The sequence below is a fragment of the Arthrobacter sp. Helios genome, assembly GCF_023167125.1.
Classification (GTDB): domain Bacteria; phylum Actinomycetota; class Actinomycetes; order Actinomycetales; family Micrococcaceae; genus Arthrobacter_B; species Arthrobacter_B luteolus.
Window position 1 is genome coordinate 2,795,374 of record NZ_CP095402.1, and the last position, 112,501, is coordinate 2,907,874.

105 protein-coding genes (1 of these 105 cut by a window edge) are annotated in these 112,501 nt (G+C 66.7%); 63 read left to right on the plus strand and 42 right to left on the minus strand.

Annotated features, from left to right (window positions below):
• Positions 1-256: 256 nt before the first annotated feature.
• Positions 257-1,096, plus strand: a complete 840-nt coding sequence (locus ArtHe_RS12660) for a VOC family protein (RefSeq protein WP_248317263.1) — start codon at positions 257-259, stop codon at positions 1,094-1,096.
• A 31-nt stretch (positions 1,097-1,127) separates the two neighbouring features.
• On the opposite strand, the gene ArtHe_RS12665 is transcribed toward ArtHe_RS12660, so the two are convergent.
• From ArtHe_RS12665 to ArtHe_RS12690, 6 genes are all read right to left on the minus strand, one after another.
• The gene (locus ArtHe_RS12665; RefSeq protein WP_248317264.1) at positions 1,128-2,816 is read right to left on the minus strand and encodes a long-chain-fatty-acid--CoA ligase; all 1,689 of its coding nucleotides are present in this window, start codon (positions 2,814-2,816) and stop codon (positions 1,128-1,130) included.
• 51 nt (positions 2,817-2,867) lie between these two features.
• Positions 2,868-3,701, minus strand: a complete 834-nt coding sequence (locus ArtHe_RS12670) for a CPBP family intramembrane glutamic endopeptidase (protein WP_248317265.1) — start codon at positions 3,699-3,701, stop codon at positions 2,868-2,870.
• A gap of 191 nt (positions 3,702-3,892) precedes the next feature.
• Complete coding sequence (locus ArtHe_RS12675) at positions 3,893-4,855, minus strand: alpha-L-glutamate ligase (protein WP_248317266.1); 963 nt, start codon at positions 4,853-4,855, stop codon at positions 3,893-3,895.
• A 53-nt stretch (positions 4,856-4,908) separates the two neighbouring features.
• A complete protein-coding gene (locus ArtHe_RS12680; RefSeq protein ID WP_248317267.1) occupies positions 4,909-6,516 on the minus strand; it encodes an AbgT family transporter in 1,608 nt (535 codons plus the stop codon).
• 35 nt (positions 6,517-6,551) lie between these two features.
• A complete protein-coding gene (locus tag ArtHe_RS12685) occupies positions 6,552-7,877 on the minus strand; it encodes a M20 family metallopeptidase (protein WP_248317268.1) in 1,326 nt (441 codons plus the stop codon).
• 101 nt (positions 7,878-7,978) lie between these two features.
• Positions 7,979-8,731, minus strand: a complete 753-nt coding sequence (locus ArtHe_RS12690; RefSeq protein WP_248317269.1) for an SDR family NAD(P)-dependent oxidoreductase — start codon at positions 8,729-8,731, stop codon at positions 7,979-7,981.
• A 146-nt stretch (positions 8,732-8,877) separates the two neighbouring features.
• Here ArtHe_RS12690 and ArtHe_RS12695 point away from each other — a divergent pair, with 146 nt between their 5' ends.
• The 5 genes from ArtHe_RS12695 (at position 8,878) to ArtHe_RS12715 (ending at position 15,255) form a co-directional block, all read left to right on the plus strand.
• Positions 8,878-9,555 (plus strand): phosphoribosyltransferase family protein, encoded by a 678-nt coding sequence (locus tag ArtHe_RS12695; protein WP_248317270.1) that lies wholly within the window; start codon positions 8,878-8,880, stop codon positions 9,553-9,555.
• Positions 9,556-9,701: 146 nt separating this feature from the next.
• Positions 9,702-10,298 carry a DUF308 domain-containing protein gene (locus tag ArtHe_RS12700; RefSeq protein ID WP_248317271.1) on the plus strand — a complete coding sequence of 199 codons (597 nt, stop codon included), beginning with the start codon at positions 9,702-9,704 and terminating at the stop codon, positions 10,296-10,298.
• 947 nt (positions 10,299-11,245) lie between these two features.
• Positions 11,246-12,532 (plus strand): ammonium transporter, encoded by a 1,287-nt coding sequence (locus tag ArtHe_RS12705; protein ID WP_248317272.1) that lies wholly within the window; start codon positions 11,246-11,248, stop codon positions 12,530-12,532.
• 217 nt (positions 12,533-12,749) lie between these two features.
• Entirely contained in the window at positions 12,750-13,508 is a 759-nt protein-coding gene (locus tag ArtHe_RS12710; protein ID WP_248317273.1) for a 5-oxoprolinase subunit PxpA, read from the plus strand.
• Entirely contained in the window at positions 13,492-15,255 is a 1,764-nt protein-coding gene (locus ArtHe_RS12715) for a 5-oxoprolinase/urea amidolyase family protein (protein ID WP_248317274.1), read from the plus strand. Before ArtHe_RS12710 ends, ArtHe_RS12715 begins: the two co-directional genes overlap by 17 nt.
• Here ArtHe_RS12715 and ArtHe_RS12720 read toward each other — a convergent pair.
• Entirely contained in the window at positions 15,252-17,045 is a 1,794-nt protein-coding gene (locus ArtHe_RS12720; RefSeq protein ID WP_248317278.1) for a thiamine pyrophosphate-requiring protein, read from the minus strand. The genes ArtHe_RS12715 and ArtHe_RS12720 overlap by 4 nt on opposite strands.
• 196 nt (positions 17,046-17,241) lie before the next feature.
• Between ArtHe_RS12720 and ArtHe_RS12725 the strand changes: the two genes are divergently transcribed.
• The 5 genes from ArtHe_RS12725 (at position 17,242) to ArtHe_RS12745 (ending at position 23,820) form a co-directional block, all read left to right on the plus strand.
• Entirely contained in the window at positions 17,242-18,222 is a 981-nt protein-coding gene (locus ArtHe_RS12725) for an AraC family transcriptional regulator (RefSeq protein ID WP_248317280.1), read from the plus strand.
• A gap of 172 nt (positions 18,223-18,394) precedes the next feature.
• Positions 18,395-19,519 carry a sugar ABC transporter substrate-binding protein gene (locus ArtHe_RS12730; protein ID WP_248317281.1) on the plus strand — a complete coding sequence of 375 codons (1,125 nt, stop codon included), beginning with the start codon at positions 18,395-18,397 and terminating at the stop codon, positions 19,517-19,519.
• 94 nt (positions 19,520-19,613) lie between these two features.
• Positions 19,614-21,191, plus strand: coding sequence for a sugar ABC transporter ATP-binding protein (locus ArtHe_RS12735; protein ID WP_248317283.1), 1,578 nt, complete (start codon positions 19,614-19,616; stop codon positions 21,189-21,191).
• Between the two features lie 48 nt (positions 21,192-21,239).
• Positions 21,240-22,295, plus strand: a complete 1,056-nt coding sequence (locus ArtHe_RS12740; RefSeq protein ID WP_066302790.1) for an ABC transporter permease — start codon at positions 21,240-21,242, stop codon at positions 22,293-22,295.
• A 67-nt stretch (positions 22,296-22,362) separates the two neighbouring features.
• Positions 22,363-23,820 carry a benzaldehyde dehydrogenase gene (locus ArtHe_RS12745; RefSeq protein ID WP_248317284.1) on the plus strand — a complete coding sequence of 486 codons (1,458 nt, stop codon included), beginning with the start codon at positions 22,363-22,365 and terminating at the stop codon, positions 23,818-23,820.
• 82 nt (positions 23,821-23,902) lie between these two features.
• On the opposite strand, the gene ArtHe_RS12750 is transcribed toward ArtHe_RS12745, so the two are convergent.
• The 4 genes from ArtHe_RS12750 to ArtHe_RS12765 all read right to left on the minus strand — a co-directional run bounded on the left by ArtHe_RS12750 (position 23,903) and on the right by ArtHe_RS12765 (position 26,468).
• Positions 23,903-24,361, minus strand: a complete 459-nt coding sequence (locus ArtHe_RS12750; protein WP_248317285.1) for a carboxymuconolactone decarboxylase family protein — start codon at positions 24,359-24,361, stop codon at positions 23,903-23,905.
• Positions 24,358-24,678: a GNAT family N-acetyltransferase gene (locus ArtHe_RS12755; protein WP_248317286.1), complete on the minus strand. Its 321-nt coding sequence runs from the start codon at positions 24,676-24,678 to the stop codon at positions 24,358-24,360. The genes ArtHe_RS12750 and ArtHe_RS12755 overlap by 4 nt, the downstream gene beginning before the upstream one ends.
• Positions 24,679-24,697: 19 nt before the next feature.
• On the minus strand, positions 24,698-25,687 hold the full coding sequence (locus tag ArtHe_RS12760; protein ID WP_248317287.1) for a pirin family protein: 990 nt from the start codon (positions 25,685-25,687) through the stop codon (positions 24,698-24,700).
• A 121-nt stretch (positions 25,688-25,808) separates the two neighbouring features.
• On the minus strand, positions 25,809-26,468 hold the full coding sequence (locus ArtHe_RS12765; protein ID WP_248317289.1) for a biliverdin-producing heme oxygenase: 660 nt from the start codon (positions 26,466-26,468) through the stop codon (positions 25,809-25,811).
• Positions 26,469-26,756: 288 nt separating this feature from the next.
• On the opposite strand from ArtHe_RS12765, the gene ArtHe_RS12770 reads away from it, so the two are divergent.
• The 4 genes from ArtHe_RS12770 to ArtHe_RS12785 all read left to right on the plus strand — a co-directional run bounded on the left by ArtHe_RS12770 (position 26,757) and on the right by ArtHe_RS12785 (position 30,486).
• Positions 26,757-27,293 carry a dihydrofolate reductase family protein gene (locus tag ArtHe_RS12770; protein ID WP_066302779.1) on the plus strand — a complete coding sequence of 179 codons (537 nt, stop codon included), beginning with the start codon at positions 26,757-26,759 and terminating at the stop codon, positions 27,291-27,293.
• A 143-nt stretch (positions 27,294-27,436) separates the two neighbouring features.
• Positions 27,437-28,258: an alpha/beta hydrolase gene (locus ArtHe_RS12775; RefSeq protein WP_066302777.1), complete on the plus strand. Its 822-nt coding sequence runs from the start codon at positions 27,437-27,439 to the stop codon at positions 28,256-28,258.
• 17 nt (positions 28,259-28,275) lie between these two features.
• Complete coding sequence (locus ArtHe_RS12780; RefSeq protein WP_066302775.1) at positions 28,276-29,850, plus strand: ATP-binding protein; 1,575 nt, start codon at positions 28,276-28,278, stop codon at positions 29,848-29,850.
• Positions 29,851-30,075: 225 nt separating this feature from the next.
• The gene (locus tag ArtHe_RS12785) at positions 30,076-30,486 is read left to right on the plus strand and encodes a GtrA family protein (RefSeq protein WP_282568729.1); all 411 of its coding nucleotides are present in this window, start codon (positions 30,076-30,078) and stop codon (positions 30,484-30,486) included.
• A gap of 28 nt (positions 30,487-30,514) precedes the next feature.
• Here ArtHe_RS12785 and ArtHe_RS12790 read toward each other — a convergent pair whose 3' ends face one another.
• From ArtHe_RS12790 to ArtHe_RS12805, 4 genes are all read right to left on the minus strand, one after another.
• Positions 30,515-31,351: a glucose 1-dehydrogenase gene (locus ArtHe_RS12790; protein ID WP_248317292.1), complete on the minus strand. Its 837-nt coding sequence runs from the start codon at positions 31,349-31,351 to the stop codon at positions 30,515-30,517.
• A 102-nt stretch (positions 31,352-31,453) separates the two neighbouring features.
• On the minus strand, positions 31,454-32,176 hold the full coding sequence (locus ArtHe_RS12795; protein ID WP_248317296.1) for an ATP-binding cassette domain-containing protein: 723 nt from the start codon (positions 32,174-32,176) through the stop codon (positions 31,454-31,456).
• 146 nt (positions 32,177-32,322) lie between these two features.
• Entirely contained in the window at positions 32,323-33,621 is a 1,299-nt protein-coding gene (locus ArtHe_RS12800; protein ID WP_248317297.1) for an MFS transporter, read from the minus strand.
• A 69-nt stretch (positions 33,622-33,690) separates the two neighbouring features.
• Positions 33,691-34,059, minus strand: coding sequence for an L-rhamnose mutarotase (locus tag ArtHe_RS12805; protein WP_248317303.1), 369 nt, complete (start codon positions 34,057-34,059; stop codon positions 33,691-33,693).
• Between the two features lie 301 nt (positions 34,060-34,360).
• Here ArtHe_RS12805 and rhaI point away from each other — a divergent pair, with 301 nt between their 5' ends.
• The 5 genes from rhaI to ArtHe_RS12830 all read left to right on the plus strand — a co-directional run bounded on the left by rhaI (position 34,361) and on the right by ArtHe_RS12830 (position 40,950).
• The gene (rhaI, locus tag ArtHe_RS12810; protein ID WP_248317305.1) at positions 34,361-35,527 is read left to right on the plus strand and encodes an L-rhamnose isomerase; all 1,167 of its coding nucleotides are present in this window, start codon (positions 34,361-34,363) and stop codon (positions 35,525-35,527) included.
• 60 nt (positions 35,528-35,587) lie between these two features.
• Positions 35,588-37,654 (plus strand): bifunctional aldolase/short-chain dehydrogenase, encoded by a 2,067-nt coding sequence (locus ArtHe_RS12815; RefSeq protein ID WP_248317307.1) that lies wholly within the window; start codon positions 35,588-35,590, stop codon positions 37,652-37,654.
• Between the two features lie 30 nt (positions 37,655-37,684).
• Positions 37,685-39,157, plus strand: coding sequence for a rhamnulokinase family protein (locus ArtHe_RS12820; RefSeq protein ID WP_248317308.1), 1,473 nt, complete (start codon positions 37,685-37,687; stop codon positions 39,155-39,157).
• A 122-nt stretch (positions 39,158-39,279) separates the two neighbouring features.
• Positions 39,280-40,293: a LacI family DNA-binding transcriptional regulator gene (locus tag ArtHe_RS12825; RefSeq protein ID WP_248317309.1), complete on the plus strand. Its 1,014-nt coding sequence runs from the start codon at positions 39,280-39,282 to the stop codon at positions 40,291-40,293.
• 18 nt (positions 40,294-40,311) lie between these two features.
• Positions 40,312-40,950 carry a nucleoside/nucleotide kinase family protein gene (locus ArtHe_RS12830; RefSeq protein ID WP_248317310.1) on the plus strand — a complete coding sequence of 213 codons (639 nt, stop codon included), beginning with the start codon at positions 40,312-40,314 and terminating at the stop codon, positions 40,948-40,950.
• A 27-nt stretch (positions 40,951-40,977) separates the two neighbouring features.
• Here the strand turns inward: ArtHe_RS12830 and ArtHe_RS12835 are convergent, their stop codons facing one another.
• Positions 40,978-42,387, minus strand: coding sequence for a PLP-dependent aminotransferase family protein (locus tag ArtHe_RS12835; protein WP_248317311.1), 1,410 nt, complete (start codon positions 42,385-42,387; stop codon positions 40,978-40,980).
• A gap of 62 nt (positions 42,388-42,449) precedes the next feature.
• Between ArtHe_RS12835 and ArtHe_RS12840 the strand changes: the two genes are divergently transcribed.
• Positions 42,450-43,079: a hypothetical protein gene (locus ArtHe_RS12840; protein WP_248317312.1), complete on the plus strand. Its 630-nt coding sequence runs from the start codon at positions 42,450-42,452 to the stop codon at positions 43,077-43,079.
• Between the two features lie 57 nt (positions 43,080-43,136).
• Here the strand turns inward: ArtHe_RS12840 and ArtHe_RS12845 are convergent, their stop codons facing one another.
• Entirely contained in the window at positions 43,137-43,901 is a 765-nt protein-coding gene (locus ArtHe_RS12845) for a hypothetical protein (protein ID WP_248317313.1), read from the minus strand.
• Positions 43,898-44,686 (minus strand): GntR family transcriptional regulator, encoded by a 789-nt coding sequence (locus tag ArtHe_RS12850; RefSeq protein WP_066302755.1) that lies wholly within the window; start codon positions 44,684-44,686, stop codon positions 43,898-43,900. The genes ArtHe_RS12845 and ArtHe_RS12850 overlap by 4 nt, the downstream gene beginning before the upstream one ends.
• A gap of 167 nt (positions 44,687-44,853) precedes the next feature.
• Here ArtHe_RS12850 and ArtHe_RS12855 point away from each other — a divergent pair, with 167 nt between their 5' ends.
• The 4 genes from ArtHe_RS12855 (at position 44,854) to ArtHe_RS12870 (ending at position 49,118) form a co-directional block, all read left to right on the plus strand.
• The gene (locus tag ArtHe_RS12855; protein ID WP_248317314.1) at positions 44,854-45,918 is read left to right on the plus strand and encodes an ABC transporter ATP-binding protein; all 1,065 of its coding nucleotides are present in this window, start codon (positions 44,854-44,856) and stop codon (positions 45,916-45,918) included.
• A 115-nt stretch (positions 45,919-46,033) separates the two neighbouring features.
• Positions 46,034-47,233, plus strand: coding sequence for an extracellular solute-binding protein (locus ArtHe_RS12860; RefSeq protein WP_248317315.1), 1,200 nt, complete (start codon positions 46,034-46,036; stop codon positions 47,231-47,233).
• A gap of 145 nt (positions 47,234-47,378) precedes the next feature.
• Positions 47,379-48,305, plus strand: a complete 927-nt coding sequence (locus ArtHe_RS12865; protein ID WP_248317316.1) for an ABC transporter permease — start codon at positions 47,379-47,381, stop codon at positions 48,303-48,305.
• A gap of 9 nt (positions 48,306-48,314) precedes the next feature.
• On the plus strand, positions 48,315-49,118 hold the full coding sequence (locus ArtHe_RS12870) for an ABC transporter permease (protein WP_066302753.1): 804 nt from the start codon (positions 48,315-48,317) through the stop codon (positions 49,116-49,118).
• 3 nt (positions 49,119-49,121) lie between these two features.
• On the opposite strand, the gene ArtHe_RS12875 is transcribed toward ArtHe_RS12870, so the two are convergent.
• Positions 49,122-49,583 carry a TetR family transcriptional regulator gene (locus ArtHe_RS12875; protein WP_248317317.1) on the minus strand — a complete coding sequence of 154 codons (462 nt, stop codon included), beginning with the start codon at positions 49,581-49,583 and terminating at the stop codon, positions 49,122-49,124.
• A gap of 124 nt (positions 49,584-49,707) precedes the next feature.
• On the opposite strand from ArtHe_RS12875, the gene ArtHe_RS12880 reads away from it, so the two are divergent.
• Entirely contained in the window at positions 49,708-50,286 is a 579-nt protein-coding gene (locus ArtHe_RS12880; protein ID WP_248317318.1) for a GNAT family N-acetyltransferase, read from the plus strand.
• A gap of 201 nt (positions 50,287-50,487) precedes the next feature.
• Here the strand turns inward: ArtHe_RS12880 and ArtHe_RS12885 are convergent, their stop codons facing one another.
• The gene (locus ArtHe_RS12885; RefSeq protein ID WP_248317319.1) at positions 50,488-51,819 is read right to left on the minus strand and encodes an MFS transporter; all 1,332 of its coding nucleotides are present in this window, start codon (positions 51,817-51,819) and stop codon (positions 50,488-50,490) included.
• A gap of 151 nt (positions 51,820-51,970) precedes the next feature.
• Positions 51,971-53,155 (minus strand): helix-turn-helix domain-containing protein, encoded by a 1,185-nt coding sequence (locus ArtHe_RS12890; RefSeq protein ID WP_248317320.1) that lies wholly within the window; start codon positions 53,153-53,155, stop codon positions 51,971-51,973.
• Between the two features lie 156 nt (positions 53,156-53,311).
• On the opposite strand from ArtHe_RS12890, the gene ArtHe_RS12895 reads away from it, so the two are divergent.
• The 10 genes from ArtHe_RS12895 (at position 53,312) to ArtHe_RS12940 (ending at position 65,531) form a co-directional block, all read left to right on the plus strand.
• Positions 53,312-54,973 (plus strand): amidohydrolase, encoded by a 1,662-nt coding sequence (locus ArtHe_RS12895; RefSeq protein ID WP_248317321.1) that lies wholly within the window; start codon positions 53,312-53,314, stop codon positions 54,971-54,973.
• On the plus strand, positions 54,970-56,220 hold the full coding sequence (locus ArtHe_RS12900) for a M20 family metallo-hydrolase (RefSeq protein WP_248317322.1): 1,251 nt from the start codon (positions 54,970-54,972) through the stop codon (positions 56,218-56,220). Before ArtHe_RS12895 ends, ArtHe_RS12900 begins: the two co-directional genes overlap by 4 nt.
• 68 nt (positions 56,221-56,288) lie before the next feature.
• The gene (locus ArtHe_RS12905; protein ID WP_248317323.1) at positions 56,289-58,007 is read left to right on the plus strand and encodes an alpha-glucosidase; all 1,719 of its coding nucleotides are present in this window, start codon (positions 56,289-56,291) and stop codon (positions 58,005-58,007) included.
• 250 nt (positions 58,008-58,257) lie between these two features.
• A complete protein-coding gene (locus ArtHe_RS12910; protein WP_248317324.1) occupies positions 58,258-59,259 on the plus strand; it encodes a phosphate/phosphite/phosphonate ABC transporter substrate-binding protein in 1,002 nt (333 codons plus the stop codon).
• A gap of 17 nt (positions 59,260-59,276) precedes the next feature.
• Entirely contained in the window at positions 59,277-60,107 is an 831-nt protein-coding gene (gene phnC / locus ArtHe_RS12915) for a phosphonate ABC transporter ATP-binding protein (protein WP_248317325.1), read from the plus strand.
• On the plus strand, positions 60,104-61,804 hold the full coding sequence (gene phnE / locus ArtHe_RS12920) for a phosphonate ABC transporter, permease protein PhnE (protein ID WP_248317326.1): 1,701 nt from the start codon (positions 60,104-60,106) through the stop codon (positions 61,802-61,804). The genes phnC and phnE overlap by 4 nt, the downstream gene beginning before the upstream one ends.
• A gap of 97 nt (positions 61,805-61,901) precedes the next feature.
• A complete protein-coding gene (locus tag ArtHe_RS12925; RefSeq protein WP_248317327.1) occupies positions 61,902-63,077 on the plus strand; it encodes a cytochrome P450 in 1,176 nt (391 codons plus the stop codon).
• Between the two features lie 35 nt (positions 63,078-63,112).
• Positions 63,113-64,075: a PaaX family transcriptional regulator C-terminal domain-containing protein gene (locus tag ArtHe_RS12930; RefSeq protein WP_248317328.1), complete on the plus strand. Its 963-nt coding sequence runs from the start codon at positions 63,113-63,115 to the stop codon at positions 64,073-64,075.
• 88 nt (positions 64,076-64,163) lie between these two features.
• Positions 64,164-64,997, plus strand: a complete 834-nt coding sequence (locus ArtHe_RS12935; protein ID WP_248317329.1) for an aldo/keto reductase — start codon at positions 64,164-64,166, stop codon at positions 64,995-64,997.
• A gap of 63 nt (positions 64,998-65,060) precedes the next feature.
• Complete coding sequence (locus tag ArtHe_RS12940) at positions 65,061-65,531, plus strand: hypothetical protein (RefSeq protein ID WP_248317330.1); 471 nt, start codon at positions 65,061-65,063, stop codon at positions 65,529-65,531.
• 61 nt (positions 65,532-65,592) lie between these two features.
• Here ArtHe_RS12940 and ArtHe_RS12945 read toward each other — a convergent pair whose 3' ends face one another.
• A complete protein-coding gene (locus tag ArtHe_RS12945; protein WP_248317331.1) occupies positions 65,593-66,831 on the minus strand; it encodes a cobalamin-independent methionine synthase II family protein in 1,239 nt (412 codons plus the stop codon).
• Between the two features lie 391 nt (positions 66,832-67,222).
• On the opposite strand from ArtHe_RS12945, the gene ArtHe_RS12950 reads away from it, so the two are divergent.
• The 3 genes from ArtHe_RS12950 to ArtHe_RS12960 all read left to right on the plus strand — a co-directional run bounded on the left by ArtHe_RS12950 (position 67,223) and on the right by ArtHe_RS12960 (position 68,748).
• Positions 67,223-67,387 (plus strand): hypothetical protein, encoded by a 165-nt coding sequence (locus ArtHe_RS12950; protein WP_157075272.1) that lies wholly within the window; start codon positions 67,223-67,225, stop codon positions 67,385-67,387.
• A 121-nt stretch (positions 67,388-67,508) separates the two neighbouring features.
• A complete protein-coding gene (locus ArtHe_RS12955; RefSeq protein WP_248317332.1) occupies positions 67,509-68,276 on the plus strand; it encodes a DUF427 domain-containing protein in 768 nt (255 codons plus the stop codon).
• Between the two features lie 142 nt (positions 68,277-68,418).
• The gene (locus ArtHe_RS12960) at positions 68,419-68,748 is read left to right on the plus strand and encodes a hypothetical protein (RefSeq protein ID WP_151723871.1); all 330 of its coding nucleotides are present in this window, start codon (positions 68,419-68,421) and stop codon (positions 68,746-68,748) included.
• 98 nt (positions 68,749-68,846) lie between these two features.
• On the opposite strand, the gene ArtHe_RS12965 is transcribed toward ArtHe_RS12960, so the two are convergent.
• The 4 genes from ArtHe_RS12965 to ArtHe_RS12980 all read right to left on the minus strand — a co-directional run bounded on the left by ArtHe_RS12965 (position 68,847) and on the right by ArtHe_RS12980 (position 75,884).
• Entirely contained in the window at positions 68,847-71,903 is a 3,057-nt protein-coding gene (locus tag ArtHe_RS12965; RefSeq protein ID WP_248317333.1) for a thioester domain-containing protein, read from the minus strand.
• Positions 71,900-73,702 (minus strand): thioester domain-containing protein, encoded by a 1,803-nt coding sequence (locus ArtHe_RS12970; RefSeq protein ID WP_248317334.1) that lies wholly within the window; start codon positions 73,700-73,702, stop codon positions 71,900-71,902. The genes ArtHe_RS12965 and ArtHe_RS12970 overlap by 4 nt, the downstream gene beginning before the upstream one ends.
• Before the next feature lie 159 nt (positions 73,703-73,861).
• Complete coding sequence (locus ArtHe_RS12975; RefSeq protein WP_248317335.1) at positions 73,862-74,506, minus strand: response regulator transcription factor; 645 nt, start codon at positions 74,504-74,506, stop codon at positions 73,862-73,864.
• Entirely contained in the window at positions 74,499-75,884 is a 1,386-nt protein-coding gene (locus tag ArtHe_RS12980) for a sensor histidine kinase (protein ID WP_248317336.1), read from the minus strand. Before ArtHe_RS12980 ends, ArtHe_RS12975 begins: the two co-directional genes overlap by 8 nt.
• Positions 75,885-76,075: 191 nt before the next feature.
• Between ArtHe_RS12980 and ArtHe_RS12985 the strand changes: the two genes are divergently transcribed.
• On the plus strand, positions 76,076-77,155 hold the full coding sequence (locus tag ArtHe_RS12985; RefSeq protein WP_248317337.1) for an ABC transporter permease: 1,080 nt from the start codon (positions 76,076-76,078) through the stop codon (positions 77,153-77,155).
• Positions 77,156-77,208: 53 nt separating this feature from the next.
• Positions 77,209-77,910 carry an ABC transporter ATP-binding protein gene (locus ArtHe_RS12990; protein ID WP_248317338.1) on the plus strand — a complete coding sequence of 234 codons (702 nt, stop codon included), beginning with the start codon at positions 77,209-77,211 and terminating at the stop codon, positions 77,908-77,910.
• Here the strand turns inward: ArtHe_RS12990 and ArtHe_RS12995 are convergent.
• On the minus strand, positions 77,907-78,452 hold the full coding sequence (locus ArtHe_RS12995; protein WP_248317339.1) for a GNAT family N-acetyltransferase: 546 nt from the start codon (positions 78,450-78,452) through the stop codon (positions 77,907-77,909). The genes ArtHe_RS12990 and ArtHe_RS12995 overlap by 4 nt on opposite strands.
• A 158-nt stretch (positions 78,453-78,610) precedes the next feature.
• Here ArtHe_RS12995 and ArtHe_RS13000 point away from each other — a divergent pair, with 158 nt between their 5' ends.
• The gene (locus ArtHe_RS13000; RefSeq protein WP_066302714.1) at positions 78,611-78,841 is read left to right on the plus strand and encodes a hypothetical protein; all 231 of its coding nucleotides are present in this window, start codon (positions 78,611-78,613) and stop codon (positions 78,839-78,841) included.
• Here ArtHe_RS13000 and ArtHe_RS13005 read toward each other — a convergent pair whose 3' ends face one another.
• Together ArtHe_RS13005 and ArtHe_RS13010 are read right to left on the minus strand one after the other, a co-directional pair.
• Positions 78,842-79,240, minus strand: coding sequence for a MarR family transcriptional regulator (locus tag ArtHe_RS13005; protein WP_248319796.1), 399 nt, complete (start codon positions 79,238-79,240; stop codon positions 78,842-78,844). It lies immediately after the preceding gene.
• A gap of 29 nt (positions 79,241-79,269) precedes the next feature.
• Complete coding sequence (locus ArtHe_RS13010; RefSeq protein WP_248317340.1) at positions 79,270-80,292, minus strand: alpha/beta fold hydrolase; 1,023 nt, start codon at positions 80,290-80,292, stop codon at positions 79,270-79,272.
• 347 nt (positions 80,293-80,639) lie between these two features.
• Between ArtHe_RS13010 and fepB the strand changes: the two genes are divergently transcribed.
• From fepB to ArtHe_RS13040, 6 genes are read left to right on the plus strand one after another with little or no spacing between them, the layout of a single operon-like run.
• Positions 80,640-81,647: a Fe2+-enterobactin ABC transporter substrate-binding protein gene (gene fepB, locus ArtHe_RS13015; protein ID WP_248317341.1), complete on the plus strand. Its 1,008-nt coding sequence runs from the start codon at positions 80,640-80,642 to the stop codon at positions 81,645-81,647.
• A gap of 44 nt (positions 81,648-81,691) precedes the next feature.
• On the plus strand, positions 81,692-82,711 hold the full coding sequence (locus tag ArtHe_RS13020) for an iron ABC transporter permease (protein WP_248317342.1): 1,020 nt from the start codon (positions 81,692-81,694) through the stop codon (positions 82,709-82,711).
• Positions 82,708-83,757, plus strand: a complete 1,050-nt coding sequence (locus tag ArtHe_RS13025; protein ID WP_248317343.1) for an iron chelate uptake ABC transporter family permease subunit — start codon at positions 82,708-82,710, stop codon at positions 83,755-83,757. The genes ArtHe_RS13020 and ArtHe_RS13025 overlap by 4 nt, the downstream gene beginning before the upstream one ends.
• A gap of 39 nt (positions 83,758-83,796) precedes the next feature.
• Positions 83,797-84,729 (plus strand): ABC transporter ATP-binding protein, encoded by a 933-nt coding sequence (locus ArtHe_RS13030; protein WP_248319797.1) that lies wholly within the window; start codon positions 83,797-83,799, stop codon positions 84,727-84,729.
• The gene (locus ArtHe_RS13035) at positions 84,726-85,598 is read left to right on the plus strand and encodes a siderophore-interacting protein (protein ID WP_248317344.1); all 873 of its coding nucleotides are present in this window, start codon (positions 84,726-84,728) and stop codon (positions 85,596-85,598) included. The genes ArtHe_RS13030 and ArtHe_RS13035 overlap by 4 nt, the downstream gene beginning before the upstream one ends.
• A complete protein-coding gene (locus ArtHe_RS13040) occupies positions 85,588-86,979 on the plus strand; it encodes an alpha/beta hydrolase-fold protein (protein ID WP_248317345.1) in 1,392 nt (463 codons plus the stop codon). Before ArtHe_RS13035 ends, ArtHe_RS13040 begins: the two co-directional genes overlap by 11 nt.
• A gap of 34 nt (positions 86,980-87,013) precedes the next feature.
• Here ArtHe_RS13040 and ArtHe_RS13045 read toward each other — a convergent pair whose 3' ends face one another.
• Entirely contained in the window at positions 87,014-87,268 is a 255-nt protein-coding gene (locus ArtHe_RS13045) for a hypothetical protein (RefSeq protein ID WP_248317346.1), read from the minus strand.
• A gap of 176 nt (positions 87,269-87,444) precedes the next feature.
• Between ArtHe_RS13045 and ArtHe_RS13050 the strand changes: the two genes are divergently transcribed.
• From ArtHe_RS13050 to ArtHe_RS13060, 3 genes are all read left to right on the plus strand, one after another.
• Positions 87,445-87,942: a MarR family transcriptional regulator gene (locus ArtHe_RS13050; protein WP_248317347.1), complete on the plus strand. Its 498-nt coding sequence runs from the start codon at positions 87,445-87,447 to the stop codon at positions 87,940-87,942.
• Positions 87,943-88,033: 91 nt separating this feature from the next.
• The gene (locus tag ArtHe_RS13055; RefSeq protein ID WP_248317348.1) at positions 88,034-88,282 is read left to right on the plus strand and encodes a hypothetical protein; all 249 of its coding nucleotides are present in this window, start codon (positions 88,034-88,036) and stop codon (positions 88,280-88,282) included.
• Between the two features lie 122 nt (positions 88,283-88,404).
• Entirely contained in the window at positions 88,405-89,628 is a 1,224-nt protein-coding gene (locus ArtHe_RS13060; protein ID WP_248317349.1) for an MFS transporter, read from the plus strand.
• Here ArtHe_RS13060 and ArtHe_RS13065 read toward each other — a convergent pair.
• Positions 89,625-90,332, minus strand: coding sequence for an NUDIX hydrolase (locus ArtHe_RS13065; protein WP_248317350.1), 708 nt, complete (start codon positions 90,330-90,332; stop codon positions 89,625-89,627). The two genes, ArtHe_RS13060 and ArtHe_RS13065, sit on opposite strands and share 4 nt — an antisense overlap.
• Positions 90,333-90,566: 234 nt before the next feature.
• On the opposite strand from ArtHe_RS13065, the gene ArtHe_RS13070 reads away from it, so the two are divergent.
• From ArtHe_RS13070 to ArtHe_RS13080, 3 genes are all read left to right on the plus strand, one after another.
• Positions 90,567-91,181: a GyrI-like domain-containing protein gene (locus ArtHe_RS13070; protein ID WP_248317351.1), complete on the plus strand. Its 615-nt coding sequence runs from the start codon at positions 90,567-90,569 to the stop codon at positions 91,179-91,181.
• A 441-nt stretch (positions 91,182-91,622) separates the two neighbouring features.
• Positions 91,623-91,961, plus strand: a complete 339-nt coding sequence (locus ArtHe_RS13075; protein WP_248317352.1) for a PadR family transcriptional regulator — start codon at positions 91,623-91,625, stop codon at positions 91,959-91,961.
• Positions 91,958-92,938, plus strand: coding sequence for a permease prefix domain 1-containing protein (locus ArtHe_RS13080; protein ID WP_248317353.1), 981 nt, complete (start codon positions 91,958-91,960; stop codon positions 92,936-92,938). Before ArtHe_RS13075 ends, ArtHe_RS13080 begins: the two co-directional genes overlap by 4 nt.
• Before the next feature lie 81 nt (positions 92,939-93,019).
• On the opposite strand, the gene ArtHe_RS13085 is transcribed toward ArtHe_RS13080, so the two are convergent.
• From ArtHe_RS13085 to ArtHe_RS13105, 5 genes are all read right to left on the minus strand, one after another.
• Positions 93,020-93,625, minus strand: coding sequence for an antibiotic biosynthesis monooxygenase (locus ArtHe_RS13085; RefSeq protein ID WP_248317354.1), 606 nt, complete (start codon positions 93,623-93,625; stop codon positions 93,020-93,022).
• 76 nt (positions 93,626-93,701) lie between these two features.
• Complete coding sequence (locus tag ArtHe_RS13090; RefSeq protein ID WP_248317355.1) at positions 93,702-94,664, minus strand: helix-turn-helix domain-containing protein; 963 nt, start codon at positions 94,662-94,664, stop codon at positions 93,702-93,704.
• A 49-nt stretch (positions 94,665-94,713) separates the two neighbouring features.
• The gene (locus ArtHe_RS13095) at positions 94,714-96,333 is read right to left on the minus strand and encodes a 4-hydroxyphenylacetate 3-hydroxylase N-terminal domain-containing protein (RefSeq protein WP_248317356.1); all 1,620 of its coding nucleotides are present in this window, start codon (positions 96,331-96,333) and stop codon (positions 94,714-94,716) included.
• A 54-nt stretch (positions 96,334-96,387) separates the two neighbouring features.
• Positions 96,388-96,918 (minus strand): flavin reductase family protein, encoded by a 531-nt coding sequence (locus ArtHe_RS13100; RefSeq protein ID WP_248317357.1) that lies wholly within the window; start codon positions 96,916-96,918, stop codon positions 96,388-96,390.
• Positions 96,919-97,028: 110 nt separating this feature from the next.
• A complete protein-coding gene (locus ArtHe_RS13105) occupies positions 97,029-97,925 on the minus strand; it encodes a LysR substrate-binding domain-containing protein (RefSeq protein WP_248317358.1) in 897 nt (298 codons plus the stop codon).
• Between the two features lie 118 nt (positions 97,926-98,043).
• Between ArtHe_RS13105 and ArtHe_RS13110 the strand changes: the two genes are divergently transcribed.
• The 4 genes from ArtHe_RS13110 to ArtHe_RS13125 are packed head-to-tail and all read left to right on the plus strand — an operon-like array spanning position 98,044 to position 102,398.
• Positions 98,044-99,357 (plus strand): cytochrome P450, encoded by a 1,314-nt coding sequence (locus ArtHe_RS13110; RefSeq protein ID WP_248317359.1) that lies wholly within the window; start codon positions 98,044-98,046, stop codon positions 99,355-99,357.
• Between the two features lie 36 nt (positions 99,358-99,393).
• A complete protein-coding gene (locus ArtHe_RS13115; protein ID WP_248317360.1) occupies positions 99,394-99,717 on the plus strand; it encodes a 2Fe-2S iron-sulfur cluster-binding protein in 324 nt (107 codons plus the stop codon).
• Between the two features lie 3 nt (positions 99,718-99,720).
• The gene (locus ArtHe_RS13120) at positions 99,721-100,959 is read left to right on the plus strand and encodes an FAD-dependent oxidoreductase (RefSeq protein ID WP_248317361.1); all 1,239 of its coding nucleotides are present in this window, start codon (positions 99,721-99,723) and stop codon (positions 100,957-100,959) included.
• A gap of 53 nt (positions 100,960-101,012) precedes the next feature.
• Positions 101,013-102,398, plus strand: a complete 1,386-nt coding sequence (locus tag ArtHe_RS13125; RefSeq protein WP_248317362.1) for an MFS transporter — start codon at positions 101,013-101,015, stop codon at positions 102,396-102,398.
• Between the two features lie 94 nt (positions 102,399-102,492).
• On the opposite strand, the gene ArtHe_RS13130 is transcribed toward ArtHe_RS13125, so the two are convergent.
• Entirely contained in the window at positions 102,493-103,206 is a 714-nt protein-coding gene (locus ArtHe_RS13130; protein WP_248317363.1) for a LysE family translocator, read from the minus strand.
• 80 nt (positions 103,207-103,286) lie between these two features.
• Between ArtHe_RS13130 and ArtHe_RS13135 the strand changes: the two genes are divergently transcribed.
• Positions 103,287-103,736, plus strand: a complete 450-nt coding sequence (locus tag ArtHe_RS13135; RefSeq protein WP_083521882.1) for an Lrp/AsnC family transcriptional regulator — start codon at positions 103,287-103,289, stop codon at positions 103,734-103,736.
• Between the two features lie 33 nt (positions 103,737-103,769).
• Entirely contained in the window at positions 103,770-104,444 is a 675-nt protein-coding gene (locus tag ArtHe_RS13140; protein ID WP_248317364.1) for an alpha/beta family hydrolase, read from the plus strand.
• A gap of 563 nt (positions 104,445-105,007) precedes the next feature.
• On the opposite strand, the gene ArtHe_RS13145 is transcribed toward ArtHe_RS13140, so the two are convergent.
• Complete coding sequence (locus ArtHe_RS13145; protein WP_248317365.1) at positions 105,008-105,991, minus strand: LysR substrate-binding domain-containing protein; 984 nt, start codon at positions 105,989-105,991, stop codon at positions 105,008-105,010.
• A 72-nt stretch (positions 105,992-106,063) separates the two neighbouring features.
• Between ArtHe_RS13145 and ArtHe_RS13150 the strand changes: the two genes are divergently transcribed.
• Complete coding sequence (locus ArtHe_RS13150) at positions 106,064-107,134, plus strand: putative sulfate exporter family transporter (RefSeq protein ID WP_248317366.1); 1,071 nt, start codon at positions 106,064-106,066, stop codon at positions 107,132-107,134.
• Positions 107,135-107,379: 245 nt separating this feature from the next.
• Positions 107,380-108,075, plus strand: a complete 696-nt coding sequence (locus ArtHe_RS13155; RefSeq protein ID WP_248317367.1) for an HAD family phosphatase — start codon at positions 107,380-107,382, stop codon at positions 108,073-108,075.
• A 17-nt stretch (positions 108,076-108,092) separates the two neighbouring features.
• Here the strand turns inward: ArtHe_RS13155 and ArtHe_RS13160 are convergent, their stop codons facing one another.
• From ArtHe_RS13160 to ArtHe_RS13175, 4 genes are read right to left on the minus strand one after another with little or no spacing between them, the layout of a single operon-like run.
• Positions 108,093-109,361 (minus strand): FAD-dependent oxidoreductase, encoded by a 1,269-nt coding sequence (locus ArtHe_RS13160; protein WP_248317368.1) that lies wholly within the window; start codon positions 109,359-109,361, stop codon positions 108,093-108,095.
• A 3-nt stretch (positions 109,362-109,364) separates the two neighbouring features.
• Positions 109,365-109,679: a 2Fe-2S iron-sulfur cluster-binding protein gene (locus ArtHe_RS13165; protein ID WP_248317369.1), complete on the minus strand. Its 315-nt coding sequence runs from the start codon at positions 109,677-109,679 to the stop codon at positions 109,365-109,367.
• 32 nt (positions 109,680-109,711) lie between these two features.
• Positions 109,712-110,926: a cytochrome P450 gene (locus tag ArtHe_RS13170; protein ID WP_248317370.1), complete on the minus strand. Its 1,215-nt coding sequence runs from the start codon at positions 110,924-110,926 to the stop codon at positions 109,712-109,714.
• 10 nt (positions 110,927-110,936) lie between these two features.
• On the minus strand, positions 110,937-111,887 hold the full coding sequence (locus ArtHe_RS13175; protein ID WP_248317371.1) for an ABC transporter substrate-binding protein: 951 nt from the start codon (positions 111,885-111,887) through the stop codon (positions 110,937-110,939).
• A 140-nt stretch (positions 111,888-112,027) separates the two neighbouring features.
• Between ArtHe_RS13175 and ArtHe_RS13180 the strand changes: the two genes are divergently transcribed.
• Positions 112,028-112,501: the 5' portion of an IclR family transcriptional regulator gene (locus ArtHe_RS13180; RefSeq protein WP_248317372.1), read on the plus strand. Its footprint extends 393 nt past the window's final position; the window shows 474 of its 867 coding nt (coding positions 1-474); the start codon lies at positions 112,028-112,030; its stop codon lies off the right edge, out of view.

Genomic DNA, 112,501 nt, shown 5'->3' on the forward strand with positions numbered 1-112,501 from the left:
CCGCGTCCGCCCGCAGCGGCAGGATGACCGGTGCACGGTGCCGTTCCGTGGCTCCAGAAGGCCTTTTGCGGGCCGGGCCTGTATTACCAAGCCTACTTATTATTCCACTGTCTCCACCCAGGTCCGTCAATAGGAACCGCGGCCTGCGTTGAGACAGATGCCGCGCCGCGCACGGGGATACCCTGCCGGTCCCCCGCCCATTAGGCTGTGGCATTGGACCGGCAGGGACGGAACAGGCAGTGGATGGGAGCGGACGATGACGGACAGGACGTACCCGGCCGGTGTGCCGAGCTGGATCGACACCGAGCAGCCCGACGTCGACGCAGCGGCCGACTTTTACGGCGGATTGTTTGGCTGGACCTTCGAGGACGCCATGCCCCCGGACGCCCCCGGCCGCTATTTGATCGCCAGGTTGGACGGGGCTGACGTCGGCGGGCTGGCCGACGGAGGGCTGGCCGGCAGCGGACAGCCCGCAGCATGGAACACCTATGTTGCCGTGGACGACGCCGATGCGGCCGCCCGGGCGCTGACTGCTGCCGGTGCCAGTGTGCGGTCCGCACCGGCCGATGCGGGGGAAGGCGGCCGCGCGGCGGTGCTGGCCGACCCGGAAGGCGCCGGGTTCCGCATCTGGCAGGCCCGCCGGCGGCTGGGGTCCCAGGTGGCTAATCTTCCGGGGACGTGGAACTTCAGCGATCTCCACACCTCAGACATCGGCGCGGCCAAGGCGTTCTACAGCGGGGTGTTCGGCTGGCAGGTTGACGATCTCGGGTTCGGGTGGCTGGTCCGCCGGCCCGGCTACGGTGACCACCTTGAGGCGACGGTTGATCCCCGTATCAGGGAGCGGCAGGCATCGGTCTCCACCCCGTCCGGTTTCGAGGATGCGATCGCGTGGTTCGCTCCCACGGCGCCCGGCGAGCAGCCGCACTGGCACGTCTCTTTTGCTGTGGCCGACCGCGACCAGTCGGTGGCTGATGCCGAACGGCTCGGAGCCAGTGTCCTGGGCCAAAGCGATGATGTTTGGTCACGCACGGCACTGATCCGCGACCCGCAGGGCGCGGACTTCACCATCAGCCAGTTCACCCCGCCGTCGGGGTGAGCCGGCGCCCGTCGAGAGGTGGTGCCGGCTGCTAGATCGAGTCCTTCAGTGCCTCGCGCACCTGGCGGCGCAGCACCTTGCCCAGCATGGACTTCGGCAGTTCCTCGATCGCCACAATACGGCGCGGAACCTTGTACGGGGTCAGGCGTTCACGGCAGTAGGCGCGCAGCGCCGCTTCGTCCAGTTCCGTGTCCGGCTGAAGTACGACGGCGGCAACCACCTGCTCGCTGCCGCCCTCGCCGGGCAGCCCGATCACGGCGACGTCGGCGACGTCCTGGCTGCTGCGGAGGACTTCCTCGACTTCGCTGGGTGAGACGTTGAACCCGCCGGTGATGATCAGTTCCTTGCGCCGGTCCACCACCTTCACGAATCCGTCTTCGTCCACAGTGACGATGTCACCGGTGCGCAGCCAGCCGTCCTGGGTCAGGATTTCCCCGGTTTCCTCCGGGTTGTTCCAATAGCCGGCGAACACCTGCGGTCCGCTGATCAGCAGCTCGCCGGGTTCACCCTGCGGCACCCCGCGGGAAACATCCTCCGGGTCCACAACCCGCATCCGGGTGCTGGGAAACGGTATGCCGATGGTGCCGTTACGGCGGGTCTCGGCGAAGGGGTTGCCCAGGGCCACGGGCGAGGATTCGGTGAGGCCGTATCCCTCCACCAGCAGGCCGCCGGATACTTCCTCCCACAATTCCACGGTCCGGGACGGCAGGGTCATGGCTCCGGAAATGGCGTACCGGATGGTGGAGATGTCGATTCCGCGTTTCTTGGATTCGATCGCCACCTTCTCATAGATCGGAGGAACGGCGCAGAACACGGTCGGCCTGGACTTTTTGGCAGCGGCCAGCACCAGGTCGACGTCGAACTTGGGGAAAAGCACCAGGCGGGAACCGGTGAGCATGGCGAAGGTCAGGTACAGCGTCAGGCCGAAGGCGTGGAACATCGGCAGCACGCCGTAGATGACTTCCTTGCCTTCCTGGGCTCCGTGCATCCAGGCCTGCCCCTGCAGGGCATTGGAACGCAGGTTGTAGTGCGTGAGCATCACGCCCTTGGGCATCCCCGTGGTCCCGGAGGTGTACTGCAGTGCCGCGAGATCCGTCACCGCCGGCTTCGGGTGCAGCGGATCGATCGGCGGGCTGGCGAGCAGCTTTTCCCACGGAATGGTGTTTTCCGTCTTGGTGGTCAGGCCGGCGCGGGTACGCCGGAGGGAAGGAACCGGCAGCCGCAGCCCGATCTGTTTCAGCCGGGGCATCGCCTTGGTGATGTCCACCGCGATGATGTTGGGAACGGCGACGTCGTCCGGGAAATCCTGCACCTTGGCCACGGCCTTGTCCCAGACAATCGCAACCTGCGCCCCGTGGTTCTCGAACTGGTGGCGCAGTTCCCGCTCGGTGTAGAGCGGGTTATGCCCGACGACGACTCCGCCCAGCCGCAGTACGGCATAGAACGCGATGAGGTACTGCGGGCAGTTGGGCAGGATGACCGCCACGCGGTGGCCCTGCCGGACACCGAGCCGGCGCAGCCCCTCGGCGGCCCGGTTGATCTGATCTCCCAGCTGGGCGTACGTGGTCTCCGCACCGAAGAATTCCAGCGCAACGTTGGGTCCGAACCGCTTTGCCGCGTCTTCCACCATGGCGGTGAGGGATTCGGTGGGCAGCTCAATTTCTGCCGGAACTCCGGGCTGGTAGTGCTTGACCCACAGCGGTTCCTGGGCGGCAGTCATAAAAATACGGCTCCTTAGATCGGTACCTTTGACTATATTCGGCCGACGCAGCTAGGAGAGCACCTTCCCGCCATTGAGGCCGCCTGAGAAAGCCGGTGCTTCAACCCGTCCGCGGATGAAAAAGAGGAAGATAATCCCGAGAATAATGACTGGGATGTTGCCCATGGAGGCGACCCCCGCCATCGCGGTGTCAGCTGGGTGGGCGGTTTGCAGGAAGAGGCTCGCGTCTGTGCTGGCGTGCAGCAGGATGGGCCAGACCAGGTTCCCGGTGACCCGCAGCGTCAGGTACATGCAGATCCCGAACGCAAACGTATAGACAAGCTGGAAGGCCGTCGCGAAAAGCGACTGACCCGTCAGCAGGTTTCCAGCGTGCATCGCGGCGAACAATGCGGCAGAGCCAACCGCGACGATGATCTCCCGGTGGCCCGCCCTGCGGAGCAGGTTCACCACCAGGCCTCGGGTCAGCACCTCTTCGGCGAAGCCGATAAACAGGCCGGTCAACAGCCAAGCGGCTGCAACATCGAAACCGGCCGTACCGTAGTCGACCGTTGCCAGGCGCAGGATATTGAAGACCAGAACGACGGCGACGGCGGCCCACATCCAGCCCCTCCCACGGATCGGCTGACGCCGGAACAACTCCCGCAGCCATCCCACGGATAGAGCGAACGCCACCAGGATCAGGCCGCCCAGGAGGATCGGCAAGCCAATTATCACCAGAATATAGAGGGCGCTGTCCGGGCCGCCCACTGAGTCGGCGAACGGCAGGAAGAGCAGCGAGCCGGCCTGGTAGAGGACGAAGTAGGCGGCTGTCAGCAGTAAGGCCCGCCACCAGCCGCCGTGTTCCCAAAAGCGCTGCCAGGGTGAAGGTGTTTGCTGACTGACCATGTCCGGTCCTCCCCATTCGGCCGAGCGGGTCGCGGCCCCGGCTCTAATCTATTGCACCCGGGTGGCACCTGTTCCGCATGTTTTCCCGCGCGGCGTCATGAGATTTTCCTGCCGGCGGGCCAATCCGCTCCGCTGCTCCGCGGCTGCCAGGGCCCAGGACGGCTGCAGGGCGTCTGCCCCCCCCTGGCGTTCTAGTGCTGCCGTCTGGCCAGACTGCCCAGATAGGCGGCGAGGGCCCGCGGGGCCGATGCTGGAGCCACGGCCTCGACGGCGGCGTTGTAGTTGGTATTCGTGTTGACGTCATAGGTGAGCAGCCGGCCGTCCTCTGACTCGATGAACTCGATGCCGCAGACCTCCAGTTTCATCCGGCGGGCGAAGTCCCGGTACGCACCGATGATGGGATGCTCAAAACCCTCCCGCAGGCTGAACAGCTGGGTGTCCGCTTCCGGGGCGATCGTGGCCCCCGGCGGCAGGACGGGTTTACCGGTGGCGGGATCGATGGCGCACGCGTCCGCCGGGCACAGCTGGAATCCGCCCCGGGCGGTGTCGGCGCGGATGGCATAGATAAACTCCCCGCCCACAAGTTCCACCCGGGTTATCGATGGTTCGGCGGCCAGGATGTACTCCTGGACCAGGGTGATGCCGTCCTGCGGTTCCTCGAATTCCTCCGAAGCCACGTAGTCCGCCAGCTCACCGTGGGATTCGAATTTCCGGACTCCCAGCCCCTTGCCGCCCTGGTTGTGCTTCAGGATAAACGGCACCGGGAACTCCTTGGCGGCGGCCAGGATCTGGGTGCGTCCGACGGCGGCCACGGTCCGCGGCGTCTGGATTCCGGCGGCACGCAGGGCGGTCAGCTGGTCCACCTTGCTCATTTCCAGTTCCAGCACCCGCCGCCCGTTGACCGTCCGCCGGCCGTGCGCTTCCAGCCAGGCCAGGACAGCGCGGGCATAGTCCTTGGACAGGGCGTTTCCGCGGGTATGCGAGGAAGCGCTGATCCGGGACCAGAAGATACCTTCCGGCGGAGCCTCGTCCAGGTCCAGCACCCCGTCAGTCAGCAGCCATTCGTGCACCTCAATCCCCTCTGCTTCGAAGGCGCGGGCAAAAGGCGGGAACCATTCAGGGTTTTCATGCAGGGCGTAGACGGGCAGTGCCATGGCGGACCTTTCGAGCAAACCGGGGCGGGCAGGAGTTAGAGGGAGTTGGCAGCCTACTGGATGAAGATCCCGTTGCCCGGACCGAGGGGCAGGTTAAAGACGTAAAAGACGGTCAGGACGGCCACCCAGGCCAGCCAGAACACCACGGTGAACGGGAGCATGCGGGAGATCACCGTGCCCAGCCCGGCGGAAGGTTCGTAGCGGCGCAGCATGGTCAGCAGCACAATCATGTACGGGTTCAGCGGAGTGAGCACCTGGGTCGCTGAGTCCCCGACCCGGAAGGCTGCCTGCACAAAGGCCGGTTCGTAGCCGAGCAGGGCGAACATCGGCACGAACACCGCGGCCATCAGCGTCCACATGGCCGAACCGGAAATGATGAAGAGGTTCAGCAGCGAGGCCAGCGCGATAAAGGCCAGGATGGCCGGGTAACCCGTCAGCCCAATCGATTCCAGGCCGGAGGCTCCGGCCACCGCAATCCAGTTTCCGATCCCGGACCAATTGAACAGGGCGATGAACTGGCCCAGCACGAAGGCCAGGACCAGGAAGCCGCTCATCTCCTTGATGGACAGGCCCATCACCCGCGGAATGTCGCTGGCCGAAGGCATGGTCCCCGTGATCCGCCCGTAGACGAGGCCCGGGATCACAAACAGCACAAAAACGATAAACACGATTGAGGAGAGCAGCGGTGACGCGGGCAGGAAACCGCCGTCCGCATTGCGCCACGGCGAATCCGGCAGCAGCGAGCCCACGGCAATCACCAGCGCAACGACCGCGCCGATGACCAGGGCCCAGCGCAGGCCCCGGCGTTCCAGCGGGCTCAGGTGGGGATCCAGCACCGCTTGTCCGCCCGCGCCTGCCCCGGCAGCCTGGCTGGACGTGCTGTCGCCGTCGTCCGTTTCTTCGGATTCCATGCGCGCGATGCCCTGCTTCACCAGGCGCGGTTCCAGGACCTTGTCGATGAGGAAACCTGCCACCAGAATCAGCACCGCGGAGGAGACCACATTGAAGAAGTAGTTTGACAGCGGATTCACCGGCGCCCCGGGATTTGGCAGGGTCCCGGTGACCGCCGTCGTAATCCCGGCAAAGAGGGCGTCCAGGGAGGTGACGAGCATGGAGGTGGAGAATCCGGCGCCGGCAGCCGCGAACCCGCCCAGCAGACCGGCCACCGGATGCCGCCCGGCAGCCTTGAACACCAGCGCGGCGAGCGGGGGAATCACCACGAACGCTGCGTCTGCCATGATGGACCCCGCCACACCCACCAGCCCGACGGCGTAGGGCAGGGCCCAGCGGGGAGCAGCGCCGAAGGCTCGGCGGATCAGCGCGGCAAGCAGCCCGGATTTCTCCGCTACTCCGACCGCCAGCAGGATGGGCAGCACTGTGGCCAGCGGGGGAAAGCCCAGGTAATTGGCCCCCAGCGTGGTGGTCAGCCAGGTCATGCCCTCGGCCGTGAAGAGGCCCTTAATGGCTGTGGCCTCGTCGCTCCCCGGCACCGTAACCGTGACATTCGCCCACGCCATCAGGGTGGAGGCGACGGCCACCGCGGCGAAGAGGAGCAGGAACAGGATAAAAGGATCCGGCAGGCGGTTTCCGACCCGTTCGACGCCGGCGAGCAGCCTGTCGGTCAGAGAGGCGCGGGAAGTCGTGACAGGGGCAGCGTTCATCGATGCATCCTTCGAAGTGGGGGAAGGTCAGTCGGTCAGGCGAAGTAGCCGGGGACGTCCACCGGGCCGCCGGCGGCTGCAAATTCCTCAGCGGCAGCGGCCTGGAGGTCCGGATCGCAGAGGTAGTCCAGCGCCGTCAGTGCCAGGCCGGCTGCACCGTCCACGGCGGCAGTGCCCGCCGCCGGCGAGCCGGCGGCCTCGGCGAACTCGCGGGTGTGCAGGGCAATGTCCGGGCTGGAGATGCCAATCAGCGGGTGGATGCCGGGCACCCGGTAGCTGACGTTCCCGAAGTCGGTGGAGGCGGCAAGGGTTTCGGACACCACGCCGCCGGGGAGTGGTTGGCGTCCGCGCCGCCGTTCGGCAGCAAGCCAGCGGCCGGTGAGCGCCCGGTTGGTGCGCACCGGGAGCGACGGCGGATGCTCGTCCCAGTCCAGCTCCACCCCGGTACCGGTCATCAGCGCGGCACCGCGGGCCACATCCGCCAGCCGGTGGCTGAGTTCACGGAGCGTTTCGGGGTATTTGGACCGGGCGTAGAACTTCATCTCGGCGCGTTCCGGAATGATGCTCGGGCGGGCCCCGCCGTCGGTAATCACCGCGTGCACCCGGTCGGAGGGCGGCAGCTGCTGGCGCAGCAGCCCGACCCCCTGGTAGGCGAGGGTGGCGGCGTCGAGCGCGTTGCGGCCCATAAACGGCTGCGCCGAGGCATGGGCAGCGACGCCGGTGAATCTCACGGTGAGCAGCCGGCGGCCCAGCCATACCTGATCCACCACGTCCTGGCCATAGGGGTGCAGCATCACCGCCGCGTCCACTCCGTCCAGCGCCCCGTTGCGGGCCATGACTTCCTTGCCGGAGTAACCTTCCTCCGCGGGGGTTCCCAGCAGCACGGCAGTCCCTGGGAAGGCCTCCGGATTATCCTGCAGCGTGCGGGCCAGGGCGAGGAATGCGCCGACGCCGGCTGCAGCGATCACGTTGTGTCCGCAGGCGTGGCCGATCCCCGGCAGGGCATCGTACTCGGCCATGACCGCGATGACCGGGGAACCGCTGCCCGCCTCGGCGCGCACCGCCGTCTCCAGGCCGTGGACCCCCACCCGGGCGGTGACGCCGTGGCGTTCCAGCAGGTCCGCGATGCGCTGGGCACTCCGGTGCTCCTGATAGGCGGTCTCGGGGTCCCGGTGAAGTTCCGAGGCGAGGCCGCGCAGCTCCGGCGCCAAGGCATCCACCTGGGCTTCCACCGCCTCGGCGAGCGCTTCAGGAGCCCCGGCAAACGGCGACTCCTCATGCTGCGCTGTATCCCGGCGGCTCCGGGTTTCAGCCTCTAGATGGTCCAGGTACGTAGTGCTGGGCTGGGTGGTCTGGGTCATGCAGGCCACCCTATGGCCCCTGCGGGGCGCATTGTTAGGAGACCTAAAGAATGGTCCGCCGGGGGTTTCGGATTGCGTTGCCCTGCTCTACCCTTAGCGGCTCAACGGCCGCGGGCAGCAACCCGGGCGACCAGCGTCTGCGGCCCCAGGCGGCCGATCGCAGCCAGGACCTTATACCGCTTCGACGGAACAGAGACACCTTTTCCCGCAAAGGCATCCGCGAGTCCTTCGCTGACCACGCGCTCCGCGTCGAGCCACATCCAGCCCGGAAACGGGGTCTTGTCCATCTGCATCCGTTCATGGAATTCGGTGTGCACAAAGCCCGGGCAGAGCGCCGTCACCGCGATGCCTCGGGAGGAATAGTGCAGGTTCGCCCACCGGCTGAAGCTGATCACCCAGGCCTTGGCTGCGCTGTAGGTGCCGCGGGGAATGAAACCGGCGACCGAGGCGACGTTGATGATCCGGCCCCCGCCCCGGGCCAGCATGGAGTTCACAGCCGCGTGGCTCAGCAGCATCGGCGCGCTCACCAGCACATTCAGCAGGTCCAGTTCAGCCGCAGCAGGGTTGACGTGGAAATCACCCTTCAGCCCGTACCCGGCGTTGTTCACCAGGATGCCGACGTCGGGCTCTGCCACCCGGGCAGCCACGGCATCCACTCCTTCGGGTGTGGCGAGGTCTGCCGGCAGCACCGTCGCCTTCACCTGGTAGCGGGCCGCCAGTTCAGCAGCTTTGGCCTCAAGCCGTTCCCGGTTCCTGGCAGTGAGGACCACGTTGTGACCGCGTTCTGCCAGTTGCCGGGCGAATTCTGCGCCCAGCCCCGAGGTTGCGCCGGTAATTACTGCGGTATCAGTCATGGAGACAGCCTGCTACGGCGCAAACCGGTTTGCAACGCACCGCCTCCTTGCCGCCGGCCGTTGCTCCGCCGGCGGGCTCCGGCCTACCGTGGGAAGACCCCGTCCGCCGTGCGCGCCCGGGAGTGCCGTCACCCGCAGGAGCGCCCATGGGCCAGACCTCCGGCCATCCGTATCCCTATGCCGACCGCGCTGATGCCGGCCGGGTCCTGGCCGGTGCGCTCGCTGGCTACCGCGGGCGGAACGGGCTGCTGGTCCTGGGCCTGCCCCGCGGCGGCGTCCCGGTGGCGGCCGAAGTTGCCGCCGCCCTGGAGGCCGCCCTGGACGTGGTCCTGGTCCGCAAGATCGGCCATCCCCGCCAGCCCGAGCTCGCCGCAGGCGCGGTCGCCGAAGCCGCCGGTGAGCGCACCGCGGTCTGGAATGACGACGTCGTGCGGTACTGGCTGGCGGCCTCGCCGGCTGCGGGACAGGCTGAACTGGACGCAGTCCTTGCTGCCGAGAGCGCGGAGCTGCAGCGCCGGGCCGGACGCTACCGCCCGGGCCGGCCGATCCAGGGGATCCAGGGGAACCCGGTCATTGTGGTGGACGACGGTCTGGCCACCGGAGCCACCATGCGCGCCGCACTGGCCGTGGTCCGGAGCCTGGAGCCGCAGTGGCTGGTGGCGGCCGCCCCCATGAGCTGCGCCCCGGTGGGCGGTATCGCGGCCCTGGCGGACGACGTCGTGATCCCCTGGGCGGACAGCACACTGTCCTCGGTGGGTCAGGCCTACCGGAGCTTCGGGCAGACCGGCGACGAGGAGGTCCGCGCCCTGCTGCGGGTGGAATGACTGCCGCGGCCCGCGGCGGAACCGCCGGAAGCAGCGAATCACCGTCCGCCTGCGGCCCGGCAGCGGCGGGTGCTGGGCTTCCGGTGCCGCCAGGAGGATAATCCGAAGGGCTTGGGGGAGATTTCCGACTGCTCGGGAGGCGCGACATGTCCACTACTCACGGCACCTTTTACGGCTGGGGAGGCCTCAGCCTCGATACCAGTGAACTGTCATCCCGGACGATTTCAGCCGTCCGGACCGGATTCGGCATCTCCGGGGCGGTGGCGCTGATCCTGGGCGTGCTGATGCTGTTCTGGCCAGAAGCCACGCTGTCCGTCATCGCCTTCTTCTTTGGCCTGTACTTCCTGATTTCCGGCGCGGTCCGGGTTGTCAGCGGGATAGCGTCCCCCACGTCCGCGGGCCTGCGGGTGCTGAACATCGTTGTTGGTCTGCTGCTCTTCATCCTGGGCATCGCAGCCATCCGAAACCCCGTCCCCTCACTTGCTGTGCTGGGCATGGTGGTGGGAATCGCCTGGATAATCGAAGGCATCATGGCGCTCACCGAGACCGAAACGGGCGGCTCACGCTGGTACGCGATCACCTTCGGCGTGCTGAGCATCATCGCGGGGATTGTTGTGCTCTTCCTGCCGGTTGAGTCGCTCGCCGCACTGGTGATCTTTGGCGGCATTTTCCTGGTGGTCCTGGGGATCGTGCAGATTGTCCGGGCCATCACGTTCGGCCGCGGAACCGTGCGCACCGCGTAGTTCCTGTTCTCCGTGCGCCGCCAGGAGTTCGCGGCAGCGCTGTGCCACCGGCGGGCGGATCTGGCGAATCCGGCTGACGCGCGCTGCAGGGCCTGCTGACACAGGTTCCCACTGTTCGTTACTGGAGTGTCTGGCGGGGTCACACCAGCCACACCCTTAACCACTTCTGGGAGTCTGCGCGGCTGCAATGTCACTGCAGCCCTCGCCAATACCCCACGGGAGCTGCTCGGCGGCACGCGTTCCCACCGTATGTAATCTCCCGTGGCTGGTGTGATCACACCAGCCACACCCGTTTACAAAGAGTGGGAACCAGTGTCGGCGGGCGGAGCGGGCGGCTTCGAGTCCGGCAAGCCAGGCCGCCGCACTCCGCGGAATACTCCGGGGAAGCGCGAACATGTGGTCAACCCGGTTTCGCTTACAGCATCCGTCCAGCAGGTTCCCAGCAGCTGTTAACACAGCGATAACATGCAGGCGCTGCCGGCTGTAACACACCGCGGCCTAATCTGTGAGAGCGGTACAGCTCCGGTGGAGAAACCCCTCCGGTGCCGCCGCACCCGATCCTCCTGCACGGGACTTCCCTGCAGGCACAGCGCTGCTGCAGACGCACTGTTCCGGCCTCCGGATTCACACCTGGACGCTCTTCGGCCGTTCCGCGATTTTCCCCAGTTGTTTTCCGAAGGGTTCCGACTTTCCGACGGCTTTCCGACTTTCCGACGGGTTTCCGGCTCCAGGCTGGCCCGGCGCCAGACTGATCCGGCTCACGGGTTCCCGGCTACAAGCTGGCCCGGCGCCAGGGTTTTCCGTTTCCAGGCTGGTCCCGCACGCGCCCCAGGTTCACGGCCGGCCCTTCCTGCCCCGTTTCTTCTTACTCCGCCCGCATACTCCGCCCACACACTCCCCAGCACCCGACCGGCGCTCCGCCGGCCCGACCGGATTGGAGTTCGCTCATGGACTCAGGAAATACTGCCTGGCTGCTCGCCAGTTCAGCCCTGGTCTGCCTCATGATCCCCGGCATCGCCTTCTTTTACGGCGGCATGGTCGGATCACGGCGGATCCTCAACATGATGATGATGTGCTTCGGCAGCGCCAGCCTCGTGGCCGTGCTCTGGGTACTGTTCGGGTACTCCGCCGCGTTCGGCAACTCCCTCGGTTCCCTGGGGCTGCTCGGAAACCCGCTCGAGTTCTTCGGCTTGGAACAGCTGCTCACGGATGACCCGTCGGCCACGCTTCCGGTTGCCCTTTTTGCTGCCTTCCAACTGATGTTCGCCTGCGTCACCACGGCCCTGGTGGCCGGAGCGGCTGCCGGACGGATGAAGTTCGGCGCCTGGATGGTCTTCGCCGGTCTCTGGGCCGCACTGGTCTATTTCCCGGTGGCGCACTGGGTCTTCGCCTTCGACAACGAAGACGGCACGGTCACCGGCGGCTGGATCGCAAACACCCTTGGCGCGATCGACTTCGCCGGCGGAACCGCCGTCCACATGAACGCCGGCGTCGCTGCCCTGGCCCTGGCTCTGGTCCTTGGCCGCAGCCGGGGCTGGCCGCAGGTCCTCAGCCGCCCGCATAACCGCCCGCTGGTGATCCTGGGCGCCAGCCTGCTGTGGGTGGGCTGGTACGGGTTCAACGCCGGTTCGGCCCTGAGCGCCGGGCACACCGCGTCCGTCGTTTTCCTGAACACGGCCGTCGCTGCAGCAGCCGGCCTGCTGGGCTGGGCGCTGATGGAGCGGCTGCGGCTGGGGCGCTCCTCCACGCTCGGGGCGGCTTCCGGCCTGATCGCGGGACTGGTGGCAATCACCCCGGCCTGCGGCGCGGTCAGCCCGCTGGGAGCTGTGGCGATCGGCGCGATTGCCGGGCTGGTCTGTTCCCTGGCGATTGAGTGGAAGTTCCGCCTCGGGTATGACGATTCGCTCGACGTCGTGGGTGTCCATCTGGTCGGCGGTGTGATCGGCACGCTGCTCATCGGGTTCTTCGCCACGGACGCCGCGCCTAGCGGCGTCAGCGGAGTGTTCTACGGCGGCGGATGGAGCCAGCTCGGCATTCAGACCGTGGCCACCATCGCGGTGCTCGCGTATTCCTTCATCCTCACCTGGGCCATTGCCAAAGTTCTTGACCTGGTGATGGGACTGCGGGTCCCCGAGGAACATGAAGTGCAGGGAATCGACCTTGCCGCGCATTCGGAATCGGCATACTTCAACGACGACGAACCCGCGGAACTCGGTGCCCCGATGCGGCAGTAGCTGCTGTCCGCATCGGACGTCGGCGGTGCCCCTCCCGGGAACGGGCGGGGCACCGCATTTCCTGGTCTTTCCCCTTGTCCCTCGAGCTGGCTGATTTGTCCCGTCAGCTGGCTGATGCCTTGGTTCGCAAAAATGTTGTACAAACCACTCGAACACGGAAGTGTGGATCCCACACCACAGTGGGACACGATGGGACGAGACGGGACAAGATAAGGCAATGGCTACGATCGATCTGAACGCCGACGTCGGCGAGTCGTTCGGCCGCTGGTCGCTCGGTGATGACACCGCGATGATCTCCGCGGTGACCAGCGTGAATGTGGCCTGCGGATTTCATGCGGGCGACGCCGGCACCATGTACGCCGCGTGCCTCGCCGCAGCAGCCGCAGGCACCGCCGTCGGCGCCCATCCGGGATACCGGGACCTCTCCGGTTTTGGCCGCCGCGCCCTGGACATGGAACCGGAGGTGCTTACCTGCGAAGTCATTTACCAGATCGGTGCCCTGCAGTCCCTGGCCCTGGCCGCCGGCACCCGGGTCAGCTACGTCAAGCCGCACGGGGCGCTGTACAACACGATCGCCCACGATCCGCAGCAGGCCCGTGCAGTTGTCGACGCCGTTTGGGCAGTGAGCCCGGACCTGCCCCTGGTTGTGCTGCCGGGATCGGTGGTGGAGAAGCTCGCGCGCGCGGCAGGGCTGCGGACCATCGCCGAAGCCTTTGCGGACCGCGCCTACAACCCGGACGGCAGCCTGCTTTCCCGGGCCCGGCCAGGCGCGGTGCTGGAGGACCTCGGCGAAATCACCGACCACGTGCTGCGCCTGGCCCTGGACGGCAAGATCCAGGCCGTGGACGGCACGGTGATCGACGTCGCCGCGGAGAGCATCTGCGTTCATGGGGACACCCCGGGCGCCGTGGTGATGGGCCGGGCAGTCCGGGCAGCCCTGGAAGCAAACGGCGTCACCGTTGCCAGCTTCATCTAGCGCCGGCTCCCCGGTCCAGGCGGCCGCTTCCGGTGCAGCCGCCGCTCCCCGGCGGAGGGCATCCTCCCCCGCCCCCGTCCTGCCCCCGCATATCCGGCGGGCAGGAAGCCGGGCACTCCTGGTCGAAACCGCCGGCACCGCGGCCGCCTCCGCGCTGCACGCACAGCTGCTAGCGGCGCCCCTGCCCGGCCAGGTCGAGGTGGTTCCCGCGGCCCGCACTGTTCTGCTCCGTCTGGCGACACCGGCGCACGCGCGGCAGGCAGCGGATCTGCTCGCCGCCCCCGACCCTGCAGCGCCCGGCACCGGCAGTTCCTCCACCAGTCCAATGGGCCCGTTGGTGGAACTGGACACGGTGTACGACGGCGAGGACCTCGCCGAGGTTGCCCGGCTGACCGGGCTGGGTTCCGCCGGGGCCGTGGCCGCGGTGCACAGCGGCACGGAGTGGACGGCTGCGTTCTGCGGCTTCGCGCCCGGGTTCGCGTACCTGACCGGCGGCGACCCAAGGCTGGAGGTACCCCGGCGGGCCGAGCCGCGGACCCGGGTTCCGGCGGGGGCCGTCGCGCTCGCCGGCCCGTTCTCAGCGGTGTACCCGGGGCCTTCACCGGGAGGCTGGCAGCTGATTGGTTGGACTCCGGCGCCGCTTTGGGACCTTGACCGGGAAACGCCCGCGCTCATCGTCCCCGGGACCCGTGTCCGCTTCCGTCCGATCCGCGGGCGCCTCGAGCTCCGGCAGGGGGCCGGGGGCCGCGGGGAGGGCGGACACACAGCGGCCAGCACGGAACCGGCACTGCCAGGCCCCGCCCTTCCACTGCCGCCCGCAGCTGCGCCCGCCGCCGTCGTCCGGGACCCAGGCATCGTCGTCCTGCACCCCGGCCCCCAGGCGACAGTGCAGGACCGCGGGCGTGCCGGTTACAGCAGCCTCGGCGTCGGGGCTTCCGGCGCGGCCGACCGTTCCGCCCTGGCGCGTGCCAACCGCCTGGTGGGCAGCCGCCCGGACGCCGCCGCGCTTGAGGTCCTCTTTGGCGGGCTGGTGCTGCGGGCGGAACGGGACCTGGTGCTGGCCGTTACGGGTGCGGATGCGCCGCTGTCCGTGCTCACCGCCGACGGAGCGGAACGGCCCGCCCTGCCGGATGTTCCGTTCCTGCTGCGCACCGGTGAGGTTCTCACCTTGGGTCTGCCAGAGGCAGGGCTGCGCAGTTATGTGGCCTTCCGCGGCGGGCTCGAGGTGCCCGCAGTGCTGGGCAGCCGCGCAACGGATACGCTGGCGAAACTCGGGCCGGAGCCGCTGGCGCCCGGCACCCGGCTCTCGGTGGGCGCCAATCCAAGCACCGCCGTCGGGCTCCATGAAGTACCGCCGCCGCTCCCGGGGCCGGCCGCGGAGCTGAGATACCTCCCCGGGCCGCGGCAGGACTGGTTCAGTGCAGCCGGTGTGGAGGCGTTCGCGGCGCGGGCGTGGACGGTTGGGAACGAATCGAACCGGGTTGGTATCCGCTTCAGCGGTGAACCGGTACCCGGCCGGCGTCCAGGTGAGTTGGAGAGCGAAGCGGTGCTGCCCGGTTCCATCCAGGTGCCGGCGTCCGGGCTGCCGATCCTATTCCTCGCCGATGCTCCCGTCACGGGCGGGTATCCGGTGATCGGCGTGGTGGTGGAAGCCGATCTGGACCTTGCGGCCCAACTGCGGCCGGGAACTACGGTGCGTTTTGTTCAGGTCCCGGAACTGGCGGAACCGGATCCCGGGGAGGGCTAGAGACCGCGGTTCAGCCCTTCCTCCTGGCGGAGATAGGTTTCCAGCAGGTCCCGGGCGTGCTGGGTGTCCGGTCCTTCCTTGACCAGCGCTTCCAGCATGGTCCTCCCTTTCTCTTCCCCGGCTGGGAAGGGCGGAAGCAGCGGAATGTCCGGATCGGCGAGGACCTCGATGAGCACCGGCCGGTCAGCGTCCAGGGCTGCATTCCAGGCAGCGCCGATCTTGGCCGGATCGTCGACCAGGATTCCCTGCAGACCCAGCAGTTCGGCGTAGCGCGCGAAGGAGAAGTCCGGCAGCGCCTGGCTCTGGTCGAAGCGCGGGTCGCCCTCCATCTCCCGCTGTTCCCAGGTCACCTCGGCCAGCTCATTGTTGTGCAGCACCAGCACCACGAACCGGGGGTCCACCCAGCGCGGCCACAGCCGGCTGACTGTGATCAGTTCCGAGAGCCCGGCCATCTGCATCGCGCCGTCGCCGGTCAGCGCCACCACCGGCCGCTTTGGATCGGCAAGTTTCGCAGCCAGCCCATAGGGAATCGAGCAGCCCATGCTGGCCAGGGTGCTGGAGAGGTGGGCCGGCACCCCCTCCGGGAGGCGCAGCTGGCGGGCGTACCAGTAGACGATGCTGCCGACGTCGACCGCTACCTGGGCGTTGGACGGCAGCCGGTCGCTGAGTTCACGCACCGCAAGCTCCGGGTTCACCCGCCGGGCGGGGGTTCCCGCGCGTTCAGCGGCCAGGCGGTGCCAGCGCTGCACGGCGTCTTCCACACTGGTCCGCCAGCCGGAATCCGGTTTGGGCTCCAGGAGCGGGAGGAGCGCCTCGAGGCTGGCGGCGGCATCGCCGGTGACGGCGACCTCCACCGGGTACCGGTTTCCGATGGCCGCGGCATCGATATCGATCTGCACGGCCCGGGCAGCACCGGGCGGTGGATAGAACTCCGTCCACGGGTCATTCGAACCGATGATCACCAGGGTGTCGCACTCCCCCAGCACGAAGCCGCTGGCGCTGGTGCCGAGATGGCCCATCACGCCGGCGGCGAGCGGGTGCGACTCATCCACATGGGGCTTGCCCAGCAAGGAGGTGGTGATACCCGCTCCGATTTTCTCCGCCAGCTCCCGGACCTGGCCGCGGGCTCCCTGAGCACCCTGACCAACCAGGAGCGCCACCTTGCCGCCGTCGTTGATCAGTGCCGCCGCCGCTTCCAGGTCGGCACGTGCGGGGACCAGCTGCGGCGGGCTCCACACCGGGGAGCTGACCACGATGCCGTGCTCCTGCTCCAGTTCAGGTGCCGGGGCCTGCTGGATATCGTGCGGAATGATCACGACGGCGGGCGCCCGGTCAGTGAGCGCGGCCTTGAACGCACGGTCCAGCACCAGCGGCAGCTGCTCTGCACTGTTAACCTGCTGCCGGAAGGAGGAGGCGACGTCCCGGGTGAGGTTCAACAGATCGATTTCCTGCATGTAGGCCGAGCCCAGCACAGTGCGGGACTGCTGGCCGATGATGGCGACCACGGGGACGCTGTCCAATTTCGCGTCGTACAGGCCGTTGAGCAGGTGCACGGCACCGGGTCCCTGGGTGGAGAGCATCACCCCGACTTCTCCGGTGAATTTGGCATGGCCCACGGCCATAAACGCGGCGTTTTCCTCATGCCGGGCCTGCACAAAGCGCGGAGTGCCGGAGCGGCGGAGGGCGCCGAGGACGGTATTGATGCCGTCGCCGCTGTAACCAAATATCCGCTGGACCCCCCAGGCCTGGAGCCGTTCGACAATCAGGTCAGCAACGAGCCGTTCGGCCATGGGAGCCTCCTCTAATCAGCATGCTTATGGTTCCCCCACTATTGCACGCTGCCGAAGCGGGCGGAATTCCCCCGCACGGTCACAAAAGCACGTCACATGCAGTGGCGTAGACCACAGTCGCGTAGCCTGTGGATACTGCCCGGTCCCGTGACAATGATGCCCGCCTGGAGGTGCCGCCGTGCCGATGCCCAGCCCCATGACGGATTCCGGATTTCCCGGCGCCGCCCGCCCGGACACCGGCCGGACCAGCCGCTTTTCCACCGCTCAGGCACCGCTGGATGCACGGCTGGACCTCTGGGAGGAATACAACGAACTGGCACTGTTCGGGCTGCGCTGCAGCACCCTTTCGGAGCGCAGCCTGCTGGCCACCCAGACCAACCTGGAACTGCCCCGTATCCGGCTGACGCACATCAGCGGTAATGACCACGTGATCGAACGCGCACCGGAGAATATCCGCCGAAACCCTGTCGACGCCGTGATGCTCTGCCTGCTGTTGGAGGGAAAGGCATTTTTCTACCACGACGCCGGCTGCGAGACCCTGGCGGCGGGGGAAGCCGTGGTCTACGACGCGAACCGTCCCTTTATGTACGGATTTTCCACGGACATGCGGCAGGTGATCGTCGAGGTGCCGAGGGATGTGCTGCGCGAACGTTCCGTCCGGGAGGAGTATTTCCGGCCCCGGGTCCTCCGCATCAGTGGATCGCCGGCTGCCACCCATGCAAAGACCACGGCGAACGCCGCGTTGGCGGCTTTCCGGGATCCAGTCGCAGATACCGATGAGCTGGAGCAGAGCGTGCTGGAAATGTTCTCGATCATTACCGGCGAACCGGGAGCTTCCCCTTCCCTCGCCTACCTCGCCGCTGCGCGTGACCACATCCGCGCACATCTGGGCCGTCCGGATCTGTCTCTCGCCCGGGTTGCCCGCGCAGTTGGTATCAGTGAACGGCACCTGACCCGGGTCTTCGCGGAGGCCGGTACCAGCCCGGCCAAGTACGTGCTGGAAAACCGGCTGGCCCGCGCCCAGGAACTGCTGGGCGACCCTGCCCACGCTGCCACGCCGATCGCGGAGGTAGCCGCCTCGGTGGGCTTCGTTTCCGCCGCACACTTCTCGCGGTCCTTCCGGCAGCATTTCGGCTGCACTCCCCGGGATGCCCGCGGAGCCCTGACTGGCCTTTAGGCCAGGGGTGCGCCGACTGGAGTCTCGGGTCCCGCTAACACAGCCCGGCGAAACGTTGCCGGATCCGGACATCGCCTTGCCTGATCAGGACAGCCGCTACAGCAGGAGCAGACACCCCGGAGACAGTGGGAGCTACATCACATCCAGTGTCATTCCGAAAGGCTCCGGACCCATGAAAACCACTCCCCGCTACCTGCTTGGGCTGCTCGCTGTCCCGGCGCTGGCACTCTCACTCGCCGCCTGCGGAGGTTCCGGCGAGACTGATGCCGCGCCGGCCGCCGCCGAAACGGGTTCCACGTCCGTTGATACCGCGGCCCTCGAGGCTATGCTCACCGACTTCCAGAAACCCCTCAAAGAAGAGGTCCCCACGGAGTCACCGGCCATCGCCGAAGGTAAGAGCGTCGTCGTCATCCCCTGCACCTACGCTTCTGAAGCCTGTGCCCGCGGCGCCGACGCAGCCATGGAAGCCGCCGCGTCCCTCGGCTGGGAAACCCGCATGATCGATCCGGGCGGAAACCCGGAAAAGGCCCGCCAGGCCATCGACCAGGCCATCCAGCTCGATGCCGACGGCATCATCTTCACCGCGGCCGTCGCCGACCAGATCGATGCTTCGCTGCAGCAGGCCCGCGACGCCGGCATCTTCCTGGTCAACAGCATGTCCCCCGCCGATGACCGCTTCGATGTGGAGGTCGTGCCGGACGAGGATGTCTCCGGCAAGATGATGGCCGCCGCCATCGCGCAGGACAGCGGCGGAACGGCGAAGATCCTGGTCACCACGGACCCGGCCTTCCCCTCCATTACGGCCCGCACCGAGGCGTTCACCAAGTGGCTGCCCGAACTCTGCTCCGAGTGCGAGATCGTCGAAACCCTTGAAACGCAGATGTCCCAGCTGCAGTCCGGACTGCCGCCGCAGATCCAGGCAACACTGACCGCTAACCCGGACATCAACTACATCTGGACGCATACCGGTGCCGCCGTGGTTTCCAGCCAGGCCACCGTGGCGCGCAGCGCCAACGGCGACACGATCAAGATGGTGTCCTACGACGGCAACTCCGCCAACCTGGACCTGATCAAGGACGGCAAGAGCCAGTTCGCCGACGTCATCAAGCCGATGGAGCACACCGGCTACCTGTCAGTCCACGAAATGAACAAGCTCTTTGCCAACGGTGCCAGTGGGCACCAGGTGATCGAGATGCCGAAGCGCATGGTGCTGGAAGAGACCCTGCCCGAGCTGCCGTGGACGGGCGACTCCGATTGGAAGTCAGCCTTCACGGCTCTGTGGGAGAACGCGGGCTAGACCCACGGAACCCACGCGGCCGGCCCGGTCTCCGGGCCGGCCGCACCCCTGGTTTTACCGGCATTCCCGCATTCCCACCTTCAGGAGCATCCCCATGGAGCACACCGCCGCCCTGAGCATCCGCGGCATCAGTAAGACCTTCACCGGACAACGGGCCCTGGACGAGGTCAGCCTCGATATCCAGGCCGGCGCCGTGACGGCTCTGCTGGGCATGAACGGTTCCGGAAAGTCGACACTGATCAAGATCCTCGCCGGGGTCTACGCACCGGATCCGGGCGGCACACTGTCCGTCGGGGGCCAGGAGCTTGCCCTGCCGCTCACTCCCGCGGCCGCGCACACAGCCGGCCTGCGGTTCCTGCACCAGGACCTGGGCCTTGTGGACGCGCTGACGATCGCGGATAACTTCGCCCTCTCCGACGGGTTCTTCGCCCGCAGCAGCTTCTCCCCGGTCCGGCTCCGCAAAGAGCACGCCAACGTCGCAGCCACCTTGGAACTGCTGGGAATCAATGAACATCCCGGCAGCCTGGTCGGGGACCTCTCCCCCTCCACCCGCACCATGGTGGGCATTGCCCGTGCCTTTCAGCACCGTTCCGGCAGCGGAGGCGGCGCAGGCAGCCCCAGCGACAGCACCCCGGCCGACGTTGACGCCCTCCGCCGCAATATCCTCATCCTGGACGAGCCCACCGCTTCGCTGCCCGCCCATGAAGCTGACCGGGTACTGGCCCTGATCGACATGCTGCGCAGCCACGGCGGGACCGCGGTCTACGTCAGCCACCGGATCGAAGAGGTGCGGCGCATCGCGGACAACGTGGCTGTGCTGCGCGACGGCCGGCTCGTCGCGGACGAACCGCTGGGAGAGCGCGACGCCGCCGCAGTGGTCTCGCTGGTCATTGGCCGGGAGCTGGAAGCACCAGCCATCCGTCCCGCCGAGGAGCGGGAAGGGGCGGTGCTGCTGGAGGTCCGCGGCCTCTGCGGCCCCCGCCTGGACGGCATCGACCTGGCAGTCCGCGCCGGCGAGATCGTCGGCATCACCGGACTGCTCGGCTGCGGCCGCAGCGAGCTGGTCCGGCTCATCGCCGGCGCCCAGCTGCCAGCCGCCGGAGACATGGTCCTGGCCGGCAAGCCGTACACCCCGGGATCGGCCGCGGACGCCATTACCGCCGGAGTAGCCTGCGTTCCGCAGAACCGCCGGCGCGACGGCGTCGTCCTGGATCTGGGGGTCGGCGAGAACCTGACCCTCGGGCGCCTGGGCCGTTACACCCGGGGGCCGGTGCTGAACCGGGCGGCGGAGAAGGCAGCCGCCGAGGATCTTTCCCGCCGCTACCTGGTCAAGGCCGCGTCACTGGCCGCTCCGGTCCGCAGCCTCTCCGGCGGCAACCAGCAGAAGGTGGTGGTGGCCCGTGCTGCGAGCGGCTCCCCGCTGATGCTGCTGCTGGACGAGCCGTCCCAGGGTGTGGACGCGCTGGCCAGGCAGGAAATCAGCCGGCTGCTCAAGGAACTCGCCGACGACGGAGTGGCCATCCTGGTTGCCAGCACCGACTACGACGACTTTGTTGGGCTGGCCGACCGGGTCCTGGTCCTGGACCGCGGCCGGATCGCCACGGAACTCTCCGGCCCGGAGATCACCGAAGACGGCATCGCCCTGGCCTGCCAGACCGGCGCCCCCGCCTAGCCCCAGCCCGCGCCCCACCACTCCACATCCCACCTAGGAGCCCCTACAGTGAACCTCCGCTTCAACCCCGGCGCCCTGATGAAGAACTACGGAATCGTGGTCTTCCTGGTCCTGATGATCACCGTCTTCTCGCTGCTTATGCCAGACACTTTCGCGACCTCAGGCAACTTCCGTCAAATCCTTGCCGACCAGGCGGTGCCTGGCATCCTGGCCCTGGCAGTGCTCCTGCCACTGGCCGCCGGCGAATTCGACCTGTCCGTCGGCGCGAACCTCGGCATCTGCACCATCACCGGAATCGTCCTGGCCGGAGCCGGCCTGCCGCTGCCGCTGGTCCTGCTGGCCACACTCGCCCTCGGGATGCTGATCGGCGCGGTCAACGCGTTTATGACCATCGTCGTCGGGGTCAACGCCTTCATCGCAACCCTGGGCATGGCCACCATCCTGGCCGGTTTCAACCTGCTGCTCACCAACTCCACCCTGATCACCCACTCCTCCGACGGGTTCTCCGCCCTGACCGGCATCCGCCTGCCCGGCGGCCTGCAGGTTGTGGTGTTCTACTTCCTCGCCGCGGCGCTGGCCCTCTGGTTCATTCTGGAACGCACTCCGTTTGGGCGGTACCTGCGGGCTACCGGCATGGGCCGCGACGCCGCCGAGCTCTCAGGCGTCCGGACCAAGCGCTATCTGGCAGCCGCCTTCATTGGAGCCGGACTGCTCGGCGGACTGGCCGGCACGCTGCAGGCCTCACGCGCGGGCAATGCGACGCCGGACCTGGGTCCGGAATTCCTGCTGCCGGCCTACGCCGCCGCGTTCCTGGGCGCCACGGCCATCCGGGCCGGCTACTTCAACGTCTGGGGCACCGTGACAGGTGTATACCTGCTTGCGGTCGGTGCCAACGGACTGGTAATTCTGGGCGCCAAGACCTGGGTTACCAATGTCTTCAATGGCGTGGCCCTCCTGATTGCGGTCTCCGCTGCGACCCTGGTCCAACGCCGCAAAAAGCGGGTGACGCGTCCGGCAGCCACGACGACGACGGCGGACCCGGCGGGAACTCCGCCTGGTCCCGGCGCCGCAGGCCGCGGCCAGGACGCTTCCACCCCTGCCTGACCCGCCACCCGCCACCCGCCACCGACTCAAACTTTATTTTCCACCGCATCTGCATTTAGGAGCAGCCATGACCCTCCTCGCCACTTCCGCCTGGCACGGCAAGATCCACACCGATTCCTGGACGGCCGGGTCCGCCGGTGTCCTGGACGTCGTTGAGCCCGCTACCGGGCGCGTCCTGGGTTCCGTCGGCGCGGCGGACCGTTCTGATGCCCTCGCGGCAGCCACCCGGGCCGCTGCCGCCCAGCGCACCTGGGCCCAGGCCAGGCCGGAGGAGCGTGCCGCCGTCCTGCGCCGGGCCGGGTCACTGTTCGAGGACCACGCCAAGGAGATCCAGGGCTGGATTATCCGGGAAACCGGAGCGGTCGAGGGGAAGGCGGAGCTGGAAACCCATATCGCCGCCAACGAGTGCTTTGATGCCTCCGCCCTGCCGGCGCACCCGGCCGGAGACGTGCTGACCAGCAATGAGGACCGCTGGTCCTTCGCCCGGCGCCGGCCCGTTGGCGTTGTGTCCGTGATTTCCCCGTTTAACTTCCCGCTGATCCTCTCCATCCGGTCCGTGGCCCCGGCGCTTGCCCTCGGCAACGCCGTACTGCTGAAGCCCGACCCCCGCACCAGCATCTCCGGCGGCGTGGCCATCATGCGTATCTTCGAACTGGCTGGCCTCCCCGCCGGTCTGCTGCAGCTGCTCCCCGGCGGGGCCGACGTCGGGCAGGCACTGGTGGAGGCTCCGGAGGTCCGCGTCATCTCCTTCACCGGTTCGACGGCGGCTGGCCGCAAAGTCGGTGAAACGGCAGGCCGCCTGCTCAAGCGCGCCCACCTGGAGCTCGGCGGCAACAACGCCCTGGTGGTGCTGCCCGGGGCGGACCTGGACCTGGCCGCATCAGCCGGTGCCTTCGGCTCCTTCATGCACCAGGGCCAGATCTGCATGTCCACCGGACGCCATCTGGTTCATGAGTCCCTGCTTGAGGACTACGTAGCCAAGCTTTCCGCCAAGGCGAGGGCCCTGCCGGTCGGGGACCCGTGCACCAGCCGGGTGGCCATGGGGCCGATCATCGACGAACGCCAGCGCGACAACATCGACCGGCTGGTGCGGGCAGCCAAGGACGCCGGCGCGCAGATCACCGCCGGCGGAACCTACGAAGGCCTTTTCTACCGCCCCACGGTCATCACCGGGCTCACCCCGGACAACCCCGCCTGGACCGAGGAGATCTTCGGGCCGGTGGCGCCTGTGCTGGGCTTCTCCAGCATCGACGAGGCGGTGGAGCTGGTGAATGCCTCCGAGTACGGGCTTTCCGTCGGTGTGCTGGGAGAGGTGGGGATGGCGATGGATGTGGCCGACCGGGTGGCCTCGGGCAAAGTGCACATCAACGAGCAGACGGTTTCGGACGAGGCCAATTCCCCGTTCGGCGGGATGGGCGCCTCCGGCACCGGATCGCGGTTCGGCGGGGCATCCGCGAACATCGACGCCTTCACGGAGACGCAGTGGCTGACCATGCGCTCCGAAATCGCACCGTACCCCTTCTAGGACCTAGTCCCTGAGCGGGAGACTGCTGCCCGGTTCCGGCCCCAACGGCTGCAACCGGGCAGCAGCTGGCTGAGGACGGTTCTCAGCGCGGTTTAACCGGATGCCCGCTGATGATGGAGACCCGGTTGAAGGCGTTCATCGTCACGACGGCCCAGCTGAGGACGGAAAAATGCTCCGCGCTGAGCAGCGCCTGGTATTCCGCAAAGATGTCCTCGCGGTGCTCGCCGTCGGGCAGCAGCGTCAGGGCTTCCGCCAGCCCCAGGGCCGCCCGCTCGGTGTCGGTGAAAAGCCTGGTGTCCCGCCAGGCGGGCAGCACCGATAGGCGCTGCGGCGTCTCACCTTCCTCCAGGGCCTGCCGGGTGTGCAGGTCCAGGCAGTAGGCGCAGCCGTTAAGCTGCGAGACCCGCAGGTTGACCAGTTCCATCACTTTACGGTCCAGCCCGGCGTCCAGCGCCGCGGCCCGTACCGCCGCCGCGGTGGCGGCCAATGCCTGGTAGACCGGCCGGTTCTGCTTGTCGATAAAAACCCGGTCGCTGCTCATGCCTGCTCCACCTGTTCCTCCACCGAAGGCTCAGTTTCCGGCCAGTCCACAAAACCCTCGTATTCCGGGTGCCGTTTCAGCCAGCCCGCGATATAGGGGCAGTGCGGCACCAGCCGCAGGCCCGCGTCGCGGACGTGCTCGACGGCGTAGCGGGCCAGCCGTCCGGCAACCCCCTGGCCGGCATAGGCATCGGCTACCTCCGTGTGCACGAGGATGCGGCGGCCGGGCCGGTTGCGGTAGGCGGCGAATCCGGCGACCGTCCCGCCGTCGTCGAGCACTTCGTAGCGCAGCTGCGCCGGATTGTCCTGGATCTGCATTCCTTCTGGGCCTTTCGGATTAGCGGCGCGGCCGGAGCCGGGCGTTGGGCAGGGCCGGTGCCGGGAGCGGGGGCAGCGGATCATGGGGGACGGCGGCGAACCGGCTGCCGGGCTCGGCGCCCGGGTGGGTTTCCGCGCCGATGTGCTGCTGCCACTCGCGGCGGTACTGGACGATTTCCTCATGGCTGCGGCCAATGAAGTTCCACCACATCACGATGGTCTCTCCCAGGGGTTCGCCCCCGATGAGCACCACCCGGGCCGGCGCGCCCGCCGGCGCGCTGATCCGCAGGGTCCCGGCCCCGGGAGCCAGATAGGCCAGCTCCGACGGGGCGACGGCGGCCCCTTGGAATTCCAGTGCCCCCGAGTCGGCGAGCAGACCGTATTCAAACCGCGGATCGGCGTCGAGCTCCACCGTGGCACCGGCTTCCAGCAGCAGTTCGGCGCCGAGGATCGGAGAATGGGTCTCCACCGGGGATTCCGAGCCGGCCAGGCTGCCGAGGAAAACGCGCAGTTCCCAGCCCGGACCCCGGACGGCATCCGGAACATAGTGGTCGAAGCGCGGCTCCGTGCCGCGCGCTGCCTCAGGCAGCGCAAGCCAGAGCTGGACGCCGTGAAGGATGCTGACCTCCGCCGGCGAAACCTCGGAATGTGCAATGCCGCGGCCGGCGGTCATGAGGTTCAGTTCCCCGGGCCGCACCATGGCATGGGCCCCGGTGCTGTCGCGGTGTTCAATTTCACCGGTGAAAAGCCAACTGACGGTCTGCAGCCCGGTATGCGGATGCGGCGGGACCACCATACCGCCGGTCCGGGCGACGATGTCTGGCCCGTAGTGGTCCACGAAGCACCAGGCACCGATCAGGCTGCGGCTGCGCTGCGGCAGGGTGCGGCGGACGGGCATGGCACGGGGGCCGCCCAGCGGGACGTCGCGGGGAACGTGGATTTCGACGGCGGAATCGGCGGGTGCGGAGGCGCACTCAACTTCCACCGGAGCCGTTTCGACGTTGCTCATATCTCTACCAACCCTTTCCCTGCTTCAGCTGTTCCTCCACATTACATGCTTATGCATCTAATTGGTGAGGTGCAGCCACATGCACGGGCCCCGGGCTCTGGAACCGCCCGCCGCGGGCGGATTACACGGCGGCGGGAAGCCTGCTCTCCCGGAAGTCGGCCAGGTCCAGGAAAACACTCCGGTTCATTTCAAACGATTCGGCAGCATGAGCCAGGATCCGGTCCTTCTGCGGACGCGAGAAATCAGTGGTGTCCAGCCGTAAACGGTACTGATCCTTGTAGACTTTCGGCTTTTCAATGAGCGGGAAGGCGTAGAAGTTGAGTCCGGCATCCGGGGTGCCGTAGTGCCGCTGCACAAGCCGCTGGATGATCTGACCACCTGAGAGGTCCCCCAGGTACCGGACGTAGTGGTGGGCCAGCAGGAATTCCGCGGCATCCTCTGACTGCCCGCTGAGCCTGTCGGCGTATGCCTTGGCCGCGGGCACGATGTGAATGCGGCCATCAGCGAGCTGCTCTTCCCAATCCGGCCCAAAGTGGAAGTCCATATCCCGTTCCAGGGCCGGAACCCGCTCCAGGCGGGCGTCAACAAAGGGTCCCAGCTGGGGGTGGCCGGCAAACCGGGCCAGCGCGGATTCCAGTGCCCGGTAGATGACCAGACTCTGGGCCAGCAGGTTGCCAACCTCACCCTGATCCATGTTTCCGGCCATCAGCTCCTTCACGAAGCTGGCCTCTTCTGCCTGGGTGTGGGCGAGGGCCGTATGGCTCTTAAGTTCTTCGGACAACAGGACCATGGTTCTCCCCGGGACGGCTGGGCCGGCGCCGAGCGCCGGTCCCAAAGTTAGGTTAGTGATACCTAACTTTGCGGTCCGCTGGCGGGAAGCGTCAAGCAGACCTCGGAATGCGTCGCTTCGTTGCACGGCTGGGGCCGCGTGCGGCCAGCGGCGGCGGCCACACGCGGCCAGCCGAGCGAGTCGCGCCGCAGCGTCCCGGGATCGCCGAATTGGGCCCTCCGGCTGCAAGGAAAGGCCGTCATCTAACCCCGGAACACCGCCGGCGGTTACTCTCGATGCATGGCAAAAGTCATCTATTACGTCGCTTCATCACTGGATGGCTTCATCGCCACTGAGGACAACAACCTGGATTGGCTCCTGACTTTCGGCTTCGAGCCCTTCCAAGAGCACTACGACAGGTTTGTGTCCGGAGTCGGGGCCATCATCATGGGTGCGGAAACCTATGCGTGGCTCCGGTCCGAACAGCCGGACACCTGGGATTACGGCGCCCTGCCCTGCCTGGTGCTGACGCACCGGGACCTTGAACCGCCGCCCGGCAGCGGCGTCCGCTTCGTCCGCGGGGAGGTGCAGGGCATCCTGGACCAGGCTGCCGCACTGGCCCAGGACCGGAACATCTGGGTGGTAGGCGGCGGCAACACCGCCGCCCAGTTTGCTGAGGCCGGCCTGCTGGATGAATTGTGGATCACCTACATGCCGGTGGCTCTGGGCTCCGGACGCCGGCTGCTGCCAGTCACTGCCCCCACCGCCACCATGAGCCTGATCGGCACCACACAGTTCAACGGCGGCGCCGCCGAGCTGCGTTTTGCTGCCCGCTGAACACGGGGAGTGAAGCCCTGGACGGATGGCGGATCCGGTTGTTGCGTGCCGCGCGGATTCGGGTCCCGGATCGACCCCGGAGGTGGCGGTAGAGTTCACACCAGCACCATCTACCACGCACCCGAACAAAGGCCCGCCGTCCCATGACGACAGACGTTCTGTCCCGCAACAATGTCCGGATCCTAGGCAATGAAGCGGGGCCTGTGGTGATCTTCGGCCACGGTTTCGGCTGCGACCAGGAGATGTGGCGCCGGGTCATTCCTTACTTCACCGGCCAGTACCGGGTCGTCACCTTCGACCATGTGGGCTCCGGCGGCTCCGACCTCACCGCCTATGATTCCGCCAAATACTCGTCGCTGGACGGGTACGTCAGCGACCTGCTGGACATCTGCGCCGAGCTGGACCTCCGGGATGCCACCTTCGTGGGCCACAGCGTCAGCGCCATGATGGCCGTGGCCGCCGCGGCTGCCGCTCCGCAGTATTTCTCGGATCTGGTGCTCCTGGCGTCATCCCCCAGCTATATGGACCGCCCGGAAGACGGCTACACCGGTGGCTTTTCCGAAGCCGACATCGACGAACTCCTCGCATCCCTCGACACGAATTACATCGTATGGGCTGCCGCCATGGCCCCCATGATCATGGGCAACCCGGAAAAGCCCGAACTCCACAATGAGCTCGAAGGCAGCTTCTGCCGGCTGGATCCGGCAATCGCCCGGGACTTTGCCCGAGTCTCGTTCCTGTCCGACGTCCGTCCCCTTCTCTCGAAGGTGGAAGTTCCCACCCTGATCCTGCAGTGTTCTTCCGATCTGCTGGCCCCGCCGCATATCGGCGTCTACACCCAGGAGCGCATTCCTGCCAGCACCTTGATGACCCTCAAAGCCACGGGCCATCTCCCGCACGTCAGCGCACCGGAGGAAACAGCGGACGCCATCCTCACCTACCTCGCACGGATACCAGCGGCGTGAAGGAACCATCCCGGGGAGTGGAGCTGACCCAGGCCGCACTCGAACTGGATTACCGGGACCTGTTCCACGGGTCGCCGTCGGGATATATCGTCACACTCGAAGACGGCACCATCGCCGAAGCGAACGAGACTTTCGCGGCGTGGATCGGCCGGCCGCGGGAGGAACTGATCGGCGCAAGCCTGCTGTCCCTGCTCCCGGTGGGCGACCGCATTGTCTACTCAACCCATGCGCTCCCCCAGCTCGGCGTCGGCCGGTCCTTTGCTGAACTTGCAGTCGATTTCCTCGGCCCGGATGGGACCCGCCTCCCGGCCCTGCTTTCCGCCACCCGGCAGCAGGCCGAGGGGAGCCGGCCGGCACTGGACCGGGTGGTGGTGTTCAACGCCCACGAACGCCGGCTCTACGAGCGGGAGCTTGTGGGTGCCCTGCGCGCTGCCGAACGAGCCGAAGCAGCAAGAGCCAGCGCAGAAGCGGACGTCCTTGAGAAGCAGGCGGCACTGCAGGAGAAAGACAGGATCCTGCAGGAAAGCCTGGCGGAAAGCAGGCGCAAGGAATCGCTGCTCCAAACCGTTCTGGACACGGTGGAGGTCGGTGTTTCCGTGGTTGATGAGGAAGGCAACGTCGTTCTCACCAACTCGCGTCAGCGGTTCATCCAACGCCGTGCCCTGCCGGCAGGGAGCACGCAGGCCAACGAATGTGAACTCTTGATCTTCGGTCCGGATCGTGTGACGTCCCTGCCTCCGGAGCTGCGTCCGGTGCGCCGCACCGTGCAGGGCCAGTCCTTTTCCGATCAGCTCGTCTGGTTTGGAAGCGGCGACCAGCAGCGGGCCTTCAGCGTCACCGCCCGGTCCGTGCAGCGGCAGGGCGGTTTCCAGGGCTCCGTGATCGCCTTCAGCGATGTCACCGGGCTGGTAAACGCTGTCGCCGCCAAAGAGGACTTCGTCGCCAATGTGTCGCACGAACTCCGCACCCCGCTGACCTCGATCATGGGCTATCTGGATCTGGCGCTGGAGGACGAAGAGGACGTTCCGGCCCACGTGGCCACCTCATTGAAGGTGGCGCTGCGCAACTCCGAGAAGCTGCTCGAACTGGTCTCGGACCTGCTCTCCGCCGCGGCCGGCCCCAGCAGCATCAAACAGCAATCCTCGGATCTTGCCGATCTGCTCCGCAGCTCCATGACCTCAGCGGCTCCCCGCGCAGAAATCAGCAGGGTCAAACTGATCTCCGATTTCCCCGCGCAGCTGCCGGCCTTCCTTGACCCCCAGCGCATTGGGCAGGTGATCGACAACCTGCTGTCCAACGCAGTGAAATACTCACCCGACGGCGGGCGGGTCACGGTCAGCGCGTGGTCAACCGGAGACAGCCTGCACTTCCAGGTCGCCGATACCGGCATTGGTATGACAGCCGCCGAGCAGACCGAGGTTTTCACCAAGTTCTTCCGCTCCGGTACCAGCCGCAAGGCAGCGATTCCCGGCGTCGGTTTGGGGCTTGTTATCAGCAAGAACATCGTCGAGGCCCATCAGGGAACGATTACGGTCACAAGCGAGGTAGGCCGCGGAACCGTGTTCACGGTTCGTTTGCCGGCAGCGGGCTGATCCCGGCTGTCGCGGCCGCCACGAGGAAGGCACCTGATTTTGTCCGCTCCAGGCGTATGTGAAAGCATCCAAGATGAACCCCGTTTTGTGGTTCCACGGTGTGCAGCATGGGCTGCGGCCGGTCACGGCGCAGCCCATTGCGGCTAGTCCTGGGAAAAGAACTGGTAGCAGAATGAACGGCATTTCGACTTCCCGGAAAGTCCTCCGGAGACTGGGGTCGTTTCCCTGGTAGGCACGGTCGCTTTCCTCGTAGACATCGGGCTGTTCAACCTCCTGGCCGCCGCTGTCCTGGATAACAGCCCGATCACCGCGAAGGTTGTCTCGGTAGCCGTGGCCACGACGATTTCCTGGCTGGGCAGCCGCTACCTGACCTTCCGGCGCACCCGCGGCCGCAGCGTCAGGGCCGAGACCATCCTGTTCGCCCTCACGAACCTCGTCGGCCTGGCGATCGCCGCCGGCTGCCTGTATGTCTCCCACTACCTCCTCGGCTTCGACAGCCAATTCGCGGACAATGTTTCCGGCAACGTCATCGGAGTGCTGCTGGGCAACGTCTTCCGGTACTTTGCCTACCGCTACATCGTGTTCACCGAGCCCAAGGGAACTCCCTCCGGCCAGCGCCAGCGCCAGGACGCCTAGCTCCTTCCGCGGAGAGGGAGCGGGCCCGTCACATTGCCGGCGGTTCCGGGTCCGCGGGCGGGAGCAAAGGAGCTGACGGTGCTTCCGGAGCGGATGGTGCCCGGCCGGGCTCGGAACTCAGCTCCGCCACTTCGTAACGGGCCAGCCCTGCGGTTTCCCCGCCGTCGGCCACAAATTCGGCGCCCGTGGAAAAGCTGGATTCGTCGCTGGCCAGGAACAGGACCAGGTTCGCTATCTCCTCGGGTTCACCCATCCGGTGCAGCGCCACGTGCTCCTGCCCGCCGTCCAGACCTGCGGTCATAGGGGTCCGGACGGCGCCCGGGTGCACCGAATTGACCCGGATGCCGGCCGGGCCAAGGTCAATCGCAACGGACTTCGTCAGTCCACGGACGCCGTACTTCGCTGCCGTATAGCCGGGAAGGTTCTGGTAGCCCTGCAGACCGGCGGTGGAGGAAATATTGATGATGGAGGCACCAGGCGACCGCTTCATCGGTTCGACAGCTGCCTTGATACCCAGGAAAACCCCGGTGAGATTGACGGCAATGATGGTGTTCCACTGCTCCAGCGTGTAATCCTCGATGCTGCCGAAATCCGCGATCCCGGCGTTGTTCACCAGAACATCCACGCCGCCGAACCGTTCCTCTGCCTGGCGGACGGCGTCGGCCCAGCCCTGGGGACTTGTGACATCCAGGTGCACGTAGGCAGCATTGGCACCGATGGCCTCAGCCAGGGCGCGGCCGTCGCCGTCGAGCAGGTCCCCGATGACCACCTGCGCCCCTTCCGCTGCGAGGCGCCGCGCCACGGCGGCACCGATCCCGCGCGCCCCGCCGCTGACAATGGCAGTTTTTCCGCTGACCCGTCCCATCGGACCTCCTTATAAGCCGGCCGCAGGGTGCGGAGTGCTCCTGATCAACAGCCGTCCCTGCACATCCAACTACCCAGCGGTGAGGAAGTCACGGTTTCCCACCTAGAGGTGCCGCAGATACCTCTCCGGTGAGCCCAGGAACGACCGCCAGCTGCTCACCAGGTCGAGGTCCTCCCACGCCCGGCGCCGCAGCCCCCAGGGTCCCAGCTCCAGGATCTCCGCACCGGGCAGCGCGGCGAGCAGGGGCGAGTGGGTGGACAGGATGACCTGCGATCTGCCGTCGGCCAGCAGGCCCTTCAACACTGAGACCAGGCTGAGGCACCCGGAGAAGGACAGCGCTGACTCAGGTTCGTCCAGCACCCACAGCCCGCGGCCCCGAAACCGGTCTGCCGCCAGCGCCAGGAACGACTCTCCGTGAGACATCTCGTGGAAGCGGATGTCCGGCGGGCCCCACCTCGGATTCTCTTCCAGATAGGTGAAGAAGCCGTGCATCGTCTCGGCCCGCAGGAAATACCCTCGGCGGGTGGCCCCCGCGTTCCTGACCACCCGCAGGTGGTCGGCCAGAACGGACTCTGAGGACCGGGTTGTGTGCCGCGCCCCGGTGGATCCGCCCTCGGCGGACAATCCGTAGGCCAGAGCCGCCGCTTCCACGAGTGTCGACTTCCCGGAACCGTTTTCACCCACGAGGATGGTCGCCGGCCCGAGGTCGAGCCCCCGGTCCAGAACCTGCGCAACCGCCGGCAGAACAGCTGGCCAGAGACCGCGCTCCAGCTTATGGGCGGGGTCCTCCTCCAGGCGGCGGATCGGATATCTGTGCAGTGCCATGCGCCCCATTGTTGCAGTCTGCCCAGCAGCGGCAGCCCCAAAGGAAAGGCCTCCGGCCCGGCCGCGGGTGTGAACCCGGGCCGGCCCGGAGGCCCTCGCCGATCTGATTTGAGCTGAGAAGTGCTGAGCCTCCGTGAGTGCTGTGGTTAGACGGCGTCCTGCTTGACCGCTTCGGGAGCCTTGCCGTAACGCTCGGTTTCGATGTCCTCCAGGCTCTTGCCGCTGGTGTTCGGGGCCCAGAGGACACCGATGAGCATGGCGGCGACGAGAGCGCCGATCATGATCATGCCAACGAATGGAACACCGCGTTCGGCCAGCAAAGTGGGGAACCAGTAGCTGAGCAGACCCACGACTATGCGGGCCACGAAGAACAACACGCCCTGGGCGCTGGCCCGGAGACGGGTCGGGAACATCTCGGCGGCCCACAGGGCATAGAAGGCCTGGGCTCCGATGCCGGCTGAGATGCCCCAGAGTGCGGCAAACACGATCAGCACCGGCATGGTGACGTGCGCGAAGACCAGCAGCAGCCAGGCAACAATACCCAGCACCGCCCCAATGCCGTAAAGCAGCCGGCGGTCCACCCGGTCCCCGTACTTCATAAAGCCGAAGTAGGTGGCCGCCACGGTCAGGGTCCACAGAAGCACCTGCAGCAGGTTCTGCTGGATGGCGGATTCGACGCCGGCGGACTCGTACACGCGCGGCATAAAGATGCCCATTTGGCCGGCCACCAGGTTCCAGAGCGCGTAGACACCGGTCAGGAACAGCAGAGCCTTGAGGTTGGTGGCGCTGGTCAGCAGTTCACGGTAGTTGCGGCGCTTGATGCCGCTGGCCTCAGCCGTTTGGCGCTCTGCATCGGACTTCTTCCAGGTGGCCGATTCCGACAGGCCGCGGCGGATCCACCAGGTGACAAAGGCGACGACGAACAGGTGCGCGAAGATGATCCGGCTGCCGGTCAGGCCCAGCGGGACCAGGATCGTGGCGAACAGGAACACCAGCGCCGGGCCCAGAGACCAGGCGAGCTGGGCAGTGCCAACATGCTTGGCCCGGTGTTCGGCGGGGGCTTCCTCCGCGATGTAGGTCCAGGCGACCGGCACGCCGGCGCCGACGGCGATACCGGTCAGGATCACACCGACGATGAGCATCCAGGGTGCCACAGCGAAGATGACCAGCAGGGTGCCGAGCATGTACAGGATCAGGTCATAGGTGTAGATGAACTTGCGTCCGTACCGGTCGCCCAGCGGGCCGCCGATGAGGGCGCCGATGGCTGCACCGAATGCGTTGGCGCTCAGCGCAGCGACCAGCCCGACGACGAGGTTGGTGAACCCGAAGTACTCCTGCCAGAGGGTCAGGCTGGTGGCCAGGGCAATGATCGAGCCGGCCTCGATGTAGTTGGACATGGACACGGCGATGGTGGCTTTCCATCCGCCGAGCTTGGTGGTGCTCATGGCGAGCCTTTCTGCAACGGTGAAGAAGGTGCTGTGAAGCGGGCACGGCTGTGCCCCGGAGAAACGGGTTCAGGAGAGGTGGAAGTACTGCGTCAGCGTCCGAGGTGAGGTGCCTTCGACGAAGTACTGCGCCATCTCCGTCTGCCATCGGGTATTGACCGGATGTGCATCCATCAGCTGCTGGGTGGCCGTGGCGTTCTCCGCCTCGAAATAGCCCACAACCAGGCCGTCTTCCGGGCGGAGGAACAGCGAGTAGTTCCGCCAGCCCGTTTCCCGCAGGGCGTCCAGCATTTCCGGCCAGACCCGCTGGTGGACCTCGACGTACTCGGCCAGCCGCTCCGGACGGATGTGCAGCAGAAAGCATCCGCGGGTGCGGGTGGTCTCATCAGGAAGCCGGACCAGCTCCTGCAGCTCAGCCGTGGATGGGGAAGAGCCCATGCATCACTCCTTCGTAATGTGGCGGGTCCGGGAGGACCTTCGCACCTGTGGCGGCAGCAGATCGCCACCCCTGAGGATGGACCCGCCAGGTAAACCTGTGAGGGCGGTCTCACATGCTGCCGGACTCATAGTACCCAAAATTTGAGACGTTTCAACACGGCTTTGCTGCCTGGTTGTGCGCTGGCAACTGCGAATAGGTTTGACCTTCTCCATCCTGGCGGCTTAGTTTAGTGAAACGATTCAATGCGGTGCCGGTGCTTTTCCATACGGCCCGCCGGCTATCCACAGAGAAGTGACGCACATGCCTGTATTCGACGACATCGCCCCTCAGCTGGCCGCCCAGGCCATCGAACTTCCGTCTTGGGCCTTCGGTAACTCCGGAACCCGCTTCAAGGTCTTCTCCACACCGGGAACGCCGCGCACGGTTCAGGAAAAGATTGCCGACGCCGCCCAGGTCCACCGCTTCACCGGACTGGCTCCCGCCGTCGCGCTCCACATCCCCTGGGACAAGGTGGAGGACTACGCCGCCCTCTCCCGCTACGCTGCAGATCTGGGTGTATCCCTGGGCACCATCAACTCCAACACGTTCCAGGACGAGGAATACAAGTTCGGTTCCTTGACCCATGCAGATCCCGGAGTGCGCCGGAAGGCAGTCGACCATCACCTGGAGTGCCTGGAGATCATGAATTCCACCGGGTCCCGGGACCTGAAGATCTGGCTCGCGGACGGCACCAACTACGCGGGGCAGCAGGACATGCGCGGCCGCCAGGACCGGCTCGCCGGGTCGCTGGCGGAGATCTACGCCCAGCTGGGCGAAGACCAGCGGCTGGTGCTTGAGTACAAGTTCTTTGAGCCGGCTTTCTATCACACGGATGTGCCCGACTGGGGCACGGCGTACACCCAGGTCGCCGCGCTCGGCGACAAGGCCAAGGTCTGCCTCGATACCGGACACCACGCGCCGGGGACCAACATCGAGTTCATCGTGATGCAGCTGCTGCGCCTGGGGAAGCTCGGCTCCTTTGATTTCAACTCGCGCAACTACGCCGACGACGACCTGATCGTCGGCGCCGCAGACCCCTTCCAGCTTTTCCGCATCATGGTCGAGGTGGTCCGCGGCGGTGGGCTGGATCCCGAAACCGGTGTGGCCTTCATGCTCGACCAGTGCCACAACATCGAAGAGAAGATTCCCGGCCAGATCCGCTCGGTCCTGAACGTTCAGGAAATGACGGCCCGCGCCCTGCTGATCGACGGCGAAGCGCTGGCATCCGCCCAGGCCGGCGGCGACGTGCTCGGCGCCCATCAGATCCTGATGGACGCGTTCTACACCGATGTCCGCCCGCAGCTGGCGGCCTGGCGCGAGTCCCGCGGGCTGCCGGGTGATCCGATGGCTGCCTTCGCGGCATCCGGATACCTGCAGCGCATCGCCGAAGAGCGGGTCGGCGGCACCCAGGCTTCCTGGGGTTCCTGAGCCTTCCCCGCGCCCGCCCCTGACCGACAGATTCCGTCCACTCCACGAGGAGACCTTCGCATGAACGCCCACGCCAGCAACCCGACGACCGGTCCGCAGACCACCGTCGCCGACCTCATCGCCCGCTCCAACCAGCTCGGTTCCGACCCGAAGAACACTAACTATGCCGGCGGCAACACCTCGGCTAAGGGCACCGCGGCGGACCCGGTGACCGGTGAAGACGTGGAGCTGTTGTGGGTCAAGGGCTCCGGCGGGGACCTCGGCACCCTCACCGAGAAGGGTCTCGCCGTGCTGCGCATGGACCGGGTGCGGGCGCTGAAGGGCGTCTACCGCGGTGTGGAGCACGAGGACGAGATGGTCGCAGCCTTTGACTACTGCCTGCACGGCAAGGGCGGCGCTGCGCCGTCGATCGACACCGCCATGCACGGTCTGGTTGACGCCGCCCACGTCGACCACCTGCACCCGGATTCCGGCATCGCCGTCGCGACGGCGGCAGACGGCCAGGAACTCACCGCGAAGATCTTCGGCGACAAGGTGGTGTGGGTGCCCTGGCGCCGTCCAGGCTTCCAGCTGGGCCTGGACATCGCCGCGATCAAGGAGTCCAACCCCGCTGCCATCGGTACCATCCTGGGCGGGCACGGCATCACTGCCTGGGGCGGGACCAGCGACGAAGCCGAGGCGAACTCCCGGTGGATCATCGAGACAGCCGAGAATTACATCGCCGAGCATTCCAAGGCGGAACCTTTCGGCCCGGTGCTGCCCGGATATGAGGCCCTGCCGGAGGCCGAGCGGCAGGCCAAAGCCGCCGCCCTCGCCCCGGCAATCCGCGGGCTGGCCTCGCATGACCGCCCCCAGGTCGGCCATTTCATGGACGATCCGCGGGTCCTGGAGTTCCTCGCCGCCGCCGAGCACCCCCGGCTGGCCGCCCTGGGCACCTCCTGCCCGGATCATTTCCTGCGCACCAAGATCAAACCGCTGGTCCTGGATTTGCCGGCTGACGCACCGGTCCAGGACTGCATCGCCCGGCTGAAGGAGCTGCACGAGGCCTACCGCGCCGATTACCAGGCCTATTACGAGAGGCACGCCGACGACGCGTCCCCGGCCATGCGGGGTGCGGATCCAGCAATTGTGCTGGTGCCCGGCGTGGGCATGTTCTCCTGGGGCAGGGACAAGCAGACCGCACGGGTAGCCGGTGAGTTCTACCTCAACGCCATCAACGTGATGCGCGGCGCCGAAGGCATCTCCGCCTACGCTCCGATTGATGAGTCGGAAAAGTTCCGGATCGAATACTGGGCGCTGGAAGAAGCCAAGCTGGCCCGCATGCCCAAGCCGCGCAGCCATGCCACCCGCATCGCGCTGGTGACGGGCGCGGCGTCGGGCATCGGCAAGGCCATCGCCACCCGGCTGGCCGCGCAGGGCGCCTGCGTGGTCATCGCGGACCTGAACCTGGAGGCCGCCGAGCAGGTAGCCGCAGAGCTGGGCGGACCCGACGTGGCTATTGGTGTCCGCGCCGATGTGACCGACGCCGGGCAGGTCGCCGCCGCGGTCGACGCCACGGTACTGGCCTTCGGCGGTATTGACCTCGTGGTGAACAACGCCGGTCTGTCCATCTCCAAGCCGCTGCTGGAAACCACGGAGAAGGACTGGGACCTGCAGCACGATGTGATGGCCAAGGGCTCCTTCCTGGTTTCCCAGGCTGCGGCGAAGGCCATGATCGCCCAGGAGATGGGCGGGGACATCCTCTACATCTCCTCGAAGAACTCCGTCTTCGCCGGCCCGAACAACATCGCCTACTCCGCCGTCAAGGCCGATCAGGCCCACCAGGTGCGCCTGCTTGCCGCTGAGCTGGGCGAGCACGGCATCAAGGTCAACGGCATCAACCCCGACGGCGTGGTCCGCGGCTCCGGTATCTTCGCCGGCGGCTGGGGAGCCAAGCGCGCCGCCGTGTACGGCGTGCCCGAGGAGGAGCTGGGCCAGTTCTACGCCCAGCGCACCCTGCTCAAGCGCGAGGTGCTGCCGGAGAACGTTGCCAGCGCAGCCGCAGTGCTGACCAGCTCCGACCTCTCCCACACCACCGGCCTGCACATCCCGGTCGACGCCGGCGTCGCTGCGGCGTTCCTGCGCTAGACGGCCCGGGGACAGCGAAAGGACACAAACGTGGCGACAGCGACAGCGGCAGCGGTGGCGGCCGTCGATCTTGGGGCGACCAGCGGCCGCGTCATCCTCGGCGGTATATCCGACGGCCGGATCCGGATGCGGCATGTGGCCCGCTTCCCCAACCAGCCGGTCCGGCTGCACGAGGGAGACGGGCCCGGCCTGCACTGGAACATCACCGAGCTCTACCGGTCCCTGTCCGCCGGGCTCGCCCAGGCGTTTCGGGAGGAACCCGGCGTCTGCTCCATCGGCGTCGACTCCTGGGCGGTGGACTACGGGCTGCTGCGCGGCGGAAAGCTGCTTGGCCTGCCCTACCATTACCGGGACGAACGCACAGCGGCCGGGGTGCAGGCAGTGCACGCGGCCGTACCCCCGGAGGAGCTCTACTCCCGCAGCGGGCTGCAGCATCTCCCGTTCAACACCGTGTTCCAGCTAGCCGTGGACAGGCAGCGCGGTGATCTGGCAATGGCGGAGCGGGCGCTGCTGGTCCCTGACCTGATCGCCTACTGGCTCACCGGCCGGCAGGTGACCGAGGAGACCAACGCAGCGACCACAGGACTGCTGGACGCCCGCACCCGGCAGTGGGACACCGAGCTGATGGCCCGGCTCGGCCTGGCTAACGGCCTCTTCGCCCCGCTGGTGGCTCCCGGCGCCCGGATCGGCGGCCTGCTGCCCGCGGTGGCGGCCGAGCTGGGTGCCCCGGCCGGAGTGCCGGTTACTGCCGTTGGCTCGCACGACACTGCCTCCGCCGTCGTCGCGGTGCCTTTCGCCGATGAGGACGCCGCGTTCATTTCCTCCGGCACCTGGTCCCTGGTCGGCGTGGAGCTGCCCACCCCGGTGCTCACCGCCGAAAGCCACGCCGCCAACTTCACCAACGAGGGCGGTGTGGATGGCCGGATCCGCTACCTGAAGAACGTTTCCGGGCTGTGGCTGCTCTCTGAATCCATCCGCACCTGGGACGGGCCGGGCGCCACCGATGCCCAGCACACCAGCAACCTGGCCGAGCTGATCAGCCAGGCGGCGGCCGTCACCGCCCCGGTGCCGGTGTTCGATGTGCAGGACGAGCGCTTCACGACGCCCGGTGACATGCCGGCCCGGATCACCGCATGGTGTGAGGAGCGCGGACTGCGTGCACCCCGCGGCCGGGCCGAAATGGTCCGCTCCATTCTGGAGTCGCTGGCGGCCGCCTACGCGGACGTCATCGAGCAGATCGAGCGGCTCACCGGGCGCAGCATCCGCACCGTGCACGTGGTGGGCGGCGGATCGCAGAACACGCTGCTTTGCCAGCTCACCGCCAACCGGACCGGACGCACGGTCTTCACCGGGCCGGTGGAGGCCACTGCGATCGGCAACGTGCTGGTCCAGGCCCGGGCCGCCGGCTTGGTCTCCGGCGGGCTGGAGGAGCTGCGCCGCCTGGTTGCCCGCACCTTCGAACCGGTCCGCTACGAGCCGCGGGCCGCCGCACGCCTGTCATAACCTGCGGCGCGCCGGTCTTCCAAAGGACATGCTGCTTACAATGAGACCCTGTCCCGCGGGCCCCGCCCGCAGATGACGGCGCCAGGAGAAGCGGACCTCGTCCGGACGGAAGTGAAGAGAGCATGGCCAGATTCCCGGTGAGCATCAAGGACGTGGCACGGGAGGCCCAGGTATCGATTGGCACCGTCTCCAACGTGATCAACCGGCCCGAGGTGGTCTCAGCGGACCGCCGAAGCCGGGTGCTGAAGGCCATCGACGAACTGGGATACGTCCGCAACGACGTGGCACGGCAGCTGAAGGCCGGACGCTCCAGGACCCTCGGGCTGGTGGTGCAGGACACCGGCAACCCTTTCTACAACGAAATCGCCCGGGGCGCCGAAGCCGCTGCGGATGACCTCGGCCAGGCAGTGATCGTCGGCAATTCGGGGCTCTCCCGGAGCCGGGAAGAGGTCTACCTGGACCTGTTCGAGGAACAGCGGGTGCGCGGGGTGCTCATCACGCCCCAGTCCGATGACCGGCGGCGGATCGACCGGCTGCGCTCACGCGGCACCCCGGTGGTGCTGGTGGATGAGCAGGCTCCCGCCTCCCAGTACTGTTCCCTGGCCGTGGACGACGTCGAAGGCGGCCGGATGGCCGTCGCGCACCTGCTGGCCGGCGGAGCCCGGAAAATCACCTTCGTGGGCGGTCCGGCGTCCCTGCACCAGGTGGTCGACCGGCAGGCAGGTGCCCGGGCCGCCGTCGACGCCGTGCCCGGTGCGTCGCTGGACGTCGCCGGCACCACGGCCCTGACGGTGCTGGAGGGCCGGCGCGTGGGCGAGGAACTGCTCCGCCGGCCGGCCGCCGAACGCCCCGGAGGCGTGTTCGCGGCCAATGACCTGCTGGCGATCGGGCTGCTGCAGGCATTCGTCTTCGACCACCGGATCCGGGTTCCCCAGGACATCTCCCTGATCGGCTACGACGACATCGATTTTGCGCCCTCCGCCATTGTTCCGCTGTCCTCCATCCGCCAGCCGGCGCGGCTCATCGGGCGTACTGCGGTGGAGCTGCTGGAGGATGAGCTGGCCGAGGACCATCACCACCGTCACGTCACCTTCCAGCCGGAGCTGGTGGTGCGGGACTCGACGGACGTTTCCTAGGCTGCGAAGGGGCGAAGCATGCAGATCCTCGACCGCACCCTGGACCAGCTCATCGCCGAGGCCCGGACGCTCGCTGCCGGTCCCCGCCGCATCCTCGGCATCACCGGGCCGCCCGGCGCAGGAAAATCCACGCTCGCCGCTGCCCTGGCCGCGGCGCTGGGACCGGACCTCGCCGTCGTTGTGTCCATGGATGGCTTCCACCTGGCAAACCGGGTGCTGGAGAACCTGGGCCGGAGGGACCGCAAGGGGGCCATCGACACGTTCGACGACGACGGGTTCGCTGCCCTGCTCCGTCGGCTGAAGCGGCAGGACTCCGCCGGACGGATCATCTACGCGCCTGACTTCGACCGCGCCCTCGAGGAGCCGATCGGCTCCGCGGTGCCGGTGAAGCCCTCCGTTGCGCTGATCATCACGGAGGGAAACTATCTGCTGCAGGACAGCGGTGCCTGGCCGGAGGTGCGGGAGCAGCTCGACGCCGTCTGGTACCTCTCGCTGGCAGAACCAACCCGGGTTGCCCGGCTGGCCGCACGGCACGCAGCCTTTGGGAAATCCCCAGCGGAAGCCCGGCGCTGGGCAGAGGGAAGCGACCAGTTGAACGCGGACCTGATCGCCGCGCGCGCCCACACGGCGGACGCCGTGGTGAACCTGGTTCCGTAGCCGGCAGCCCGGCCGCGGTTCCGGCCGTCAGACCACTGCGGGCTGGTACGACGGCGGCGCCGGGCTTTCGCCCAGCCCTGACCAGGCGTCCGCCAGCACTTCCACGGCCCGGGTGGTTTCGGGCGCTCCGTAGCTGATCGGCAGCCGGAGGAACCGTTCAAACACACCGTCGCTGCCAAAAACCGGGCCGGCAGCCAGCAGGAGTCCGCGGGAGCGGGCCGCCAGGGTCAGCTGCGAACTGACCGGGCGGCCGATGTTCACCCAGGTGCTCAGCCCGCCGGAAATCCGGGGCACATCCCATTCCGGCAGCGCGGCCGCCAACAGGGATTCGAGCCGGTCCCGGCCGGCCCGCAGCAGCTCGCGCCGCCCAGCCAGGATCTCCGTATACCGGGCCAGGACCTGGACCGCCACCAGCTGCTCCAGCACCGGTGTGCCCAGATCGTTGGCAAACCGGGCCTGCACCAGCCGGGTGATGAGGTCCGGTTCGGCCCTGATCCAACCGATCCGCAGCCCGCCCCATACGGTTTTACCCAGGGACCCCACCAGCACGGCCGGGCCGTGGACCGCCAGCGGCGGCACTGGTCCCGGGGAATCAATGTCCAGCTCGGCCATCGTTTCATCCGCCACGACCACCGTTCCGGCCTGCGCGGCGAGCTCCAGCAGCATGTGACGCACCGCCGGCTGCATCACCGCGCCGGTGGGATTGTGGAAGTCCGGCATCACATAGGCCATGGCCGGCCGTGACCGCCGGAAAGCCTGTTCCAGACCTTCGGTGTCCCAGCCATCGCGCGGTGTGACGGCCACCGGAACGATCCGTCCGCCAGCTGCGCGGATGGCTTCCGCGCCGTGCGGATAGGTCGGGGATTCCAGCAGCGCGGTGTCACCGCGTTCGAGCAGCACCCGCGACAGCAGCGCCACCGCATGCTGCGCGCCGATGGTCACCATGACCTGCCCGGGGTCAGTGGGCAGGCCGCGGAAGGCATAGCGTTCTGCGATGGCTTCGCGGAGGGCGGGCAGGCCCACGGGATCGTAGCCGGGCTCCGTGAGCAGCCCGGGGAGCTGGCCCAGGGCCGCCGCCGCGGCGTCGGCCAGCTGGGGTGCGGCCGGCAGGGCGGCTTTGCTGAGGTCCAGGGTATCGGGGCCGGCCAACGGAGTGGAGGCCGCGGGCACCCCCGGAATCCGCACCACACTGCCGGATCCCCGCAGGCTTTCCAGGTAACCGGTATCCCGCAGCCTGGCGTAGGCGGCGCTGACCGTTGTGCGGGAAAGCTGAAGGCGGCCGGAGAGCTCGCGTTCGGCCGGAAGCCTGGCACCGACTGGCAGCCGGCCGTCCAGGACGAGCAGCCGGATACGCTCCGCCAGATCCGAATACGCCGGACCACTGGCGCGCCAGGCGCCGAGCATACCCGCCAACCGATTTGCTCCCAGGATCAACATCAGGCCAGCCTATGCCAATTGGCATCTTGATATAAGACCAATTCAACGATTGGCTTGAGGCTATGACGTGGATTTTTGCCCGCCGGGTGGCGCAGTTGCTGATTGGCCTTTTTCTGTACGGTTTTGCCATCGGCATGATGGTCCGTGCGGGAATCGGCGTCTCCCCGTGGGATGTCCTGGGTCAGGGCACCAGCCTCCAGTCCGGAATCCCCTTCGGCTGGGTGACCAATCTGATTGGACTGGCCGTCCTGCTGCTGTGGATTCCGATCCGGCAAAAGCCCGGGGTGGGAACGGTGCTGAACGTCCTGCTCATCGGGCCCAGCGCGGAAGTGGGCCTCGCGGTGGTGCCGGCCCCGTCAGAGTTTTGGGCCCAGGCCCTCCTGTTCGCCGGCGGCCTCGTTCTGCTGGCCGTGGCGACCGGGCTCTACATCGGCGCCCGGATGGGCCCAGGTCCGCGGGACGGGCTGATGACCGGACTGCATGCACGGTTCGGCTGGCCGCTGTGGGCGGTGCGCAGCGGGATCGAGATCGCTGTCCTGGCCACCGGGTGGGCACTCGGCGGACCGGTGGGCCTGGGCACCGTGGCCTTTGCCCTGCTGATTGGCCCGCTGGTCAGCCGGACACTTCCGTTCTTTCACATTCCGGAGGTGCCCGCCAGGGCGCCGGAGCCCCGCCCGGTCGCCGGCGGCTAAGGCCGGCCCCGCTAGCCGGCCCTCCAACCGGCCCCGCCGGCCGGGTTGGCCCCCGGGCTAGCCCAGGGGGTGCGGGATCGCCACCGCCAGGGGCAGCCGGCCGCAGGCGTGCACCGCGGCCCGGTGCCCGGCATATTCAGCTCCCCGCAGTTCCATCTGCAGGGGATCCTGCGCCTGCCGCCAGTCCCCGACCAGCAGGCGGCCGGCTGCCAGCTGCGGGTCTGCTGAGACCACCACCCGCCCCACCCGGTTCACCAGTGACGCCTCTCCGTGCAGCTGCCGCAGGCCCGGAAGCAGGACCTCTTCGAGGGATTCCACGAAAACGTCCGCGCCGACGACGCCAACCACCGTCCCTGCCACGCTGACCGGAGAGGTCAGGGTCACGGTGTATTCATCGGTGCAGATGAAGTCCACATAGGGTCCGGTGATGTGGCTGGCACCGGTTTCCACGGGAACGGTGAACCACTCGCGGCGCGAATAGGCCTCCCCCATCGATTCGATCGAGGTCAGCATCTGCACCTCCTTGCTGCGCCCCTGCCACCAGGCCATGTGCCAGGCTGCGTCCCCGACGGCGCCATGCGCGGCAACGAATCCCCCGCCGGCCAGCGGGTGTCGGGTACTGCCCAGGAGAACGGCGGCCAGGGGTTCGACGACGGCGTCCACGTCCCGCCGCGACGGTGGCGCCGCGGGGTCGGCAAACAGGGCCTCGATCCGTGGCTTCCAGGTTTCAAGGAGTTCCAGGACCTCCTCGAAGAAGCTGCCGAGGGCAGCGGCGGGAGCGGCTGCCAGGGATATGGGGGATTCACTGCGGGAAATGCTCATGCTTTCCTCCAGGCGGGTGCGGGGGGTGATTTCTCTGCCGTAGTGAGGTCGGCGGAGGTGGAAAGGCGGGTGTGTTCATCAATGAGCCAGGCCACGGAGGCCTGGACGTATTCGCGGACCAGTGCACGGGACGCGGAAGCATCCGCCTCCGCCACGGCGGCACAGATCCGGCGGCACAGACTCACCATGGCGGCATCATAGGCTGCGTCGGCATGGGCCAGCCCGAGCAGTGAACCGTAGTCCGTGTGCAGCCGGACATATTCCCTGGTCAGCCGCGCGGACTGGCTCAGCGCAGCGAGCTCCAGCAGGAAGTCTCCCACGGCTCGGTTGCCGCGGCCGGGCGCTTCGAGCAGGTGCGCGAGGGCCTCAACATCTTCCGTGTCCGCTGCGTCGGCCGCCAGCTCCGCGGCGGTGGCGGCAATTGCGGCGTAGTGAATCGCCAGGTCCCGCAGCTCCACCCGGCTCATGGCGGCGAGCCGGCGGCGGACCAGCTCCATCCGGTCGCCGGAGGGCAGCGTAACAAAGGTGCCGCCGTCGCGTCCCCGGCGGGTTTCCACCAGGCCGCGCGTCCGGAGTCCGGCCAGTGCTTCACGCGCCGTTACGGTGGCCACGCCCATCGATGCGGCCATCTCCATCTCGGTGGGGAGCCTGTCTCCGTCCAGCAGCGCACCCGCCGAAATCCCCTGAATGATGCGCTCTTCGACGCGGCTGGCCTTCCCGGCGTCGCCGAGCGGCGCGAAGACGGCGGTGAGGAGGCGTTTCTGCGGAGCGGTGTTCTGGGGCATGTTCACGATCTTTCCAGCTTGGCGGAGTGCCGGGCGCCAAAAGCCCCGGCCGCGCATCCGTAACAAGAAATTTACCTGAAGTGACGGAAATTACATATAACATCTGGTTTCATAGCTTTACTACTTGTTGCGCTTCCGCGCTTCCTGCTGAAGTGAAAGGACTTTCCGTGCCAGCCAGCACAGCACCCATCTCCCCCACCGTCGAGGACCAGGTGTCCTCAGGCACCGCGATCAGCCTGTCCCGGGTGACCAAGAGCTTCGGCGATTTCTCCGCGGTCAAGGACCTGGACCTGGACATCCGCTCGGGTGAGTTCTTCTCCCTGCTGGGGCCCTCCGGCTCCGGCAAGACCACCGTGCTGCGCATGGTGGCCGGCTTTGAACCGGTGACCAGCGGCCATATCTACCTCCACGGCTCCGATGTCACCGGCAAGGCTCCGTTCGAGCGGAACGTGAACACCGTGTTCCAGGACTACGCGCTGTTTCCACACCTGACCGTTGCCCAGAACGTCGGCTATGGACTGAAGCTGCGCAAGACTCCGCGGGCGGAACGTGTGCGCCGCGTGGCCGAGGCACTGGAGATGGTCCGCCTGCCGCAGGTCGCGGACCGGTTGCCTTCCCAACTGTCCGGCGGCCAGCGCCAGCGCATCGCCCTGGCCCGGGCCTTGATACTGCGCCCGCAGGTCCTGCTGCTGGATGAGCCGCTCGGGGCACTGGACAAGCAGCTGCGTGAGCAGATGCAGATCGAGCTCAAGCAGATCCAGCGCGAAGTTGGCATCACCTTCGTCTTCGTAACCCACGACCAGGAAGAGGCACTAACCCTCTCAGACCGCGTCGCCGTGTTTAACGACGGCGGCATCGAGCAGGTCGGCAGCCCGGAAGACCTGTACGAGCGTCCGGCCACCCGGTTCGTGGCGACCTTCCTGGGCAGCACCAACCTGGTCGAGGGCACCCTCGCCAAGCGGCTCACAGGCAGCGATGCACTGGTGAGCATCCGCCCGGAACGGATCCACATCGCCGCTCCGGGAAGCCTGGCTCCGGACGGCTTCTCCACCGTCTCCGCCCGGATCGAGGAGATCGTCTACACCGGCCCCACCACCCGGTACGTGGCCACCACGGAAACCGGGGACCGGCTGATCGTCCAGGAGCAGAACGATTCCCGGGCCACCGCCTGCGGCCGCGGCGACGCCGTCGAACTCCAGTGGCCTTCCCGCTTTAACTTCGCCGTCAGTTAGTACAACCGTCAGTTAGTCATACCGCCCACTGGCTTCACCGCCACCTCAGACCCAGCCAGCCACCACCGGCTTCCAGCACCACGTTTCACCCGCACCCACTATGAAAGGTTCTCCCATGAAGATCACCAAGGCACTGCCGTTGGCAGCCCTCGCCTCACTCACGCTGGTTTTGGCCGGCTGCGGCGGCGGCGCCGCCTCCGATTCGTCCTCGACCGGCATCCAGGTTCCGGACCTGCCCATGGCCAGCGAGGTCGGCGAAGGCGAAGGACAGGTCAACATCATCGCCTGGGCCGGTTTCGTGGAGGACGGTTCCACCAATCCCGACGCCGACTGGGTCAGCGCCTTCGAAGCAGAGACAAAATGCCAGGTGAACCGCAAGGTCGGTGCCACCTCCGATGAGATGGTCCAGCTCATGCGCAGCGGCGAATACGACCTGGTCTCCGCCTCCGGCGACGCATCGCTCCGCCTGATTGCCGGCGGCGATGTGGCCCCGATCAACACGGAACTCATTCCGAACTTCGGCAACATCGTCGAAGGACTCAAGGGCCAGGTCTATGACACGCTGAACGGCCAGAGCTACGGTGTACCGATCGGCCGCGGCGCCAACGTGCTGATGTACAACACCGAGCACGTTGCGCAGGCCCCGGATTCCTGGGCCCCGCTGTGGGAAGAGGACAGTGAGTACGCCGGAAAGACCATGGCCTACGATTCCCCGATCTACATTGCCGACGCCGCCGTGTACCTGATGGCCACGCAGCCGGACCTGGGCATCACTAACCCGTACGCGCTGGACGCCGACCAGCTCGCGGCCGCCGTCGACCTGCTCAAGACCCAGAACGGCATGGTGGGCGAGTACTGGAACGACGCACTCAAGGCCGTCAGCTCCATCTCCTCCGGCACCGCCCACATGGGTACCGGCTGGCAGGTCATCGTGAACCTGGCGCAGGGCGACGGCGCCACCGTCGAGTCCGTGCTGCCGAAGGAAGGCGCCACCGGCTGGTCCGACACCTGGATGATCGCTGCTGAGGCCAAGAACCCGAACTGCGCCTACAAGTGGATGGACTACGCCTCCTCGGCCGAGGTGAACGCCCAGATTTCGCAGAACTTCGGCATGGCTCCCGCCAACGCCCTCGCCTGTGAAGGATCCGAAGCCAACGCGGCTCACTGCGAGACCTTCTTCGCCACGGACGAGGAGTACTACAAGCAGGTTTGGATGTGGACCACCCCGGTGGAGCAGTGTGTTGACGGCCGTACGGACGTCACCTGCACCAACTACCAGGACTGGACCAAGGCCTGGACCGAGATCAAGGGCTAGCACCACCGAAGCCCTGCGTACCGGTGGGCGGCGGCCCGAACAGCCGCCGCCCGCCGGCCAGACCCCTCACAGCCGCGCACGCGGCCCTACGTCCCACAGATCCGGCCACAGAGGAGAATCGGCGGAGCATCCGCCGGAAAGCGCCATGGCAGTAACCGAACGAACCCCACCCCCATCCGCTCCCGACGCGCCCCCGGCGCCGCCCCGGAACAGCCTGGGCGACCGTGTTTCCCGCCTGCTTTACGCCCGGCCCAGGGCCCGGCTGGCCGGGCTGCTCCTACTGCCGCTGACCTGGCTGGGTGTGCTCTACATCGGGTCACTGATCCTGCTGTTCATCACCGCTTTCTGGACGACGGACAGCTTCACGTCAAAGGTCATTCCGGCGTTCACGCTGGAGAACTTCGCTGAAATCCTCACCGTCCCCGCCTACCAGCAGACCGCCCTGCGGACCATCGGGATAGCCCTGGCCGTGACCGTGCTCTGCGCCGCGCTCGCGCTGCCGCTGGGCCTCTACATGGCGAAGGTCGCTTCCCCGCGGATGCGCGCGGTTTTCGCCATCGGCATCACCCTGCCGCTGTGGGCCGGGTACCTGGTCAAGGTCTTCTCCTGGCGGATCACGTTCTCCTCCGGCGGACCGCTGGACTGGCTGCTGGCCCCGCTGGGCATGTCCGGCCCGGGCTACGGCACCGCCGCGCTGATCATCACCCTGGCCTATCTCTGGTTCCCGTACATGGCCGTGCCGGTCTACAACGCGTTCCGGCAGATCCCGGACAGTCTCTTCGACGCCTCCGCTGACCTCGGGGCCAAGGCCTGGTCCACGGTCTGGACCGTGGCAGTGCCGCTGCTGAAACCGGCCTTTGTGGCGGGGTCCATCTTCACGTTCTCGCTGAGCCTGGGCGACTACATCGCCGCCCAGTTCGTCGGCGGCAAGACCCAGGTGATCGGCACCGTAATCGCCTCCAACATCAACCTCAACCCGCCGCTCGCCGCAGCCTTCGGCACCGTGCCGATCATCGTCGTCGTGCTTTACCTGTTCCTGGCCCGCAAGTCCGGCGCCCTGAAGCAACTGTAGGAGACTGCCATGAGGCTTTCCGCTTCCGCCAAGATCACCCTCCGCGTTTTCGCCGGACTGGTGATGGCCGCGATCTACCTGCCGCTGCTGCTGGTCATCGCCAACTCGTTCAACGCAACCACCTCCGGGGCGTTTCCGATTAAGGAGTTCACCACCCGCTGGTGGGTCGCCGCCTGGCATAACGACGGCGTCCGCGAGGCACTGTGGACCTCGCTGAAGGTCGCGTCCGTCGCCACGGTGATCGCCCTGCTGCTGGGCACCATGGTCGCGTTCGCCCTGTCCCGGTACGACTTCTTCGGCAAAAACACGATCAACCTGCTGGTGGTGCTGCCCATCGCACTGCCCGGCATCGTCACCGGCGTCGCCCTGAACAACACGTTCAAGACCGTGCTGGAACCGCTCGGCATCGGGCTGGGGCTGTTCTCGGTGATCGTGGGCCATGCGACATTCTGCATCGTGATGGTGTTCAACAACGTGCAGGCCCGGTTGGGCCGGATGAACCGCGGCCTGGAGGAAGCGGCCATGGACATGGGTGCCAACGTCGTCAAGACCTTTTTCGGCGTCACGTTCCCGGGCTTCCGCTCGGCGTTCGTGGCCGGCGGGCTGCTCGCCTTCGCGCTCAGCTTCGACGAAGTGGTGGTCACCACCTTCACCGCTCCCCCGGGCACCGAAACCCTGCCGATCTGGATCTTCAACAACATGGCCCGGCCCAACCAGGCCCCGGTGGTCAACGTAATTGCCGCGGTGCTGATCCTGCTCTCAATGATCCCGGTTTATCTGTCCCAGCGCCTCAACGGCGACGACAAGAAGTAGCCGCTAGCGGGTGGCGGCGCACTCCGGCAGGAGCCCCGTCATCCGCTCGTCGCTGAGCCGGGACAGTGCGGTGAGCAGGTTGGTGATCCGGTCCCGTTCGGCCCGGGTGAAGCGGCTGGAGTCCAGGATGTCGCTGACCCACAGTCCGTCCATGGCCAGCCGGATAACGACGCCGATGATGCCGGCCGGGTCCCGCGGGCCCAGGTTCGCCTCGTCCAGCCGGCGGTTGAGGTACAGCAGGGATTCCGCCAGGTTGGGACGCCCGACGGCGGTGGCCAGCAGGGCTGCCTGATCCATCGAGCTGTTGGCCCGGACATCAGAAAAAGCCTTGATGTAGGCCCGCTCCTGGGCGCCAACCGGATCCGGGTCCGCATCGGCCAGGTCCCCCAGCCGGTGGACCAGCCCCACGATCATTTCCTCGACGTCCTGCTCAATCTCGGTAATGGACGCTCCAGCGGCAAACATGGGTTCTCTTTTCTTTGGCTGCTGCATCGGCACCGGGCAGTCCGTCTGCCACGGTGAACCGGCTAGTCTAGCCCGTTCCACGGGGTTTCTCAGCTTCGCTGCTGTTCCGGAGTAGGGTGTGCGCATGTCTATCCAGGTCCGCCCCGCCACCGACTTCGACGACACGGCTGCCGTCCTGGGTCCCAGGTCTCCGGACGCCAACGTCTGCTGGTGCCTGAGTTACCGCCTGACGGCGTCCAAGGAAAACCAGGCGCTGGTGCGGACGGCGCGGGGCGAACGGGTCCGGGAGCTGGTCCGGGAAGATCCGCCGCCGGGAGTCCTGGCGTACGACGGCGGCGAGCCGGTGGGCTGGGCTGCCATCCATCCGCGGTCGGATACCTCCTTTGCCAAGAGCCGGAAGATACCGCACGTCGACGACGCCGCGGTGTGGTCCCTGTGGTGCATCCGAGTCCGTCCCGGACACCGGGGCCAGGGTATTTCCCATGCCCTTGTGGCCGGAGCCGTGGACTTTGCCCGGGCCGCCGGGGCGCCAGCCGTGGAAGCCTACCCGGTGGATAACCGCGGCGCGAAAGTCGATCTCACTATGGCCTACGTGGGCACCCGCAGCCTCTTCGAAGCGGCCGGGTTCACCAAGGCTGCGCAGACAACGTCCGTGCTGAACGGGTTCCCCCGCGTCCTGATGCGGCTGGATCTAACTATCTGACCTGCGGTACCTGATCCGCAGCCGGAACAGCACATACAATCAGGCCGGCAGCCCCCGGGACGAGGGTCTGGGCGCTGACCCAGCCCTAGCCGGACCGGCGGTCAACGCGTTGGGGCAGAGGAAAGGCCGGCAGGAACTGCATGGGGGGACAGTTCCTGCCGGCCGGATTTTGAGCGCTTCCCGGCGCCGGTTCAGCTGGTTTTAGTCAGCGGCAACGATCCGCTTGTCCTGCACCCGGAGGCGTTCGCCCAGGAAACCGCCCACCGCGGTGATCAGTGCAATGAGCACGAGGATCAGCGCCGCGCCCCAGGACTGGTTGCCGGAGAAGCCAAGCATGGCGGTTGCCAGCAGCGGCATAAACCCGCTGGTAGCGCCGGCAATGTTGTAGCCCAGGGCCACACCGGAGTACCGCAGTTTCGGCGGGAACAGTTCAGTCAGCAGCGCTCCGTTGACCGCGTACGCCACTGCGATCAGGATAATGCCCAGCGTGATCGCCAGCGTGATCATCAGGGGGGACTTGGTGTCCACCATCGCGAAGATCGGGAACGAGGCCGCGGCGGTGAGGATGCCGCCCCACATGGTGACCTTGCCCGGACCGATCTTCTCGGCCAGCCGGCCCATTGCAACGGTTACGAAGATCTGGGCAACGGCCGCAATCAGCGTGGCGTTGACCATCACCTGGCGGTCAACGCCCAGGGTGTTGGAACCGTAGCTGACGATGAAGGTGGTGATCATGTAGAAGCCGCCCACACCGAGCAGTGCAGCCATCACAGCCACGACCAGGCGGCCGCCGGCGTTGCGGAACACATCCAGGGCCGGAACCTTGGCCGTTTCTTCCTGCGCCAGCAGATCCTTGAAGATCGGGGATTCCTCAACCCTCACGCGGATCCAAAGGGCAACCAGCAGCAGCGGGAAGGCCATCAGGAAGGGAATGCGCCAGCCCCAGGCATCAAAGGTCTCGGAGGGGAACAGGAGCACCAGCGAGAACGCTCCGGCTGAAAGCAGGGTGCCAACGGGGGAACCAACCTGGACCAGTGCAGCGAAGCGTCCGCGCTTCTCCACCGGCGCGTGTTCGATCGCCATGGTCACGGCGCCGCCCCATTCGCCGCCGACGGCGAGGCCCTGCACCAGGCGCAGGACGGCCAGGAGAATCGGAGCGGCAAGACCGATGGTGCCGAAGTCCGGCAGGAAGCCGATGAGGCCGGTGGCGATGCCGATCATAACGATGGTTGCCAGCAGTGCGGGCCGGCGGCCATAGCGGTCACCGATGTAGCCGAAGAGGACCGCGCCGATGGGCCGGGCAGCGAAACCAACACCGAAGGTGGCGAAGGAGGCCAGCAGCGCAGCCGTGGGGTCCATGGTGGTGAAGAAGAGCCGGTTGAAAACCAGCGCCGCAGCAGTGCCAAAGAGGTAGTAGTCGTACCATTCCAGGGCGGTGCCGACGAAGGACGCCCGGGCAATGGTGCCCGCGTCCTTTCCGGAGATGGTCACGGGCGCGCCGCGTTCCCCCGGTTTAGTGTTGGTTTCAGTCACGAGTGGTGCCTTTCAAGGTGGCCGCTGCCGCAGTCAAGGAATGGAAATGGCTGCTGGGCCGGCTGTGGGAGGTCTCTTCCTGAGCGTAGTCAGGCGGCATTTCCACAAACAATGACAAATTTCACCCACCTTTCACCCAAAGTTTGGGCATTTAAACAGTGCGGGGAAATTCCGGGAGGGAGCTGAGCGCTATCAGGGCCTTCGCCGCCTGACCCGGGACCGCCAGGTCCAGGCCAATGACCTGCTGAAGTGAATGCAGCCGGTTCACCACGGTATTGCGGTGGCAGTACAGTTCCTCGGCAGTCTCCTTGATGGAACCGGTCCGGGCATAGCTTTCCGCCACCTGCAGCAGGCGCTGGCGTTCATGTTCGGTGCAGCGGGCCATCGCCTCATGCACCGCGGCGCAGAACCCGGGAAGGGTCTGTTCCAGGAGGTCAGCGGCGATGCGCATCCAGGCCTCATCCATGGTCTGCAGGCCGGAAGCACCGCTCCGCGCCAGCACGAGGGCCGAGGCCGCGGCTCCGGGAACCGCCGCCAGCCCGGCGACGTCCTGCACATAGCCGGCAGGGAACGGCGGCGGTTCGTCAAGCCAGGCATGGCCCCGGCGCTGGACCCTGAACACATAGAGAACGCCCGCACGGTCATAGGAGTGGCACCGACGGTCATTCAGGAACGCCCGCTGGGCCGCCGGAACGGCGTCCCCAATCACGGCTATCACTTCGAAGACGTCGAGGGCTTTGACTCCCACGCCGGCGCAGATGTCCTCGATATCCTTGCCGGATTTCGGTTCCCCGGTGAACAGGCGGGAGATCAGCCGCTGGCGGTAAAGCTGTTTGTCCCGTGCCAGGAGGGCCTCGGCCTCAACAAAGGACTGCTGAATGCTGGAGACGTACCCTTCCACCACATCCATCACCCGGTCCATGTTGGAGACCAGCACCGTCACACCGTCCCCGTCTGCCACGCGTTCCAGGCCTTTCCACAGCACGCGGAAATCGTTGCGGACCGCCTCGAGGAAGGAGTGCAGGGGCACTCCCTGGGCTGCCCGCCGGGCGGCAACCTCACGCGGCAGGTTCCGCAGGTCGGGCGGGAGCTCAAGCCCGGCCATTTGATACAGGAACATGTCCATGGTGTCCACGGCGGTTTGGTAGACATCCTCCGGCGGAACCCGGGCGTCGTCGTAGGAGACTGCCTCGAACCGGCTGAGGAAATCGCTCACCAGGGTATCCCGCTGGACCCAGAGCCGCTGGATGAGGTCCTCCCACTGCTGGCCGCCGGAAGGCTCGCGCGGGAGGCTGCGGGTGGACGGAACGAAGACCGTTCCGGGAGTTTCAGTCATGCGGTCACTTTATGAAAATGCATAATCCAATCGCTAATTTTGGCGGCTAATGTCCATTGAGTGAGACATTTAGCCATAGTTGAATGGGTTTGGCTCGAACTGCACTGCCTCTTTAGCCGCTCCCTCTCCGGGGGCGGCATCAACTGCTAGGAATTCATGCTCGCCGACCTGATGATCACCAATGCCCGCGTCCTGACGCAGGATCCGCACCGGCCCACAGCACACACCCTGGTGATTCACGGCGGCCGGGTCCTCGCCGTCGATCCCGATCTGGAGATCCCGGCCCGGGCGGTCCTGGATGCCGGCGGCCTGACGGTGGTGCCCGGGTTCAATGACGTGCACAGCCACAGCGTGTGGTTCGGCTTGGGCCTGATGGAAACCGCGCTGGGAGCCGTCCGGTCCCTCGAGGAGGTGTACGCCGCCGTCGGCCTGGCAGCCGCAGACCTGGAGCCCGATCAGTGGGTCATCGCCTCCGGCTTCAGCCCCCTCCTGCTCGGCGGCGCCCAGCCGGACAGGGACCGGCTGGATGAGGCCTCCGGCGGCCGTCCGGTCTGGATCAAGCACTCCTCCGGCCACGCCTGCACGCTCAACGGTGCGGCCCTGGCACTGGTTTCCCGGTCCGCGGACCTGGACGCGGCGGTCGACGGCGGTGTGGTGGCCAGGGACCCGGCGGGCCGGCCCACCGGGCTGCTGGAGGAAAACGCCATGCGCCTGGTCCAGGACCTGATGCTCCCCTACCCGCTCGAGACCATCGAGCGTGCCCTCGAGCTGGCCACCAGCCACTACCTCACCGAAGGTATTACCAGCGTGACCGACGCCGGAATCGCCGGCGGCTGGATCGGCCATTCACCCCGCGAATTCGCCGCTTATCAGTCGGCCCGGGAGAAGGGTCTGCTCAAGGTCCGGATGCAGCCCATGCTGGTCCTGGACGCCCTGCGCCAGCTCACCGGCCACGCCGACGATCCCGACGGCCTGGGCCTGGACACCGGGATCCGCTCCGGACTCGGCGACGAATGGCTGCGTCTTGGACCGGTCAAAATTTTCAGCGACGGTTCCCTGCTGGGCAGCACCGCCTACATGTCCGAGGACTACGTCGGCTGCACGCACAACCACGGCTACCTGCAGATGGACGCGGCGCAGCTGCGGAGTTCGGCGCTGGCCGCCTACCGGGCCGGCTGGCCGATCGCCATGCATGCGATCGGGGACGCCGCAGTGGACCACGCGATTTCAATCATCACCGAGGCACAGGAGACCTACGGCGCCAACTGCTTCCCCAACCGGATTGAGCACGGCGGTGTGGTCCGGCCGGAGCAGCTGGACCGCATTGCCGAAGCCGGGATCGTGCTGGTCCCGCAGCCGCACTTCATCACCGAGTTCGGCGACGGTATGGCGGAGCTGCTCGGATCGGAGCGCACCGAGTGGTCCTATCCGGCCGCCAGCATCCTCAACCGCGGAGCCGTGCTCCCCGGCAGCTCGGACCGGCCGGTTTCCAACGGGCGCCCGCTGGACGTGATGCAGTCCTTCGTCGAACGGCTCACCCCCTCGGGAACTGTCTACGGCCCGGGCGAGCGGCTAACCGCCGCCCAGGCGCTCGCCGCCTACACCACCGGATCCGCCGCAGCCACCGGAACAGACACGGAAAAGGGGCGGCTCTCCCCCGGGATGCTCGCAGACCTGGTGTTCCTGGACCAGGATCCCACCGCCGTCGAACCCGGCCGCATCAGCACAACCGTGGTGCTGGGCACCATGGTGGGCGGAGAGCTACGCTACCGGCATCCAGATTTCCACCCCACTCACAGCGCGAAGGAAACCCCATGAGTACCTCGAACACCGGCTTCCTCGCCGATTTCACCGTGATGTCCGGCTTTGGAGCAACGCCGGGCGGCGGAGTGGACCGCCAGGCCGGCACCCCGGAGGACCACGCCACACGCTCCTGGTTCAGTACCTGGCTCGCCGGGCACGGACTGCGCGAAGCCGTGGACGCGGCCGGCAACCAGTTTGGCCTGGCTGAACTGGTGCCCGGCGCGCCGTGGGTCCTGCTCGGATCCCATCTGGACTCCCAGCCGCTGGCCGGCCGGTACGACGGTGCGTACGGAGTGCTGGCTGCCGCCCACGCCGTCGTGCGGGCCGCGGCCGCCGCTGAGGCCGGCGAGTTCACGCCGGTGTTCAACCTCGCCGTCGTGAACTGGTTCAACGAGGAAGGGAGCCGGTTCACGCCCAGCATGATGGGCAGCGGTGTCTTCACCGGCAAGCTCCCGCTGGAAACCGCGCTGGCCACGCAGGACCAGGCCGGAGCCACAGTGGCTGAAGCCCTGGCAGCCGGCTCTCCGGCGTCGGACTCCGCACCCTGGCTTGGCAGCATTGCCCGCTACGCGGAGATCCACATTGAGCAGGGAAAAATCCTGGAGGAGCAGAACATCCAGGTGGGAATCGTGGACCGCACCTGGGCCGCGGCCAAGTACCTGGTGACCGTGGACGGGGACCAGTCCCACACCGGCTCCACCCGGATGCCGGACCGCCGCGACGCACTGTACGGTGCGGCGCTGGTGATCGCGGCCGCCCGGGAACTGACTGAGGAGTTTGAGCCCGGCCAGCTGCACAGCTCCGTTTCGCAGCTGCAGGTCCTGCCGAACTCGCCGGTGACCATCGCGCGCCAGACGGTCATGAACCTGGACCTGCGCTCCCCCGACGAATCCGTGCTGGCACGCGCCATGGACCTGCTGGGCAAGCGGATCGCCGAGGCGGAGGTGCGCTCGCGGACCGAGGTGTCCTTGGCCCTGACCCACCAGTGGGGGCTGAACCCCTACTCACCGGCCGGCGTGCGGCTGGGCCGCGCCGCGGCCGAGGCCCTGGGCTTCAGCCACATGGACATCATGACCGTGGCCGGGCACGACTCCACCAACCTCAAGGACCACGTGCCCACCGTGATGCTCTTTGTTCCCAGCGTGGACGGCATCTCGCACAATGAAGCGGAGTTCACCCGGGACGAGGACGCCGTGCGCGGCGTCGAGCTCCTCACCGAGGTCACCCGCCGGCTGGTGCGCGGTGACGCTGTGGAGGACTAGCCCTCACCTGCCGCCGCCCGGGGTTGCCGGCGTAGACTCCCACGCACTGCCTGTGAGAGGAGCCAGCCATGAGCGATCCGCACGAGCCCGCGTGGTGGACCAGCGCCGTCGTCTACCAGATCTATCCGCGCAGTTTCGCGGATGGCTCCGGCGACGGCGTTGGCGACCTCAAAGGCATCCTCGCGCACCTGGATTATCTGCAGGAGCTGGGCGTGGACGTCATCTGGCTCTCCCCGGTCCATGAGTCACCGCAGCGGGACAACGGCTACGACATTTCCAACTACCGGCGGATCGACAGGCTGTTTGGCACCGAAGCGGACTTCGACGAGCTGCTGGGCCAGATGCACGTCCGGGGCCTGAAGCTGGTGATGGATCTGGTGGTGAACCACACCTCCAGCGAGCACCCGGTTTTCGCGCAGGCCCGGCAGTCCCGAGACAACCCCTACCGGGACTACTTCTGGTGGCGGGACGCGCGGCCCGGCTTCGAGCCGGGTGAGCCCGGCGCCGAACCGAACAACTGGGGATCACATTTCGGTGGCCCGGCCTGGACCTTCGAACCGGAAACCGGGCAGTACTACCTGCACCTGTTCACCCCGCACCAGCCGGACCTGAACTGGGAGAACCCGCACGTCCGGCACGAGGTTTATGAAACCATGCGCTGGTGGCTGGACCGCGGGGTCGACGGATTCCGGATGGATGTCATCAACTTCATTTCCAAAGACCTCGCCCTGCCGGACGGCCTGGTGGAACCGGGCAGCATCTGGGGCGACGGGGCACCGTACTTCACCAACGGCCCGCGGATCCACGAGTTCCTGCAGGAAATGCGGCGGGAGGTCTTCAGCGGGCGCGACGGCGATTTCCTCACCGTCGGCGAAACCCCCGGAGCCACCGTGGACCAGGCCCTGCTGTACACCGACCCCTACCGGGCCGAGCTGGACATGGTCTTCCAGTTCGAACACGTAAACCTAGACCAGATCGGCGGCCGGAAATGGAACTACCGCCCGCTCAGCCTGCCGGATCTGAAGACCTCTTGGAACCGCTGGCAGCGCGGCCTGGCCGACCGTGGCTGGAACAGCCTGTATCTGAGCAACCATGACCAGCCACGGCATCTCTCCCGGTTCGGAGACGACGGCGCGTTCCGCTACGAATCCGCCACCCTGTGGGCAACGCTGCTGCACCTGCAGCGGGGCACACCCTACGTGTACCAGGGCGAAGAAATCGGCATGACCAACGCCGGCTTCACCTCGATCAGCCAGTACCAGGATGTGGAATCGCTGAACTTCTACGCCGAGGCCACTTCCCAGGGCATCCAGCCCGAAGAAGCGCTGGAGGCCCTGCGGGCGATGAGCCGGGACAACGCACGCACACCCATGCAGTGGACCGCCGGCCCGAATGCCGGTTTCACGGCGGGCGAGCCCTGGCTCCAGGTCAACCCGAATTATCGGCAGATCAACTCGGAGGCAGACCGTGCGGCGGAGAAATCGGTCTTCCGGTACTACCAGGACCTGATCCGGCTGCGGCATACCCAGGACGTAGTGGTGCTGGGCGGCTTCCAGCTGGAGGACCCCGATCATCCGCACCTGTTTGCTTTCCGCCGCATGCTGGGAGACACCGAGTGGCTGGTGCTGGCCAACGTTTTCCACCGCGACCTGGAGCTGCCCCCGGATCTTTCGGTCGCCGGGGAACTGGTTCTGGGCAACTACGCAGGCCCAGGAGGAGCCAGTGTCCTCCGGCCCTGGGAAGCCAGGGTCCTGGATGTTTCTGTAGTCGGCGGCCTACACCGCTAAGAGTCCGTGCGCGCTGCGCCGTGAATTGAACGAGCCAACTCCAGACGCTGTACAAGCTAAACCGTTGACAAACTCAATAATGCCTGATGCACTGTGATCTGCGCCATACCTTCTAGAGGTAAGGTCTGGAGTAATAGGCCACACATATTCGCTCGTTCGATCAAATAAGTGTTGCGTAGTGAGGAAGTGGGCGGCGCCAGCGGAGCCCCCACCCAGTAACCAGAGGCAATCAGAGGAGTCAGAGTCGACTATGGACAAGAGCTTCAGAACCATCACGGCCCTTGCGGCTGCAGGCCTCCTGCTCACCGCTTGCGGTGCCAGCCCGAACGCGCGCTCAGCGGCCAATGATTCCAGTGGCACTTCTAGCAATTCCCCCCAGGCGCTGGTGTTCGCCGTCGTCCCCACCGACGACAGCAAGGAGCTTGAAAACAGCTTCAAGCCCATCGTCGCGGCGATCGAGAAGGAAACCGGCCTGCCCACCAGCATTGAGGCGGTTAGCAGCAACGCAGGTGTCATCGAAGCCCAGGTGGCAAAGCGCGTTGATATCGCCACATATGGCGCTTTTTCGTACTACCTTGCCCAGAATGTCGCTGACGTGACTCCCGTGGCCGTGGACCAGCGGACTCCGTCGCCCGGCTCGGGTGCCGTTCAGTCGCTGGGCGTAGTGGCTGCCGGATCAGGAATCAAAACGCTGGAAGACGTATCGGGGAAGGACGTTTGTTTCACTGATCCAGCGTCCAGCACGGGCTACCTGTCTGCTGCCGCTGGACTGATGGCGATCGGACTGGACCCAAAGAGCGATATCAACCCGATTTTTGCGGGTTCCCACGATGTCGCAGTGACACAAATGCTTGCCGGCGACTGCGATATCGCCTTTGTGGCGGGCACCTTCGTAACGGACATTCTCCCGGCGCGCGGCGTCATCAAGGAAGGCGATGTGGACACTGTATGGACGTCCCCGGACATTCCCGGTACTCCAATGGTCATCGGCAACTGGCTGCCGGACGAGTTGCGCACCAAGATTGCGGAGGCCGTCCTCAAATACAACGCGGTCACGGCCGCCGAAGCAGGCCTGTGCCCGGCGGCCCAACGTGAGGCCCACCCATCGTGGGGTGCAGACTACGCGGGGAAGATGGCATGCGAGTGGGGCGGTACCGGTGCCTTCGCTTTTGAGCCGGCTTCTGACGAGAACTTCGCCTCCATTCGCGAGATCTGCGAAACAACGCAGGCCGAAGTCTGCCGCAACGACTAGCTGGCGAGGAGTTAGTAATGACCGCACCCCAGCGCATGCAGGATTCAGGACACGAAAACGTGGATGTTCATCCTCCCGCCGGTGATCAGGCCCTTCCCAGCCTCGTTCTCCGGAACCTCGGCATCAGTTTTGGCCAAAAAAATGTCCTCCGGGACGTGAACTTGGAGGTGCGGCCGGGACAGTTCGTCGCACTCGTCGGCCCTTCCGGGGCCGGGAAGTCGACGCTGCTGCGTCTAATCAATGGAAGTTACCGTCCCACCAGCGGGACGGTGACGGTCCTCGGCACCAACCCGGCAGCTTGTGGGCGCAGCGATCTGCGAAGGCTACGGACCCGCATCGGTTTCGTCTTCCAGCAATTCGGACTGGTAGGGCGGCTCAGCGCCATGGAAAACGTCCTGATGGGATCCTTGGGTGCACTTCGGATGCCGCGCTATGGAATATCCACGTATCCCAAAGCGCTCCGGGAGCAGGCAGTGACGAACCTGGAGCGTGTTGGACTCATCGATCAGCGGTTCCAACGATGTGACACTCTCTCCGGCGGACAGCAGCAACGCGTAGCAATCGCCCGGACTCTGATGCAGGATGCCCAGATCGTGCTGGCCGACGAGCCCGTGGCGTCACTGGATCCAAGCGCCAGCCTCTCGGTACTCAACACGCTGAAGAAGGTCAGTGCGGAGGATGGATTTACCGTGGTCTGTTCCCTTCATCAGGTTGATCTGGCTCTGCAGGTATCCGACCGGATCGTGGCCGTCCGCGACGGTGCCCTGATCCTGGACACACCCACTCAGCGGACCTCGGAGGCAGCTGTCCGTTCGATTTATGAAAATGCCAAGGGCTCCCACGCATGAAGGGAGCCTTGGAAAAAGCAGCTGAAGACACCTCTGCCCAGACCGGGCGAAACCGGCAAAAGGGCGCACCTTCTTCCCACACAGCACCTGCCACAGGGACCACGTGGGCGCAGGGACGTCCACGCGTTTCGGCGGCGGCGCTTGGAATTCCGCTTGCCTACGCAGTTGTCACGATGTTCGGAATCTGGTGGATCGATATCCGTCCCGCCGCAGTTGCAGCCGGCCTGGGCGACATCGCCAGGCTGCTGGAGCGGATGGTTCCACCCACCACAGGCCCGGTCCCGGCGCTGCTCACCCTAACCCTGGAAACTCTTTGGATCGCGGTGGCGGGGACGGGATTGGCGACGCTTGCTTCCGTATTTCTAGCTGCGGCTGCGTCTCGACACTTCACGGGCCCCCGAGCCGTCCAATGGCTGGCCCATAGCGTCATCATCGTGACCCGGTCCGTTCCGACACTCATCTTTGCCATCCTGTTTGTCCGCATTTTTGGCCTTGGCCCCCTGGCCGGTGCGCTTGCCATCGCCTTCCACTCCATCGGGATGATCGGGAAGATGATGGCCGATGTCTTTGAGGAACAGGCTCCCGGCCCGCGGGAAGCGGTCGCGTCTGCGGGCGCCAACCGGATGCAGAACTTTGTTTCAACTACGCTGACACGCGCACTGCCTGCGATCACATCGCTGGTGATCTATCGTCTGGACATCAATGTCCGTGCCTCAGCCGTGCTTGGACTGGTAGGGGCCGGCGGTATCGGAGTTGCGCTGCAGACGGCCATAGGCTCACTCAATTATCGTCGGGCTGCCGGCATCATCCTGGTGATAGTCGTGCTCCTTCTTGTTCTGGAGCTCATCGCCTACCTCATGCAGAGAGCCGTCTCAGAGCACGCGGATGAACATACCCAATCCCAGCTTTTTGCCGCTGGCCCCGGGTTGGCCACACCGATATGGAACCGGCGGCGGGCCCTGCGCGCCAGCGGAACTGCGGCAGCAGCGTGCCTGTTCCTGTTCTCACTCAGCCAGCTCTCCATTAACCCGTCCCGTCTGGGTCAGGCATGGAGCAACACGACGGCCCTGCTCTCCGGTTTCATTCCTCCGATCTTCACTCAGGACATCCTGCTCGGGATCTTCGAGAGCGTCGTCATGGCTTTCACCGCCACGTTCTTCGGCGTGGTTTTCGGGCTGGTCATCGCGGTCCTGTCGACACGCCATTTGGTTCGTTTCGCCCCGCTGTCACTGGCTCTGCGGGGACTTATCGTTTTTGTTCGCGGCATCCCTGACATCGTTTACGCCCTGATCTTCGTGGCGGCGCTCGGCCTGGGACCTTTCGCAGGTTTCCTCGCGTTGTCCATCTCCTGCACGGCCCTAGCCTCAAAGTTCTTCACGGACTCCCTACAGAATGTGGATCCTGCTCCTTTGCGGGCTCTCGAGGCCACTGGGGCCGGCCGGATCCAGGTATTTGTCAGCGGCGTCTGGCCGCAGTTCGTGCCCAGCTTCATCGGCAACAGCCTCTTCACCTCTGATCTGGCTCTCCGCGAATCCGCAGTACTGGGAATCGTCGGTGCCGGAGGCATCGGCTTCCTGCTGGACGAATCGGTGGCAACGCTTCACTACCAGCAGACCGCCGGAATCCTCATTGGTTTGATCGTTGTGGTGGTGGCTCTCGAATCGGTGGCCCGCTGGGCCCGCAGAAAGGTAATCTGACATGGGCCATTGCCCTTACGGCGCCTCCGCTAATGAGCGCCCTCGCGACGACGGCAACACTGTCGCTGAAACACGGACCTCGGAGTGGTCCCCCGCCTTGGAGGAGAGCTTTGGCAGCGCCCACCGCGACTATGCGGAGCTCCGTCGAAACAACCCCTTCCCGTGGAGCGAGGACTTCGGCGGCTTCTGGTCCGCCACGACCTACGAGGACATAGTCCGTATTACCCAGGACGACGCTCTGTTCATCACCTCGGTGCAGAACGTCGTACCGCATGTGCCGCGCTCATCACGGCGTCCTCCGCTGCACTTCGATCCGCCGGAGCACACGGCCTACCGCCTGGCAATTGACCCGGTGCTGCGTCGATCCGTTGTTCGTGGGCATGAAGAGTTCTTCCGTTCCAGTGCCGAAGAACTCGTAACAGCCTTGCTGAGGAAATCCAACGCGGATGGAGTCCGAGACTTTGCCGCACCGTTCGTTATGGACTGCTTCGCAGCCTTCCTGAGCGTTCCTCCGGCTCTGACCCGACGTATCCGTGAGATAGGTGTGCGATATTCGTTCGCTATCCAGGACATGGACGAAGACATCATCAGCGAATGCAGCACCGAGCTGTATCGGATCGCTGAGCAGGTGTACCGCGACCGGTTGGAGGCCGGGGCAGGCCCGTCCCGGGACCTCGTTGCCAGCCTGCATGAGGCTGCGGCCAACCCCGACAACCACATCACCGAACAAACGGCTATTGCAACCATTCGCCAAATGATCGTCGCCGGAATGGGTGCCCCGCAGGCAGTGCTGGGCAGCTGCCTGGTACATCTGGCCCAAGACCAGGCCCTCCAACAGCATCTGCGCGAGCATCCGGAAGACCTGCCCGCAGCAATCGAGGAGTTTCTGCGCCTGCACGCCCCGTACAGGGTCTTCTCCCGCACCCCCCGCGAAGACACCGAGGTGCATGGGAGGATCGTTCGCGTGGGTGAGCCTATTGCCCTCATATTTCCGGCTGGAAACCGTGATGCGGCGGTGTTCCCGAACCCTGATGATTTTATTCTCCGGCGCCCCAATAACTCGCACCTTGCTTTTGGGCGCGGGGCCCACAAATGCCCGGCCGCCACAATGGGACGAATGGAGCTTCTGATCGGGCTGCAGGTGATCCTGGAGCAGACAGTATCTTTTGAACTGTCCGGCGACGTTGAGATGATGAACTGGCTTGAGTACGGGCCCCGCTCGGTGCCACTGCGGCTGATCGCCAAGGAGGACCCACCGCCCCGGGCGTCGTGAGGCCCGGGATGGTGGTCCAATGGCAGAATCGACGCATGCCCGCACCCACCGCCACCCTGCCGAGATTTCAGAATGGGGCCCGCCCGCAGCAGTTGCTGACAGTCTTGTTGGGCGACTATTGGCATACACGCGCAGAACCTGTTCCGTCGGCGGCGCTCGTGGACCTGCTCCAGGTCTTCGACGTGACAGCCAGTGGAGCCCGTGCCGCGGTCCAGCGGCTCGCTCAACGTGGTTTTCTGGTCGGTTCGAAGACCGGACGGCAGACCGCTTACGCGGTCTCGCCCATGAGTCACGAGCGGATCGATTCCCATGTACGGGCACTCTTCATGAGCCACCTGCCGCAGGACTGGGACGGAGCATGGACCCTTGTGGGCTACTCGCTGCCGGACGATGCACAAGGAACAAGGCGGCTGCTGCGGGATCATCTACGCCAACTTCGCTTCGGCAACCTGTATGACGCACTGTGGGTCCGCCCCGGCTACCACCTGGATTCGCTCAATGACCTGAGATCCTCCTTCGAGGGACAGATGAATCCCAGCCAGCTAACGGTTTTCACTGGCGCCAGCCTGCCTGACCATTCTCCGTTGGACTCCGTCCAGTCAGCCTTCGGTCTACCGGGATTGGCCGAAGCCTATTCAGAGTTCATCGCATGCTGGGCACCCGTTGCATCGAAGATCTGCGATGGATCGGATCCATCACGTGTGGATCCATTCCTCGCCGGGTCGCGTCCGGGTGAAGCAGCCCTCAGGCTGCGCACGTCGGTCATGGCTGACTGGCGCACCCTGCGCAGGCAAGATCCTCAGCTGCCCCACGAACTTCTCGGCGAAAACTATCCGATGCACGGTGCGGTGTCTGTCTGTGCCACCCTCTACGACCAGCTGGGGCCACCCGCCGAGGCTGAGTTTCGCAGAATTCTGCACCGTCACGACGAGAGATTGGCCGAGCTGGTCACCCACCACACTTTCGCAGCGTCAGCTTCACTCTTGTCCACGGAATGACACGCTCTGCACTGGCGGGGCCGAGCTGGCTAGGCTCAAACCAGCGAGTCCTGCAGGGACAGGAATCAAAGCAGTGAAAGGACAGACCATGCCCAACTCCACCGCCCCCACGATTACGCTCCGCAACGGACTTGAGCTGCCGGCCATCGGGTTGGGCACGTGGCCCATGAATGATGCCCAAACGGCCGGGGCCGTCACAGCCGCCGTCGACGCCGGTTACCGGCTCTTTGATACTGCGGAGAATTACGGCAACGAAGCAGGGGTCGGCGAAGGGCTGCGGCGCAGCGGCATTGCCCGCTCCGAAGTGGTCATCACCACCAAGTTCAACAAGCGCTGGCACAGCCGCGAAGGTGTACGCCAGGCATTCTCTGCGTCTGCGGCGAAGCTCGGCACCGAGTACATCGACCTGCTGCTGGTGCACTGGCCGAACCCGGACCAGGACCGGTTCGTCGAGGCGGTGCAGGGCATCGCTGATCTGCTGGCCGAAGGCCTGGTGCGCGGCATCGGGGTTTCCAACTTCAAGCCTGCCCATCTGGAACGCCTCGCCGAGGCCGGACTCATTCCGGACCTGAACCAGATCCAGGTGGACCCCCGGCACATCCGCGAAGCCTCGCGCCAGGCCAACACCCGGCTGGGGATCATCACCGAGTCCTGGAGCCCGCTCGGCCGGGACGGCGGCCTGCTGCAGGACCGCGTGGTCACCGCTTTGGCGGAAAAGTATGGGCGGACCCCGGGCCAGATCGTGCTGCGCTGGCACGTGCAGCAGGGCCTGGTGCCGATCCCCAAGGCCTCCTCCCGGGCACACCTGGAGGAAAACCTGGCCGTCTTCGACTTCTCCCTGGAGGCCAGCGAGGTCGCGGGCCTTACCGCCCTGGATACCGGGGACGCCGGCATCCTGGATTCGGACTCCTTCGGGCACTAGATCTTGGCCGGAAACATCTGCGGCGGGGTTTCCCTGCCGGATCGTCCCTGTTAGCGTCGGGAAATGTCTCCGAGCCCTGTGCGAAGTGCCCTCACCGAACCCGCCCCCAAATCCTCCCGCCGGCGGCGGGCTGCCGCCGTCGCCCTGGGCCTGTTCCTGGTCTTTGCCGGGACCAGCCATCTCAGCTTCGCCCGCGGCGAGTTCCGGGCGCAGGTGCCGGGCTGGGTCCCGCTGGATGAGGACACCGTGGTGCTGCTTTCGGGTATTGCCGAAATCGGGCTGGGCGCTGCGCTGGCCGCGCTGCCCAGCCGGAGGGTTCCGGCAGGTCTGGCTGCCGCCGCGTTTTTCATCGCCATCTTCCCGGGCAACATTTCGCAGTACGTCACCGGCACAGATGCTTTTGGACTGGACTCGGACCAGGCACGGCTGATCCGGCTGTTCTTTCAACCACTGCTGGTGATCTGGGCACTCTGGTCCACCGGCGCGTGGCGGGCGCTGCGGGCTGCGTTCCGCGCGCGGAGCAGCACCCGGTAACTGACGACGGCGGCACCGGCACCTCCACATGGAAGGTCCGGCACCGCCGTCGTTAGCGGACCTATACCCGCGAGAACAGCCGCTCGGACGCCAGCCGTGCACCCTGGCCCAGGGACTCGAGCTTGGCGGCGGCGATCTGCGGATGCAGGCGCCCGCCGAGCCCGCAGTCGGTCCCGGCGATCACGTTCTCCGGGCCCACCAGGGACGCGAACCGTTCGATGCGCTGCGCCACCAGTTCCGGGTGCTCCACCACGTTCGTGGCATGGGACACGACCCCGGGAATCAGCAGCTTGCCGTCCGGAAGTGCGGTGTCCTGCCAGACCGTCCACTCATGCTCATGCCGGACGTTGCCGGCTTCGAAGGAGTACGCACCGGCATTGATGGACAGCACCAGGTCCACGATGTGGCGGAATTCGATGTCCGTGGTGTGCGGACCGTGCCAGGAACCCCAACAGACGTGGAACCGCACCTGGTCCTCCGGCAGCCCGCGCAGGGCATAATTCAGTGCCTCGACGCGGATCTGCGTGAATCTCCGGTAGTCCTCCACGCTGGGTTCCGGGTTGATCTGGTCCCAGTTCTCCGCGATGGACGGGTCGTCAATCTGCACCACCAGCCCGGCCCCGACAATCGCCTGGTATTCCTCCCGCAGCACGTCCGCCCATGCGTAGATGAACTCTTCCTCCGTGGCGTAGTACTCGTTGCCGATCCGGCTGGCTGATCCAGGGGAAAGCGCGGTCAGGAAACCGGTGGAGGCTCCCGCAGCGTCGAGGCCGGCCTTGAGGTTCGCGATATCGGAGGCAATGGCCTCCTGCCCCGTGTAGCTGAGCGGTCCGGTCGCCGACGGGAACGCCGTCGCGTTCTTACCGATCTGGATGCCGCTGGACGGGTCCTGGTACGCCTGCGCGAACTCCGTCCAGTCCCTCCGGTCCGCGAAGGACGTCAGCCGGACGTTCCCCGGTTCGCTGCGGACCGGCTCGGCCAGGATGGGGTTGAATTCGGTCAGCTCCAAGCCGGCTGTGCGCTGGAAACTGTAGGTCCACCAGGCACCGTAATCGACGTCGTAGGACATGGCCTTGCCGTATTCCCCGTCGCCGGGAATCGTGATTCCCGCGTCGGTCTGGCGCTGGACCAGGTTAACGACGGCGTCGGTAAGCAAGCCTTCGAACTCCGGTGTGCGTTCCAGGGTGAAACCGTCCCCACTGAACCGGCGGGCCGCGTTGGCCGCGATAAGCTCCGGTGTGCGCGGCAGGGACCCCGCCTGCGTGGCCTGGATCTGGTCATGGTTGTGCTTGAGCGTCATTGGCTCTTTCCTTTCCATCGTTCCTGCCATTAGCACCTTTCCGGACAGGAAATGTCCGGGGGAAGCTGCAGCGTCACGGAGGCAGGTCTCTCGGCTGCTCTTGATGGTGTGGTTTAGGGCTCTAATCCACCGGCAGCGCGGGTGCGCCCCTTCCACGGCCGCAATGGCCGAGCACCAAGCGGAAGGGCTGGTAACAGCATGCATGCTGAGCAGCGATTTGGCGAACGCCACACGGGCACGTGTGCAACACCACCGCGAACAATCCCGTATTTGTGATCCGGGTTATGCAAGGGCCCTCCTGCGGTCCGTAGCATTTTTAAGGAGGGATAGCGGCAGGCCACCTGGGCCGGCTGCAAGACCCCCAAAACCCACGGCCATAGAAAGGAGGACCATGTTCCAGTCACGGTCCACTCACGGAACCACCAACCGGACGACCGCCCTCCTCACCGGAATCGCCGTCGCTTCAGCCCTCGTGGCAGGCGGTGTCACCGCTGTTGAGATGAACTTCGAATCCGCTCCGACCGTCGCCGCGGCCGAATCGGCCGCCACGGCCTAGGGCCGGACCCACACCAGCCGCAGCCGGTTCGGCAAGGTTTCCGGGGGACCTTGCCGGCGGCGGCGGGCAGGTAGACCATCGAGTTATGGCACTGCAGTTAAGCCCGGCATGGTGGCAGCTGATGCCACAGATGAGATTTGAACCCACCCCCCGGCGGGTCCGCGCACAGCTGGGCACCGATACGGTGCTCGACACCACGGACGCCATGCTGGTCTATGAACCGCGGCGGATCACCCCGGTCTTCGCGGTCCCCGCAGAGGACCTGGCCGCTGAACTGGTTCCAGCGGCCCCTGCCGATGGACCGGCACCCGCGCCCGTTATGGACCCGCACTTTCCCTTCTCTGTGCACACTGCGGACGGCAGCGCCTTTGACGTAGTGGCTTCCCGCAGGTCTCTGCCGGGGGCTGCCTTCCGGCCGGAGGATCCGGACCTCGGCGGGCGTGTCCTGCTGGATTTCGCTGCTTTTGACCGCTGGCTGGAAGAGGACCAGGAGATCAAGGGGCATCCCCGGGATCCGTTCCACCGGGTAGATGCCCGTGAGTCCTCCCGGAGTTCCCGTGTTCAGCTGGACGGAATGGTGCTGGCAGAAACCACGCATCCCCTGTTCGTTTACGAGACCATGGTGCCGGTGCGCACCTATTATCCGCGCGAAGACGTGGACTGGTCCCTCCTGGAATCCTCTGCCCACCAGAGTGTCTGCCCGTATAAGGGCTCCGCGGCCTACTGGTCGGTGACCGGGCGGCCGGAGGGCAGGAATCTCGCCTGGTCCTACGAAACCGTGCTGCCGGACTCGGCGCAGCTGAAGGACCGTGTGTCCTTCTACGACGAGCGCACCGAGGTGTACGTGGACGGTGAGCTGCGGGAAATCGCCTCGCTCTTCCGTTTCTAGTCCGCTTCCGGTTCGGGGACTTCCCGCTGACCCGCCACAGGGCTGCAGGCAATTTAGCCTGCGGCCCTTCTTGCTGCCCGGCGGCGGTGGAAGAATCAGGGCAAGACGGCGGACACGGCACGATGTGCAGGAGCTGACGAACATGGCTGCAACCCAGCGGACCCCTGGAGCCGGGCCAAACTACGGCAATGTCCCCGTCATCGCCTCCGGCATCATCGCCGGATTTGTGGCGGTGACGACGGCGGTGGTCTCCACGGGCGGTGCCACGAACGAGTTCCGCTGGGAGCTGGGTCTGGCTGCCGGCTGCATCGCCTTCATTGTCTGCCTGCTGACGTTCCTGCTCATGATCATCGCCGCCAAGCCCAACCCGGAATCCCTGGGACGGGGTTCCGGGGTGAACCGCAGGTTCGGAGCGGTTCCCGGGGCCGAGGACAAGGATCCGGAAGGTCCGGGCGGAAACGCTCCGCGCTAGCCGGCAGCCCGGATCGGGCAGGGCCGCAGCGCCGCCAGCCCCTCACACCAGGCAAAACCGGGAACCGGCACCGCCGGTTCCCGGTTCCTGTCTGCTGCCTAGTTCCGGCTGCCCCTGCGCCGGTTTGCTGCGGCCACGCTTATCCCGCCGGCCGCAAGCAGGACCGCACCGAGGGCCAGGAACTCCCCCGCGCCCTCAAGGCCCGTGGACGGCAACCTCTTTTTACCCGGATGGTAAGGGTTCGGAGTGGGGCCGGGGCCGGGGCCCACGGACGAGGTGTAGGTATTCACCACCCTCAGTTCGGACGTTTGCGCGGCGGCAATGACCGCCGGATCGGGAATGCTGGTGCTCACGTCCAGACCGGTGACGGCGCCGGAGTCCGTCTCCGTGACAGCGCATTCCGTCCCCGGCGGCAGGTCCCCGTACGTTTCCGAGACCTCACCTGTGGTCCCCGCGCTGACTGTGAAGGAGTTCTCCAGGACCGGCTCCCCCTCCAGCGTGCAACGGACCTCAAGGGTTACCTCACCCTGCTCTCCCGCGGCGGCGCCGGCGATCTCCTTGGTGACCACCAGTGCTCCCCGGTCGAAGGAGTAGGTGTTGGTTACGGTGGCCCCCGCCTCGCCGCCGGCCGGTACGGTGAAGGGTGCGGGAAGGTCAGTGCTGACCACAATGCCTGGGATGCTGCCGTCCACAAGCTCCGATACCGAGCAGGTTGCTCCTGCCGGAACGTTCAGGTATCTGCCAAACACATCCGAGGTGACCTGCGCGGGAGCCTGGAAGGTCTCCTGGAACACGGGGGCGCCGCCGAGCGTGCAGGTGACTTCAACTTCCACCGCGTCCTGGCTGCCTGCGGCCGGTCCGGCGAAGGACTTCGTCACCGTGATTATTCCGGGTTTCTCCGTGTAAGTATCAGTCACGGTGGCAGTACTGCTCCCACCCGCCGGGATGGTCACTGTGTCAGGAAGATCGACGCTCACCGCGACCTGGCTGGTCTCGCCGGTTGCGGATTCGGTGACGGCGCAGGCACTTCCCGCCGGAATCCCGGAGAACGTCTGCGTGGTTGTTTCCGTGGTCCCGGCAGGAATGGTGACGGCCTGGCTGAACGTAGTCTCGTCGTCGAGCCGGCAGAGAATGTCCACTTCAACTTCCCCCTGCTGACCTGCCGCCGCCCCCGCGATTTCCTTGCTCACCGCCAGGGATCCCGGGTTCAGGGTGTAGGTGTCAGTGAACGTCACTTCCGCCCCGTCACCGGCCGGGATCGTGACCGTGCCGGTGGCTGGAACTAAAACGGTGACGACGCCGACGGCTGTGCTGGCACCGTTGGCAGTTTCGGTGACTGCGCAGCCGGCTCCTGCCGCAAGACCCGTATATTCCGTCGGATCTGTTTCCGTGGCACCGGCCGGGATGGTGATCGTCTCGTTAAGGACGGTGGTTCCGCCCGCGGTGCAGACGACCTGGAGCGTGACCGCTCCCTGCTGTCCGGCGGCTGCTCCATCGATGAGCTTGCGGACGGCAAGGACGCCGGGTTTGAACGTGTAGGTGTTGGTGACGGCCGCCTCGATGCTGTCGGCGGCAGGCACCGTCACCGTGCCGGTACCTGTGGTTTCAACCGCGACGGACGCCGTCTCCCCTGTAGTGGGTTCGGTGACCGTGCAGCTGGCGCCGGCAGGCAGGTTGCCGTATTCGGTGGGCTCCACGTCGGTGGCATTGGCCGGGATGGTGATGGTCTCGTTGAGCACGGTGTCACCCCCGGAGGTGCAGACTACGGAGATCACGATTTCGCCCTGCGCTCCCGCAGCTTCCCCCGCGATGGACTTCCGGACCACCAAAGTGCCGGGCACAAAGGTGTACGTGTCCGTCACGGTGGCGGCCGCCGTCGTGTCCGCGGTTATGGTGACCGGGTCCGGGAGGCCGGTGGTCACCGCCACGGTGGTGCTGGATCCGTTCGTCGGTTCAGTGATGGTGCAGGTGGAACCGGCTGGGATCTCGTTGAAAGTTTCGCTCAGGGACCCGGTGGCCGCGGCGTCGATGTTGAAGGTGAACTGGTACCCGGTGCCGCAGTCGATGCTGATCTCCACGGCCCCCTGGCTGCCGGCGGCTTCCCCGGCGATTGTTTTGGTAACCGTGAGGGAACCGACTTCGAAAAAGGACGCTGCCGCGTTGGCGTTGGACGTCAAGTTGCGGGTAGCAGCGAGGATCAGCTTTTGGGCAGTGCTGGTTCCCGGCGTGGCCCCGTCATAGAGGTACACGTTGCCGGTGGGTACTGAAACGACTGCCTGGGCCAGGATGTTGGCTGGGCCGGTTGCTCCGCTGTTGCTGCGGACCCACACCTGCGTTCCGGAAGGCACCGGGTTGGTCAGCGGGACTGTTCCACCGGCGTCGGCGAAGAGGGTGAAGCCGTCGTCGACGCTGACGGTAATCCCGGTGCCGGCTTCTGACTCGACGGTGTAGGGACCGGCCACGCCGTTCACAGAGGCCTCCGCTGTGGCCGGGGTGATGGAGATATCCGGTGTAGCTGGTTCCGGTTGCGGGCCGGCGGTAATGGTCGCATTCACAATGGCGGAAACGGTCGAATAAAGGGGGTGGCCCGGGTTGACGACATAGCCGTCGGTGAAGAACCAGATGGCGGCCTGCACCGCAGCCGCCCGCTGGTTGTTGTTGAGTCCGGCAGGAAGGTTGGTGGAGGGGTAGTAGGTGTTCAGGATCCGTTCGACGTATCCAATATTGGGAACGTTCGCCTCGTTCCAGGTGCCGTTCTCGTATCCGATCCCAACCCGTGTCGAGGTCCGGAGGTCAATGCAGTACATCTGGGCTGTTGTGGTGCCGCTGACGTCCTGGGTGTTGATGACTCCGGCAAAGTCGACGTTCTCCGTCTGGTAGCCGGCGGGAATCGACGTTGGATATGAGGTAACCGGCCATGCGGACCCCTGCGGAGGCAATGCGCCGTTCACGGCCTGCCCCGCGCCCAGCGAGGTAATCACGATGTCCGTGGCGTCGGAGACACCCACGGGATTATTGCGCACGCCCAGATCCGGCAACGCACCGGCCGGACCGGAAAGCGGCAGCAGGAGGAGCAGGGACAGCGCGAGCGCAATCAGGCTTCTTACCAGCCGCAGCCTGGCCCGATGCTGCGGAGTCTTCTGAATTCCACTCATTTTCTGGCTCCCTTACGCAGGTTGGCAGCGGTTACGCCGAGGCCGCCGGAAAGCAGCAGCCCGGTGCCGAGGAGGAGTAAACCGCCGGCGCCTTCTACTCCGGTGTTTGGCAGCTGCCGTTCCCCGTAGTCGAAATGCGTCCGCTTGACCTTTGTGAACTCATACGTATTGGTCAGGGCCGTCTCCACTGCTGCGCCCGCCGGGATGGTCACGCTTCCACCTCCGGTGACCCAGGCCAGGATGCTGGCGGTGGAACCGTCCGCTGTTTCGGTGATGCTGCAGTTTGAACCGGCCGGAAGCTCGGGGAATTCGGTGACCACAGAGCCGGCAGCACCGGCAGGAATCAGGATGGTCTCCTCCAGAACGGCGTTGCCGTCGGAGGTGCAGACGACGGCGATCCGGATCTCCCCCTGCGCACCGGCTGCTGTCCCGGTAATGGACTTGCTGACCAGCAGCGTCCCCGGTGCGAAGTCATAGCTGTCCGTGACCGCGGCTGCCGCGGTGGCGTCTGCTGTAATGGCCACGGGCTCAGGCAGTCCGGCCGTCACCAGAACGCTCTGCGTGGCGCCGTTCACGGGTTCGGTGATGGTGCACGTGGACCCTGCACGGATACCGGTAAATGTCTCAGTGACACTGCCGGTGGTCCCGGCGGGGACAGTGAAGTCGAACTGGACCCCGGGGCCGCAGTCGATATTGATCAGCACGTCGCCTTGGCTCCCGGCAGCCGGTCCACCGATCGACTTCGTGACGGCCAATGCCCCCACTGCGTAGAAGGACACCGTGGCGTCCGCGTTGGCGGTCAGCTCCCGGGTGGCCGCCAGGATGAGTTTCTGGGCGGCGGTCGTTTCGGGGGTGGCGCCGTCGTACAGGTACACGTTGCCGGTCTGCACGGTGACCACTGCGCGTGCGGAAACACCTCCCGGACCGGTTCCGCCCGAATCACTGCGCACCCAGAACTGGCTGCCGCTGGCAACCGGATTGACCACGGGTACGGTTCCCGCCGCGTCCGAGTACACCGTGTACCCGGCATCCGCGGTGAGAGTGATCTCGGCGGCATCCTCGGCAGTCGCTGTAAAGGGACCGGCCGCCCCGCCGATCGGCGCTTCAGCGAGCGCCGGTGTAATGGAGATATCCGGCACAGCGGGTTCGGTCAGGGCCCCTGCCGCGATCGTGTCATTGACGATCGCCGTCACGGCAGCGGCCAACGGGTCGGCCGGGTTGATGACATAGCCGTCCGTGAAGAACCAGATGGCGGTCTGGACCGCTGCTGCCTTCTGGTCATCCGTCAGCCCCGTGGGAAGGTCGGTCTGCGGGTAGTACGTGTTCAGGAGACGGTTCACGTAGCCGATATTGGGTACGTTGCCCTCATCCCACGTGCCGTTCACATATCCCAGGCCGACCCGGGTCTCTGTCCGCAGGTCTATGCAGTACATCTGCGCCGTATTGGTTCCGAGGATGTCCGTGGTGTTGATGATCCCCGCGAAGGACACGTTGTCAGTCACATAACCCGGCGGAATGGTGGTGGGATAACTGTCGATCAGCCAGGTCTGGCCGGCTGGAGGCAATGCTCCCTGCACTGCCTGCCCTTCACCCGTGGATGTGATCACGATGTCCGTGTTTGCGGAGTACTGCGGGTCATCAACCGGGGCCTCGCTCCCGAGCTCGGCGTGGGCGGGGCCGGCCAGCGGGAGTCCCAGCAGCAGCAGGGCAACCAGGATTCCCAGCAGGGTTGCTGCCCGCAGCCCCTTCCTGTGCTGGGGCGAACATACGGGTACAGCATGAGACACGTGGAAGCTCATAGGGAATCCCTCAAACAGTAGGTGCGGTCCAAAGCTTTCCGGCAGTGACCCCCGGATGAGTAGGAACGGTATGCACCACGAAAGAGGCCCGCCAGAGCGGAGCTGCTAATCAAAGACTATGAGGCGAAAAAAGTCTGGCCGCGGAATCCGGCCGGCAGGCTAACCGCGGATGATCCGCCGTTCGCGGGCGACCGAAATAGCCGCGGTGCGGTTATCCACGCCCAGCTTTTCGTAGATGTGCACCAGGTGGGTCTTGACCGTGGCTTCGCTGATGAACATCGTCCGGGAGATGGACCGGTTGGACATCCCGGTGGCCAGCAGTTCCAGCAGCTCAATTTCGCGGCTGCTAAGTGTTGGTTCGGGGTTGCGCAGCCTGCCCATCAGGCGGGCGGCGACCTCCGGGGCCAGTGCGGTCTGTCCGGCGGCAGCCGATCGGACGGCGTTCCGGATCTGCTCCGGCGGCGCGTCCTTGAGCATGTAACCGCTGGCCCCGGCTTCCACTGCGGCGAGGATGTCTGCGTCGGTGTCATAGGTGGTCAGCACCAGCACGGGAAGCTCCGGATCCGTTTCCTTGATCCGCCGGGTCGCAGTGACCCCGTCCATGCCCGGCCCCATCTGCAGGTCCATCAGCACCAGGTCCACGGGCTGGCCAAGGGCCTTCTCCTTCTCCAGCATCCGGAGAGCTTCATCTCCGTCGCCAGCCTCCGCCGCAACGGACACACCCTCGAAACCCGAGAGCATCGCCCGGAGCCCGGACCGCACCACCGGATGGTCATCGACCAGCAGCACCCGCAGTTCACTCATGGTTCCGTCCCCCTGCCGTGGATCCTGTGTCCGGCAACGCGGTGCGCACCGGTTCGTTGCCCCCGCCGGGCGATTCAGTGCCGGTGCCGCCGGCCGCTTCGTTGCCGGTCCCGGTGCCGGTGTGCAGCGGGAGCCGGATGCCCAGGACCGTTCCTTCGCCGGGAGCCGACTCCAGGTCCATGCTCCCGCCGAGCGCAGTGACCCGGTCCCGGATGGAGATCAGTCCGTACCCAGTTCCATCCGGCCGAGGCTGGTCCCGCGCCGGAAGGCCTGCGGGATCAAAGCCGCGGCCGTTGTCGAAAATATCCAGTGTCACGTCCTGCCCCACGAAGGCCAGGGTAACCACCGCGGCGGAGGCCCCCGCATGCCGCAGGACATTCGCCAGCGCTGACTGCACCGCCCGGAGGATCGCCACCTCATAGGGGGCGGGCAGCTGCACCGGGTTTCCCTCCAGCCTGAACCGGCATTCCAGCGCCTGTCCCTGCGCGGCCGCCTGGTCCTGTACCGCCGCGCAGGCGCGCAGCAGGCGGTCCGGAAGTGACCCGGCGTCGTTCTGCGGAGTCCGCAGGTCCCGGACAAAACGCCGGGCTTCCGCAAGGTTTTCCGCGGCAGTGGATTCAACCGTCCGCAGCCGCTCCCGCACGGAGTCCAGTTCCCCGGCGCCCAGGGAATCCTGCGCGGACCGGCTGACCAGCACAATGCTGGCCAGCCCCTGGGCCAGGGTGTCGTGGATTTCCCGCGCCAGCCGTTCCCGTTCGGCCAGGACGCCCTGCTCCCGCTGGCTGCGCGCCAGTTCCGTCCGCGTGCGGTGCAGTTCGTCCAGTGCCCGGCGCTGGTTGGTCACTTCGGTATAGAGGGCCTGATAGGCCATGCCCATGATGACGGCGAATCCGGCGCCGATCGCCGGCCCCAGCAGCATGGCCGCGTGGAAAGTGCCGGCGTGCGCCCACTGGGCGGCGACCACCGCCGCCGTCGTTGCACTCACGGCGAGGACGGCGGACCGGACGGACAATAGCCGCAGCTCCAGGAAGAACAGGGGGAAGGCCAGCCAGGAGAAGTCCGGGCTCAGCACCATCAGCACGCCCCACAACCCGGTGACTACGGCCAGCCAGGCCAGACCGTGCCGTTCGGGATCGAACCTGCCTGATCTCCGGGTGCCTTCGGAGGCCCGTTTCTCCGCGACGGTGCCGGTGATGTAGACGGCGGCGAGGACCGCTGACAGGAACAGCGCCGCGTAGGTGGTCCAGGACACGGGCGCCATCAGCAGCAGCCGCACCACCGCAACGCCGAGCAGCAGCGCGAATCCCACATGGAGGGCAAGGCGCAGGACCTGCAGGATGCGTTCGCCGGCCTGCGACCGGCCGGACTCGGCGGACATATCCGCCAGCCTAGCCATCCTGCACAGGCGCCGCATCAACCGTTTGGTTGACCGGTGCTTCAACCAAACGGTTCCGTGGAACCGCCCGCCCAGCCGATGCCGGAGCGCCCGGCGGACAGGAGAGTGGATAAGGAGGGAATAGCCAAGTTGCACCCCCGACGAAGAACAACGGAACAACGAAGGAAATACCCATGTATCTGGCCCTGCGAGAGATCCGCTTTGCGAAAGGCCGCTTCGCCCTGATGGGCACGGTCGTCGCCCTCATCAGCTTCCTGCTGGTTATGCTGTCCGGCCTCACCGCCGGCCTGGCCGACCAGTCCACGTCCAGCATCAAGGAGCTGCACGCCGATGAGGTGGTGTTCGGCGCCCCCGCCGGCACCGAGCCCAAGGCGTCCTTCACTGAATCCCAGGTCAGTCCCGAGCAGCTGCAGGAATGGCAGCAGGCTCCCGGCGTGAGCGGTGCTGAAGCACTGGGTATCGCCCAGGGCCGGATCCAGTCCGGCGGAACAGCTTCCGCGGCGCTGTTCGGTGCGAACCCGGGCGGCGGCCTGGCGCCGGAGGGCGTCGCTGCCGGAAAGATCGTGGTGAGCCAGCAGCTCGCCGATGACCTCAGCCTGGAGCCCGGAACCACGGCCACCGTCAACGGTCAGTCCCTGACCGTCGCGGGGGTTATCGAAGACCAGTGGTACAGCCACACTCCGGTGGCCTGGACCGCGATTGAGGATTGGAAGGACTTCGCCCACGTCGAGCCCGATGTTGCCGGCACTGTCCTGACCGTGAACTACGACGGCGGAAGCCGGGACAGCGACGCGCTTGACGCTGCTAACGCGGCCGCAGGAACCACCAGCCTGACCCGCTCCTCGAGCCTGTCGGCACTGCCGGCCTACTCCTCGGAGAACGGATCCCTGCTGATGATGCAGGCCTTCCTGTACGGCATCTCTGCGCTGGTGATCGTGGCGTTCCTGACTGTCTGGACGCTGCAGCGGACCCGTGACATTGCCGTGCTGCGTGCCCTGGGCGGGACCAAGTCCTACGTCCTGCGCGACGCACTGGTGCAGGCCGCCTTCATTCTGGCCGGCGGGACCGTAGCCGGCGGGCTGCTGGGTGCCGGAGCCGGCGCACTGGCCGCCCAGGTGGCGCCCTTCGCCGCGACTGCCGCTACGACGGTACTGCCGGTGGCCGGTGTCTTCCTCCTCGGGCTTGCGGGTGCGGCCATTGCCGTGCGCCGTGTAACCCGGGTGGACCCGCTGCTCGCCCTGGGCGGGAACTAGCCCGGCAGTCCCAGGCCACACCCCACACGATTCAAGCGACTGACAGGATCACCATGAACACCCAAACCACTCCCCTGCTCCTCAAGAACGTCACCCTGGAATACCCCGACGGCCAGGACAACACGATTAAGGCCCTGGACGACGTCAGCCTGACAGCGGAGCGCGGCACGGTCACCGGCCTGGCCGGTCCCTCCGGCTCCGGCAAGTCCAGTCTGCTGGCCGTGGCCGCAACGCTGATCGAAGCCACCTCAGGAACGGTGCTGGTCAACGGGTCCGACGTCGCCGGCCTGGCGGACGCCGAGCGGTCCAGGCTGCGTCGGGAAGAGATTGGCATCGTCTTCCAGCAGCCGAACCTCCTTCCGGCGCTGACCGCGCAGGAACAGCTGGTGGCAGTGGCGCACCTCCGTGGGGAACACACCCGGCCGGCAGAGGAACGGGCCGCGGAACTGCTCGACGTCGTCGGGCTGTCAGGTCAGCTGGGAAAGCGTCCGCACCAGCTTTCCGGCGGCCAGCGGCAGCGCGTGAACATTGCCAGGGCCCTGATGGGGCACCCGTCCCTGCTGCTGGTGGATGAGCCCACCGCGGCTCTGGATCATGAGCGCTCCGCCTCGATCATGAAACTGCTGCGGCAGGTCACGCTGGAGTTCAACCTGGCCACCGTGCTGGTGACCCACGACGTCGAATTCCTGCCGCTGATGGATTCGGTGGCCCGGATGCGGGATGGGAAACTGACGCTGCCTGCCGCCGTGGCCTAACCGGCCGGGCTGACGAATAGTTCGCAGATGGTGTTGTAGTACCAGTCGGTCTGTCCGGCGTGGTCCAAACCGATCCGCCGGCAGACCTGCTGGGAAGCGGTGTTTTCCGGATTCGTCACGGCCACAACCCGCTCCATCCCGGAAGCCAGTGCCATCTTCAGGACAGCGGCCGCGGCCTCCGTGGCATAGCCGTGGCCCCAGAAATCCGGATGGAGGTGCCAGCCAATCTCGGTGTCGCCGGAGGGCAGCAGCGGCAGCTCGCCGGAGGCAGGGATGGATTTGAGCAGAAGGGTGCCGACCAGCTGGCTGTCTGTCTGATGCTCACCGGCCGTCCGCTCAACCGCCCAGATGCCATGCACGGGATCGTCGAGGTTTTTCCACCGTTCCACCATGGCCAGGGCCTCGGCCAGGTCCGGCAGAACCCGCGGCACCTTCCCGAGATAACGCTGCACCTCCCAGCGGGAATACATGTCATACACGAAGTCCGCATCCCCGGAAGCCCAGGGACGCAGACGGAGACGTTCCGTGGACAGGGTCTGCATCTGGACAGTCTAAACCCCGGCTGTCCGGGGACTCGGCAGGGCTTCCTGGCACCGGTTGCCGCGCTTGCCAGGCGGGAATGCTGGCGGGCACCCTGCCGTTGAATACATGTAGGCCGCGGCCGGCGATCCCGGCCGCGGGACAGGACAGGAAGGTGCACATGCTGACGCTCAACCAGAACGTGATCGACTTCGTCCGGCGCCACGGGCGCGTCCAGCCGCAGGAAATTGCGGAGGAGTTCGATCTCGGCGGTGTGCAGACCCTGAGGGTGCTCACTGACCTGGAGGAGATGGGGGTGCTCCGGCTGATCGAAGGCGGGGACGGTGTCTACGCTGTTCCGAACGGCGGCCAGTCGCTCTGCGATCCGTTCACCGGCACCTGCAGCATCTAATCAGCCCACCGACTTGGAGACGTGCGCCAGCCAGCGGGCCACTGTCTCCAGTTCCTGGGCGCTGAACCCATCCGTCACCAGGGTATTGAGGTCGGTGACGGCTGTCCGGACGTCCTCCATCGCCGCCGCACCCCCAGGTGCAAGAGAAATCCGGATAGTACGCCGGTCCTCCTGATCGGAGACGCGGGTGATGAGTCCGGCCTTCTCCATCCGGGCCAAAAGTCCGCTGGTCCCGGCAGCCGAGCCGTGCAGGGCTTCAGCCACCTCCCCGGTGGCCGCGGCCGGATGGGCTGCCACATGGAAAAGGACTCCGGCTGCTGCGGCGCTGATCCCCCGGGTGCTCCCCCGACGGCTGATCCAGCGGCCCAGGCGGCGCTCTGTTTCAAGGAGGAGGAACACCAAGCGGGGAGGTTTTTCCTGGTTCGGTCTCACTTTCCGGCAACCCCTGCCGTCTTTCCGGCAACCCCTGCCGTGGCCGCGAGCCACGCGGCGGCATCCGGCCAGAGCGACGCACCGGGCCCCCGCCGGAAATATCCCATGTGCCCGATTGCAGTGACGCCGGCATCTGACGGGGCGTAGGTCCGGGTCTGCACCCGGGCGTTCACCAGCTGGCGGGCAATCACTCCGATTTGCTCCGGGGTCGCCCACGGATCGTCGTCCAAACCGACGCACAGGACATTGGTACGCACGCGCGCCGTCCGCTCCCTGGCATGCATGGTCGGATCATCAAAGAAGTAACCCGGAGTCCGGGACCATTTGCTCCATTCGAGCATGGCGGCGGCCGGCATGTCCTCCCCCAGCCCTAGCTTCCGGCCGGGCACATACCCCAGCATGCGGGCCGCGCCCGGGCCCAGGACCCGCAGGATGAGTTCCACCCGGGCGCGTTCTGCCCGGTTCGGGATCATCGCCGTCACCCCGGCATGGGATGCGACGGTCATAAAGCCGCGGAGCCCCTCGGTCCCGTTGTTCAAGGCCAGGGCATGCCCGCCCAAGCTGTGCCCGACGGCGACGTGCGGCACGTCCGTGAAACGTTCCCGCATCCACGCCGCAGCGGCCGGGACGTCGTCGTCCATCCAGTCGCGCATGCGGAGCCTGCGGTTATCCCTGGCGGTGCCGGAGGCTCCGGTGCCCCGGTAATCGTAGGACAGGACAGCGAACCCGGCTGCCGCCAGATACTCGGCAAAACCGCTGTACAGCCGCTCCGGAACAGCCGTGGCCGGATGGATGGTGACTGCCGCGCGGGGCAGCCGCGGGCCGGGCTTGCCTGGGCCGGAGTTGTCCGGGCCGGGCTGGGCTCGGCCAGGCTGTGTTGGGCCGGAGTTGTCTGGGCCGGAGTTGTCCGGGCCGGGCGTGCGCAGTGTCCCGCTGATGGTCCCCGCCCGCACCCCAATGCGCACCCGCTCCGACCGAACTGCTGGGACGACCGCTGGGACTGCGTCAATATTTCGCATGCGAACCATCTTGGACCGAACCTGCCGCCAGCACAATAGGCTGAGCCGCGGCCACGCTCCGGTTTGTGTCATTCGCTCCGGTTTGTGTCATTCGCTCCGGTCTGCGGCGGCAGCGAAGTCCCAAACCGGATGATTTCGCCCCAAACCGGAGCGTTTGGCGGACGCCGGCGTTCCCGGGCTGGCCCCGGGGGTGCGAATTCGCCCCACCGGAACGATTAGCCCACAGTAACGTTGCGTAATTCGCCGGAGCTTAGGTTAGGCTAACCAGTGCTGCGGCGCAGATGCCGCCAGCGCTAACCACTTACCGCCGTCCGCGTCCGTGGCGGCGTGCACTTTAGGAGCACGTCTTGCGTCTTCCCCTGCCTAAAAAGGCCTTGGCACTCACCGCCACCGCGATCATGGCCCTCACTCTCGGAGCCTGCAGCAACGGTTCCGCCGAGGCTGAATCCACCGAGAGCGCAGCCGCCACCGCACAATGGCCCCGCACCATCGTGCACGAGGCAGGCGAGACCGTCATCGACGCCAAGCCGGAGAACATTGTCTCCACCTCGCTTTCGGTCACCGGCACCCTGCTGGCCATTGATGCCCCCGTGACTTCCACCTCCGTCAGCACGGCCCGCAGCGGCACCGCGGACGAGAACGGTTTCTTCACCCAGTGGGCTGACGTGGCCGTGGAACGCGGCGTCGAGCCCCTCTACACGATCGGCGAGCTGGACCTCGAGGCCGTCATCGCCGAGGACCCGGACCTGATTGTTGTCTCCACCTCCGGCGCCGACTCGGTACTGGACCAGTACGATGCGCTGAGCGAGATCGCCCCGACCATCGTGGTCAACTACGGCGACCAGACCTGGCAGGACCTGGCTGAGGAGCTTGGCGAAGCCACCGGGCTCGAGGAGAAGGCTGCTTCCGTCGTCGAAGAGTTCGACGCTTCCGTCGCCGAGACCGCCGAAGCCATGGCCATCGAACCGGGCACCACCGCCTCGATCGTCAGCTTCAATGCCGGCGATGTCTCTCCGGTCGGCAAAAGCACCGGACCGCACTCCCAGCTGGTGACCGCCCTGGGCTTCACCGTCGTGGACCCGGACGAGCAGTTCGACACCTCCACCCAGAAACGCGAAGACTTCGCCTTCACTTCCTACGAGGGCCTGTCCGCCTCCGTGACCGGTGACTACACCTTCCTGATCAGCTCCACCGAAGCCACCGTGGAGGCCTTCACCGGCGACCCGACCCTGGCCAACCTGCCCTCCGTGCAGGCCGGACAGGTCTACTCGATGGGCCCGGAGTCTTTCCGCCTCGACTACTTCAGCGCCAGTGACATCATCGACTGGTTCAACACGTCCTTCGCTGCCAAGTAGCCGGCACCAGCGGCCACCAACGCAGAACAAGAGAAACGCACCACGTGTTCCAAACACCGCGCAAGCAGCACCGGCAGGCAAGTGCCTGGGCCCTCGGCCTGGCCCTGCTGGTGCTGCTGGCGTTTGCCAGCTTCGCCTCCGGCTCGCGGACTATCCCCCTGGCCGATACCTGGGCGGCTCTGACCGCCTTTGACCCCTCCCAGGACACCCACCTGCTGGTCCGGGAACTGCGCCTGCCGCGCACCTTCCTGGCCATTACGGTCGGCGCCGCCCTGGGACTGGCCGGAGCCCTGATGCAGGCACTGACCCGCAACCCGTTGGCCGAACCGGGCCTGCTGGGCGTTAACGCCGGCGCTGCCTTCGCCGTCGCCATCGGCCTGGGCTTCTTCAACATGAGATCCCCGTACCAGTACATGTGGCTGGGTTTTGTGGGCGCGGCCGCCACCTCCGTGCTGGTCTACCTCCTGGGACGGGCGCACGACGCCGGCACCAACCCGGTGCGCCTGGTCCTGGCCGGCGCCGGGCTCTCCGTGATGCTGATCGCGGGCACCAAGATCATCCTGATCGGCGGGCCGGACGAAACCATCACCGCCTACGCGGCCTGGGCCTCCGGATCCCTCCAGGGCCGCGGCTATGATGTGCTCCCCTGGGTCCTCGGCGCGTGCCTGCTCGCCGTGCTGACGGCACTGCCCCTCTCCCGGAGCCTGGACTCCATGTCACTCGGGGCTGACCTTGGCCGGACCCTGGGCGTGCGGATCCGCACCACCTGGATCCTTGGTGCCCTCGCCATCCTCGTCCTGGCCGGTGCCGCCACCGCCGCAGCCGGTCCCATCGCCTTTCTCGGCCTCGCCGCGCCGCACATCGCCCGGATGATCACCGGTCCAACCCATCGCCGGCTGCTGCCGCTGTCCATGCTCCTCGGTGCACTGCTGCTCCTCTTCGCTGATGTTGCAGGCCGGGTTATTGCCGCGCCCGCCGAAATCGGCGCCGGCGTGATGAGCGCACTGGTTGGCGCTCCCTTCTTCATCGCCCTGGCCCGGCGGCGGAAGCTGGCCAAACTGTGAGCGCCCTCAAAACCGGAACGGCCCGCACCCGCACACTGGCTCTGGGCCCGGTGCGGCTGCGCTACCGCCGCCGGACCCTGGTGACCGGCGCCATCCTGGCAGCCGCCGCCGTCGTGCTTGGCATTGCCGGTATGCAGACCGGCACGATCGCGCTGGCCTTCGGCGATGTGCTGGGTGCCGTCTTCGGCCAGGGGGAGAGCAAAACCCTGAAGGTCGTGCAGAAAATCCGGCTGCCGCGCACCGTCACTGCCCTGGGCGTTGGTGCCTGCCTCGGCGCGGCCGGAGCCACCTTCCAGTCGATTTCCCGCAACGCCCTGGGCTCGCCGGACATTATCGGCTTCACCACCGGTGCCGCCACCGGTGCGGTGGCGCAGATCGTGCTGTTCGACGCCGGCCCCGGCGCCACCGCCCTCGCGGCGATCGCGGGCGGGCTGCTGGCAGCCGGCGTTGTTTACCTGCTTTCACTCAGCGGCGGGGTGACCGGCGGCTACCGGCTGGTGCTGATCGGCATCGGGGTCGGCGCCATGCTCGCCGCCGTGAACACCATCCTGCTGGCCAAGGGAGATTCCGATCTGGCCGCGGAGGCGCACCTCTGGCTCTCCGGTTCCCTGGCCGCACGGAACTGGGGCCATGCCGTTCCGGTGCTGATCGCCGTCGCGCTCCTACTGCCGGTGCTGCTGGGACTGTCCCGGAACCTGAACCAGATGGAAATGGGCGACGACGCCGCCCGCGCCCTGGGCATCCGGACCGAACGCACCCGGATCATCGCCATGGCCGCCGCAGTTGGGCTCACGGCCGTGGCAACGGCGGCCGCCGGCCCGATCGTTTTCGTCGCCCTCGCCGCACCCCAGCTCGCCTCCCGGCTGACCCGCTCCCCCGGCGTCCACATCGGCACCGGTGCCCTGATGGGAGCTGTGCTGGTGGCGGGTTCGGACCTGCTCTCGCAGCGGCTGCCCATCCAGGCGGCCATTCCGATCGGCCTGATGACCGGTCTGGTCGGCGGCGTGTACCTGCTTTGGCTCCTGACCCGCAGCAAGCAGGTCTAACCGGTGCCCCCTATCCCCATGCCCACCAAGGAGAACCCCATGGAAGATGTCCTCTCCGGCCGCGGCCTGACCATCGGCTACGACGGCCGTACGGTCTCCGAGCACCTGGACGTGCGGATCCCGCCCGGTTCCTTCACCGCCATCATCGGCCCGAATGCCTGTGGCAAGTCCACACTGCTGCGGGCCCTCTCGCGGCTGATGAAGCCCGCGGCGGGGGAAGTCTTCCTGCAGGGCAAGGACATCGATTCCTACCCCACCCGCGAGGTGGCGCGGCAGCTGGCGCTGCTGCCCCAGACATCGACGGCGCCGGACGGCATCACCGTGGCGGATCTGGTGGCCCGCGGCCGGTTCCCGCACCAGTCACTGCTGCGGCAGTGGTCGGAAGCGGACCAGCAGGCCGTCGACGCCGCACTGGCTGCCACCGGAGTGCAGGACCTTGCCGACCGCACCGTGGGAGAACTCTCCGGCGGGCAGCGGCAGCGGGTCTGGCTGGCCCTGGTCCTGGCCCAGGACACCCCGGTGCTGCTGCTGGATGAGCCCACCACGTTCCTGGACATCGCGCACCAGCTGGAGGTGCTGCGGCTGTGCCGGGGCCTGCACCGCACCGGCAACTACACACTGGTGACCGTGCTGCATGAACTGGGCATGGCCTTCCGCTTCGCCGACCATGTGATCGCGATGAAGGACGGCCGGATCGTGGCCCAGGGCACGCCCGCGGAGATCGCCACCCCGGAACTGATGAAGGAAATCTACGGGATCGAGGCACTCGTCATCCCCGATCCCGCAACCGGGGGCCCGCTGGTGGTTCCCCTGGAACCGGAGGACCTTGGAAGCGGCGGAACGGTCCCCTCCGGAGGTCACCTGCACGGCCTTCCCGGCACCGGAACTCCCCGGTCCGGCATTACCCCTCAGCCCGGCCTTACCCCTCAGCCCGGCATTCCGGCACCGCTTACCGAAGGAGCACCTGCATGAGCGGCCACATCCTCACCGTCGAACGCGTCGAAGACGTGACCCCGCTAATGCGGCGGGTCCACTTCGGCGGCCCCGGGGTCGCCGGATACGTGAACGCGGGCGCCCACATCCCCAACGTCAAGCTCTTTTTCCCGGCACCGGGCGAGCCCCTGGACCTGCCCTACCGCGGTGAGCGCGGCTGGGAGTGGAAGCCAGGCCAGCGGGAACGGGTGCGCACCTACACTGTCCGCACCCTGGCGGCGGACGCTTCCACGCTGAGCGTGGACTTTGTGCGGCACGCCGGGACATCCGTTGCGGCGGCCTGGGCGGAGACCGCCGTCCCGGGCAGCCAAATCGCGGCCCTGGCCGGCGGCGGGGTGGTGGTGGGCGACGCAGCCTGGGTACTGCTGGCCGGTGATGAGACGGCCCTGCCGGCCATTGGCGGCACGATTGAACGCTTTGGCCCGCAGCAGCGCGGACTGGTCCTGATCGAGGTCGATGGACCGGCTGAAGAGCAGGAGCTCAATGCCCCGGCAGGCGTGGAAATCCGCTGGCTGCACCGCCACGGCGCGCAGCCGGGCTCCACCACGCTCCTGCAGGAGGCGCTGGCTGCTGTCGAGTTCCCCGCCGCTGAGCTGGCCGTCGGTGAAGTGCAGATCTGGGTGTCTGCGGAATCCGCCGTCGTCCGCTTCGCCCGGGCCCGGCTCAAGTCGCTCGGCTTCCCCCGGAAGCAGCAGCTGATCATCGGGTACTGGAACCGCGGCAGCGACGAAGTCAGCTACGGACGCGCCACGGACCACGACAGGGTCGAGGGCGAACTGGAGACGATTCTTCCCGGGCAGGAAGAGGACCACCGCCATCACCAGCAGGCGCACGCACATGGGCACTGACATCCTGGCCGCCACGGCAGCGGGGAACTTCCCGCCGCCGCGCGAGCCCGTTCCGCAGCCGGCTGTGCCGGTCAGGGCGGTGGCGGGACACTTCCGCGCGCACTGGGACACCCTCTCCGCCCCCGAACGGGAGCAGCTCCTCGCAGGCTGGGATTCCCGGGAACTCCCCTTGGTCGAAGCGGACCCGGAGGGTGATCCGGCGATCCGCGCGGTCACCTTCCTGTACCGCGATCCGGGGGCCACGGCGGTGATCCTCTCGGCGAATGCCATGGTGCATCCGGATACCGCGGCGTCCTGTGAGTTCGAAGCGCTGCCGGCCGGAGTGTGGGCCCTGACCTGGCGCATGCCCGCCGACTGGGAAACCAGTTACCGGATCACGGTGCACACCGGAGCGCTGCCCGCGCCCTGGCAGTCCGCGGTTGACCGGCGGTCCGTGCGTCTGGCGGCCGACGCCGGCGGTCCGGATCCGCGGAATCCCGCCCTGGGCACGGGGATGTCCGGAGCACCGACGTCGGTGCTGCGGCTGCCGGCCGCTCCCTCCGCCGGGTGGCTCGCCGCGCCCACACCGGCTGCGGAAGCCGGAGCCAGCATTATGGGTGAGCCTGCCCGTGCCGGCAGCGTTCAGGCTGCCAAAGGCTTCGGTTTTCCGCCGGCCGGCAGCCCGCTGGCCCGGCCCGTTCCCGGACCGCGGCATGTCCTGGGCGACTTCGTGCGGGGGCTGGAACTGCGGCGGGTCCGGGACCGGGAGTCGGGCCAGCTGCGAAACGTCTGGCTGTACCGGCCCCGTGTCTCCGTCAGCCGCCCCACGCCGCTGGTCCTGCTGCACGACGGCCAGGTCTGGGCGAAGTACCATAACCTGCCCGCCACCCTGGACCGGGCCATTGCCGGCGGTGTCCTCCCTCCCCTGCACGTGGCCATGATTGATTCGGTGGATGTCTCTACGCGTTCCCGCGAATTGTCCGGCCCGACGGGGAGCGTCGACTTCGTGGCCCGGGACCTGCTGCCGGAACTCCGCCGGGCCCTTCCGGTCATACCGGATCCGCTGCAGACAGTGGTTTCCGGCGCCAGCTACGGCGGACTCGCCGCGCTCTGGCAGCTGGCAAGATACCCACGGGCTGCCGGCACGGCCCTGGCACAGTCACCCTCGCTCTGGCGCTATGACCTGACCGAGCCCCTGCTGGCGGTTCAGGAACCGCTCCGGATCCGGTTCCAGGCAGGCCGCTACGAACCGAGCATCCATGAACCGGCCGGGCAGCTCAACACCGCATTGGCCGGCAACGGCGTCGATACAGCCTTCCACTCCATCAGCGGCGGCCATGACTGGGCCTGGTGGCATCCCTGGCTGATCCGCGGGCTGTCGGACCTGTTCAGCGGGCAGTGACGATGCTGACAAAGCCGCAGGCTGAACCTGCTGCCTAGCCGGAACTGTCCTCCGGATACTCGGCTCCGACGTCGCGGGGATAGTCTTCCTCGCCGTCGGGGCCGCCGCTGTCCCTGGCCTGGTCCAGCCGGTCTGCCTCTGACCCGCCGGGAAGCAGCGGATCTCCGTGCGGCTGGACGGGCTCTTCGGCGCCGTCGTCCTCCACGGTGTCCGGATCAACCGGAATCTGCTGCTCCAGCGTGTCTTCCTCATTGCCTCCGGGAATTGCCGGGCCTTCATGTGTGGGCATGCGCGGTCTCCTTTTGCTGCAATTAGCCAGGCAGGCCGTTCAGCCAGCGGAACTGGCTGCGGGCGGACCCCGGCCGCTGGACTACCCACCCTAGATCATAAGTTTGCTGAGGAACCCTGCGCGGCGAATCCGATTTAGTAGACGGCCTAGTAATCCGCTGGGCTAAACTTATCCGCATGCCTGAAACCGTCAACCCCACAGGCGCCGGATATTGGTACCGGCAATCGCCTGAGACCGTCGGCGGTGTCGACGTCCTCAACTCGCTGCGTGCGTACCGGGCCGCCGAGGCGGCCATGCGCCGGCGTACCCGGGACTCCATGGGGATGAATGAAACCGATCTGCTGGCGATCCGCTATGTGATGCGGGCCCGGCAGGCCGGGCAGTCCATCGGGCCCAAGGACCTGTCCCGCGTCCTGAATATCTCCACGGCGTCCACCACCGCACTGATCGACCGCCTGCAGAAGGGCGGTTACCTGCTCCGCCGCCCGCATCCAACGGACCGGCGGGCATTGGAGATCGTTGCCACAGAAAGCGCGGACCGGGAGGTCCGCGAAACACTGGGAACCATGCACCGGAAAATGCTGGACACCGCGGAAGCACTGACTTCCGAGGAGGCGGAGACCATTACCCGCTTCCTGCAGGAGATGACCCGGGCGCTTGAGGCCGACCGGTAAGATCAGCATTAGCTGAACACTCCAGACAATGTCTGGTAACTACATAGCCTGCCTGGATGGTTTTCCAGGAGCGTACCGAAGGATGAAGACAATGACAGCAGCAGGTTCCATGCAGGACCCCACTCTTCCCACTCCAGCCGAAGATTCGCTGTCCACCCTGGCTCTTGCCGCATCCCAGCTGGAAGCACAGCAGTGGGCCGTAGACCGTGCCGAGCAGGTTCTGACCGACCTCGTGCAGACAGCTGTCAGCGACGGTTTGGAGACCGGAAGCATCGCAGCAGTCGCCGGACTGACCCCCGAGGAGATCGAACGGATCTCCGCTGAAGGCACCGCCGGCTAAACGCTGGCTAACCGCCGCGCTTCCCGGAGCACGTGGGCACGTCATATAAGACGGTCTTGCCATTTCGGCTCCATCCCGCGCTAACGTGATGCAGAGCATATTCGTGGCTGCAAGGGAGAAGCGTGGCGGTATCGGGCCGGATCAGGACCAACCAGCCGGTTCGGGCAGGGCTTGCCCTTACCGGCGTCCTGCTGATCGGGATCAATCTCCGCGTAGCCTTCGTGTCTGTGGGCCCGCTCCTCGCGGACATCGGACGCGAACTGGAATTCACCAGCGCGCAGGCGGGCTTCCTAACGGGGCTCCCCCTGATCGCTTTCGCTCTCTTCTCCCCGCTGGCACCGGCGTTCGCCGCGCGCGTCGGGCTGGACCGTGCCCTGTGGCTCTCCCTGGCACTGCTGGCGTCCGGAACCGCTTTCCGCTCGGCCCCGCTTCCGGCAGCCCTGTGGATCGGAACCATTCTGATCGGCGTTGCCATCGCTTTCCTCAACGTCCTGCTGCCATCTCTGATCAAGCGGGACTTCCCGGACCGGGTCAGCCAGCTGACCGGCATCTACATCGCCGCGCACAGCGCTGTCGCCGCCCTCGGTGCCGCCGTCGTTGTTCCGATTTCCCTGGCCCAAGGCACCGGCTGGCGGCTCGCCCTCGGCATCTGGGGCGGGCTGGCACTTATCGCCATGGCTGTCCTGCTCCCGACGTTGAAGGGCAGCAATGCGCAGGCCGACGGCACTGAACGCGCGCCGAAGATCCGCTACCGCTCTCCCTGGACCACCCTGCTGGGCTGGCAGGTCACGCTCTTTATGGGCCTGCAGTCCCTGGCGTTCTACATCCTGATGACCTGGCTGCCGAGCATCGAACACGAGCAGGGCATCTCCGAAACCACCGCAGGACTCCACGTCTCCGTGTTCCTGCTGGTGGGGATGGTGGCCAGCCTGCTGACCGGCGGGCTGCTGCACCGCTTCCGCGACCAGCGCCCGGTCGCGGTCTTCGGCAGCCTCCTGGCAACGGCCGGATTCCTCGGACTGCTGCTGGCACCTGGGGTGCCGCTGCTCTGGGTGGTGGTGAGCGCGGCTGGCGCCGGCAGCCTGATTGTCACAGCCTTGTCCTTGTTCAGCCTGCGCACCACAAACCATGTCCAGGCGGCCTCGCTCTCCGGCATGGCGCAGTCAGTGGGTTACGGCATCGGGGCGGCCGGCCCGGTGGTGTTCGGCTTCCTCTACGATCTCAGCGGGAACTGGACCGTGCCCCTGGCAGCCAGCGCCGGCGCCATGGCGCTGTGCTGCGGCATGGCCCTGCTGGCGGGACGCAACCGGTTCCTTCCGGAAGGTCCCCGCGAGGCCAGCGCCTAGCTCCGCTCGTACCGCCACTGGCTTCCGCGCATGGTCAGCCGGTGCCGGGCCCCGGGCCGTCCCGCTGCGGCGGCCTCCGGATACTCCGCGTCGCCGTGCCAGGTGATCACGGCGTCCGGCTCGTAACCATCCAGGAGGCGGCTGCTGAATGTCTCCACCGGACCCGCAGCTGCTCGCGACAGGGCGGACGCGGTGTTCGATTCATGCTGCAGCGCTGTCAGCGTGACGAACGTCGGAGCCACCAGCAGCATCCGGCCTTCGCGGTGCCGGGCCAGGGCCGCGGCGGGAGTGAGCCAGGCGGAATCGATGAGTTCCCCCGGGTTGAGCCGGACCTCGCCGCCGGGATACTCCGCCAGGAAGAACCAGGTTTTCAGCCGCTTGGGTGCCTGCAGCGGCGGGATCCAGCAGGAGAGATCGGTAAGGGAGTCAGGTGGCAGGAGCAGTCCAGTCTCCTCAGCCGTCTCACGTGCCCCGGCAACGCGGGCAGCTGCGAGGTCCCGGACCGGGCTTGGTTTCCCCTCGGCGCCGTCGGGCGCAGCGTATCCAGCCGCCTCGTAGTCCTCCGGGTCCACCCGGCCGCCCGGGAAAACCCAGGCTCCCGCGAAAGTACCGGTGTGCCGCGGGCGTTCCAGCAGCAAGACCTCCAGCCCTGCCGTGCCGTCGCGCAGCAGCACCACCGTGGCCGCGCTACCTACCAGCGTCATCGTGACCCTGCCCGTCCCTCGAAGTAATCGGCCCGCAAAACGATCCCGGCCTGCCAACTGCCTGTCCCGCCAATCCCCTCCAAGGATCGTATCGGACGCGTCACGGGCCCCGGACCCCAGACAGAGATGCCCAGGCAGAGATGTCCAGGCAGACTTGCCCGCCTGCCCGTCATGAACTTGGATTGACAACGGACAGCGGCCCGTAGCGGCGGCGGGAGCGAGGGAAGACCGGCCATGGACAAATACGACGTCAAAAAGACTCTCCGGAAGCTGTATTCCGCCGGACCGGACTTCACGCTGGTGGAGGTGCCCGGCCAGAACTTCATTGCCGTGGACGGCCAGGGCAACCCCAATACTTCTCCGGACTACGCCGCAGCAGTGGAAGCACTCTATTCCGTGGCCTACACCCTGAAGTTCTCCGCCAAGCGGACGCTGGGACACGATGCCGTCGTCGGCCCGCTGGAGGGGCTGTGGCGGGCAGGGAATCCGGCCGATTTCGTGCAGGGAAACAAGGACTCCTGGGAATGGACCATGCTGATCAGCCAGCCGGAGTGGATCACCCCGGACCTGCTCGCTGCAGCGGCGGCGGAGGTGTTGGCGAAGAAGGGTCTGGAGTCGGTGGATCGGGTCCGCTGGCTTAGCCTGGCGGAGGGGCTTTCCGTCCAGATCCTGCATACCGGTCCCTACGATGACGAAGCGCCGGTCCTGGCCCGGCTGCACAACGACTACATGCCCGGCAACAGCCTGGAATTCAACGGTGACCACCACGAGATTTATCTGAGTGATCCGCGCCGGACGGCACCGGAGAAGTTGAAGACCATCCTGCGCCAGCCGGTCCGGCGCCGCTGACCGGACGGCATGCGGGCGGCGGCCCGGGTGGGCGGCTAGGCCCGGACCCGGACCTAGTTCGTGGCCGGGGGCGGATCCCGTTCGCAGCCATGGGCGTGGTTCGTGGCCGGGGGCGGTCTGAACCCCTGACGGCACCGGATCGGGTGTGGGACTGGTCCCCGGCCGGGACACTCGGCCGGGCGCGACACGCGTTCCCACTCCAAGTTCACTCCTGAGGCTGATGTGACCTCACCAGTCACGGCAGGTTACATAGCGTGGGAATCCGTGCCGCCTTGGTCCCGGAACCGGACAGATCCCACGCAGCCTCCCACCCCTCGTTACCTCTGTGGCAGATGGGTTCCCCCAAGACAACTTCTGCACCACACTGTGGGAAACTGGGCGGCTGGGAAAAATTCCCCCAACCCGTTGCAATGTTGTGTTTGACACACCATAGTGTGAGTCATGGATGATGAACTGCTCAGCGGACACCTGCAGGAGCTGAGGCGCGGAACCGTGGTTCTGGCCTGCCTTTCCATCCTCAAACGGCGCGGCTACGGCTACGGTCTGCTGGAGGCGCTGGACAAGGCCGGATTCGGCGTCGAGGCCAACACGCTCTACCCGCTGCTGCGCCGGCTGGAAAAACAAGGACTGCTGACCAGCTCCTGGAACACCGAGGAAACCCGGCCGCGGAAGTTCTACACCACGTCCGAACAGGGCAGGAAACTGCTCGATGCGCTGCTGCGCGATTGGGAAGACCTGCATGGCTCCATCCGCCAGCTCAACGAAGGAAGACAATCATGAGTACCCTCACCGACCGCTATGTCTTCGCAGCACTGAGGTCGATCCCCGAAGCACAGCGGGGAGACATCGAGCGGGAGCTGCGTGGTTCCATTACCGACGACGTCGAGGCCCGGGTGGAGGGTGGGCAGCCTGCGGCCGAGGCTGAGGCCGAAGTGCTCACCGAGCTCGGTGATCCGGCCCGGCTCGCCGCGCGCTACACCGGCAGGCCCCTTTACCTCATTGGCCCGGACCTGTTCCTGGACTGGTGGCGGCTGTTGAAAACGCTGCTGCTGATCGTGGTGCCGCTCGCTTTTGTGGGCAGCGTCGTGGTCCGGATGGCGATAGACCCCGGGGAACCGGCCGGTGCCTTCGGCGCCGCGATCGGCACCGCCGTCAACGCTCTGGTGCACCTGGGCTTCTGGGTGACCCTGGCGTTCGGGATCATCCAGTACAACGGAACCCGGCGGAAGGACCTCGGGCTGGGAGCCTGGACCCCCGCCATGCTCCCCGCACTGCCGCGGAAGGCCCAGGTCTCCCTGGGCGACACCATTGCCAGCGTGGTGCTTATCGCCTTCTTCATCGGGCTGCTGCTCTGGCAGCGGATCGGGTCGCTGATGTACCTGGACGGCGAACCGGTGCTGGTGCTGCAGGAGAGTCTCTGGAGCTTCTGGCTTCCCTACGTGATTGCGCTGCTGGTCATCGAAGCCGGGTTCGCCGTCGTGCTGTACCTGGCCGGCCGCTGGACCTACACCTTCGCGGCGGTGAATACGGTGCTGGCGCTGCTGTTTATGGTGCCGGTGCTCTGGCTGCTGGCCACGGACCAGGTCTTTGACTGGACGTTCCTGGCGAATGTGGACTGGGCTGCGGACGCCTCCAGCTGGATCGCGGGGATTACCGCGGCAGCGGTTCTGGTTATCGGGCTCTGGGACATCGGTGACGGGTTCCTGAAGGCCTGGAAGGCCAGCCGGCCGGTTCCGGTGCAGCAGGCACTGCGGTAGACACAAGGCGCCAACGACGACGGCGGCACCGGCCGGGACAAGTATCCCCGCCGGCGCCGCCGTCGTTTTTCGGAAGGAGTTTTAGGTGGTCCGCTGCCGCTGCAGCCAGGGCTGCAGGAGTCCCGTTACCCAGGGCAGCACCCAGTACGCCATGATCGGGGTGAGGATCGCCGTGGTGATCAGCACGCGCAGCGGCATCAGCAGCGAGTCCCACCATCCGGGAAGCAGCATGCCTACCAAAGCGGTGAACGCCAGGTTGACCGGGAAGAACCCGAGCCAGATGGCGATCGCCTGCTTCCAGCGCGGCGGCTTGATGGGTGCCTCCAGATCGGTGGTGGACGACGGCGCGTCGAACCAGCCCTCGATTCCGGTGCGGCGGGTGACGGTGCGGTCTTCAACCAGGTCCCGTCCCTGTGCCAGCCAGTCCTGGCGGTGCCGGGAATGCTCCCACGCATCCAGGGACGGCTCATCCGCGAAGCGGTACAGCATGTGCCATTCATCGGAGGTGGCGGAGGCGCGGACCCATCCCGAGCCGAGGAAACCGGGCCAGGTGTTGGCGAGGTTGACGCCCTCCTGGACCCAGTGCGTGGCCTCGGACACGCGGCGGGGATCGACCCGCCGGGTGATGGAGACCGTCACCGCTTCCGGCCCCCGGGCCGGAAGGGTGTCAGTGTGCGAAGTTGTCATGCCTTCCAGTATCCGGATCCCGGGCCGGTGCTCCGAATCCGCTGGTCAGCGGCCCGTGCGCACCTCCCACCCGCTGTTAGCCGGAAGCCAGGTCCAGCCCGGCCCGGCGGTACTGCACCGGCGGGCGGCCATAAGCAGCCTTAAAAACGCGGGCAAAATGCCGGGCATCGGCGAAGCCCCAGCGCTGTGCGACGGCGGCCACCGGGTCCTCGGCGCGCAGCGGATCGGCGAGGTCACGGCGGGCCATCTCCAGCCGGCGTTCACGGATCCAGGTGGACACTGTGGTGCCCTGCTCCCGGAACAGCAGGTGCAGCTGCCGGGTGGAGATGAAGTTCCCCGCTGCGATGGCGCCGGGGCTGAGCCCAGGGTCACCCAGACGGTCCATGATCCAGTTCCGCACGGCCATTGCCTGTTCCAGGCGCGACGACGACACCGGGTGAAAACCCATCGCATCGGCAAACGCGGCGGTCACCAGGTCCACCATGGATCCCGCCAGGCCGAGTCCGAGTTTTCCGTCCAGCGCCGGCAGGTTCCGGGCAACCCCGGTCAGGAAGGCCGAGACGATCGCGCCGGTTCCGGCGGCACCCGAGATGGCCTGCCCCGCTATCCCGGCGAGCGCCTGCGGCGGCAGGCTGATCAGCTGCTGCGGGAACATCACGACCAGAGACGAGGAGTGCCCGTCGAACCGGCGGGTGTAGGGCAGGGTGGAGTCGTAGACGGTGAAGTCCCCGGGCTGCAGCAGCGCGTGGCTGCCACCCTGTTCAATGCTGCTGCTCCCCTCCAGCTGCAGCGAAATGGTGAAGAACGGGTCCGCCCCGGCGGACACACCGGCATTGGCCAGCCGGTCGGTGCGGTCCGCGTGGTGCGGACCGGCGGTGACGGTAAACAGCCGGATGCCGTTGACCGCCACCGCTTCAATGGTGGCGCCGAAGGAGGGGTGGTCGCTGCGGATATCCAGCGGCAGCAGCAGATCATCCACCAGGGCACGCCAGCGGGGCAGGTCCGGGGCTGTGTGCACGGTGTAGCTGCGCGACTCCATTGTTGCCGTTCCTCCCTTTCCCGCTGCTCCGGCGCCCCGCAAACCGGTGCTAGAGGTTGAACTTGCCGATCATGTTCACGTCCTCGTTGCCGAACAGATCCGGGACGGTCCAGCCGTTCTCGTCATACTCTCCCATGAACTCATCGGCGAACGCGGTGAACTGGTCCGTGAGGCCGTAACCCTTGGTGACGTTGAGGATTTCCAGCCGGACACCCTCATGGTTGCCCTGGTAGTTGCGCTCGTAGAGTTCGTGGCGGGAACCGAACTCGGAGTTGGTCGCGTCCCACAGGGCCTTGAGCGTCTTGACCCGCTGCAGCGAATCGATGCCGTTGGAGCCGCGCACATACTTGTCCAGGTAGCCGCGGATGTCCTCGTTGCCGAAGTCCGAGACATGCGAGTTCAGGTAGATCAGCGCGGCACCCAGATCCTTCTGCACGATTTCGCGGATCTTCGGATACTGCGTGGTGGAGAACCAGGAGTACGCCATCGAGGCGATCCGGTCCGGCTGCACGTACCCCTCGCGCCCGCCCTTCCACGGTTCGGGGTTGCGGGCCATCGCCTCGGACAGGGACCAGAACAGGTGCCGGATCGCCATCACCTCGCCCACCCGGGTCTGCACACCGCGGAAGTCGGCGGTGCCGGTCAGCTCCAGGGACTTCACCAGCAGCCCGGTGAGGAAGTCCAGCTTCACGGCCAGCCGGGTGCAGCCGTGCAGCAGCAGCCGGGACTTGAACCCCGAACGCACGGAGTACTGCGAGACCTTCTCCACGTCACCGTAAATAAACACGTTCTCCCACGGCACCAGGACGTCGTCGAGGATCAGGATCGCGTCGTTTTCATCCAGCCGGGAGGAGAGCGGGTAATCGAACGGGCTGCCCATCACGTCCGCGGTCATGGCGTAGGAGGCGCGGGAGATCAGCTTCAGCCCCGGGGCATCCATCGGCAGCGTGGCGACGATCGCGAACCGCTTATCCTTGATCGGCATGCCGTAGTGGGCAATGAAGTTCATGTTGGTGATCGCCGAGCCGGTGGCAACCACCTTGGCACCGGAGAGGATCACCCCGGCGTCGGTCTCCTTCTTCACGTGCACAAACACATCCCCCACCTCGTCGGCGGGTTTGTGCCGGTCGATCGGCGGATTCACGATCGCGTGGTTCCAGTACAGGACCTTTTCCTGCGCCTCCTTGTACCAGCGCTGGGCGTTGGCCTCGTACGGGTTGTAAAACTCGTCGTTGGCGCCGAGGCTGGCCAGGAAGGAGGCCTTGTAATCCGGTGAGCGGCCCATCCAGCCGTAGGACATTTTGGCCCAGGCGGCGATCGCGTCGCGGCCCTTGAGCAGGTCCTCAGCGGACTTCGGTGCCTTGAACCAGGCGTGGGTGTAACCGCCGTTGCCGGTGTCCGTGGGGACGGTCAGCACGTCCTTGGTCTTGGGGTCATGCAGCGCGTCGTACTGCCGGGCGATCATCCGGGCGGAGTTGCGGAACGCCGGGTGGGTGGTGACGTCCTTGACCCGCTCGCCGTAAATGTAGACCTCGCGGTCGTCCCGGATGGAGTCCAGGTACTCCGCGCCGTTCATCGGGCGGGCGGCGGGTTCACCGGCAGGGGGTACGACGCCGGGAGCTGCCTGGGCGTTCGCGGCCGGTTCGGCGGCGGGTTCGGTGGTGGTCATGCTGGATGCTCCTTTGCACAGGTGGGGAGTCAGGGGGGTGGGGCGGGCGTTCGCTTAGGCGAGGCCGCGCCAGCCGCCGCGGTAGAAGACCAGCGGCTCGGCGTCGTCGCCGGCCACATGGCCGAAGGCCGCGACCTTGCCGAGAATCAGGACGTGGTCGCCGCCGTCGTACTGCTGCCAGGGTTCGCAGCTGAACCAGGCCATCGAGCCGGCGATCCGCGGGGAGGTGTGCTCCCGGTTCCAATCGATCTCCAGGCCGTCCTGCGGCTTGCCGGCGAACTGCAGGGCGTGGGAAAGCTGGTCCTTGCCGAGCACGTTGATGCTGAAGGGCTTATCCGCCAGCAGGGCGGCAGCCTTCGCCGTCTTCATCAGGGAGACCAGCACCAGCGGCGGGTCGAGGGAGACGGAAGTGAAGGAATTGACGGTGGCGCCAAGCACCTCGCCGTTGTGTTCGTAGCTGACGATCGTCACGCCGGTGGTGAAGTTGCCAAAGGTGTTGCGCAGCTTCACCGGATCAATCCGGTCTGCGGGACCGGCCTGGTGAATCGGTCCGGCCACGGGGGTTTCCAGCAGTTCAGCAGTCATCCGGGAACTCCTTAGGGGTGCGGGGATTCTTGTGTTCCACACCACATTAGGAACGGCGGCCGGGTCCTGGTGGGCCGGGAGCGCAGGGGATGTGCGCCACAGCGCAGGCGTCAGGCGTAGAGCTCAGCGGCGAGGTCGAGCATGGCGCTGACGCTCTGCGACGGGCGGACGGCAGCCGGCCAGACGATGGAAACCGGCACCGAACGCACGGCCGGGCGGATTCGGCGCACCACCACGGGCCGGCCCTCGTAGGACTGGCCGCCGGCCGGCTGCTGGACCAGGATCGCGTAGCCCATGCCCCGGCCCACCAGGGAACGGGTCACCTCATAATCAGTCGTCCGGAACCGGATGTTAGGCCGCAGCCCGGCGCCGTCGAACATGGTCATGGTGTTTTCACGGCTGGGATCCACGTCCAGCAGGATCATCGGTTCCGCGGCGACGTCGGCCAGGGCAAGGTCCTCGCGGCCAGCCAGCGGATGCTCGGCGGACAGCACAATCGACGGCTTGGTGTCGTAGAGCTTCTGCCGGTTCAGCCCGGCGGGGAGGGACAGGTCATAGGCGATGGCGACGTCGAGCCGGCCGGTGGCCAGCCGGCGCTGCACCTCGGTCTGCGGGCCGTCGAAGAAATCGAGCTCCACCAGGGGGTGGCGCCGGCCGTAGTGGTCAATCAGCCTCGCCAGCACGGTCGGCGCCAGCGTGAGATAGCAGCCGACCGTCAGCGAACCGCGGAGGTCCGCGCCGGAATTACCGGCATGCAGCTCCAGGTCAGTGGCCTCCACCAGCAGGGATTTGGCGCGGGTCAGCACGTATTGGCCGGCAGCGGTGAGGGTGACGCCGTGGGCCTTGCGCCGGATCGTCAGCTGGGCGTCGAAGACCCGCTCCAGGTTGTTGACCGCGCCGGACACCGCGGACTGGGAGACGTGCAGGGACGCAGCCGCCGCGGCGATGCTGCCCTGCTCGGCCACGGCCACGAAGGCCTCCAGCTGCCGCAGCGTGTACCGGGCCATGCATAACCTCGCTAAAACCGTGGATGGTGGACTCTTTCTTGTACTTTACCGGGGATATGATCCACACCACACTTGGTCTCAGACGTGTCGACGCCACCCACCCACCAGGAGAGAAAAGATGACCTTCCCGGGAACAACGGAAACCGCCGGCTGCCCCTTTACCGGAGCAGGCCAAGAGGCCGGAACCGCTGCCGAAACCCTGCCGGCTCCCCCGCTTCCCGTTCCGGCAGCGGACGAGGCCCCGTCCCGCGAGGCCCCGTCCCGCGAGGCCCCGGTTGCAGACTGGGTGACCATCCCGGACCTGTACCGGGATCCGTTCCCGATCTACCGCCGGATGCGCGAAGAGGCTTCCGTGCACTGGGTCCCTGCCGTCAACCGCTACATGGTGACCAGCTACGCGGCGTGCCACACCATCGAACAGGACGCAGAGACCTTCTCCGCCAACGAGACGGGTTCGCTGATGAAGCGCGCCATGGGCCACTCGATGCTGCGCAAGGACGATCCGGAGCACAAGCGGGACCGGGACTCCTACGGCAGCACGCTCCGGCCGGGAACGATCAAGAACCACTGGAACGCGGTCTTCGAGGCCAACAATGAGAAGTACCTCAGCGAGCTGGAACAGAAGGGCCCGGGTGCCGACTTTGTCTGGGACTACGCGGCACCGTACGCAGCCGAGAACCTCCGCCTGATCTGCGGCTTCCACAACGCCACCCAGGCGGATATGCAGCGCTGGAGCCAGACCATGATCGACGGCACCGGCAACTACGCCGACGACGCCGGGGTCTGGGCGAAGAGCGCGCAGTCCTCAGCCGAGGTGGATACCGCCATCGACGAGATGCTGCCGTACCTGAAGGACAATCCGGACCATTCGCTGCTCTCCGGACTGGCGTCCCTGCCGATCCCGTTGGAAGCAATCCGCGCCAACCTGAAAATGACCATCGGCGGCGGCCTGAACGAACCACGCGACGTCCTCGCCACCACCGTCTGGGCCCTGCTCAACAACCCCGGCCAGCTGGCCTCGATCAACGGGGATCCGAAACGCTACGCCACGGCCTTCGAGGAATCCGTCCGCTGGGTGGCACCCATCGGCATGTACCCCCGCGAGGTCACCCGGGACACGGTCCTGGAAGGGGTGCGCCTGCCTAAGGGTGCGCGGATCGGCGTGGTGCTGGGTGCAGCCAACCGCGACCCCAAGGTCTTCGAGGATCCGGAGACCTTCAACATCGACCGGCCGAAGAAGCCGCACCTGGGTTTCGGCGGCGGCGCGCATTTCTGTGCCGGCACCTGGGTCGCCCGGGCGCAGGTGGCCCAAGTCGCCATGCCCGCCCTCTTCGACCGCTTGCCCGGCCTGCGGCTGGACCCGGACAACGCTTCCATCGACGCCGGCTGGGTCTTCCGCGGCCTGGTCAAGATGCCCGTCCTCTGGGGCTAGAACCCCTGACTTTGCCCTGTCTTTGCTAGGAGAACCATGAACACCATTACCTTTATCCAGCCCTCCGGCACCCCTGCCGTTGTGACGGTTGAGCCCGGCACCTCCCTGATGCGCGCTGCCGTGACCAACGGAGTTGACGGCATTGTCGGTGAGTGCGGCGGCCAGGCCATGTGCGCCACCTGCCATGTCTATGTCCGCCCGGAGTTCGCAGCGGCGCTTCCCGCGGTCAGCGACGACGAGGAGGAAATGCTGGACTGCACCACTGCCGAGCGTACGGACCGCTCACGTCTCGGCTGCCAGGTCCAGGCCTGTGCCGAACTCGACGGAATCATTGTCGACGTGCCAACGGATCAGGTGTAGCGCGTGTCCGTCGTCATTATTGGCGGAGGGCAGGCCGGACTGCAGGTAGCGGACAGCCTGCGCGGCGGCGGTTACACCGGCGCCGTCACGATTGTGGCGGACGAGGCAGGCCTGCCCTACCAGCGTCCACCGCTGTCCAAGGACTACCTGGCACCCGGCGCGGATCCCGCCCCGCTGCCGCTGCGCGCGGCGTCCTTCTTCACCGGCAAGGACATCCAGCTGCGTGCCGGCACCGCAGCCGTTGCGGTGGACCGCGCCGCAAAGGAAGTCACCCTGCAGGACGGCAGCACCCTGCCCTACGCGCACCTGGTCTTCGCCACCGGGGCCGCGAACCGTGCCCTCACCTGCGCCGGTGCGGACCTGCCCGGTGTCCACGGACTCAAAACCCTGGGCGACGCCGAAACGCTGCACACTGCCCTGTCAGGCGCCCGCGACGTTGTGGTGGTCGGGGCAGGATTCATTGGCCTGGAGTTTGCGGCCGCCGCCCGGGCCCGCGGCTGCAGCGTCACCGTGCTGGAATTCGCACCGCGCCCGATGGGACGGGCACTGAGCCCCGCGATGAGCGACTGGTTTGCCGCCGCACACGCGGAACTCGGGGTTCGGCTGCAGCTGGGCGAAGGCATCAGCCACTTTGAGGCCGGCGACGGCGGCCGGGTGGGTGCAGCCGTCTCGACCACCGGCGCGCGCTACCCGGCGGACCTCGTGGTGGTGGGCATCGGCGTCGTACCCAATGACTCGCTGGCAGCGGCTGCGGGGCTGGAAACCGGCAACGGAATCGTGGTGGATGAGGCGCTGCGGACCTCCGACCCGTCCATCCTCGCCGTGGGAGACTGCGCCAGCTTTCCCTCCATCCATGCCGGTGGCCTGAGCCGGCTGGAGTCCGTGCAGAACGCCACCGACCAGGGACGGCACGCCGCGCAAACCATCCTCGGCCCGCCCTCGGCCTACACCGAGCTGCCCTGGTTCTGGAGCACGCAGGGAAGCCTGCGGCTGCAGATCGCCGGCCTGTCCGCCCCCGGGGACAGCACCGTCCTCAACGGAGACCCGGCGACCGGCAAATTCTCCATCCTGTGCTTCCGGGACGGGCGGCTCGCCGCCGTCGAATCCGTCAATTCGCCCGGGGATCATCTGGGCGCCCGCAAGCTCCTGGCCGCCGGCCGCGGTCCCTCCCCCGAGGAAGCGGCAGCACCCGGCTTCAGCCTCAAGGCCTACGCCCGGCAGGCCGCGCCCAGCTTCGTCTAGACGTTCTGCTTCCCTTTCCAATCCGAGCACCACTTCACCATCCTGGAGACCCCATGAGCACACCACGGTCCGACGCCGGTTCCCGGAGGACGCAGCGCCGCGTTGCCTTCGCCACGATCGTCGGCACAACCATCGAGTGGTACGACTTCTTCATCTACGCCACGGCCGCCGGCCTGGTTTTCGCCCAGGTGTTCTTCGCACCGGCCGGTGAGTCGATCGGCCTGCTCCTCGCCTTCGCTTCGGTGGGCATCAGCTTCCTGTTCCGGCCGCTGGGTGCTTTCCTCGCCGGGCACTTCGGCGACAAGATCGGCCGGCGCCCCATGCTGGTCCTGACACTCATCCTGATGGGCATCTCCACAACCTTGATCGGCGTCCTGCCCACCTACGAAACGGCGGGCCTGCTGGCACCGGTGGTGCTGCTGCTGCTGCGGATCCTGCAGGGCATTTCCGCCGGCGGCGAGTGGGGCGGCGCCGTCCTGATGGCGGTGGAGCACGCTCCGCCCAGCCGCCGCGGACGGGCCGGCTCCTTCCCCCAGCTGGGCGTTCCCCTGGGCATGCTGCTCGCCTCCGGTGTGACCGCTGTGATGACCGGTTGGATTTCCCCGGGCGAGGCATTTATCGAGTGGGGCTGGCGGGTGCCGTTCCTGCTCAGCATTGTGCTGATCGCGGTGGGCTACCTGGTGCGCCGGGCGGTGGAAGAATCCCCGATCTTCACGGAGATCGCCGAAAAGAAGCAGCAGACCAAGGTGCCGGTCGCCGAACTGTTCCGCAAGCACTGGCTCCTGGTGATCCTGGCTGCCCTGGTCTTCGCCGGCAACAACGCCGCCGGCTACATGGCGACCGGCGGGTTCATCCCCAGCTACGCCACCGGCGAGAAGGTGGGCCTGGACCGCACCGATGTCCTGCTGGCCATCACCTTCGCCGCCGCGATGTGGTTTATTTTCACGCTGCTCTCCGGATTCGTTGCTGACACCATCGGCCGGAAACGGACCTACCTGATCGGTTTCGGCGTCCAGGCGCTGATGGTCTTCCCGCTGTTCTGGCTGATCGACACCGGGTCGCTGCCGATGCTCTACCTGGCACTGGGGCTCTTCGCCATCGGGCTGGGCATGAGCTATGGACCGCAGGCCGCCTGGTACAGCGAGATCTTCCCGACGTCCGTCCGGTTCTCCGGGGTCTCGATTTCCTACGCGCTCGGAGCAATCCTGGGCGGGGCGTTTGCACCGACCATTGCGCAGGCCCTGATCAATTCCACCGGCACCAGTGCGTCCGTGTCCCTGTACCTGCTGGGCATGACGGTTGTGTCCATCGCCGCCGTGCTGGTGCTGCGGGACCGGCCGGGAATCGACCTGTCCATCAACAACCAGGCGGAGCAGGAAGTCGGCGCCACCATCTTCGACAAGCGGCGAGCTCCGGCGTTCGAGAAGGTGAACGGGTAGGTAACCGGGGGCGGCCGAGGGGGCCGAGCCGCCCCGGGGCGCCGGGCGACCGGGGCAGCCGAGCCGCTCCGGGGCCCGGGGCCCGGACGGGGCCTTAGCCGAGCAGGGAGGCGCCCTGTTCTGCCAGCAGCACCAGGGACAGGCAGACCATGATGATGCCGCTGGCCAGGGTGACGGCGCGGGCTCCGGCGGGCCGGGAACGCAGCAGCCGCCGGGCAGCCAGTGCCACGCCGGTGTAAAGCACCGCCGACACCGCGAAGTGGGACAAGCCAAGGACCAGGGTCTGCACCGGGACCGCCAGTGCGGCATCGACAAACTGCGGAATCAGGGCCAGGTACAGCAGCAGGGCCTTGGGATTCGTGGCGCTGGTGCCGAGTCCTTTCAGGAAGTCCTGCCGTGCTGTGGATCGGACCGGAACCAGGGTGGCGACGGCGGCGGCCCCCGCTGTGGAGGACCCGGGCACACCTGCCTCTAGCCCACCCGGCGCCACTGCCGCCGTCGTCGTTGTTTCCGCCGTGAACCCGGCCGAGCGCCAGGTCCGCATGGTGGAGATCCCCAGCCACAGCAGGTACGCCGCACCGAGGAGCGTGATCCCGGCCAGCAGCTGCGGAGTGGCGGCAATCAGTGCGGCCAGCCCGGCGACGATCAGCGCCGTGTGGAAGAGGTAACCGGCGGACAGCCCCGCGATCGCCGGGGCAATCCGGTTGCCGCGCAGGCCGGCGGAGATGCTGTACGCCCAGTCAGCGCCGGGGGTCATGGCCAGGGTGATAGAAACGGCCGCGAAGCCCGCGAGCAGCTGAAAATCCATCCCTTAAGCCTAGGGATCCGACGGCGATAAGTGCTTACCGGTTTATGCCTGTCAGAGGTGTTTAGCAGTATGATTCTTGCGTGATTGATGATATTGACCGGGAAATTTTGCGTCTGCTGCAAATCGACGGGCGGATGACTGCCACTGCACTGGCCAGCGAGGTAGGCCTCACCGTGGCGCCGTGCCACCGCCGGATCAAGGAGCTGGAGCGCAGCGGCGTGCTCACCGGGTACCGGGCCGTGGTGGATCCTGCCGCCGTCGGGCTCACCTTCCAGGCCCTGGTGTTCGTCACCCTGCGTGACCGGCAGCAGATGCTCACCTTCGAGGACGAGGTGGGGCGGATCGAGCAGATCGTCAAAGCCGACCGGCTGTTCGGCGAACCGGATTTCCTGCTCAAGGTCATCGCCGCGGATCTGGCGGCCTACCAGCAGTTCTACGACGAGGTGCTGGTGGGGCTTCCCGGCGTCGAAAAGCTGACCAGCACCATCGTGATGAAGACGGTGAAGGAGGAGGGGGCCCTCCCCCTGTGACCGCGGCCGGTTCCCCGGCGTAGATTGGACCCCATGCCAGTGCAGCAGGAGGAACTTGCCGTCAACGTCGGGGACGGGTCGATCACCGCCGCGTTCGCGCGGCCCGGCGACGCGTGGGCGTCCATGGTGGTCGCCCACGGTGCCGGGGCGGGGATGGAGCATCCCTTCCTTACCGGGTTCACCGGCGCAATGAACGACGGCGGCGTGGCCACCTGGCGCTTCAACTTCCCCTACCGGGAAGCCGGAAAGAAGTTTCCCGACCGTGCCCCTGCGGCGGTTGCCGCCTGGCGTGCGGTGATGTTCGCCGCGGAGGACAACGCCGGCGGGGTGCCGGTCTGGGCAGCGGGCAAGTCCTTCGGCGGGCGGATGGCGTCCATGGCTGTCGCCGAGGGAATGGCCGCGGCCGGACTGGTCTACCTGGGGTACCCGCTGCACCCGCCGGGCAAGCCGGAGAACCTGCGGGATGAGCATCTGTACGGGCTGACCCTGCCGATGCTGTTCCTGCAGGGCACCCGGGACCCGTTCGCACTGCCCGGCGAGCTGGAGCCGATCGCTGAGCGGATCGGGCCGAATGCCGTGGTGGAGCGGATCGAGGGCGCCAACCACATGTTCGAGGTGCGCGGTCAGAAGCGTTCCCAGTCGGACATCGGGGCGTCGCTGGCGGGTCCGGTGCTGGAGTTTATGCGGGCACACGCGTCTGCTCGGTAGGCCGTCGTCAGTACGCCGTGCCGACTTCCGCACCCCGATGCCTATGAACCCCGGCTCGTGGAGGCGCCTCCGGTGTACCGCGCAGATTCCCACACTTCGTGACGAAAGTGCATTCCTGGGACCACACCTGCCCCATCCGTAACGAGGGCAGGGAAATCCCGCAGGCTCAGCGTCCATTCGGGCGAAATCCCTCCTTTTTGGGGCAGATCGACCCTTTTGGGTTAAATCAGCAGTGGCGCGCCGGAGGCAAATCCCAAAGCGGCCGGAAAATCCCAAACCGGAGGGAAACGGCGTCACAAACCGTCGGGGCTTTCCCAAACTGGAGGGAAATGCGCGACAAACCGGAGGGCTTTCCCAAACCGGAGGGAAACAGTGCCACAATCCGTCCGGGGTTTCCCAAACCGGAGGGGAACGCCCAACAAACCGGCACGCGAGCACCGATGCCAATCAGTCCTGGCCAGTGAGGGCACTCCCCCTCAGTCACTGCCCCTCAGGCCCACCCCCCCAGTTGTAGCGCGCAGAAGCGCATGCCGCCGGCAATGAACGGCGAGCCACCCCAGCCCTCAGCCATCAGCGGCCTGCGTGGCTTTCTGCTTTCGTGCGCGCCTGGCACCTGACGCTTCCACAGCCTGGACCCGCCTCCCACCCAGAGCGGTCTCCAGAAACCCGCGCAGGGCTTGCGAGGAACTGTTTGCCGGACTCCACACGGCCTTGAATTCCCGTTCCAGCGGCTGCCCGTCCACCGGAACCTCCACCAGCCGGTTACTGCGGAGTGCGCCCTCGACGGCGAGCGCGCTGAGGACCGCGGGGCCGAGGCCAGTGACCACGCCCTGGCAGATCGCCGCGTTGCTGTTGAACTCCATCAACGGTTCAGCCCGCTGGGGACCGATGAGCTGGTCGAGGAAGGCGCGGGTTCCGGATCCCTCCTCCCGTTCGAGCAGGGCGGTTCCGGCCAGCTCGTCGAGGCCCAGCGGCCGGGCCCGCGAGGCCCAGGGATGCCCGCTGCCGCACACCACCGTCATGCGGTCCGTCCAGACAGTTACCGATTGCAGCTGGGCCGGAATTTCGGGAGTCTCCACAAATCCCAGGGAAACCTCCTCGGCGGCAACCGCATCCAGCACCTGGGCCGAATTCATCACCCGCAGCTTTGTCTCGACGGAGGGCATCCGGGCACGGAATTCACCGATCCATCCGGGCAGCAGGTGCTCGGCGATGGTCATGCTGGCGCCGACAGCAAGTTTTACCTGACCCTCATCCGCCAGGGCCGCAGCTCCCGCGGCAAGCCGTTCCACGCCGTCGAGCACGTCGCGGGCCCACTCCGCCGTCAGGGCACCTTCCCGGGTCAGCGTCGAGCCCCGCGTCGACCGGGTCACCAAGGGGTAGCCAAGCCGGCGTTCCAGGGTCTTGAGGGACCGGGTTGCGTTGGACTGGGCCATGCCGGCGGCCCGGGCCGCAGCGCTGAGACTCCCCTGTTCCCCGATTCCCACGAGCAGCCGCAGGGCCGGGAGCTGCAGCCAGTTTTCAACGGGTGGTCGCGGCGTAGGCATATCAGAATCATATGACTGCGCGGCCGAGAATGGGCCTACTGGCCGCCGGCTAAAGCTGAGACGTTTATAGACATGGACACTAAGCAACACCAAGCACCACCGCCCGAGCGGGACGCCAGCCTGCAAAGCAGTACGTCAGCATCCAACGCCAAGCGGCAGAGCCAGTGGATTTCCTATCTGCCCGGACTCTCCGTGACGCTGGCCGGAGCCGCCGCGGCCTGGCTGATCTCGCAGCTGATCCCCGGAATCAGCCCGCTCCTGATCGCCATTCTGGTGGGAGCGCTGTGGCGGAACCTCATCCGGGTTCCACGCACGCTCTCGCCGGGAATCACCTTCTCCTCCAAGAAGCTGCTTCGTGCCGGCATCATCCTGCTCGGACTCCAGCTCTCCCTTTCCTCAATCCTCGGATTGGGCCCCGGCGTACTGCTCGTCGTCGCCGCCTCCGTCGGCATCACCTTCGGCGTGACGCTGTGGGCCGGCCGCCTGATGGGAATCAGCCTGACCCAGCGGCTGCTCATCGCGTCCGGTGTCTCCATCTGCGGTGCCGCCGCCGTCGCCGCAGCGGAAAACGCGACCGACGCCAAGGAGGAGGAAACCGCGACGGCGATTGGGCTGGTGGTCCTGTTCGGCACCCTGATGATCCCGGCAGTCCCCTTCCTGGGCAGCCTGCTGGGACTGGACGCGGAGTCGACCGGCATGTGGATCGGCGCTTCAACGCACGAAGTGGCCCAGGTGGTGGCTGCTGGAAGCGCCGTCGGCGGCGGGGCCCTGGCGGTGGCAGTGACGGTGAAACTCGCCCGAGTGCTCACCCTGGCTCCGATAATCGCCGGCATCTCGCTGTACATGCGGAAAACCGGTGCGGTCTCGGGCGGCAAGCGGCCGCCTATTGTGCCGTTCTTCATCGTCGGTTTCCTGGCGGCGGTGCTGCTGCGGAGCTCCGGCTTCCTTCCGGACCCGGTCCTGGCTGCCGGGCAGGTCCTGCAGACGATCCTGCTGGCAGCTGCCATGTTCGCGCTGGGCCTTGGCCTGGACCTGAAGGGACTGATCCGGGTCGGCGGCCGGCCGGTCCTGCTGGGACTGGGCGCCACCGTGCTGATCCTCGGCGTCGCGCTGGCCGGGACGCTGCTCTTCCCACCGCTCTGAGACGGCCCACCGCTGAGTCTCTCCCCACCGCTCTGAGACGGCCCACCGCTGAGTCTCTCCCCCACCGCTCTGAGTCTTCCCTTCACCTTGGCCGCAGCGCCGCGGGATGACCGCCGGCTGAACGCCCGGTTAAGCAGGAACGAATTCCGTTGGGGCGCGCGTCTCGAATTTTGACGGAAGAGTGACCCGCTGCCACGATCAAAGAGGACCGCAGATCCCCTGCGGCGGCTCGACCAGGAGGACCTTTGACACCCGCTCCCGCACTGCAGGCAGTTTTCTGGGACATGGACGGCACACTCGTGGACACCGAACCGTACTGGTTCGCTGCCGAGAAGGAGCTGATGGCCCGGTTTGGAGTCAGCTGGAGCGATGAGCAGGCGATGGAACTGGTGGGCAATGCGCTGCCGGACTCGGCCAGGAAGCTGCAGGCTGCCGGTGCCGATCTCGGCGTGCGGGAAATCCTCGACACGATGCTGGCCAGCGTGGTCCGCAGCGTGCAGCAGGAAATCCCCTGGCGTCCGGGAGCACGGGAGCTGCTCGCGGAACTCAACGCAGCGGGCGTGCCGAACGCGATGGTGACCATGAGCGAAAGCACCCTGGCACAGGTAATCGCGGATCAGCTTCCGGAGGGAACCTTCCGCTTCCTGGTCACCGGGGAGATGGTGACGCTGGGGAAGCCGGATCCGGAGCCGTACCTGCTCGCGGCCAAGCTCATGGGCGAAGAACTGGGTACAGCCGTGGACCTGGACCGCGCAGTGGCTGTGGAGGATTCGCTGCCCGGCGTTGCATCAGCGAAGGCCTCCGGCGCCGTGACGGTTGCCGTGCCGAACGCCGTCGACGTGCCCGGCCAGCCCGGGATCACCCGCTGGGAAACCCTCGCCGGCCGGACTGTGGCAGATCTTGAAGCCCTGGTGGCGGAGCGGGCTGCCCTGCGGGTTTAGGCCTTCGGCCCGGCGCGTCAGGCGGGAACCCGCGGCACCGCGGATTCCTTGAGCGTCCGGGCCAGGTCCGCGGCGTCGTCCGGTGCGATCTCCAGCCCGTGGGTTAAGGCGTTCCGCACCGCCATGAAATCCCGTGGGGTGTTGATGCAGTCAGCGGCGAGGATCCGCCCCCCGCGGTAGTAAAGGACGGAGAACTTCCCGCTCTCCGGATCGCCCCGCAGCACGGTGCTGTCGTGTCCGGCTGAGAGCCCGGCGATCTGCAATTTCAGGTCCCCCTGATCCGACCAGAACCACGGCACCGTGCGGTACTCCGCTTCCATCCCCAGCAGGGACCGGGCAGCGGTTTTCGCCTGTTCGACGGCGTTCTGAACACTTTCCAGCCGCAGGGTCCCGTTGCCGTAGTCCGCAGTGGACGGATTCGGCATGTTCGCGCAGTCTCCGGCTGCCACTGTGACGCCGTCCGAGGCCACCGCACGCGAATCCACCACAACTCCGTTGCTAACCTGAAGGCCCAGGCGTTCGGCCAGTTCGGTGCGCGGCAGCACGCCGACCCCAATAACGACGACGTCGGCAGGGACGGTGGTGCCGTCGGCAAGTTCCACCCCGGTGACGTGGCCGTTTTCGCCGGTGATGCGGACGATGCCCGCGTTCAGGAGGACTGTTGTGCCGCGGCGGCGGTGCGCACGAAGGTAGAAGTCGCTGGTCATTTCGGCCACGGCGCGGCCCACCAGCCGGGGCGCTGCCTCGATGATGGTGACCTGCTTGCCGGCCGCCCGGGCGGCGGTGGCCACCTCCAGGCCAATGAATCCCCCGCCGATCACCGCGACGCTGCGGGCCCTGCCGAGGAAGCGGTGAAGGGATGCTGCCTGGTCGGCGCCGCGCAGATAGCACACCCCCTGCAGCTCCGTCCCGGGAAGGTCAAGCTTCCGCGGAGCCGCCCCTGTGGTCAGTGCCAGCCGCGCGAAGCGGAACACCCGCCCGCCCGCACCGGCGGCAGTGCCGCCGTCGTTGTCCCGGGAGATATCTGTGATCTGTTCCCCGGTGACCAGCTCAATCCCCTGCTGGACAAACCACTCCGGGGTGCGGAAAGTCAGTGAAGCGGCGGTTGCTTCCCCTTTGAGGAAGGCTTTGGACAGCGCCGGCCGCTGGTACGGCAGATGGGTTTCTTCACCGACCAGCGTGATGGGAGCGGTATCGCCGAGCTCCCGCAGAGTGCTGGCCAGCTGCACTCCGGCCTGGCAGTTTCCGATGATCAGCGTGGCGCCGTCAGCGCCGGCCGTTCCCATCACCTAGACCTGCGTTTCCGGGATGCGGACCCTGATGTCCGCGGACACCGGGAGCTGGCAGGAGAGCCGGCTCCCGGCTTCGCGTTCGGCGGCCGCGCAGTCCAGCATCTCATCCTCCACAGCGAGCATCTCCGGCAGCGCCGCCCTGTCGCGCGGATCCACGTAGACGTGGCAGGTGGCGCACATGGCGCTGCCGCCGCATTCGGCCACGATCCCGGGAACACCGGAGGAGACTGCCGTGCGCATCACGCTGGCCCCCGTTTCGGCGTCGACAATCATTTCGGTGCCATCAGGCTGGACGTAGGTTACTTTGGGCATCTTCAGCTCCGGTAGTTCAGTCGGACAGTAATTCAGGCGGACGGGGTGAAGCGCAGCGGCAGGGCATCCAGCCCACGCAGCGTGTTGTTGAGCTGTTGCACCGGCTCGCCGATGAGCTCGATTTTCTGCACCCGGCGGGCCAGCGCTGAGAGGATGCACTCCCCCTCCAGCCGGGCCAGCATCTGGCCCAGGCAGGCGTGGACACCGAACCCGAAGCCGACATGGCCTCCGTTTTTGCGCGTGATATCGAAAACTTCCGGGTTCTCCCACCGGCGGGGGTCCCGATTGGCAGCAGCAAGGAACATCAGGATTTTGGATCCTTCCGGAATCCTGGTGCCGGACAGTTCCGTGTCGCGTGACGTCGTCCGGAAGAAGGTCTGGACCGGTGATTCGTACCGGATCGTCTCTTCGAAAGCGGCGCGGGCCAGCGTCGGGTCCTGGTGCAGCAGCCGGTACTGCTCCGGGTTCCGGGCCAGGCACAGCAGAGCGTTGCCGATCCCGTGCACGGTGGTGTCTACGCCGGCAGACAGGAAGGAGCGCAGCAGCCGGGCAGAGTCCTCGGCTTCGTAGCCCGCTTCCGCGGCGGCGGCGTGGATCCGGTTGCCCAGACCGTCGCCGCTGAGCGCCCCTGGCTGGCACTGTTCCATGACCCAGCCTGCGGCCTTCGAACCTTTTTCCATGGCCTTTTCGAAATGCCCGTTCCGGGGCCCGAACGTGTTAAAGACCATGGATCCGTAGGGCAGGAGGTTCTCGCGCCCGTCCTTGGGCAGGCCGATGAAGTCCGGGAAAACCTCCAGCGGGTACGCTTCGGCCAGGTCCTTGACGCCGTCGATGACGCCGCGCGCCGCCACCTGGTCCGCCAGGTGATCGGCCCGTTCCTGGAAGCCGGCTTTGAGCTCACGCAGGAATTTGGGGTTGAGGATGCTGGTCACAACGTGCCGCGCCCGGGTGTGCTCGGGGGGATCTGCCTCCAGCAGCAGGCTCGGGGCCCGCCAGGGTTTGTCCTTGCGGAAATCCGAGATTCCGACGCCGGCCGAGGAGATGAAGGTTTCGTGGTCCGCGAACACCTGGGCGACCTCGTCGTGGCGGGCCACCGCCCAGACCTGATAGCGGTCCAGCCAGGCCACCGGTCCGGCTTCGCGCAGCTGGGCATGGGCGTTGTACGGGTCCGATAGAAAGTCATCAGCGAACGGGTCCAGGTCAAGGACCGGGATGTCCTGGTGGCTGAATTCTGTGGTGGCAGTCATGGTTCTCCTCCTAGTCCGCGAGCAGCGGGCGGACGTCCAGTGCGGCGTCGATAATCTTGTATTTGTGCATCAGGTCTGCCGTTTTCTGCAGCTGATCACCGTCAAGCTGGCCCTGGAACCGGGGCATTTCGATTTGTTCCACGACTTCCGCGGAAACCTTGGTGAAGGTGGGAACCAGCTCGGCCAGCCGTGCCCGGTTGTCCTGCAGCTCCTCCGCTGATGCCGCAATGGCTTTCCGGAACCCTTCCACCGCCTCCGGATTTTCCTGCAGGAATTTCTCCGTGGTGATCCAGCCGGCCACCGGCATTCCTTCGACCGGGCCCGTGAACAGATTGGAAATCTTGACGAACCCGGCTGCTGCCGCGCTGGCCTGGAACGGCTCTACCTGCCAGATGGCGTCTACGGCCCCGCGCTCCAGGGCGGCCTGCATATCCGGGTAGGGCATTTCGATGAGGTCCACGGCCGCGGTGTCCAACCCGGCGTCCTCGAGCAGTGAGTAAATGGCGACGGTGCCGATGTTCTGGAGATTGTTCACTGCGAAGGTCTTGCCGGCCAGGTCCTCGACCCTGGTGATGCCGGAGTCCTTGGCAACGTAGATCCCGTGGTCTGCGGCTCCGACGTCGTTCCCGGAGATGAAGCGCACCGGCAGGCCCTGCTGGACGGCCAGCAGCGCCGAGGTGTAGTTGGCATAGGTCAGGTCGACGTTACCGGAGATCAAAGCGGGGATCGCGGCGGCCCCGCCCTGGGTCTGGACCAGTTCCACTTCCAGCCCTTCCGCAGCGAACAGGCCGTTCTCCTCGGCATTGACCGCGGTCGCAGTATGCACCAGGGGGAAGTAGCCGATCTGCACGGCTTCCTCCGCCGCGGCTTCCCCGGGCGACCCGCAGGCGGCCAGCCCCAGTGCGGCGGCAGAAAGTGCCGCGATGGTGAAATAACGCCGGACGGTTCCGCGTCGAATCATGGTTTTCCTTCCAAAGGGCGCCTCATTGCGCCGGATACAAAGCTCTGCCGGGAAGCGGATTTTTGGATAACCAATCCCGTCACCCGAGTATGAGTTGTGTCACAATTCAGGCTCCAGCTACTTTCCGTTGAAAGGAAAACATGGCCAATGCATCGGCGGGGAGATCTGCCCTCAGCCGGATAATGCAGATCCTGGGCACCTTTGACGTGGACTCCGCATTCCTTACCGTGTCCCAGCTCTCGCAGCGAAGTGGACTGTCATTGGCAACGACGCACCGGGTGGTCACCGAGCTCGAGCAGTTTGGCCTGCTGGAACGGGAACGTGACAAGACCTACCGGATCGGTGTGCGGCTGTGGGAAATCGCCTGCCGGACCCCCGGCGCCCTGGGTATCCGGGAAATCGCCATGCCCTATCTGCAGGAAATCCATTTCGCCGTGCGGCAGCACGCCCAGCTGGGCATCCTGCAGGGCCATGAAGTGCTGTTCCTGGAGCGGCTGTCCACCCGGAACGCCGTCGTTAATGTGACGCTCATCGGTGGCCGCCTGCCCCTGCATGCCTCCTCCAGCGGGCTGGTGCTGCTGGCGCATGCCCCGGGCAGTTTCCAGGCTGAGGTG

Bases quoted from the DNA above. Each gene is read 5' to 3' on its own strand.
- ArtHe_RS13140 (WP_248317364.1), top strand. From the start codon at position 103,770: ATGCCAGTGCAGCAGGAGGAACTTGCCGTCAACGTCGGGGACGGGTCG.
- ArtHe_RS12750 (WP_248317285.1), bottom strand. From the start codon at position 24,361: ATGAGCAGCGACCGGGTTTTTATCGACAAGCAGAACCGGCCGGTCTAC.
- ArtHe_RS13040 (WP_248317345.1), top strand. From the start codon at position 85,588: ATGGGCACTGACATCCTGGCCGCCACGGCAGCGGGGAACTTCCCGCCG.
- ArtHe_RS12895 (WP_248317321.1), top strand. From the start codon at position 53,312: ATGCTCGCCGACCTGATGATCACCAATGCCCGCGTCCTGACGCAGGAT.
- ArtHe_RS12880 (WP_248317318.1), top strand. From the start codon at position 49,708: ATGTCTATCCAGGTCCGCCCCGCCACCGACTTCGACGACACGGCTGCC.
- ArtHe_RS13150 (WP_248317366.1), top strand. From the start codon at position 106,064: ATGGACACTAAGCAACACCAAGCACCACCGCCCGAGCGGGACGCCAGC.
- ArtHe_RS13000 (WP_066302714.1), top strand. From the start codon at position 78,611: ATGCTGACGCTCAACCAGAACGTGATCGACTTCGTCCGGCGCCACGGG.
- ArtHe_RS12890 (WP_248317320.1), bottom strand. From the start codon at position 53,155: ATGACTGAAACTCCCGGAACGGTCTTCGTTCCGTCCACCCGCAGCCTC.
- ArtHe_RS12975 (WP_248317335.1), bottom strand. From the start codon at position 74,506: ATGAGTGAACTGCGGGTGCTGCTGGTCGATGACCATCCGGTGGTGCGG.
- ArtHe_RS12800 (WP_248317297.1), bottom strand. From the start codon at position 33,621: ATGAGCACCACCAAGCTCGGCGGATGGAAAGCCACCATCGCCGTGTCC.
- ArtHe_RS12710 (WP_248317273.1), top strand. From the start codon at position 12,750: ATGGCTACGATCGATCTGAACGCCGACGTCGGCGAGTCGTTCGGCCGC.
- ArtHe_RS12725 (WP_248317280.1), top strand. From the start codon at position 17,242: ATGACGGATTCCGGATTTCCCGGCGCCGCCCGCCCGGACACCGGCCGG.
- ArtHe_RS12970 (WP_248317334.1), bottom strand. From the start codon at position 73,702: ATGAGCTTCCACGTGTCTCATGCTGTACCCGTATGTTCGCCCCAGCAC.
- ArtHe_RS12690 (WP_248317269.1), bottom strand. From the start codon at position 8,731: ATGACTGATACCGCAGTAATTACCGGCGCAACCTCGGGGCTGGGCGCA.
- ArtHe_RS12945 (WP_248317331.1), bottom strand. From the start codon at position 66,831: ATGACGCTCAAGCACAACCATGACCAGATCCAGGCCACGCAGGCGGGG.
- ArtHe_RS12990 (WP_248317338.1), top strand. From the start codon at position 77,209: ATGAACACCCAAACCACTCCCCTGCTCCTCAAGAACGTCACCCTGGAA.
- ArtHe_RS12905 (WP_248317323.1), top strand. From the start codon at position 56,289: ATGAGCGATCCGCACGAGCCCGCGTGGTGGACCAGCGCCGTCGTCTAC.
- ArtHe_RS13175 (WP_248317371.1), bottom strand. From the start codon at position 111,887: ATGATTCGACGCGGAACCGTCCGGCGTTATTTCACCATCGCGGCACTT.
- ArtHe_RS13050 (WP_248317347.1), top strand. From the start codon at position 87,445: ATGCCTGAAACCGTCAACCCCACAGGCGCCGGATATTGGTACCGGCAA.
- ArtHe_RS12845 (WP_248317313.1), bottom strand. From the start codon at position 43,901: ATGAGCATTTCCCGCAGTGAATCCCCCATATCCCTGGCAGCCGCTCCC.
- ArtHe_RS13095 (WP_248317356.1), bottom strand. From the start codon at position 96,333: ATGACCACCACCGAACCCGCCGCCGAACCGGCCGCGAACGCCCAGGCA.
- ArtHe_RS12830 (WP_248317310.1), top strand. From the start codon at position 40,312: ATGCAGATCCTCGACCGCACCCTGGACCAGCTCATCGCCGAGGCCCGG.
- ArtHe_RS13085 (WP_248317354.1), bottom strand. From the start codon at position 93,625: ATGACAACTTCGCACACTGACACCCTTCCGGCCCGGGGGCCGGAAGCG.
- ArtHe_RS12930 (WP_248317328.1), top strand. From the start codon at position 63,113: ATGCCCGCACCCACCGCCACCCTGCCGAGATTTCAGAATGGGGCCCGC.
- ArtHe_RS13070 (WP_248317351.1), top strand. From the start codon at position 90,567: ATGGACAAATACGACGTCAAAAAGACTCTCCGGAAGCTGTATTCCGCC.
- ArtHe_RS12815 (WP_248317307.1), top strand. From the start codon at position 35,588: ATGAACGCCCACGCCAGCAACCCGACGACCGGTCCGCAGACCACCGTC.
- ArtHe_RS12735 (WP_248317283.1), top strand. From the start codon at position 19,614: ATGGAGCACACCGCCGCCCTGAGCATCCGCGGCATCAGTAAGACCTTC.
- ArtHe_RS13030 (WP_248319797.1), top strand. From the start codon at position 83,797: ATGGAAGATGTCCTCTCCGGCCGCGGCCTGACCATCGGCTACGACGGC.
- ArtHe_RS13160 (WP_248317368.1), bottom strand. From the start codon at position 109,361: ATGGGAACGGCCGGCGCTGACGGCGCCACGCTGATCATCGGAAACTGC.
- ArtHe_RS12980 (WP_248317336.1), bottom strand. From the start codon at position 75,884: ATGTCCGCCGAGTCCGGCCGGTCGCAGGCCGGCGAACGCATCCTGCAG.
- ArtHe_RS12695 (WP_248317270.1), top strand. From the start codon at position 8,878: ATGGGCCAGACCTCCGGCCATCCGTATCCCTATGCCGACCGCGCTGAT.
- ArtHe_RS12745 (WP_248317284.1), top strand. From the start codon at position 22,363: ATGACCCTCCTCGCCACTTCCGCCTGGCACGGCAAGATCCACACCGAT.
- ArtHe_RS12900 (WP_248317322.1), top strand. From the start codon at position 54,970: ATGAGTACCTCGAACACCGGCTTCCTCGCCGATTTCACCGTGATGTCC.
- ArtHe_RS12790 (WP_248317292.1), bottom strand. From the start codon at position 31,351: ATGGGACGGGTCAGCGGAAAAACTGCCATTGTCAGCGGCGGGGCGCGC.
- ArtHe_RS12875 (WP_248317317.1), bottom strand. From the start codon at position 49,583: ATGTTTGCCGCTGGAGCGTCCATTACCGAGATTGAGCAGGACGTCGAG.
- ArtHe_RS13010 (WP_248317340.1), bottom strand. From the start codon at position 80,292: ATGCGAAATATTGACGCAGTCCCAGCGGTCGTCCCAGCAGTTCGGTCG.
- ArtHe_RS12675 (WP_248317266.1), bottom strand. From the start codon at position 4,855: ATGGCACTGCCCGTCTACGCCCTGCATGAAAACCCTGAATGGTTCCCG.
- ArtHe_RS12770 (WP_066302779.1), top strand. From the start codon at position 26,757: ATGGCAAAAGTCATCTATTACGTCGCTTCATCACTGGATGGCTTCATC.
- ArtHe_RS12935 (WP_248317329.1), top strand. From the start codon at position 64,164: ATGCCCAACTCCACCGCCCCCACGATTACGCTCCGCAACGGACTTGAG.
- ArtHe_RS12840 (WP_248317312.1), top strand. From the start codon at position 42,450: ATGACGTGGATTTTTGCCCGCCGGGTGGCGCAGTTGCTGATTGGCCTT.
- ArtHe_RS12685 (WP_248317268.1), bottom strand. From the start codon at position 7,877: ATGACCCAGACCACCCAGCCCAGCACTACGTACCTGGACCATCTAGAG.
- ArtHe_RS12755 (WP_248317286.1), bottom strand. From the start codon at position 24,678: ATGCAGATCCAGGACAATCCGGCGCAGCTGCGCTACGAAGTGCTCGAC.
- rhaI (WP_248317305.1), top strand. From the start codon at position 34,361: ATGCCTGTATTCGACGACATCGCCCCTCAGCTGGCCGCCCAGGCCATC.
- ArtHe_RS12705 (WP_248317272.1), top strand. From the start codon at position 11,246: ATGGACTCAGGAAATACTGCCTGGCTGCTCGCCAGTTCAGCCCTGGTC.
- phnE (WP_248317326.1), top strand. From the start codon at position 60,104: ATGAAGGGAGCCTTGGAAAAAGCAGCTGAAGACACCTCTGCCCAGACC.
- ArtHe_RS13075 (WP_248317352.1), top strand. From the start codon at position 91,623: ATGGATGATGAACTGCTCAGCGGACACCTGCAGGAGCTGAGGCGCGGA.
- ArtHe_RS12825 (WP_248317309.1), top strand. From the start codon at position 39,280: ATGGCCAGATTCCCGGTGAGCATCAAGGACGTGGCACGGGAGGCCCAG.
- ArtHe_RS12850 (WP_066302755.1), bottom strand. From the start codon at position 44,686: ATGCCCCAGAACACCGCTCCGCAGAAACGCCTCCTCACCGCCGTCTTC.
- ArtHe_RS12870 (WP_066302753.1), top strand. From the start codon at position 48,315: ATGAGGCTTTCCGCTTCCGCCAAGATCACCCTCCGCGTTTTCGCCGGA.
- ArtHe_RS12955 (WP_248317332.1), top strand. From the start codon at position 67,509: ATGCCACAGATGAGATTTGAACCCACCCCCCGGCGGGTCCGCGCACAG.
- ArtHe_RS12910 (WP_248317324.1), top strand. From the start codon at position 58,258: ATGGACAAGAGCTTCAGAACCATCACGGCCCTTGCGGCTGCAGGCCTC.
- ArtHe_RS13055 (WP_248317348.1), top strand. From the start codon at position 88,034: ATGACAGCAGCAGGTTCCATGCAGGACCCCACTCTTCCCACTCCAGCC.
- ArtHe_RS12865 (WP_248317316.1), top strand. From the start codon at position 47,379: ATGGCAGTAACCGAACGAACCCCACCCCCATCCGCTCCCGACGCGCCC.
- ArtHe_RS13045 (WP_248317346.1), bottom strand. From the start codon at position 87,268: ATGCCCACACATGAAGGCCCGGCAATTCCCGGAGGCAATGAGGAAGAC.
- ArtHe_RS12680 (WP_248317267.1), bottom strand. From the start codon at position 6,516: ATGAACGCTGCCCCTGTCACGACTTCCCGCGCCTCTCTGACCGACAGG.
- ArtHe_RS13035 (WP_248317344.1), top strand. From the start codon at position 84,726: ATGAGCGGCCACATCCTCACCGTCGAACGCGTCGAAGACGTGACCCCG.
- ArtHe_RS13100 (WP_248317357.1), bottom strand. From the start codon at position 96,918: ATGACTGCTGAACTGCTGGAAACCCCCGTGGCCGGACCGATTCACCAG.
- ArtHe_RS13130 (WP_248317363.1), bottom strand. From the start codon at position 103,206: ATGGATTTTCAGCTGCTCGCGGGCTTCGCGGCCGTTTCTATCACCCTG.
- ArtHe_RS13125 (WP_248317362.1), top strand. From the start codon at position 101,013: ATGAGCACACCACGGTCCGACGCCGGTTCCCGGAGGACGCAGCGCCGC.
- ArtHe_RS12995 (WP_248317339.1), bottom strand. From the start codon at position 78,452: ATGCAGACCCTGTCCACGGAACGTCTCCGTCTGCGTCCCTGGGCTTCC.
- ArtHe_RS12700 (WP_248317271.1), top strand. From the start codon at position 9,702: ATGTCCACTACTCACGGCACCTTTTACGGCTGGGGAGGCCTCAGCCTC.
- ArtHe_RS13145 (WP_248317365.1), bottom strand. From the start codon at position 105,991: ATGCCTACGCCGCGACCACCCGTTGAAAACTGGCTGCAGCTCCCGGCC.
- ArtHe_RS12985 (WP_248317337.1), top strand. From the start codon at position 76,076: ATGTATCTGGCCCTGCGAGAGATCCGCTTTGCGAAAGGCCGCTTCGCC.
- ArtHe_RS12795 (WP_248317296.1), bottom strand. From the start codon at position 32,176: ATGGCACTGCACAGATATCCGATCCGCCGCCTGGAGGAGGACCCCGCC.
- ArtHe_RS12950 (WP_157075272.1), top strand. From the start codon at position 67,223: ATGTTCCAGTCACGGTCCACTCACGGAACCACCAACCGGACGACCGCC.
- ArtHe_RS13170 (WP_248317370.1), bottom strand. From the start codon at position 110,926: ATGACTGCCACCACAGAATTCAGCCACCAGGACATCCCGGTCCTTGAC.
- ArtHe_RS12965 (WP_248317333.1), bottom strand. From the start codon at position 71,903: ATGAGTGGAATTCAGAAGACTCCGCAGCATCGGGCCAGGCTGCGGCTG.
- ArtHe_RS12835 (WP_248317311.1), bottom strand. From the start codon at position 42,387: ATGTTGATCCTGGGAGCAAATCGGTTGGCGGGTATGCTCGGCGCCTGG.
- ArtHe_RS12805 (WP_248317303.1), bottom strand. From the start codon at position 34,059: ATGGGCTCTTCCCCATCCACGGCTGAGCTGCAGGAGCTGGTCCGGCTT.
- ArtHe_RS13065 (WP_248317350.1), bottom strand. From the start codon at position 90,332: ATGACGCTGGTAGGTAGCGCGGCCACGGTGGTGCTGCTGCGCGACGGC.
- ArtHe_RS12660 (WP_248317263.1), top strand. From the start codon at position 257: ATGACGGACAGGACGTACCCGGCCGGTGTGCCGAGCTGGATCGACACC.
- ArtHe_RS13105 (WP_248317358.1), bottom strand. From the start codon at position 97,925: ATGGCCCGGTACACGCTGCGGCAGCTGGAGGCCTTCGTGGCCGTGGCC.
- ArtHe_RS12670 (WP_248317265.1), bottom strand. From the start codon at position 3,701: ATGGTCAGTCAGCAAACACCTTCACCCTGGCAGCGCTTTTGGGAACAC.
- ArtHe_RS12860 (WP_248317315.1), top strand. From the start codon at position 46,034: ATGAAGATCACCAAGGCACTGCCGTTGGCAGCCCTCGCCTCACTCACG.
- ArtHe_RS13090 (WP_248317355.1), bottom strand. From the start codon at position 94,664: ATGGAGTCGCGCAGCTACACCGTGCACACAGCCCCGGACCTGCCCCGC.
- ArtHe_RS13165 (WP_248317369.1), bottom strand. From the start codon at position 109,679: ATGCCCAAAGTAACCTACGTCCAGCCTGATGGCACCGAAATGATTGTC.
- ArtHe_RS12760 (WP_248317287.1), bottom strand. From the start codon at position 25,687: ATGAGCAACGTCGAAACGGCTCCGGTGGAAGTTGAGTGCGCCTCCGCA.
- ArtHe_RS12730 (WP_248317281.1), top strand. From the start codon at position 18,395: ATGAAAACCACTCCCCGCTACCTGCTTGGGCTGCTCGCTGTCCCGGCG.
- phnC (WP_248317325.1), top strand. From the start codon at position 59,277: ATGACCGCACCCCAGCGCATGCAGGATTCAGGACACGAAAACGTGGAT.
- ArtHe_RS13080 (WP_248317353.1), top strand. From the start codon at position 91,958: ATGAGTACCCTCACCGACCGCTATGTCTTCGCAGCACTGAGGTCGATC.
- ArtHe_RS12665 (WP_248317264.1), bottom strand. From the start codon at position 2,816: ATGACTGCCGCCCAGGAACCGCTGTGGGTCAAGCACTACCAGCCCGGA.
- ArtHe_RS12775 (WP_066302777.1), top strand. From the start codon at position 27,437: ATGACGACAGACGTTCTGTCCCGCAACAATGTCCGGATCCTAGGCAAT.
- ArtHe_RS13110 (WP_248317359.1), top strand. From the start codon at position 98,044: ATGACCTTCCCGGGAACAACGGAAACCGCCGGCTGCCCCTTTACCGGA.
- ArtHe_RS12960 (WP_151723871.1), top strand. From the start codon at position 68,419: ATGGCTGCAACCCAGCGGACCCCTGGAGCCGGGCCAAACTACGGCAAT.
- ArtHe_RS13115 (WP_248317360.1), top strand. From the start codon at position 99,394: ATGAACACCATTACCTTTATCCAGCCCTCCGGCACCCCTGCCGTTGTG.
- ArtHe_RS12940 (WP_248317330.1), top strand. From the start codon at position 65,061: ATGTCTCCGAGCCCTGTGCGAAGTGCCCTCACCGAACCCGCCCCCAAA.
- ArtHe_RS12720 (WP_248317278.1), bottom strand. From the start codon at position 17,045: ATGGCCGAACGGCTCGTTGCTGACCTGATTGTCGAACGGCTCCAGGCC.